The following is a 109,700-nucleotide window of genomic DNA, read 5'->3' as shown; positions in this document are numbered from 1 at the left end:
GCGCACGTCCGGGTCGTAGGCGGTGCCCTTGCCCTCCACCAGCCGGTGCTGCCCCATGTGGAACCCGTTGTCGGACGCGAACACGAGGTAGGTGTTGCGGTCCAGCCCCCGGTCCGCGAGGGCCTGCTGGACGCGGCCGATCATCTCGTCGACCGCCTGCACCATCTGCACCCGGCCCCGGTACTTCTGGTCGATGGTCTGGATCCCCTTGGGGCCGATCTTCGGCCAGGCGTGCATCCAGGATGGCTTGTCGGAGATGTCGGGCTCGTTGAACGCGGGGCCGCGCGGCGCCTTCACCCCGGGGAAGAGGTTCGCGTGCCGGGGCGCCGGAGTGAACGGCGCGTGCGGCGCGAACGTCGACAGCTTCAGCAGGAACGGGCGGCTCGTGGTGGACCGGTTGACGAAGTCCACGGCCTTCCCCGTGAGCACGTCGGTCAGGTAGTCGGCCGGCTGGTTGCCGTACCGGACGGGCTTGCCGTTCTCGCTCAGCGTGTAGTCGTAGTGCCGGTAGCCGAGACTGGTGGCGTACCACTCCGTCCACCCGGGCGGAACGAACGCCTGCGAGCCCGCCTGCACCTTGGCCGGGTCGTAGCCGTTGAGGTACTTGCCCATCAGCGCGGTGCGGTAGCCCGAGCCCTCCATCGTCGTGGCGAAGGTGTCGCGCTCACCGCCGTTGCCGTTGAACCGCTGCCAGCCGCCCTTGGGCGGCTCGTTGGTGAGCACCTGCGTGTTGTGCGGGAACTTGCCCGACAGGATCGTCGCCCTGGACGGGCAGCACAGCGTGTTGGTGGCGATGAAGTTGGTGAACGTGACGCCCTGCTCGCGCATCTTCCTCACGCGCGGCATGTACTGGACGAGATCCCAGCTCAGATCGTCGGTCAGGATGAACACGATGTTGGGCTTGGGCCCGCCGGGCGAGGCCACGGCCTTGGGGGGCTTGGACGGCCCGTTCCCGACGACGCCGCACGCGGTCGACAGGACCAGCGCGCAGGCCGCCAGCAGCGCCCCGTACCGGCGCGCCCGCCCGCCCGGCGTTCGGCCCGACGCTCGGTTCAAGGCTCGGTTCAACGCTCGACCGACCCGGTGGAGGGCCCGTCCCCCTTGGCCGGCGGCTCGGAGCCGGGCGGCTTGGCCTTGGGCTTGGGCTTGGCGCCCTTGTTGCGCGCCTGGCGGTCCCCCCGCCACATCGCCCCCGCCTCCGCCACGTCGCCGTCGAAGATCTTGCGGCCGCCTCGCATCATGACTCCTCGGTCGCACAGCTTGATCAGCATCTGGATGTCGTGGGCCACGATCACCATCGTGCGGCCCTCGTCCCGCAGCTCCCGGATCCTGGCCAGGCACTTCTCCCGGAACGGCGGGTCGCCCACGGCCAGCACCTCGTCGATCAGGAAGATGTCGGGATCGGTGTGCGCGGCGATCGAGAACGCCAGCCGCATGAACATCCCGGACGAGTAGAACTTCACCTGGCTGTCCAGGAACCGCTCCACCCCGGAGAACTCCACGATCGCGTCGAACTTGCTCCGGATCTCGGCCTCGTCCATGCCGAGGATGGCGCCGTTCAGGAAGACGTTCTCCCGCCCGGTCAGCTCGGGGTGCAGGCCCGCGCCCACGTCGATCAGCCCGGCGATGCGGCCGCGCACCCGTACCGAGCCCGCGTCGGGCGACAGCACCCCGGAGATGAGCTTGAGCAGGGTGCTCTTGCCGGACCCGTTCAGGCCCATCAGCGCGACCGTCTCGCCCCGCCCGATGGTGAGGCTGACGTCGTCCAGGGCGTTGAACGACTCCGACAGGCTCTGCCGCCGCACCGCGCGCACGGTCATGTCCTTGATGGACCGCGCGTGCCGGATCGTGAACCGCTTGCTCACCGAGTCGACGACGATCGACGGCAGCCGCGCGGGAGCGGGCGCGGAGGCGGGCACGGGAGCGGGCTCGGGATGGTCGGTCACGGTCACAGCTCCTGCGCGAATCGCTTCTGCAGGCTCGCGAACGCCCACTGCCCGGTCAGGAAGACCGCGACCGCGAAGCCCAGCGACGCCACCGTGCGGGCCTCCAGCGCAGGCACGGGCGGCAGCGCGCCCGGCGCGCCCGGCTCCCAGAACGCCCGCTGGAACAGCGACACCGCGCTGACCAGCGGGTTCGTGAGGTAGATCTGGGCGGCCCACGCGGGCAGGTGGTCGCGGACATGGGTCCACGGATAGATCATCGGCACCGACCAGGTCACGAAGATCATGGTGATGTCCACGACCTGCTCCATGTCGTGGAAGAACACGTTCACCGCCGCGCACAGCAGCCCGAGCCCGACCCCGAACAGCACCACGATGGCCAGCCCCACCACCGCGCCGGCCAGCCCGGACAGCGTGGGCCGCCAGCCGAACACCAGCGACCCGCCCAGCAGGATCGCCATCCCCGGCAGGAAGTGCACCAGCGACACCAGCAGCGACGCGGTCGGGAACAGCTCCCGCGGCAGGTACACCTTCCGGACGAGCGGCGCGTTGTGCAGCACCGACTTGGTCGCCGCCTGCAGCGTCTCGGTGAACAGGTTGACCAGCACCATGCCGGAGAACAGGTACACCGGGAAGTCCTCGATGACCCGGTCCATGCCCATGAAGACGCCGACGACGAAGAAGTACACGGCGAAGTACATCGCGGGCCGCACATACGACCAGCCGAGGCCCAGCAGCGACCCCTTGTAGCGCGCCTTCAGCTCCCGGCGCACCAGCAGCCGCAGCAGGTAGCGGCGCTGCGGCTGGACGACCTCGCGGAACCCGCCGGCCGAGGCCGGGTCGCGCAGCCCGCGCGTCCGCCCCGGAACGCCCTCGTGCCCCCCGCCGCCCGAACCGCCCGCGCCACCCGGCCCCCCCGACCCGCCGAGCCCGCCCGCGCCGCCGGGGACCCCGAGACCGCCCGGCTCGCCCGCGCGGCCCGGGGGCGGGGCCGCGGAGGCGCCGGGGTCGGCCTGGCCGGCGGTTTCGTCATGGGTCGGCGCGGCCGGCCCGTGTCCGGGGCCGTCCGGGGACGCGGACCCCGACCCGGACCCGGACCCGGGACGGACGTCGGAGTGCGCGGCCGTCACGAGCGGCCCCTATACCGAGGGGCGCGAGGACTCGAAGGTCTCGCGCCACCGCTCCGCGGAGGTCAGCTCGCCCATGGCCGCGCGGTACTCCGTGGTGAGCCGCGGCCACTCCTTGTAGAGCCTGCCGTGCAGGGCGCTGGTGCGCTGCATCAGCGACCGGAACCGCTTCGGATCGCGCTGGTACCAGGCCGCGCCCGTGCCGTCCGCCGCCGACACCAGCGCGCTGTCGAACTGCGACAGCTTCCACCAGCGCAGGTCGATGTGCGGCACCAGCGCCTGCGGGTTGCGGGACGCCGCCGCGTCCACCGGCTTCAGCTGCTTGATCCCGCCGACCACCGCCGCCCTGATCATGCCCTTGCGGTCGCGCGGCGGCGCGGCCTCGCGGCCCTTGCGCGGCGGCTTGGACCGCCGGATCGCGGGGAAGTCCTCCAGGTCCTCCTCGTACTTGGCGTCCGGGAACTGCCTGCGGAAGTCGCGGATCTCGCCCATCTTCGTGACGATCGAGGAGTGCATGTGCCGCGGGCCGCGCAGCACGTCCTCGATCGCCATCAGCATCAGCTCGGCCGCCGAGTACTGCATCGCCAGCGCGTGCTTGACGGAGACGAACAGGCTCTCCTTCAGCAGGTTGCCGCCCCGGTCGTAGGGGGAGTGCACCAGCGCCGACACCAGCCGGTTGCGCTCGTGGAAGTAGGCCTGCCAGTCGATGGTGTCGTCCTTGTCGTGCCACGGGACGTGCCAGACGGCCACGCCGGGCAGCGACACCGTCGGGTGGCCCGCCGCGCGGGCCCGCACACCGTACTCGGCGTCGTCCCACTTGATGAACATCGGCATCGACAGCCCGACGTCCTTGATGACCTCGGTCGGGATCAGGCACATCCACCAGCCGTTGTAGTCCACGTCGATGCGGCGGTGCAGCCAGGCGGTCTCCCGCATCCGGTGGTAGCCGAAGTCGTGGCCGTGGAAGGTGTGCGGCGCCGGCCCCCAGAACCAGCGGTACGGCGCGAGCGTCTCGCCGTAGGCGTGCAGCACCGACCGGTCGTACAGGCTGAACATGTGCCCGCCGACGATGGTCGGCTTGCGGGTCAGGTCGCCGAAGGTGACGGCCCGCAGGATGCCCTCCGGCTCGGTCACCACGTCGTCGTCCAGCAGCAGCACGTAGTCGCTGGTGCCGGCGCGGACGGTCTCGTCCATGGCGCGGGCGAAGCCGCCGGACCCGCCCAGGTTGCCCTGGTCGATCACGCGCAGCCGGCCCTCCAGCGCCTTGGCCGCGTCGGCGAAGCCGGGGTGGTCCTCGACCCGCTTCTCGCCCTGGTCGATCACGAAGATCTCGTCGATGACGTCGAGGACGTCGGTGGCCCGGCCGAGCGCCACGAGCTGCTCGACGCAGAAGTCGGGCCGGTTGTAGGTGGTGATGCCGATGCTGGTCCGGCCCTGGGGCGCGTCGGTGGCGGCGCACCACTCGGCGCGCTCCATCACCGCGGGCCGCTCTCCGGCGACCAGTTCGAACCAGTACCAGCCGCCGTCGACGAACGGCTTGAGCGGGAGCGTGAAGAGGCGCTCCTCCGCCGCGGCCGAGTGCACCTCGAGCGACTCCAGCCGCTGCGAGTGGCCCTTGGAGTTGGACCGGTAGACCAGGATCTTCGCGTCGCCCCGCACCCGGACGCGCAGCACGACCTCCTCCAGCCGCGTCCAGCGCCGCCAGTAGCTGGCGGGGAAGGCGTTGAAGTAGGTGAGGAACGACACGCGCCGCCCGGCGGGCACGACGACGCGGCGGCGGTCGTGGCCGGGGCCGCCCGGCTCGTCGTCCTCGTCCTCGTCCTCGCGGTCGGACCCGTCCCAGTGCTCGGCCGGCTGGAACTCCGCCGGCTCCGTGTCCGGCCCGGACGCGGGCGCCACCGCCGCCGCGCCGGCGTCGGCGTGGTCGGCCTGCTGCGTGCGGACGATGTTGCCCTCGAGGTAGAGCTTCAGGATGTCCTGGTCGCGGTCGACCGGCATGACGACGCGATGCAGGACGCGCAGCTCGGCGTCGGTGGTCATTCGTCCGTCCCTCCGCTGGCGAGCCGCGCACCCTCGGTGAAGTGCGGCCGCAGCCGGTTGTCGACCATGTTCAGCGCGCTCGCGATGGCCATGTGCATGTCGAGGTACTGGTAGGTGCCCAGGCGGCCCCCGAACAGGACGCCGTCCTCCCGCCGGGCCATCGTCCGGTAGCGCAGCAGCCGGTCGCGGTCCTCGGCGGTGTTGATCGGGTAGTACGGCTCGTCGCCCCGTCCGGCGAACCGGGAGTACTCCCGCATGATGACCGTCTTGTCGCCCGGGTAGTAGTCCCGTTCCGGATGGAAGTGACGGAACTCATGGATGCGGGTGTAGGGGACGTCCTCGTCGGCGTAGTTCATCACCGGGGTGCCCTGGAAGTCGCCGGTCGGCTTGACCTCCAGCTCGAAGTCCAGGGTGCGCCAGCCGAGCTCGCCCTCCGCGAAGCCGAAGTAGCGGTCCAGCGGGCCGGTGTAGACGACGGGCACGTTGCCGACGACGTCGTCGCGCAGGTCGAGGAAGTCGGTGCCGAGCCGCACCTCGATGTCCGGGTGGTCGGCCATCCGCTCCAGCCACGCGGTGTACCCGTCGACCGGCAGGCCTTCGCGCGTGTCGTTGAAGTACCGGTTGTCGAAGGTGTACCGGACCGGCAGCCGCGTGATGATCTCGGCGGGCAGGTCGCGCGGGTCGGTCTGCCATTGTTTCGCCGTGTAGCCGCGGATGAACGCCTCGTACAGCGGGCGCCCGATCAGCGAGATCGCCTTCTCCTCCAGGTTGGACGGGTCGCTGACCTCGGCCGCCTGCTCGGCGACGAGAGCGCGCGCCTCGTCCGGCGTGAACGCGCGGCCGAAGTAGGAGCAGAGCGTGCCGAGGTTGATCGGCAGCGGGTAGACCCGGCCCTTGAACGTGGAGAACACCCGGTGCTGGTAGCCGGTGAAGCGGGTGAACCGGTTGGCGTACTCCCACACCCGCTCGTTGGAGGTGTGGAACAGGTGGGCGCCGTAGCGGTGGATCTCGATTCCGGTCTCCGGTTCCGGCTCGCTGTAGGCGTTGCCGCCGATGTGGTCGCGGCGGTCCACGACCAGGACCTTGAGGCCCAGGTCGGACGCGCAGCGCTCGGCGACGGTCAGGCCGAAGAAGCCCGACCCGGCGACTACAAGATCAACATTCACGTGGGGACCCCGATGGACGGCGTTGTCGGCTGGAGCGATGTCGGCTGGAGGGAGGGCCGTTCCCGTCGACCCGCCGGGCGGGGTGCGGTGCGATGAATGCCATGCTGTGGGGATGACCTGGTGCTACCTGGGAGCCGGTGACTGATCGGGGACGGATGCGGAGAACGGGACTTAAAGGGCAAGTGCGCAGCTAAGATACCCGCTGGCCGATGCCCGCGCGGGCCGTTCCCGGCCTTGGTGATCCATTTCCCGTCCCTCCGAGCGTCCCGTCGCTCCCCGACCCGCTGGGTGGTGGTCCGTGACCCCGGTCGTGTACGTGCACGTGGGCGCGCCCAAGAGCGGCACCACCTACCTCCAGAACGTGATGTGGCACAACCGCGAGCTCCTCGCGGCGGAGGGCGTGCTGTACCCGGGCGGCGACGACTTCTCCGCGCACGTGTGGGCGGCGTTCGACCTGCGCGGCGCGTTCTTCGACGGCCACCGCGACCCGGTCACCCGCGGCGCCTGGTCCCGGCTGGTGGACGAGGTCCGCGCCTGGGACGGTCCCGCGGTCATCTCCCAGGAACTGCTGAGCTCGGCGTATCCCCGGCACGTCAGCCGCGCGATGGCCGACCTGGACTTCGCCGAGGTCCATCTCGTCTACACGGCCCGCGACCTGGCCCGGCAGATCCCCGCGCACTGGCAGGAGGACGTCAAGAACCGCTCCGCCATGACCTTCGGCGACTTCGTCACCGGCCTGCGCGAGCCGGAGGCGTCGCGGTCGCCGTGGGTGCGCGAGTTCTGGCGGATGCAGGACGCCGCCGGGGTGCTGGAGCGCTGGGCGCGGGACGTCCCGCCCGAGCGGGTGCACGTGGTCACGCTCCCGCCGCCGGGCGCTCCCACCGGCCTGCTGCTGGAGCGCTTCTGCGAGGTCGTGGGCGTGGACGCGACGCAGCTCGACACGTCCGCGGTGTTCGCCAACCCTTCGCTCGGCGTCGCCGAGACCGAGCTGGTCCGCCGGATCAACCTGGCGTCCCGCGAGACCGTCGAGTGGCCCGTGCACGACGTGTACGTCAAGCACGACCTGGCCCAGTCGGTGCTGACGGCGCGTGAGGGGGCCACCCGCATCCGGCTGCCGGAGGCGTACCGGCCGTGGGTGCTGGAACGTTCGCGGGAGATGACCGGGGCGCTCGAAGAAGCGGGATACCGCGTCGTGGGCGACCTCGGCGACCTGCTGCCGGGGCCGACCGGGGGCTCCTCGTTCTCCGACCCGGACCAGGTCCCCGAGGCCGAGATCCTGGACGCGGCGCTGGACGCGCTGGCGCAGCTGCTGCGGCAGTGCGCCGTGCAGCACCGCCACGGCGCCGGGGAGGAGGACGGTTCGGCCGACCTGATGCGCGAGCAGGTCGCCCGGCTGCGCGAGGACGCCGCGCACCTGGAGGCGCTGTCGGCGTCCCCCGTCAAGCAGGTCGTACGGACCCTGAGCGAGCGGAACCGCCTGGTCATGAGCGCCCGCGCCGCATACTGGCGATTCGCCGAGACAACCCGCCGCCCCTCCCCGCCGCCCTCCGCCACGTCCCCCGCCAACACCCCCGCATCCGAGACACGGAAGTGAGGCAATGAGTGCGAGCCGCCGAGCGGAGGCGAGGCAATGAGTACTGAGAAGCAGATCTTCCTGCATATCGGGGCGCCGCTGGTGGGTGCCGGGGCGTTGCAGGAGGCGCTGTGGCACAGCGGCCCGGTGCTGGCCGCGCACGGGGTCTGCTACCCCCTCGAAGGCCCCCACCAGCATTTCGCGGCGACCATGGATCTGCGCGAGATGTCCTGGGGCGGTCACCGCGACCCCGCCTGGAACGGCGTGTGGGACCGGGTGGCGGAGCGGGTGCGCGAGTGGGAGGGCGACCGTGTCGTGCTGTCCCACGAGCTGCTGGGCGGGGCGACGGAGGCGCAGGCGCGGCGGGCGGTCGAGTCGCTGGGGCCGGGCGAGGTGCACATCGTGTTCACCGCCCGCGACCTGGCGCGGCAGATGGCGGCCGACTGGCAGGAGCACGTCAAGCACGAGCACACCGTGACCTTCGACCAGTTCGTGGACGACCTGGTGATGAAGGGCATCGAGGCGCCGGAGCCGTTCGGCGAGATGTTCTGGGGCCTGCACGACCCGGTGCGGGTGCTGGGGGCGTGGGGCGCGGCCGTCCCGCGCGGGCGGGTGCACGTGATCACCGCGCCGCGCAGGGAGCGGGGCGGGGGCGGGTTGTGGCGGCGCTTCGCCGAGCTCGCCGGGATCGCGCCGGAGTGGTGCGACCTGGCCGCGGTGCGCGAGCAGGACCCGCTGGGCCTGGCCGAGGCCGAGCTGGTCCGCCGGTTGAACGAGCGCCTGGGGACGTCGCTGGGCGGCGACTACGAGCCGCTGGTCCGCCGCCACGTCGCCAACACGCTGCTGACCGGGCGCGAGGGCGCCGAGGGGCATGCCGAGATCGTCGTGCCGGTGCGGCACCACCCGTGGATGCGGACGCGGTCGCGGGAGATGGTCGAGGGCCTGGAGGCGGCCGGCTACGACGTCGTGGGCGATCTCGCCGAGTTGATGCCGGAGTTCGGCGGCGCGGTCCCGGCCGAGCCGGTGGACGCGCCCGTGCTGACCGGGGTGGCGATCGAGGTGATCGAGGCGCTGCTGCGCGATCTGGCCAAGTCGCGGCAGCGCACCCAGATCGCCGAGATCAACCACGAGCTGGCGCAGGTGCGCGAGCAGCTGTCGCGGCTGAGCGCGGCACCGGCCGCGCGGTCGTCGGTGATGCGCCGCGCCGCCGGACGGCTGCGCGGCCCCGGGGGCGGCGCCCGTGGGTGACGGGCGCGGCGCGCCGCGGGTGGTCGCGGTCGTCGTCACCTACAACCGGCGGGAGCTGCTGGTCGAGGCGCTGGAGGCGGTCCGGGCGCAGACCCGGGTCCCCGACGCCGTCGTCGTGGTCGACAACGCCTCCGCCGACGGCACCGCCGATCTCGTGCGGGAGCGGTTCGGGGAGGCCGAGCTGCTCGCGCTGTCCCGCAACACCGGGGGCGCCGGGGGGTTCGCGGCGGGGCTGCGGCTGGCCCTGGACCGCGGCGCCGACCTCGTCTGGCTCATGGACGACGACACCGTCCCCGAGCCGGGCGCCCTGGCCGCGCTGCTGGACGCCCGCGCGAACGTCCCGGGCCCGCCCGTCCTGGTGGCGAGCCGGGTGGTGTGGACGGACGGCCGCGACCATCCGATGAACACGCCGCGGGCCAAGCCGCGCGCGCCCGCCGCCGAGGTGCGGGCCGCCGAGGCGGCGGGGTGCGTGCCGATCCGCTCGGCGTCGTTCGTGTCGGTGCTGGTGGACGCGGACGCGGTGCGGGAGCGCGGGCTGCCCGTCGCCGACTACTTCCTCTGGAACGACGACTTCGAGTTCACGACCCGGCTGCTGCGCGGCCGGACGGGCGTGCTGTGCCGGGGCAGCGTGGTCGTGCACAAGACAAGGACGTTCGGGTCCACGGACGTCGACCCGGGCGAGCGCTTCTTCTACGAGGTCCGCAACAAGATCTGGTTGTTCACCCGCAGTGACGGGCTGACAACAGGCGAGCGCGTGCTCTACGGTGGCTCGACCGCTCGAAGGTGGACGCTGACCTTCGTGCGCTCCCAGGACCGGGCCGTCCTGCGCCGGGGGCTGTTCCGCGGTGTCGCCGCGGGATTGCGCGCGGGCCCGCGGTCCAACGACGAAGCCCTCGGAGATCTCGATACGCGATGAGCCCGCCCCTGCCCCCCGCCTCCGCTCCCGTTCCCAGCCCCGCTCCCACTCCCGGTCGCCGTGGCGCGCGCGCTCGTGCCGGACGCCGCGCGAAGGCCGTCGGCCCCGACACCGGCACGGGCGCCCCGCCCGCCGTCCGGTCGCGGCTGCGCGAGTTGGACCTGCTGCGGTTCATCGCCGCCGCGGTCGTGATGGTCTACCACTTCACCGGGGTGCCGACGGCGGCGTGGGGCCAGGACGCCCGGGTGCTGTTCCACGAGATCTCCGACTTCACCCGCGAGGGCCTGCTGGCCGTCGAGCTGTTCTTCCTGATCAGCGGGTTCGTGATCCTGATGAGCGTGTGGGGGCGGCAGGTCGGCGACTTCGCGGTGTCCCGGCTCACCCGGCTGTTCCCGGCGTACTGGTTCGCGGTGACGCTCGGCCTGGTGATCTTCCTGGCCACCGGGATCCACTCCGGCACCACCGGCGAGCTGGGCGTGGCGCGCAGCTACCTGCCCAACCTGACCATGCTCCAGGACGGCTGGCACGTTCCCAAGATCGAGGTGCTGTACTGGACGCTCTGGACCGAGCTGCACTTCTACGTGCTGGTCGCGATCCTGGTGGGGGTCGGCCTCACCTACGCCCGCTGCGTGATCTTCATGGTGACGTGGCTGCTGGCGGCGGCGTTCGCGGTCGAGGCGGGCGGCACGTTCGTCAACTCGCTGCTGATCTCCGGCTGGGCGCCGTTCTTCATCGCGGGGATGGCGTTCTACCTGATCCACCGGTTCGGGTCCAACCTGATCCTGTGGCTGATCGTGCTCGGCTGCTACGGGCTGAGCACGCACTTCTCGGTGAAGCGGCCGGACGAGGCGTTCCGGTGGCCGGGCGTGGACGAGTGGCTGATCCCGACGATCCTGGCGGTGCTGTTCCTGGTGATGGCGCTGGTCGCGACCGGGAAGCTGCGCTGGATGAGCTGGCGCGGCTTCACGGTGATGGGGGGCCTGACCTACCCGCTGTACCTGATGCACGAGACGGTGTCCCGGCCGCTGATCAAGACGCTGTTCCCGTACTACTCCAAGTGGAACGTGCTGGCGCTGGCGATCCTGACCTCGCTGGCCGCGGCGTACCTCGTCCAGAAGGTGGTCGAGGAGCCGCTGCAGCGGATGCTGCGGCCCCGGTTGAAGAGGGCGCTGGCGCAGATCCGCGCGGGCGGGGAGGGGACGGACGCCTCCGCTGCTCCCGCCCGTCCCGCCCGTCCGGGCGGCGACGGCGGCGAGACCGGCCGGGTGCCGCGCGGCAGGCACGTCCTTGCCGATCCGGACCCGGCGGCCGGGTGGCCCGATCCGGCGGTGGCCGTGCACGGGCCCCCGCCGTCGGCGCCGCCGTCGCCGTACGGCCCGCCGCCGTCCGATGGTCCGCCGAGGGGCGCCTGACGGGCCGCTGAACGTGGGCCGACCCTGGCCCCGGAGCGGGCTGAGCCTTATGCTGCGGCGAGATGATCTCCCCCGGATCCCGTGCCCGGTCCTTCGCCGCCGCGCACTGGCCGTTCCTCCTGCTGCTGGCCCTGGGCGTCGCGCTGCGCGTGGTGACCGTGCTCGGCTACCGGTGGACGATGTGGTTCCCGGACTCGTTCGAGTACATGGCCGGGGCGCTGGAGCCGGAGCCGTCCCCGGCCAGGCCCGCCGGCTACTCCTTCTTCCTCTGGGCGCTGCGGCCCTTCCACAGCTTCGAGCTGGTCGTCGTGCTGCAGCATCTGATGGGGCTGGGCGTGGCGGTGATGGTGTACGCGCTGCTGCGCGGCAGGTTCGGCCTGCCCGGCTGGGGCGCGTCGCTGGCGGCGGCGCCCGTGCTGCTGGACGCCTACGAGCTCCAGCTCGAGCACATGGTGATGTCCGACACGCTGTTCACGGCGCTGCTCGTGGGGGCGGTCACGGCGGCGATGTGGCGGGCGGTGCCGCGCGCGGGTGCGGCGGCGCTGGCGGGGGTGCTGCTGGCGCTGGCGGCGCTGACCCGCTCGATCGCGCTGCCGCTGCTGCTCCTGCTGCTGGTCTACCTGGTGGTGCGCGGCGCGGGCTGGCGTCCGGTGGTCCTGGCGGCGGCGGGCGCGGCGGTGCCGCTGGCCCTGTACGCGACGTGGTTCCACTCCGAGCACGACCGCTTCGCCATCACCAACAGCAGCGGGATCTTCCTCTACAGCCGGGCGATGACGTTCGTCGACTGCGACGAGTTCGACGAGCCGCCGCCGCGGCGTGAGCGGGTGCTGTGCCCGGTGCTGCCGCCCGAGAAGCGCCCGGCCTCGCACTACTACATCTGGGCGGGCAAGTCGGTGCTGCGCAGCGATCCGAGCCTGCCGCCGTGGTTCTCCGCCGAGCAGGAGGAGATCGCCCGGGACTTCGCGCTGCGGGCGATCCGCAACCAGCCGGGCGACTACACCGCCACCGTGTGGGAGGAGCTCCGGCTGGGGTTCTCCTGGACGCGGCCGGTCTTCCCCGACAAGAAGACCTATGTGTACTACGAGTTCGGCCGCGAGGAGAAGCCGCTGCCCAACTTCATCAAGGCGGACGTCCCCGCCTACGACGCGGGACGCAACACGACGCGGATCGTCGAGCCGTACGCCGGGTTCCTGCGCGGCTACCAGGACCACGTCTACATGCGGGGCGCCCTCATCACCGGCCTGCTGGCCGTCGGCCTGGTCGGGGTGGCCGCCGGGTGGCGGCGGCGCGGCGGGCCCGCGCTGCTGCCGTGGACCCTGGCGCTGGCGATGACGGTGGTGCCCGCGGCGACCGTGCTGTTCGACTACCGCTACCAGCCGCCGGTGATACCGCTGGCCTGCGTGGCCGCCGCGCTGGCCGTGCCGCGCCGGACGAGGCCGCGGCCGGATGCGGCCATGCCGGTCCCGGAGGCGGCCAAGACCGGGGCGGGCGCCGGTGGCGGCGCCTTGCCCGATCTTTCCCCGAGGTGACCTTCATGACCGAAATGGCGTTCAAAGTCGGTCATAGGTGCCACTGTTCGGTTGAACGGGGCGCGTAAATCACGGATCCTCTTTACTCTGTGCGGTGTAGGAAACCAACCCGAACCCCAGGCGTTCCATACCTTCCCGTAACACCCAGGGGTCTCTCGACGTGACGGAGATGGCGAGCGGTTCCGCGATGACGCGGCTGGTCCAGCCCGACCGCGTTTACGTCGGCTGGCGCTACGCGCAGGTGCACGCCGACCCGGGGCCGCCCCCGGGCCGGCCGGAACCGCGGGAGGCGCCTCCGGCGCCGCCGCCCGAGCGGCGCCCCGGCGAGTACCTCGCGGGCCGGCCGCTGCGGATCGCGGCGATGGGCGGCGGCGTGGGCATGGCCCTGTTCCTGCTGTGCGGCGTGCTCGGCGCGGTGCCGTGGGCGTTCGCGGGCGTGGCGATGGTGGCGTGCGCCGTCATCCTGGGCATCACCGGGTACGCCCTGTGGCAGGACGAGCGCGCCGTGCGGGCGCGGCTCGTCCAGGAACGGCTCAAGAGCGAGCGCGTCCGGGCCGCCTGGCAGCGCGAACGCGACGCGGCCGCGTCCGACTACGTCGCCGCCTACCAGGAGTGGGAGGAGCGGCAGCGCGCCTACGCGGGGCAGCGCGAGTGGTACCCGGTCGCGGTGCCGCCCGGCGTCGACCGGGTGGACGTGGTCGGCGGCACCCTCGCGGGCTGGTCGGCCGCCGTCACCACGATGGGCGCGGCCCGGCTCGCCGGCGGCGGCCGCCTCACCGTCATCGACCTGTCCGAGGGCGCGGTCGCGCACGACCTGCTCCGGGTCGCCGCGGCCCGCGGCGACGACCCGCTGGTGTGGGTGCTGCCGGCCGACCTGCCGCGGATGGACCTCACCCGCGGGCTCAGCCGCGAGGCGATGGCCGACGTGCTGTCGCTGGTGGTCGGCGCGGGCGAGGAGCAGGACGGCACCCGCGACCTGTCGTTCGACAACTCCATCCTGGAGCGGATCATCGAGGTGCTCGGCGACGGCGCCACGATCCCCCGGATCACCGCCGCGCTGCGGGTGCTGGCCCAGGTCGGCGACCCGCGCGACGACCTGCGCCGCGGCCTGCTCACCGACGAGGAGCTGACCCGCCTCACCACGCTGTTCGGACGGGACGCCACCGACCGGATCGTCGTCCGCCGCGCCTGGGCGCTGGAGGCGCAACTGCGCAAGCTGGAGCGGCTGGCCGCCGAGCCGGTGCGGCTTCCCCCGTCGCGGCTGCACGTGGTGTCCATGGACCGCCGGGCAGGAGTGCTGACCAACCGCGTCCTCGGCACGTTCGTCACCACCGCGCTCACCCACCGGATCCGCGAGTCGCCGCCCGGCGGCCGGTGGGAGCACACGCTGTTCCTGTGCGGGGCGGAGAAGCTGCGCGGCGACGTGCTGGACCGCCTGATCGACGCCTGCGAGGCGACCGGGACGGGCCTGGTGCTGCTCTACCGGTCGATCCCGGCGCACGTCCGCGAGCGGCTCGGCCGCCGCGGCCACGCCGCCGTCGGGTTCATGCGGCTGGGCAACCCCGAGGACGCGCGGATCGCCGCCGAGCACATCGGCGCCGAGCAGCCGCTGCTGGTCGCCGAGATCACCGAGGCGGCCGGGGAGTCGCTGTCGGACATGACCGGGGAGAGCTACGCCAGCACGGTCGCCTACGCCCGCTCGCGCGGCGACGAGCTGACCGACCCCGCCTGGTCCCCGCTGCCCGGCCCCGCACCGGACGACTCCGCCCTGGTCGAGGGGATCAGCTCGGCCACCGCGTGGGGCCGTACCCTGGCCGCCACCGAGGACCGGCGCCGCGGCGAGGGCGGCGAGCTCAAGCAGGGCTTCCGGGAGCTGCGGATCGAGCCGCCGCAGCTGCAGCGGCTGCCGCCGACGGCGATGGTCTTCACACACGCGAGCGCGACCGGCCGCCGCATCCTGCTGGTCGACGCCAATCCCGGGATCATGACGCTGCCGACCGCGCACGTCATGGAGTTCGAGGAGTACCTGCGCGAGCGGGAACGCTGCGACGACGACGAGGGCGACGACGAGGGCGGCGACGAGCCGCCCGAGCCCGCCGAGACCGCCGAGGACCCGGCCGCCGTGCCCGAAGAGCAGACCGCTCCCGAGGAGCCGCTGGCGGCCCCCACAGGCCAGCGGGCGCCCGGCTTCCCCTGGTCGTCACGGGCCCGCCACGCCCTTCCCCGGAGGACCAACCCGCGCGGCGCGAGCGTGCGCGGTACGCGCATCGTCCCGCCCCTGAAACCGAACGGCAAACACGCCGCCGACCCACCGTAGCTGTGTTTATTGGTCGCCCTGCGGCGTCGGGCGTAGAACGCCCTCCTTCTCCGGGCGACGCTGCGATCGCTGCATCGCTCCGACTCGCCTGGCGGCTCGCTGCGCGATCGGTTTCTCGCAGGCTCGAAACCGGCTTCGCACGCGATCGCGGCGGTTGGGGTCGGCGTCTGGTAAAGCCCTCAGCCGGTGGCGCCTGCGCCGCCTGGAGGTAAGGATGCTGGGGTGACCATGCCCCCGCACCGGCCTCCATACGGGTCCCAGCACGGGCCGCCGGACCCGTCCGCACCGCCGCCGCATCTGGGCGGGCAGCCTTCGACGCTGCTGCCCGGTCCTTGGTATCGGATCTCGGACGTGCCCGCGCCTGAGCGGCCCGCGTCGGCCGAATGGGACTTCGTGAGCGTGCTGCCCGCGGCGCTGTCGGCGGCGCGGCGGCAGCAGCCGTTCGCGGTCGGCTGGCTGTCGCCCGGCGGCGGCGCCCCGCTGGAGCTCATCACCAACGCGGGCCCGGTCGCGCCCGGCCCCGGCGGGCGGCAGGGGCTGCTGTTCCCCAGCGGCGCACGCGGCGTGCCGATCGGCGACCGGTGGCTGCGCGTCGCCGAGCGGATGGTGTGGACGCGCTGCCCCGGGCGCCTGGCCCCGCAGGTCGGACGGGGCGAGGCGGGCGCCAGCCTGTTCGAGTCGACGCTGGTCACGCTGATGGAGCGGCCGTTCGGCTGGTTCGTCGTCGCCGAGCCGTGCGACGAGCGGCGGCTGGACGCCGAGATGCGCGAGCTGCACCACGAGCTGCGGATGCTGCGGCGCGGCGAGGACGAGCAGGCCCGGCTCGCGGTGGCCCGCGCCGACCAGCGGCTGGCCGAGCTGGACGCCTTCCGCGAGGCCGGGCTGTGGCAGGTCAGGGTGCTGGCGGGCGCCGCCGACCGGGCCGAGCTGGCGCAGATCGCGCCGGTGCTGGTCGGGTCGATGGAGCTCGGGCACCACCCGTACCGGCTCCGGTCCGGGCACGGCGGCGGGACGTTCGCCGAGATGCTGCGTCCCGATCCCGCGCCCGTGTCGCCGCGCGCCGTGGTCGAGGCCGACCAGGGGTTCCCGTTCGTCGCGACCGCGGGGGCGCTGGCCGCGCTCGCCGGGCTGCCGCGCCGCGAGGTGCCGGGGCTGCGGGTGCTGGAGGCCGGCTACTTCGACGTGACCTCCGAGACCGAGGACCCGGCCGCCGCGTCCGGCACCCCGCTGGAGCTCGGCGCCATCCTGGACGGCCAGGACCGCGAGGTCGGCCGCTTCACCGTCCCGCGCTCGACGCTCAACCGGCACGTGTTCGTCACCGGCGCGACCGGCGCGGGCAAGTCGCAGACGGTGCGGCACCTGCTGGAGCAGCTGACCCGGGCGGGCATCCCGTGGCTGGCGATCGAGCCCGCCAAGTCGGAGTACGCGTCGATGGCCGGCCGCATCCGCGACCTCGGCGGCCCCGTCACCGTGGTCAACCCGTCCGACCCCGCCTCGGTGCCGCTGTCGGTCAACCCGCTCGCGCCCGAGCCCGGCTACCCGGTGCAGGCGCACATCGACATGGTCCGGGCGCTGTTCCAGGCCGCGTTCGACGCCGAGGAGCCGTTCCCGCAGATCATGGCGCAGGCGCTGCAGCGGGTGTACGAGGCCAACGGCTGGGACGTGGTCACCGGCGGCGGCGTCCCCGGCTCCCTCATCGAGCCGGCCGTCCCGACGCTGGAGCAGCTCCAGCAGGCCGCGCTGCAGGTCATCGGCGACGTCGGGTACGGCAGCGAGCTGATGGCCGACGTGCAGGGCTTCGTGGACGTGCGGCTGCGGTCGCTGCGGATCGGCTCGGCGGGCCGGTTCTTCGAGGGCGGCCATCCGGCCGACGTCGGCGGGATGCTGCGCGACAACATCGTGCTGGCCATCGAGGACGTCGCCAACGACGAGGACAAGGCGTTCCTCATGGGCACGCTGATCATCCGGATCGTGGAGCACCTGCGGATGCGCGAGCGGCGCGGCGGCACCGGCGCGGGGGCGCCGGGCCTGCGGCACGTCATCGTGATCGAGGAGGCGCACCGGCTGCTGCGCAACCGCGGCCCCGAGCGCACCAGCTCGCACGCCGTGGAGCTGTTCGCCGGGATGCTGGCGGAGATCCGCGCGTACGGCGAGGGCATCATCGTGGCCGAGCAGATCCCGACCAAGCTGGTCCCGGACGTGGTGAAGAACACGGCGCTGAAGGTCGTGCACCGGTTGCCGGCGTTCGACGACCGGCACCAGGTCGGGGCGGCGATGAACCTGGACGAGGACCAGTCGCGCGAGGTCGTGTCGCTGCGTCCCGGTGTCGCGGCCGTGTTCGCCGACGGGATGGACCGTCCGCTGCGCGTCCGCATCCCGCTGGGCGAGGGCCGCGAGGCCGTCCTGCCGGGCCCGCCGCCCCCGGTGGACGGCCGGCGTTCGGCGGCGTGCGGCTGCGAGTGCCGTTCCGGGCGGGCGTGCACGCTGTACGAGCTGCGCGAGGCGGACCTGCTGGCGAGCCACCCGGACTGGGCGTGGCTGCGCCTGTGGGCCGACACGCTCGTCCTGGCGCACGTGGTCAACCGTCCGCTGCCCGCGGTGCCGGCCGACCTGGGCCGCGCCTGGTCGCGCCTCACGCCGCGGCTGCGCGAGTGCACGCTGGCGACCGTCCTGGAGCGGGCCGTGACCCGCCGCTCGTGGGCGCTGCGCCACGCGTTCCTGCCGTCGGAGTTGACGGCCGCCGTCGCCGAGGTCGCGCAGAAGCTCCTGGGGGGCGACGACAGCCTCACAGGGACGCTCCCAGGGCCCAACTGGGTCATCCCGCAGCTGCGTTGGCTGCACGAGTTGGAACGCCTCTTCCCCTACGGGATGGGCGCTCCCGACAAGCACACGCCCGCACCGCCCCTGGAGTACCAGCTGCCCGGCCTGAGGCAGCCTCCCGAGCCCAAGCTGGGCCACCGCCTCCGCGCCCTGCGCCGCCACCCCCTGACGATGGAGCTGGAACGCAACCGTCCCATCGCCCTCACCGCCCTCGGCGGCGACGACGGCCACGAGGGCTTCCACAAGGACCTCGCGGTGGTGGCGATCGGCATGGACGAGGACGAGCGGATCGCCGACGTCGCCCAGACCATGGAGGCCACCGCCTGGCTGGAACCGGTCCTGAGCTGGCCGAGCCGCCTCATCACCCCGTTCGAGGACCCGTCCCGGGGGCTCCCCTTCCTCGAAGGCTGACCACGTTTCGCCGTCATTCGCTTACATCGCCGGGCCGCGGGCGTTATTTTCTTGCCCTCGGGGCCTTACCTGACAGACGCTTTACTCACTGACCGCGGAGGAGTCGGCGTTGAGCGTGCAGACGGGCGAGCGGACCACCGGGGCCTTCTTCGACCACGGCGTCGTCCCTGAGCCGCGTCCGCCGGGGGACCTGACCCGTTACCTGTGCGCGGCGGTCTACCTCGACAAGCGGATCTGCGACCTGGTCATCAGGGAGTACGTCCACGCGCCCGATCGCGCCGTCGCCCCCTCCTACGGCTTCGACCTCGACCCGGTCATCCGGCACGCGCGGCGCTCCCGGCTGCTCCGCCTCGCGCGCGACGGCGGGATGACGGTGGCGTTGCTGGTGTTGTGCGTGACGGCACCACTGCTGGTCGTGCCGGGCCTCATGCTGTTCGCTTACGGCACCCTACTGCTGCGTGTCCGGTGGCGCGGGCTGGCCCGGTGGCGGCGGACCGTGCTGGCGCTGCCGGCCATCCTGCTGCTGGGCGCCCTGGGCGCTGTGATGTTGGGGAGTGTCCTCTCCAACCTGGTCGACGAGCTTGCACCGGACACGGTGGGCGACGCGGGTGGCGGGCTGTTCCTCCCGCTCGTCGCGTACTTGCTCGCGCTCGGTCTCGTCGTCACGGTCGTCGGCGCCCTTGGGGTCATCGGCCACCTCGCCGTCGTCTTCCACCTCCTGGGCCGCGATCTGGGGCCGGGAGCGTCCGGCCCGGGGCCCGGCGCCGGTGGGGGACGGTTCCGGCGCGCGGTGGAGCACGTCCGCGTGGCACAGAACGGCAACGTGACGCTGTTCGCGGGCGACAACCCGTTCCTGGGCGCCGGCCATCCGGACGGGCCCGGCGGACGTGCCTGGTCAGTCGTGCTGGAGCTGGACCGCGGAGCGTCCACCCTGGGGCCGCCGGAAGGATCGGCGACGTACCCGCCCGTGGACCCGGTCGTGATGCACGAGCGCGTCAGCGAGCGGCTCGCGGAGATGCGCGGCGACGGCGGTACCCGCGACCACCGCGTACCGCTGCCGGGCAACGAGCGCGTGACCGGACTCGGCATCGACTGGCACGTGGTCGCGCCCGGCCGCAGCACGCAGCGCCCCCGTCCCGTGGCCGCGACCGAGAACGGCACCTACCAGGGCCACCCGCTCATCGACGCCGTCTCCGGACGGCCCTACTCCAGGGAGGCCCAGGAGGCCATCGAGGCGCTCATCCGGCACCCGCAGGCCGGGATCCGCTGCTTCCAGCGCGTGACGATCGGCGTGCAGGGACAGCCGGTCAGGGTGCGCGACGGCCGTCTCGTCGCGCCCGAGGACGGCCAGGAGGTCGGGCTGTCGGCGTTCCTGTACCTGGCCGTCGAGGGCAGGATGCTGTACGGCCAGTTCACGGTGACGGTGCTGCCACCCGTCCGGCCGGAGTTCCGCGTCGTGGACGAGATCCCCGGGTGGGGTGCCCCAAAGCTGTTCTGGAAGGCGTTCACAGCGGGCCGGCCGCATGTCTTCCACGCGCCGCTGACCGCCCCGCTCCGGGTGTGGAGGGCACTGTGGGGCATGGCGCGGGCGGCGCTCGCCAACGACCTGGCCCGGCACCCTACCCGTGACCTCGTGCACGACTACGGGGCCCGGATCAGCGTGCGGGAGCTGGCCGCCGACGCCGGCTTCCCCACCCTGCTCCAGGAGTACGACGTCGAGAAGTACACGCGGCTGATCGAGCGGCGGGTCAACGAGGCGCTGCTGGACTACCTGGGCACCGAGTGCGGCATCGACGTGTCGGCCTACCGCGCCCAGGCGGGCGTGATCCTGAACCAGGGCGTGATCATGACCGGCGGGACGGTGAGCGGGCAGATGGCCGTCGGCGGGCGGAACGCGCGCATCGACCAGACGCGGAGTTCCGGCGCCCCGGGTGGACGCGGCGGTCCGGGCATCAACCCCTGAGCGAGGAGCGGGTATGACGACCGAGCACGGCGGCGACCGGGGCATCGTGATCGGCGGCAGCGCCAGGGTCTCCGGCCAGATCGCCTCCGGCGACAGCGTGACGCAGAACCAGCAGGTCAACACCACCGTTGGAACCGAGGCGGCCGTGGCGCTGGACCGGGTCGAGCAGTTGCTGGACCAGTACGGCGAGCGGCTTCCCGAGGGCGCCAGGGCGCGCCGCGACCTGGAGGACGTGCGCCGCGAGCTGGCCGAGACCGACCCCGACGAGGAGCGGATCGCGGGCGCCATGGAACGCCTGGGCCGTCGGGTCGCGGGCGTGGCCGTGCTCGCCGAGGCTGTGGGAGCGGCCCTTGGAGCCCTCGGCTTCCGCTGAGCCGGGGAGGACGGTCAGATGTCGTCGGGGCCGCGGACGTCCAGGCCGGCCTTCTCGGCGTTGGGGCGCCAGTAGCCGATGAAGTCGCTCTTGGCCTGGCTGGCCTGGCCGTTGATGGGGGCGACGTCGTCGTCGGACGGGCAGCCGGGCGCCACGTCCAGGTAGCGCTGGTTGGACTGGACCGACGCCTCCAGGGCGCGGACGAGGGCGTCGCGCAGCGCGGTGCCGTTCTCCAGGGCGGAGACGTCGAGGGCCTTGGCCTTGCCGAGCTGCTCCTGCCGCTGGTTGCGGATGCGTTCGAGGCCGGCGGTCGTGCAGCCGGACGTGACGACGGAGCCCAGCTCGGAACGGGTGCTGGACATCTCGGTCAGCAGCGAGTCCACCTGGCCCGCCTGGCGGTTGAGGTCGGTGGCGTCGCCGGAGTCGCTCGGGGAGTCGCTGACCGGCTGGCTCTCCGACCCGGGGCTCTGCTCGCCCGCCGAGGCGGGGGTGTTGGCGGTGGGTGTGCCGGTGCCGCCGGAGCTCGGCCAGAACACGATGGCCAGCGCGATCGCGAGCAGCGCCACCACGCCGCCGCCGAGCAGGACGTAGGGGAGCGGGCTCTTCTTGCGGATCTGGTCGGGGTTCCAGATCTCCGGCTCGACCCACTGGTCGTTGTCCCACGGCTCGTCCGACAGCGAGATGGTGGTCTCGCCGTCCCGGTCCCCGTGGGGCGGCATCGGGGGCGGCGGCGAGGACGCGGGCGGGGGCGAGGACGGCCAGCACCCCGGGTCGCCGGCCGGACCGCCGCCGGACGGGCCCCAGGGCGGGGGCGCGGGGGAACCGAGTGGACCGTGCGGGTACTGCCCCGGGTCGGGGGCGGTGGCGTCGCCCTGGTCCCCGAGGGGCGCGTTGCACCGCGTGCAGCGCGGCAAGGCCGGGGTCGTGTCGCTACCGCAGTTGGGGCACCGCATCCCTAGACCCTCCCCGTGAAGCTCGACGCACACAACATACTGTGCCCGCGCCGGAACGGCCGCCCTCTGGGGACGGTGAGCAATCCGGTTGTTACCGGACCCCTGCTACAGACCGTTCCAGATGCGCGGCGGCAGCGAGTGGGTCTTGGCGACCGGGTTCCACAGCGTGACGAACTGCTTCTTGGCGATGGTCGCCTTGCGTTCGGCGGTGATTCGGCCGGGCGCGCGGGACACGTCGGGGCGGGGCTTGCCGCGGCACTTCTTCTTGGCCGCGCCGGCCCAGACGAGCAGCCGCTGGTCGGCTTCGAGCGACGCCTGGAACGCCTGCCGCAGGGTCACCCGCATCCGCTCGCCGTTGCGCATCTGGTCGAGCTTGAGGCCCTGGGTGCGGCGGACCTGGTTGGTGCGGCGCTGCGCGACGACCTGGAAGCCCTTGATGGCGGCGGGCAGGGTCTCGCACTTGGCGGTGCCGCGGAGCGCGGCGGACAGCTGCCGCTTGGTGGCGGCGCTGTCGTTCAGCAGCTTGTTGACCTCGACGGCCTGCTGGCGGGCCGCCGGCGGGATCGGCTGCTTCTGCGCCACCTGCGTGTTGCTGGGCGCGGGGGTGGACGGCTTGGCGGCCGGGGGCTTCTTCTCCTCCCCGCTGGGCCACAGCACCAGCCCGACGGAGACCAGCGCCACCACGACGAGGGCGGAGACGGTGATGAGGAGCGGCTTGCTCGCCTTGCCGGACGAACCGCTCGGCGGCGGCGGGTAGCCGGGCATGCCTCCGGGCCCCATGCCTCCGGGCGGCCCCATGTCGTTGCCCATCGGCCCCTGAGGACCGCCGTAGGGCCCCTGCGAGCCGTACGGGTTCATCGGCGGGCCGAGGGACGAGTCGGGCGGGCCCATCGGCGGGCCCATGTTCATGTAGGGCTGGTCGAGTTGGGTGGCGTGGGCCGGGCCCTGGGCCTTCGGGTACGGGGAGTCGAGCATCGTCGTGTCCCCGGAGTCGGCGCCGGGCTGCGGTGCCCACTGCTGGAGGCCCTGGTCCGGTGCCTGCTGGTCGTCGGGCTTGCGGGGACGGGCGTACCACGACTCCGGCACGATCGACTCGGACCCGCTCGGCTCGGCCGGGGCGGGCGGAGCAGGTGGCGCGGGCGGAGCGGGCGGCTGCTCGGCCGCCGCCCCCCAGGCGGGCGGCGGTGGCGGCGGGGCCGCCGCGAAACCGCCGCTGTCGTCGGAGGCGTCGAACGCCCACGGGGCGGTCGACTCGCTGGGCGAGTCGGCGATGTTCGGCGTCCCCGCCAGCGGCAGCGCGCCGGAGCCGGGCGGGGCCGGCGGGGCCGCCTCGGACGTCCAGGACGGGTTGGGCGGCGGCACCACCATCGTCTTGTCGCCGATCGCCTCGGCATCCGGGTCGGCCTTGGGCAGGGCCGACGGGTCGGCCATCGGCATCGGCGCTCCCAGGGGCACCCCCGGCTGGTCGATCGGCGCGTTGCAGTTCGAACACCTGCCGAGCGTCCCGGGCGTGTTCGTACCGCACGTCGGACACTGCATCGTTCAGACCTCGCCTTGTCGCCGCCTTCGCCCGCCGGAGTAGGGACGGGTCTTCCCCCGCCGGACCGCAGGGCTCCCGACAAAGTACTGGGTAACGCCGCTTCTGGGCGCGGACATGGGGATCTGAGACCCCATTGTGCCGCCGCTGCCGGGGGTCGCACCGAATCATGACATCTCAGGACAGGTCAAGATCTGTCGGGTTGGTTTACGAGAAGTCATGTGATATTCATCCCATTCCCGGGGACGCCCCCGGGTGATCACCGCCACCCTCCGTCCCCGCCATGCCGCTACGGGAGTGCGCCGTAACGGCTAGGCTCGGAACGGTTTCAGAGGCCCAAACCGGAGAAGACGGAGTCCATGAGCGATCTTCCGCTGCGTTCGCAGCTGGCCGTCGCGCTCGGCCGGACGGCCGCGAGGATGTCCCGGCTGGCGGGCCGGGGTGACGGATCGGTGATCGGGGGCCGGATCGGCCTGCGGCTCGATCCCGAGCTGCTGACCAGGCTGGCCCGGGACCGCAAGCTCGTCCTCGTCAGCGCCACCAACGGCAAGACGACGACCACCCGGCTGATCACCTCGGCGATGACGCCGCTGGGGGAGGTCGCCACCAACGCGTTCGGCGCGAACATGCCCACCGGCCATGTCTCCGCCCTCGCCTCCGCGCCCGGCGCCCGCTACGGCGTGCTGGAGTGCGACGAGAAGTACGTGCCGATGGTGCTCGCCGAGACCGGGGCCAACGTGGTCGCGCTGATGAACCTCAGCCGCGACCAGATGGACCGCGCCGCCGAGATCTGGCTGCTGGCCGGCAAGTGGCGCAAGGCGCTGGAGGCCAGCCCGCAGAGCCACGTCATCGCCAACTGCGACGATCCGCTGGTCACGTGGGGCGCCTCCACGGCCAAGAGCGTGACGTGGGTGGCCGCCGGCCAGCACTGGCGCGAGGACTCCTGGTGCTGCCCCGAGTGCGGCGGCCCGCTCGACCGCGAGGACACCGACGAGAACAGCAACTGGGCCTGCCGCGAGTGCCACTTCGCCCGGCCGCGTCCCGACTGGATCCTCAAGGGCGACCAGGTCACCGCGCCCGACGGCCGCGTCCTGCCGCTGTCGAGCCTGGCCCTGCCCGGCCGCGCCAACCGGTCCAACGCGGTGATCGCGCTCGCCGTCGTCGGCCAGTTCGGGGTGCCGCCGGAGCAGGCGCTGCCGCTGCTGAGCGAGGTCCGCTCGGTCGCCGGCCGCTACACCACGGTCGAGCACGAGGGCCGCCAGATCCGGCTGCTGCTGTCGAAGAACCCGGCGGGCTGGCTGGAGGCGTTCGACGTCCTGGAGCCCGCGCCCGGCCCGGTGGCGCTGTCGATCAACGCGCAGGGTCCGGACGGCCGCGACACCTCCTGGCTGTGGGACGTCGACTACCGCATCCTGCGCGGCCGCCCGGTCTGGGTCACCGGCGAGCGCCGGATCGACCTGGCCGCCCGGCTGGAGGCCGCCGAGGTGCAGTTCGCGGTGGTGGACGACATCGAGCAGGCCGTGATGGCCGTCCCCCCCGGCCGCCTCGACGTCATCGCCAACTACACAGCGTTCCAGGACATCCGAACGAGGTATGGCCGTGTCCTCTAACCGTCCACTGAAGATCGTCTGGATCTACCCCGACCTGCTCAGCACGTACGGGGACCAGGGCAACACCATCGTGCTGGAGCGGCGCGCCGCGCTGCGCGGCATCCCGACCGAGACCGTGAACGTGCGCTCCGACCAGCCGGTCCCGGCCGACGGCGACATCTTCCTGCTCGGCGGCGGCGAGGACCGCCCGCAGATCCTGGCCGCGCACCGGCTGCGCCGGGACGGCGGCCTGGCGCAGGCGGTCGGCCGGGGCGCGGTGGTCTTCGCGGTGTGCGCCGGCTACCAGCTGCTCGGGCACGAGTTCGGCGGCGAGGAGGGCCAGCCCGTGCAGGGCCTGGGGCTGCTCGACCTCCGCAGCGGGCGGGGCGAGCGGCGCGCGGTCGGCGAGATCGTCGGGGACGTCTCCTCGGAGCTGAACGTCCCGCGCATCACCGGGTTCGAGAACCACCAGGGCGTCACCCAGCTGGGCCAGAACGTCAAGCCGTTCGCCAAGGTGCTCTCGGGCGTCGGGAACGGCACCGGCGGCTTCGAGGGCGCCTACAACGGCCACGTCCTCGGCACGTACATGCACGGCCCCGCCCTGGTGCGCAACCCGGGCCTGGCCGACCTGCTGCTGCGCTGGGCGGTGGGCCAGGAGCTCCAGCCGATCGACGACTCCTGGGCGGGCCGCCTCCGCGAAGAACGCCTGAACGCCGTCCTCCCCGCCTGACGCACCACGCGTACCCCGGGCCGCCGTGGTCTCACGCGGTCCGGGGGGCGGCCTCCTCCTCTTCCGGGCGCTTGCGCTTGCGGAGCGATCCGGCGTGCGCGCGTTCCTCCGGGTGGTTCCGTACGCGCAGGAAGCTGGCCACGGTCGTCACGGTGAGGATCAGCAGGATCACCACCAGCGACAGCGGGGTCGGGATCTCCGGGATCGCCTTGTTCACGTCCTCGTGCAGGAACAGCAGGATCAGCTTGACGCCGATGAACGCCAGGATCAGCGACAGGCCGATCGACAGGTACACCAGCCGTTCCAGCAGGCCCTCGATGAGGAAGAACAGGGCGCGCAGGCCCAGCAGCGCGAACGCGTTGGCGGTGAACACCAGGAACGGCTCGCTGGTCACGCCGAACACCGCCGGGATGGAGTCGAGCGCGAACAGCAGGTCGGTGCTGCCGATCGCGATGAGGACCAGCAGCAGCGGCGTCATCACGCGCCGGCCGTCCTCGTGCGCGAACATCCGGCCGCCGTGGAAGTCGGTGGTCACCGGCATGATCTTGCGGCTGCGCCGGACCAGCCAGTTGTCCTCGACCTCGGGTTCCTCGTTGCGGTGCCGCATCAGCTGGACGGCCGTCCAGATCAGCGCCAGCCCGAACAGCAGGAAGGTGAAGGAGAACATCATGATCGCGGCCGCGCCGACCGCGATGAAGATCGTCCGCAGGATCAGCGCCGCCGCGATGCCGAACAGCAGCACCTTCTGCTGGTACTCGGCGGGCACCTCGAACCGGGACAGGATGATGACGAAGACGAACAGGTTGTCGACCGACAGGCTCTTCTCGACGATCCAGCCGGCGAAGTACTCGGTGCCGGCCGTCCCGCCCGCCACGGCCAGCACGCCGAAGCCGAACAGGACCGCGACCGCGATGTAGAAGACCGACCAGAAGGCGGCCTCCCGCAGCCCCACGGCATGCGGGCGCCGCACGGCCACCAGGAGGTCGAAGACGAACAGGGCGACGATCAGTGCGATCGTCGCCACCCAGGCCCACAGGGGGATCTCGATCACGCCGCTTCACTCCCTCCCCACGGTCTGCTTATGTCCGTTCGGGGGGAGATCAACCGCCAAGGACAGGTAAGTGCGGCTCAGTAGACGAGGGCCTGGGTGCCCTCGGTGGTGATCTCCTCGACGAAGGTGGGGGCGCCGGCGATGCGGACGCCGGGGATGACGTCGTCCGGCCCGATCTCGCGGCGGGCCGCGCACTGCGTGCAGACGGTGACGCGGCCGGCGGACAGCACGGCGGCCAGGAGGTCCTCCAGCGGGGTGGCGTGCGGCAGCCGGAACTCCTCGGCGCGGCCCGGCAGCGCGAACCAGGTGGACTCGCCGGTCAGCCACAGCGAGACCGGCACCCCGCTGGCGACGGCCGCCGCCGCCACCGTGAAGGCCTGGTTGCACCGCTCGGGTCCGTCCAGTCCCGCCGTCGCCTTGATCACCAGAGATCTCGCCATACCGCGAGGGTAACCCTTAGGGTCGGGACCCGTGGGGATGGTGAACGCGGGAGTCCTGATCCTGTTCTGCGGCCTGGTCGCGCTGGCCGCGGTGTTGCTCGTCGTCCGGCTGGCCCGGCTCAAGTAGCCCGCGGCGCCGATACGCTCGATGCCCATGGAGCCTGAGCTGCACCCCGACCTCGAACCCCTGGAGTTCCTGCTCGGTACGTGGGAGGGCGCCGGTGTCGGCGGCTATCCCACGATCGAGGGGTTCCGCTTCGGGCAGGAGGTCTCCTTCACCCATATCGGGAAGCCGTTCCTGGTGTACGCCAGCCGCACCTGGCTGCTGGAGGAGGACGGTTCGCTGGGCCGCCCGCTGGCCACCGAGACCGGCTACTGGCGTCCCCGGCCCGGCCACCAGGTCGAGGTCACGCTGGCGCATCCGACGGGCATCGTCGAGATCTACGTGGGGAACGTGGCGTTCAACCGGGTGGAGCTGGTGACGGACGTGGTGGCGCGCACCGAGAGCGCCAAGGAGGTCGTCGGCGGGAAGCGGCTGTACGGGCTGATCGGCGAGGACCTGGGCTGGGCGTACGACATGGCGGCGATGGGCCAGGACCTCCAGTCGCACCTCTCGGCGCAGCTCAAGCGGGTCTCCTGACCCCCTGAAAAAACGATCCCCGGACCTTCCCGCCGGGCGGCGGGGCGATGGACAGGACTGGTCCATCTGGTCCGGGGATCGGGTAACTGCCTGGTATTCGCCGGTCACCGACCGGCTGCACCGCCTCCATGGGAGACGGGTACGAGGCGGAACGGCGACTAGCGGACAGTCACCTCGCGAGTCCCAGAATCAATCACGATTTTGGACCACCTCCTTTCGCGCGTACTCGCACGTTATGCGAGGGTCCGCGATCTGGGCAAGCAGGTTTTTCCCGATCTCATCGGTGACCCCGGGCACATAGACTCAGAGCATGTCCGAGACGTGGCAGGAGGAGCTGCGGGCCAAGGGGTACCGCGTCACCCCGCAGCGCCAGCTGGTGCTGGAGGCGGTGGCCAACCTCGAACACGCGACCCCGGAGGAGATCTGCACCGAGGTGCAGCGCACCGCCCGCGGGGTCAACATCTCCACCATCTACCGCACGCTGGAGCTCCTGGAGGAGCTCGGGCTCGTCAAGCACGCCCACCTGGGGCACGGCCCGCCCAACTACCACCTGGCCGCCAACGCCGAGCACATCCATCTGGTGTGCCGCGAGTGCGGGACGGTCAACGACGTCGATCCGGAGGCCGCGGCCGGGCTGGCGGGGCGGCTGGAGGGCGCGTTCGGGTTCGAGACCGACGTGCACCATCTGACCGTGTACGGGCGGTGCCGGGAGTGCCGTCCCGAGAACGCGGCGACCTGAACGGACGCGTCCGCCCTCGCGGCGCATAATCTGGGCTTCATGGAGAGCCCGCTGTCGCAGTTGCCCGGGGCCGTTCGCGCGGACGCGCCCGACCAGGAGATCGCCGCCCACTACGGTGAGCCGGCGCACGAACAGCGCGCCCTGGAGGCGGGGACGGGGTTCGTCGACCGGAGCAACCGGGGGGTCGTCCGGGTGTCGGGGCCCGACCGGCTGGGCTGGCTGCACAGCCTGCTGAGCCAGCATATGGAGCATCTCGCGCCGAACGAGCCGACCCAGGCGCTGCTGCTGAGCCCCCACGGCCACGTGGAGCACCACCTGCACCTGGTGGACGACGGCGAGGCCGTGTGGGCGCACGTGGAGCCGGGCACCGCGCCGGCGCTGGCCGAGTTCCTCGACCGGATGCGGTTCATGCGGCAGGTGGAGGTCGAGGACGTCAGCGACGCCTACGCCGTGGTGACCGTCCCGGAGGGCGCCAAGGTGGCGGGGGCGGCGCCGGACATGCCGGACGTGGCCGGGCTGGTGGCGCGGATCGTCCGGCGGGACGACCTGCCCGCTCTGGCGGAGGAGCTGCGCCCGGCCGGGATGTGGGCGTACGAGGCGCTGCGGATCGCCGAGCACCGGGCCCGTTTCGGGCTGGACACCGACCACCGCTCGATCCCGCACGAGATGGGCTGGATCGAGGAGGCGGTGCACCTGGAGAAGGGGTGCTACCGGGGGCAGGAGACCGTCGCCCGGGTGCACAACCTGGGCCGCCCGCCGCGCCGCCTGGTGTTCCTGCACCTGGACGGCAGCGTCGACCGGCTGCCCGCGCACGGCGACCCGGTGGAGGTCCCCGGCGGCCGTGCGGTCGGGTTCGTCGGGTCGGCGTCCCGCCACCACGAGCTGGGGCCGGTCGCGCTGGCGCTGGTCAAGCGGAACGTCCCGGTGGACGCCGAGCTGCTGGCCGGAGGGGTGGCCGCGGCGCAGGAGGTCGTGGTGTCCCCGGACACCGGAGCCAACGCCAAGATCGACTTTCGGCGACACGCGGCGAATCGAGGGTGAACCGGCTGGGACCCGGGCAAAATCGTCTTTCGTAGACGAAAGCTGTCCGGCCGCCCTCAGGGGAAGGTGGGTCCCGATCGATGGTCGCGACGCCGGGGAACGAGGAGCCACCGCTCCAGAGGCGCGGCGAACCGGGGCGCCGCCGGCGCCGCCGCCGCGAGTCGGCGCTGGTCTGGTGGGCGCTGTTCGGTGCGTGGGCGGCGCTGTCGTGGTGGCTGTGGTCGTGGCGGATGGCGCTGCTGGGCCTGCTGGGGTGGTGCCTGTACCAGCTCATGCTGGTCCCGACGCTCTGCCGGGTGAGGACGCGGCAGGGCTTCTCGTGCCGGGAGCGGGCGCGGGGCCGCCTGTTCGCCTGCCGTGACGAGCACCAGCAGGTGAAGAACGACGCGCTGTGGCGGCTGGTCGGGATGCGGAACCGGTTCCGCCGCAAGGCCGCGCCGGACCCGAACCGGGAGACCGGCCAGGTCCTGGTGTCCCCGGCGGTGCGGGGACGGCTGGCGCAGGTCGACCGGCTGCTGATCCTGCTGGCCGCCGCCGGGACCCTCGTGACGGTCGCCGGGATGGTCTACGGCTACGCGGCCTAGCCGGGGATCTCGACGATCAGGGTGATCGGCCCGTCGTTGACGAGGGCGACCTGCATGTCGGCGCCGAAGACGCCGGTCTCCACCTTGGCGCCCAGCGCGCGCAGTTCGGCGACGACGGCGTCCACCAGCGGCTCGGCCACCTGGCCGGGCGCGGCCGCGATCCAGGTCGGGCGGCGGCCCTTGCGGGCGTCGCCGTACAGCGTGAACTGGCTGATCACCAGCAGCGGGGCGCCGACGTCGGAGCAGGACCGCTCGCCCTCCAGGATCCGCAGCCCCCACAGCTTGGCCGCCATCCTGCGGGCGTGTTCGGGCGTGTCGTCGTGCGTCACGCCGACCAGGACCAGCAGTCCCGGACCCTCGATCGCCCCGGCCACGCGACCCCCGACGGTCACGCTCGCCTCGCTCACCCTCTGGACTACAGCCCTCATGACCATGCATTCTGCCCGCATGGGAGCAACGACGCTCATCACGGTGGCCCCGACCGGCGCCGAGTCCGCGAAGGCGGACGTCCCGGCGCTGCCGGTCACCCTGGAGGAACTCGTCCAGACGGCCAAGGAGTGCGAGGCCGCGGGCGCGGCGGTGATCCACGTGCACATCCGGGACGGCGACGCCCGCCCGACGCTCGACCTGGCGCGGCTGCGCGACACCGTCCACGCGCTGCGGGAGGCGACGGGGCTGATCGTGCAGCTGTCCACGGGCGGGGCGGTCACCGATCCGTACGAGGACCGGCTCCGCGTCCTGGAGGCGGGCCCGGACGGCTGCTCGCTGACCTGCGGCACGGTCAACTTCGGCGACGAGGTCTTCATGAACCCGTGGCCGTTCATGGTGGAGCTGTACCGGCGCACCCAGGAGCTGCGGATCGTCCCGGAGTTCGAGCTGTTCGACCTGGGGCACGTCGCCGCGCTCCACAGGCTGCTGGACAAGCACGGTGCCCCGTACGGCGGGCACGTCCACTGCGACCTGGTGATGGGCGTTCCGGGGGGCATGCCCGGCGACGCACGTACCCTGGTCGCCGCCGTGGACGCGCTGCCGGAGGGCGCCACCTGGTCGGCCACGGGTGTGGGACGTACGAGCCTGCCCGTCATGTACGCGGCGCTCTCGGCGGGCGGCCACCTTCGCGTGGGCATGGAGGACACCCTCACCTACGCCAAGGGCCGCCCGGTGATCGCGAACGTCGAGCTCGTCGAACGCGCCGCCGAACTGGCCGCCCTGGCCCAGCGCCCGCCCATGTCCACCGCCGAAGCCCGGAGCCTTCTGGCCACGGAACGCCGCTGACCCCCCGAGGGTCGTCTCTCGCGATCAGGGGCGATCCGTCCCGCGCCCGGGGCGCCGGCCCCCGCCTGAGGCGCTCGCCTACTGCGGCATGTCCTTGTACTTGGTCTTGCCGGGCGGGTAGCTGTGCGAGTAGACGCCGGGCGTGTAGCGGTAGTAGCCGCCCTGCTCGGGTCCCCGGTGGGAGTCCTGGTCGTGGAACTTGTCGGGTTCGATCTTGCTGGATCCGGCGCGGCGGGTCATCCGCAGCCACATGACCAGGGCCACGACGAGGATCAGGGGGCCGATGACCAGGCCGATCCCGGCGGTGATGTGGACGGCGTTGGCGGCCAGGATCATCTTCTCCATGCGTGCCACCTCCAGGGGGAGACGTCGCGGGCCCAGGGACGGGCCCGCGAAGGTCAAATCCCCCGAAAACGGGCGCGCATGCATGGTCTCGGCGTCTGCCGCCCAGCCCTTGAACTGTTATCTACCTCTTTGCGGTGAGATTTCGGGACTCGCCGGGGCGGGGGCGGGCGGCGGGGCGCCGGAGCCGATCGTGCGGTCCCGTCCGGCGGCCAGCCCCGGGACGGCCAGCGCGGCGGTGACCGCGAGCACGGCGACGATCGGCACGTTCCAGCCGTGCGTCGCGTCGTACAGGGCGCCCACGGCCAGCGGCCCGAGCGCGGCGATCACGTAGCCGCAGCCCTGCGCCATCCCGGACAGCTGGACGGCGACGCGGGCGTCGTGCGCGCGCAGGCCGATGAGCGACAGCGCGGTGGCGAATCCGACGCCCTGCCCGACGCCGAGCACCGACGCCCACAGCCACGACGACCCGACCGGAGCCCACGTCACCCCGGCGAACCCGGTCAGGGTCAGCGAGACCGCGATGAGGACGAGCGGGCGCTGGTCGCGCATCCGCCGCGCCAGCAGCGGCATCGCCAGGGAGCCGAACGCCTGGAGCAGGTTGCTCAGCGCGAACACGTATCCGGCGGTCGCCTCCGGCATGCCGCGGTCCTGGAGGATCGTCGCCAGCCATCCGACGGTCACGTACGCCAGCAGCGACTGGACGCCCATGAAGAAGGTCACGTGCCAGGCCAGCCGGGAACGCCAGACGGCCGCCGCCCCGCCCGCCGTGGCCCCGGGGGCCGCGGACGGCGCGGGGGCGCGCAGCAGCCGGGGCAGCCAGGCCAGCCCGGCGAGGGAGGCGGGCAGCGCGAGCAGGGCCAGCGGGAGCCGCCAGTCGCTGTCCAGGGCGTGCTCGATCGGGATGACCACGGCGGCCGACGTCGCGGCGCTGGTCGTGATCGCGACCGTGTAAACCGAGGTGACCAGGGTGATCGAGGTGGGGTGGTCGCGCTTGATGATGGCCGGTATCGCGATGTTGCCGACGCTGATGGCGATCCCGGCGACCAGCGACCCGGCGAACAGCGCGGCGGGGGCGTCCAGGAGCCGCAGCAGCAGCGCCGCCACCAGCAGTCCCATGCTGGTGACCAGGAGCGTCTCGCTGCGCGGGGAGCGCCGCAGGAACGGGGCGACCAGCCCGTAGGCGCCGAAGAACAGCAGCGGGAGGGTGGTGAGCGCGCCGGCCGCGGTCCCGGACAGGTCGAAGTCGCGCTGGATCTCGGTCAGCAGCGGCCCGACCGCCACGATCGCCGGGCGCAGGTTGACCGCGACCAGGACGAGCAGCAGCAGGTGCAGCGCGGTGGTCGCGCGGCGGCCGCTCACCGCTCCTCCGGCCGTTCGGAACCGGTGACCAGGTCCTCCAGGACGGCCAGTGTGGGTTCGACGACCGCCGCGGCGGCGCGGGCGGCGGCGTCGGGGTCGCCGGCGGCGACGGCGTCCAGCACGGCCCGGTGCGCGGCGGGCCCGGCCTCGGGGACCTCCCGGTCGAGCCGGATGGCGCGCATGGAGTCGCTGAGCCGGTCGAGGAAGAACCGGTGCGCCTCGATGAGGACGGGGTTGCGGGCGGCCTCGACGACGGCGGAGTGGAAGCGGGCGTCGGCCGCGCCGAACGTCCCGGCGTCGGTGGCCTCGTCGCGGGCGGACAGCAGCACGGCCAGCCGGTCGAGGTCCTCGGGGGTGCGGCGGCGGGCGGCGAGGCGGGCGGCCTGCACGTCGTAGGCGAGCTGGACCTCGAACACGTCCCGCAGCGTCGCGCGGGCCATCCGCCGCAGCAGCGGGCGCGGGTCGGCGCTGCTGCGCACGTAGGTGCCGTCGCCGCGGCGCACCTCCAGGACGCCGACGTGGGAGAGGGCGCGGATGGCCTCGCGCACGGCCGGGCGGCTGACGCCCAGCTGGGCGGCGAGGTCGTGCTCGCCGGGGATGCGCTGGCCGACCCGCCAGCCGCCGCCGCTGACCTGGGCCTGCAGCTGGTCGAGGACGGCGTCGACGGTGGATCCGCCGGGAACGGGGCTCAGCGCCACGGGGCCTCCCATCGGTCAGATGTCATACATCTTACGGATGGAGTCCAGCGTCCCCGCGGACGCCCGCCGCCGGACGGTCAGTCGCCGGAGCGGGGCGCCTCGTCGCGGCGGCTGCGCTGGGACGGATCGCCCTCGATCACGCCGCCCTGCACCACCCCCCGGTGCGCGGACGCGCCGCGCATCCGGTCGATGCGGGCCCGCTTGCGCGCCGCGTACGCGGTCAGGCCCAGCCAGAAGGCCAGCGCCAGGGCGATGACAAGGGGGCCGACGATGAGCAGGGTGGTGTCCCCGACAGGGGAAGCGTCGGCAAGCATGTGGTCACACCTCCACCAAGGCCCCTACCCGGCATGACCACACGAACCGTCCCTGAACCCTCACAACCCCCGGGACTGGGAGATCGATCCCGAGGTGGCCAGCGTGAACGTGCGCATCGACTCGGCGAACTTCGACAGGTCCCACTCGGCCGGGCCCTCGTACCAGTACAGGTTGTCGGCGCCCTCGGCCCGCTCGCCCGCGTCCTCGACCGTCTCGGCCCACTTCGGCACCACGTCGAACACCACCGCGTACGGCAGGAAGCGGGAGAACAGCGCGATCCGCTGCCGGGCGCCCAGCGCGTGCCCGTCCGGCAGCCCGGCGCCGTCGGGGATCTCGCCGCGCTCCAGGAACGCGCGGAACCCGATGGTGTGCGCCAGCACGGTGGAGCCGCGCGCGGTCTTGGCCGGCATGTACTGCCCGCCGTAGGCCAGCGCCGCCCCCGCGATGATCACCGCCAGCCCGACCAGCGCCAGGTCGGTGGTCAGCGCCAGCGCGATCGTGCCGGCCACGCCCAGGCCGGTCAGCACCATCCCGGCGATCGTCCAGCGGGACCGGACGGTGTCGGGACGGCGCGCGAACCAGCCCTGCTCGACCACGTCGTCGTACATCGCCGACCGGACCCGGGCCAGCTGGGTCGCGAACGTCCCGCCCAGCTCCGACAGCTTCACCGATTCGCGCGGCTCCCCGCCCGGACCGGTGAACAGCGCCTCCAGCAGCAGCCGCTCGTACTTCAGCAGGTCGTCGGGGGCCTGCCGGTCGAGCTTGCGCAGCGCCCAGTCCAGCCGGCCGGTGGTCGCCCGGTCCTCCTCCTCGATCAGCAGGTACCCGCGCACGGCCAGGTCGACGATGGTGGCGGTGACGTCGATGACGTCGGCGCGCTCGTCGACCAGCGTGCCGATCTGGCCGGGGCGCACGCCGTCCGGCGGCTCGAACTCCGCGCCGGCGACGGGCGCGTGGTCGCCCTCGGCGGCCTTGCGCACCACCACCCGGGCGTCCCGGCCGCGCAGCAGGTAGAGCCCGCCGATCCCGCCGGCCAGCAGGGCCAGCAGGCCGAGCAGGGCGGCGCCGGTGACGCCGTTCACCGAGAACGCGGTCGCCACGGTGCGGCGCCGCTCGTAGATGGGCGTGCCGCCGGTGGCGCCGCCGGGGAGGCCGACCACGACCGTGAGGTACTCGCCGGTCAGCATCTGCTGCTGGCTGAAGATCCCCTGCGTGTGGGTGTGGTTGGTGTAGAACTGCGTGCAGCCGATGGCGCTGCCCAGCGGGCCGGCGAAGCAGTTGACGTTGCGGATCATGGCGCCGCCGTCGACGGTGACGCGCGCCTCGTTCACCGGGACCTTCCAGCCGCCGACGGCCGTCCAGCGCAGTTCCTCGACCGAGCCCATCGGCGTCACCAGGCCGCGCACCTCGTAGTCGAGGACGACGGTGCGGCGGCCGGTGAGGGGGGCGTCGCCGGTGACCTTGACGAGGGTCCGGGTGCCGGTCTCCGACACCGCGACGCGGGTGGGCCCGCCGTCGGGGCTGGAGGCGCGGACGCCGCCGATCCGGAACACCCGGTCGTGGGTGACGCTCTCGTGCCGCCTGGTCACGAACGTGCGCTCCAGCGACCGCCCGCCGCCGAACTCGTAGGTGATGGTCTCCCTGATCCGCGCGACGGAGCCGGTGCCGACGCGCAGCGCCACCTCGTCCTTGATCACCCGTTCCGGTGCCGCCGCCGACGCGGGCGGCGCCCCGGCGGGCTCGTCGGCGGACGCCGCCGGGGTGGCGGCGAGCGGGGGAAGGAGGGCGGCGATGGCCAGGGACGCGACCATTGGCCGCAAGCGACCCAACATGGCCGCAAATCGTAGCGGCTGCGGGTGGACGGCCGGTGGGGCGCGGTGGTCCGCCGGGGGTCCCTGGCGCTGACCTGCGCGGTCGTTCCTTCCTCTTTGCCGCGTGTGCAATGATTTTCCGCTATGGCAGGCCATCGACCCCCACCGGCGCCCGCTCCGGCGGCACCGCGCGGCCTGCCGGACCGGGGTGCGCGAACGGTCTACCGGTACGAACCCCGCCGCCGCCCGCCGCGGCGGCGTGCCGCGGGCGCGGCGGCCGCGGGGGCCCTGGGCGGGCTGGCCGCCCTGGTGGTGGGGGTGGTGCTGGGCTTTACGGCGTTCGGCGGCGGGGACGGCGGGTTGACCGCATCCGGTCTGCGCCCCGGCGCGCCGGCGAGCCGCGAGGCGGCCACGCAGAGCCGCCTGTACGCGACGGGCGAGCTGACCCCGGTGAACTGCCGGCTGCCCGCCATCGACCCGGGCGCGGACTCGATGCGCCGGTTCATGAACATGCTCAGCGACTGCCTGGACACCTCCTGGCGCGCCCAGTTCGGCAAGGCGCGGATGCCCTACGGCCCGCCGAGCCGGGTCTTCTGGGACGCCCCGGGCCGCAGCCCGTGCGGGACGTACCCGAGTCCGGGCGCCTCGGCGTTCTACTGCCCGGCCAACAACACCATGTACGTGGGCATGGAGCACATCGTCGAGACCTCCGGCGGCGAGCCGCTGTCGAACTACGCGGTGTTCGCCCGGGTGGTCGCGCACGAGTACGCGCACCACGTCCAGGACCGCGCGGGGATCCTGCTGTACGGGCAGCAGGCGATGGAACGCGCCGAAGCGGTCGAGGCGCGCACCGAGACCAGCCGCCGCATCGAGTTGCAGGCGCAGTGCTTCGCGGGCGCGTTCCTGGGCGCGGAGCGGCGGACGCTGCCGATGACCCGCGCGCAGTACGAGGCGCTCCTCGCCGACGTGCGGGGCCGGGGGGACGAGCGGCAGCCGCCCGGCGAGCGCGACCACGGCTCGGGCCGCAACTACGCGGGCTGGGTCGTCAAGGGCTACCGCGACCAGCGGCTGGCGGTGTGCAACACCTGGACGGCGCCGTCCGCGGACGTAGACTGAAGGCACGCGTCCGGGAGGACGTCCGGGCTGGTCAGGGCCCCGGAGAGTAACGGCGATCACACCTCTGCGATCATGTGGTCACGGCATGTGAGCATCATCACGGCCGGGCGCCGGCCCGAGTGCTTGCAATTGCAAGCACCCATGACGCAGGGTGGAGGACATGGCGAGTTCGAAGGTCGGCTCGATCGGGGAGTACATCCGGGAGCAGCGCACGCGGGCGAAGATCTCGCTGCGCCAGCTCGCCGATGTCTCGGGGATCTCCAACCCGTACCTGAGCCAGATCGAGCGCGGCCTGCGCAAGCCGAGCGCCGAGATCCTGCAGCAGATCGCCAAGGGGCTGCGGATCTCCGCCGAGGTGCTGTACGTGCAGGCGGGGATCCTGGAGCACCGCGAGGCCGACACCGACGTGCAGGCCGCGGTGCGGTCCGACCTGATCCTGACCGAACGGCAGAAGCAGGTGCTGCTCGACATCTACGTCTCCTTCCTCAAGGAGAACGAGGCCGGTGAGGTCGCCGAGGCCGTCGAGGCGGTCGAGGCCGAAGAGGAAGCGGTCGAGGCCGGCGAGCAGGACGAGGCATCGCCAGAGACCCCGGGGGCGCGACAGGGCGCCCCGGAAGAAGAGGGAACGCACCGCCGGGCCCGGAAGAAGGGGCCGCGGAAGGAACAAGGAAAGGACGAGGTCGGATGACGCTTGCCAGCACGTTCCGCGACAACAAGGCGTTCTACACCGTCGCGGGCGCCGGCGATTTGGCCGCCGAGAAACTGCGCGAGATGCCCGAGCAGGTCGGCAGGGCGCGCGAGTCCGTCGACAGGTACCAGGGCGAGGTCCGCGGCAACCTCGACAAGTACCGCGATCAGGTCCGCGAGACCGTCGGCCGCTACCGCGGCGAGCTGCGCGACAACGTCGGCAGGCTCGAGGTCAGGGAGGTCCCGGGCGCCGCGGTGTCGTACGTGACCCAGGTGGGCACCCGTACCGCCGAGTTCATCGACGAGCTGGCCGAGCGCGGCAAGAAGGTCGTGCACCGCGAGGCCGCCGAGGTCGCCGAGATCACCGAACGGCCCGCGCCGAAGAGCCGCCCCGCGCAGCGTCGCAAGCCCGCGCAGTCGCGGACGAGGACGGGCACCGCCGCGAAGAAGAGCGGCAGCTGAGCCGCTCCGCGGGGGCGAACGGCCCCGAACGGATGAACAGGCCCGGCCGGGATCAACCGGCCGGGCTTCGTCGTTGACTAGGGTGGGCACACGGTCCACGGCGACAGAACGGGTGATCACGGATGTTGGAGGGGCTCGACTACTTCTTCTGGTTCCTGGCGATCGTCGCGTTCGTCTTCGAGGTCGTGGCCCTCGTCGACATCCTGCGGGTGCCCGAGGGCGCCTTCCCGGCGGCCGACAAGCAGACCAAGAAGCTCTGGCTGATCCTGCTGGTGGTGGCCGCCGTGGTGGGCCTGGGCGGGGCGACGAGGTTCCTGCACCTGCTGTCGTTCCTGCCGATCGCCGCGTTCATCGTGGCCGCGATCTACCTGGCGGACGTGAAGCCGGCGGTGAAGCCGTACAAGAACAAGGGCAAGGGCGGCAACTCCGGCTCCGGCCCGTACGGCCCCTGGTGAACCGGTAAGCAGGTGAGCCGCGCGGCCCCGCCGAGGCGTCAGGGCCGGGCGCGCTTGGGACGCGGCACGACCTCGTCCGGTTCGTCGCCGTCGCCGGGGATCGCCTGGTCGTGCCCGCCGGTCGGTCCCGGGGACGGCACGGCCGGCGACGGCGGCGTGTAGGTGACCCTGGTCCGTCCGAGCACGGGCCTGTCCAGGCGCATCGACCGCAGGTCGGCCACGAGCCTCCGGGCGATGTGCAGGTTGCCCGCCGGGTTGGGGTGGGTGCCGTCGGAGCGGATCAGGCGGTCGGCGTTGCCGGTGCCCTTGCGCACGTTCCCGGTGATCCACCGTCCCGCCAGCGGGTCGACGAACGGCACCGTCATTTCGGCCGCGGCCTCGCGGAGGACGTCCCGCACCTTCAGCGCCTTGGGGCCCGGGTCGCCGCCCCACAGCGGGCCCATCAGCACCAGCTGGGTGCGGGGCCAGCGCTTGCGCACCGTCTCCATCAGCAGCCGCGCCTTCTGCGCGACCTTGGCGGGCGGCTGGCGGACGTCGTTGTGGCCGCCGGAGAGCACCACCATGTCGGGGGTGGGCCGCCAGGACAGCTGTTCGTTGAACAGCGAGGTGAAGGTCTTGCCGGTGCCGCCGCTGCCGGCGAAGCCGGTGCGGGCCAGCCCGGCCACCACCACCTGCCAGCCGAGGAGGCGGGCGGTCTCGGCGGCGTAGGCGCCCTCCGGCTTGATCCCGCGGATGCCGACGGTGTAGCTGTCGCCCAGGAAGAACACCACGGGCGCGCGGCGTTCGGCCGGTTTCGCGGCGCCCGTGCCCGGGCCGCCGGCGCGGCCGGTGCCCTCCGGGCCGCCCAGCCGGGCGGCGGCCAGGCACGCACTCAACACCAGCACCGCCGCAACGGCGGCCCAGACCAGTCGGGGCACGCTGCAAGCCCTCCGTAGAATCCGCGGTCGGAACGGACAAGATCGGGAGCGCGCCCCCGCGCGGCCCTTAGGGTGACGAGTATGACGACGGGCACTCATTCACACGGGCGAACAGCCCGGCTTGAGCTGGACGACCAGTCGCTGCGCGACTGGGACGCGGTCGTCCTGGAGGCGGGGCCCGAAAGGATCATCCTCGACAGGTCCGCATTTTATCCCGGCGGCGGCGGTCAGCCACCGGACCATGGCGTTCTGTTGTGGCAGGGTGTCCAAACCCGCATCGCAGGAGTACGCAAAAGCGACGATCTGGAACTCATCCCGGTCGAGGGCGACCCGGTCCCGCCGGCCGGAACGGGCGTCCGCTGCGCCGTGGAGGACGATCGGCGCACCGCGCTCATGCGCACCCATTCCGGTCTTCACCTGCTGTGCGGGGTCGTCTTCCGCGACTACGGCTGCCTGGTCACCGGTGGGAACATGGAGGAGATGTCCGCGCGGATGGACTTCGATCTCCGCGAGGTGCCGCCGGGCTTCAAGCAGGCCGTGGAGGACGCCTGCAACCTGGAGGTCGAGGCGGACCGGCGGATCGAGGTGACGTCGCTGCCGCGCGCCGAGGCGTTCGAGATCCCCGACATCATCCGCACCGCGACCAACCTGGTGCCGCCGGAGGTGCGGGAGGTGCGGATCGTCGACATCGTCGGGCTGGACACCCAGGCCGACGGCGGCACGCACGTCGCCTCCACCAAGCAGATCGGCCGCATCACGGTCGCCAAGGTCGAGAACAAGGGCCGGGGCTTCCGCCGCCTCCGCATCAAGATCTCCGACTGAGCCGGCCGCGCCGTTCCGGCGTGCCGGCCATGGACCTTCCTCTTCCTGTCTGCATATATCGATGGGCATCCAATGGGAAGTCGCCACCAGATGCCCATCGGGCGCCGGACCCGCCCTAGGAGAGCGGCGGGACCGGCCCGGTGATCAGAAGATCACCACGTTGAGCCGGACCCGGAGCGGGTCGCCCCAGAAGAGCTGGCACGCCACCCTGATCAGGTTGCTCTGCGGCACGATGTTGAAGACCTGCATGAACGCGTTGCCCATGAAGGGGGTGTTCGAGCCGTCGATCTCGGTGATCGACACCATGACCTGAGACCCGGGGCCCACGATGCCCGGGGGTGTCGTCAGGGGCTTGATGAATTTCCCCTGCGCGGTGAAATCGGCGAAGCCGATGAACTGCGCGGGTGCGGCCTCGACGCGCCCTACCGTGGCGGGTGCGAGTTGCTCCTGTTCGAGCTGGACGTATTCTCCCAGGGTCGTCGTCATCGCAGAAATGCCTCCCGTGTGATGTCGCGGGCGCGTCCGCGTCCCGCTTTCTTCTCTATCCAGTCGAACACGGGCATTTGTCGCATTTCCACCAAGCGGTCTGCGGTCGTGGCTAGATCATCGCTTACGGCCCGAACGGGCGCCGGGACGGCGGCGCGTTCTCCACCGCGTCAGGCGGGCGGCGCGTTGCGGCCTCCGGCCCGACGCGACCGGCCCTTCCGGAGCGCGGTGCGGAGATCGAGTCGTTCATGAAGCACTCTTTGCGCCGCTCCCCGTTTCACCCCGGCTCTCCACCGGGAGGGTTCTCAACTGCTGGTTCCTGAGTGTGCGTAAGTGTGTGCAACTGCTGATGAGTGCGTTGCGGTGCCTTCTCGGCGGCCTCGGTCGGCTTGGACAGAACGCGGCGAGGTGATTCGACTGCGCGTTCGAATGTTGTGACGTACCGTGTCGTGAGTGACACTCACGGCCACCCCGGGTGCGCGGCGGGCGCCGTTCCGGCCGATCGCCGCATCCTTCGTCGTCACCGAGGCGGCCGGGGTGGCGATCCGTGACCGGTTGCGCCTGTCGGGCCGGGACGAGGAGGTCCTGCGTGCGGTCGGGGCGCACCTGGGCTCACTGGCGTCCCGCGATCTGCGCCATTACGGCGCCGCCAATGCGGACCGGTCCCCGGCGGCGTGGGCGGTGCGCAAGCAGGCGCTCACGGCCGATGCCTCCTCCCGCTGGGCGGGCGCGATCACCAAGTCCACCCACGACCAGTACGCCCTGGCCCGGCGCTGCCAACTCGCGCACCTGCGGGGCTTGGAGGCGGGGATCGCCACCCTTGAGCACCGGTTGTCCCTTCCTCTGGGGGCCAGGGGGGCCAAGCGGGCGCCGGGCGGGTACCGGTCGAGGCGCGAGTGGTTCGCCAAGTCCCGCCGCCTGCTCATCCTGCGCGACCGGCTGGCACGGGCCCGGGCCGACTGGGAGTCGGGGGCGGTGCGCGTGGTGCGGGGCGGCAGGCGCCTGGCCCGTACCCGTCACCACCTGACCGAGGCGGGCTTGAGCGAGCAGGCGTGGCGGGCCCGGTGGGAGGCGGCGCGCTGGTTCCTGACCGCCGACGGGGAATCGGGCAAGAGGTTCGGCAACGAGACCATCCGCGTCACCCCCGATGGCGAGGTCAGCATCAGACTGCCCGCGCCGCTGGCCTACCTGGCCAACGCCCGGCACGGCCGGTACGTCCTGGCCTCGAAGGTGTCCTTTCGGCACCGGGGCGCCGAGTGGCGCGACCGCATCGAGGCGAACCGGGCCGTCGCCTACCGCATCCACCTCGACCCGCAGCGCGGGCGCTGGTACCTGGATGCGTCCTGGACCCGCAAAGACCTCCCCGTGATCCCGCTGGACGCCCTGCGGGCCGGTGGAGTGATCGGCGTGGACACCAACGCCGACCACCTGGCCGCACGGCTGCTGGACTCGCACGGCAACCCGATGGGCGCCCCGCGCCGCTTCGACTACGACCTGACCGGCACCGCCGACCACCGTGACGCTCAACTCCGTCACGCCCTCACCCGTCTCCTGCACTGGGCCGAGGCGACCGGCGTGCGGGCCATCGCGATCGAAGACCTCGACTTCACCGGCTCCAAGACCCGCGAGAAGCACGGCCGCCGCAAGCGGTTCCGGCAGCTCATCTCGGGCATCCCCACCGGCCGCCTGCGCGCACGCCTGCTGTCGATGTGCGCCCAGGCCGGTATCGGCGTGATCGCCGTCGACCCGGCGTACACCTCGATGTGGGGCGCCGAGCACTGGCAGAAGCCGCTGACCACCAAGCAGCGCCCCGCGACACGGCACGACGCCGCAGCGGTGGCGATCGGACGACGTTCCCTGGGTCACCGGATCAGGCGACGGACGGCACCGCCCCCGCACCACCAGAGCGATGGTGCGGGGCATCGGACCGCCCAGGCCCGACCCGGTGACCGGGAGAACGAGGGAAACCGCCCACGCGTACCCAGACCACGGACACGATCCGATGGCGCTGGACGCGACCGGAACGCGGTCGACCAGAACGCCCAAGACCGTTCGGGGCGTTCGACTGAGCACGTGCAACTCATGCTCAGTCTCTAGGAACGGTCAGGACGTCGACGGAGCGCAGCCCGTTCTCGACGACGGCCAGCCCCCGGTCGAGCGCGGCGCGCATCGACAGCGGGTCGTAGCCGTGCCGGCGGCAGTGCATGATGACCGCCTGCATCCCGCCGACCGCGACCCCCGAGGCGGCCACCGCGTCGATCTCGCCGATGCCGGGGCACAGCTCGCGCAGCAGCGCCTCCATCACCTCCTGGACGTCCATCAGCCGCTGCAGCGCGCGGGCGCGCACGGCGGGACGCTCCAGCGCCAGCCGGACCTGGACGGGGCCGTACTCGCCGACCCCGGACACCAGCGCCTCGATCACCTCGACGATGGCGGTGCGGAGGGCCTCCAGCGGCGGCTCGCCGAGCGGGCGGCGGGCCAGCCGGTCGGCGACCTCCTCGAGGCGGTCGTCGACCTCGGCGAAGACCACGTCCTCCTTGCTGGGGAAGTAGCTGAAGAAGGTGCGGGGGGAGACGTCGGCCGCCGCGGCGATGTCGGCGATGGTGGTCTCCTCGTAGCCGCGCTCGGCGAACAGCCTCAGCGCCGCGGAGCCGAGGGCCTCGCGGGTGCGCCGCTTCTTGCGCTCGCGCAGGCCGGAGCCGGCCCCTCGGGCGAGTTCCGGTTCGTCCACGTGACGCATGTCACTCACTTTACCATGACTGCATTTTTGCAACGGTTGCAATCATTCACCGGCCGTGTTTTTCTGCGGTCATGGCGCGATTCCTCGACAGGCTGGGACGTCTCTGCGCGCGCAGGCGCTGGGCCGTGTTCGGGATCTGGGCCGTGCTGATCGCCGGCACGGGCGTCCTGGGGGTCGTCCAGGGCGGGATCTTCGTCCAGCAGAGCACCCTGCCGGGCACCGAGACCCAGCGCGCGATCGACACCATGCGCGCGGACTTCCCCGCGATCTCCGGCCCCACCGCCACGGTCGTCTTCCACTCCACCCCGGAGTCGAGCCCCGGGGACTGGCGGGTGGCGCTCGTCGTCGGCGAGTCCATCGAGAACATCACCAAGCTCGATCGCGTCGCCTTCGCCGAGAACCCGTACGTCACGGGCATGGGCGGGATGAAGAGCCACGACGCGGTGGCGATCCGGGTGAACTTCACCGGCGACATGGGCGATGTCAGCCACGCCGACCTCGACGCGCTGGACGAGGCGGTGGAGCCGGCCCGGATGGCGGGGCTGGACGTCAAGTTCGGCGGCATCACCGCGATGCTCCTCAACCAGCCCAAGGGCGGCCCGCAGGAGGGCGCCGGCATCATGCTGGCGATGGTCGTCCTGCTGCTGGCCTTCGGCTCCTACCTGGCGGCGGGCGTGCCGATCCTGATCTCGCTGTGCGGGATGGTGGTCGCCTACTCGGTGATCCATCTCGCCGCCGGGCTGTTCGAGGTGCATCCGATCTCGCCGATGGTCGCCGCGATGCTCGGGATCGGCGCCGGGATCGACTACGCGCTGTTCATCGTCACCCGCTACCGCCAGCAGCTCGCCGCGGGCGACGACGTGGAGACCGCGGTGGGCCGCGCGATGGCGCACGCGGGGCACGCGGTGGTGTTCGCGGGCGGGACGGTCGTCTTCGCCATCTGCGGGCTCTTCCTGTCCGGCATCACGTTCATCGGCCGGATCGGGCTGGCGTCGGCGGTCGCGGTCGGCCTCATGGTGCTGGCCGCGCTGACGCTGCTGCCCGCGGTCCTGGCCGCCATCGGCACCCGCATCGACCGCTACCGGCTGCCCCGGGTGCGTCCGGACCGCTCCTCGCAGCGGTGGGAGCGCTGGGGCCGGCATGTGGACCGGCGGGCCTGGCCGTACGCGATCGTCGCCACCCTGCTCCTGCTGGTGATGGCGATCCCGACCCTCAGCATGAGGTTCGGGGTGATGGCCGACAGCACCTCCTCGCCGCAGATGGCGGCCCGGCAGGCCTACGACGTCGTGGCGAAGGAGTTCGGCGCCGGGCACTACAGCCCGTTCGTGGTCGTCGCCAAGGTCCCGGGGCAGGCGGAGCGCGTCAAGCCGCCGACCCTGCCCAAGGAGAAGGACGAGAAGAGGAAGGAGGAGCCCGCCGACCCCGGGCTGACCGGACTGTCCGGCATCACCGGGCCCGCCTCGCCCACCCCGAGCCCGAGCGCCCCGCCCGGGGGGACGACCCCGCAGGTCAAGGGCGCGCCCGACCTCACCAAGAAACCCGACCGGCGGGCCGTCCTGCTCGCCCAGGACCTCAAGCGCCGGGTGTCGGAGGTGCCGGGCGTGGCGTTCGTCGCCGAGCCCGTCATCACCGGGACGACCGCGACCGTGCAGGTCATCCCGTCCGGGGCGCCGCACGACAAGGCGACCGGCGACCTGGTGCACCGCCTGCGGGGCGTGGAGCTCCCGGCGGCCAAGGCGGCCTATCCGGGCGCGGCCGTCTACCTCGGCGGCGAGAACCCGGCGATCATCGACATGGCCGACATGGTCGGCGGCCGCATGCTGACCGTGGTGGTCGCGGTCGTCAGCGTGGCGCTGGTGCTCCTGGTCATCGCCTTCCGGTCGATCCTGGTGCCGATCAAGGCGGCGCTGATGAACCTGCTGTCGATCGGCGCCTCGTTCGGCGTGGTGACGGCCGTGTTCCAGTGGGGCTGGGGCATCCAGCTGCTCGGGGTGGACCAGGCCACGCCGATCATGTCGTTCGTCCCGCTGTTCATGTTCGCGCTGATCTTCGGCCTGTCCATGGACTACGAGGTGTTCCTGCTGTCGCGGATCCGGGAGGAGTACGACCGCAGCGGCGATCCGCACGGCAGCGTGGTCACCGGCATCGCCGCCACCGCGCGGCTCATCACCTCCGCCGCGCTGATCATGATCTTCGTGTTCCTGAGCTTCATGCCCCAGCCCGACCCGACGGTGAAGATGATGTCGCTCGGCCTGTCGGTCGCGGTGGCGGTGGACGCCACGATCGTCCGGCTGGTCCTCGTCCCGGCCCTGATGAGCCTGCTCGGCCACGCCAACTGGTGGTTCCCCGGCCGGAGGAAGCGCACCGAGGAGCCGCGGCCTCCCGCGGTCCCCTCGCGGTACGCGTGGACGGCGCGCCGCAACGGCGACGGCCGCGGGGCCGACGGGCCCGTCTTCGCCTTCCGGGACGCGGGGCCGGTCGCCCTCCGCCGGGCCAGGGTCCCGGTGGGCGCCACGGCCCCCGAAAGGGATGCGGAGCCCGGCGATTGAGCGTCGATTTCCTGCACGTCCGGCCTGGTGGGGGGACCGCAAGGAGGGGCCGATCACGCGGTGGGGTGCCGCCGGGTGAGGCGGGGGCGATAACGTTCGAGGGCCCGGCGCCGACCGAGGGCGGTGGCGACCGGGGGAGGAGGAGCCCGATGCGGCACGGTGACGAGCTTTCCCGTATGCGTCACCCGTCCGATGACGAGGCTCTGACGCCCGTGCGCCTGGCCCCGGCCGGGACGCGGGCCGTCGCGGTGGCCGAGTCGCGTATCGGGTTTCCGACGGAGGGCGGACCCACCGTCCTGCGCATCCTGCTCGGCGCGCAGCTGCGCCGGTTACGCGAGGCGCGCGGGATCTCCACCGAGGACGCCGGATACGAGATCCGCGGCTCGCACTCCAAGATCAGCCGGATGGAGCTGGGCCGGGTCGGCTTCAAGGAGCGGGACGTCGCCGACCTGCTGACCTTCTACGGCGTCGAGGACACCGAAGAGCGCGACCTGCTGCTGCGACTGGCGCGGGAGGCCAACTCGCCCGGCTGGTGGCACCGCTACGGCGACGTACTGCCCGACTGGTTCGAGACCTACGTGGGCCTGGAGGGCGCCGCCGCGCTGATGCGCACCTACGAGGTGCAGTTCGTCCCCGGGCTCATGCAGACCGAGGAGTACGCCGCCGCCGTCGTCCGGCTCGGCTACCCGGACGCCCCCGAGGAGGAGGTCGGGCGCCGGGTGGGGTTGAAGATGACCCGGCAGGAACGCTTCAACGACTCGTCCGGCCAGATGCTGTGGGCGGTGCTGGACGAGGCGGTGCTGCGCCGCCCGCTGGGCGGCCGCGAGGTGATGCGCGGGCAGATCCGGCACCTGATCGACATGGCGGGCCGGCCCAACGTCACCCTGCAGGTCGTGCCGTTCGGGGCCGTCGACAACGCCGCGGCGGGCCGCCCGTTCACCATCCTGCGGTTCGCCGAGCCCAGCATGTCGGACGTGGTGTTCATGGAATACCTGACCAGCGCCCTCTACCTGGACAAGCAGCCCGACGTCGACGCCTATCTGCGCGCCATGAACACTCTGTGCATGGCCGCGACCAGTCCCTACGACACGGCCCGTTTCCTGGACGAGGTCCTCCGCGCGACATGATCCCCCCGAAGCCGCGGGGATGCTACGCTCGGCCCAGTAGTTGATATTTCAAGGAGAACAGAGATGCACCTGACTCCCCAGGGGGACCGCTCCGCCGTGAAGCGCCCGGGGAGTGTGGTCGCCGCGGTCGCGCTCAGCGTGCCCGTCACGGTCACCTGGATCGTCGCGGGCATCGCCTGGATCGTGGTCACCCTCGCCGTCGGCATCATCGCGGGCGTCGAACTCGCACTCCTCAACACCAAGACCGCCACGGCCTGGTTCTCCCAGCGGGCCCAGGGCTGAGGAACATCCCGGCCGCGATACCGCTGCCGCTGCCACGCGCCCGGACCGGCGCCGTCGCCGGTCCTGGTCGCGGTGGCGCCGACGCCACCAAGCCCGCGCCCGCATACGCCGCTACCCGCGACAACAGACCCGAGAACGCTGAAGATCGCGACTTGCCACTGGAGTATCAGGGCGCCGGGACGACGATGTCCAGGAGGGGCGGGTACTGCTGGCAGCCGAAGATGTCGCCCTCGCCAGGGCTGCCGCTGGGGGCCGAGCGCGCCAGCGTGAACTTGATCGCGTACGCGGGGTCGAAGGTGACGAAGTCGACGATGCGCTCGTCCGGCACCCTGAACAGCGCCGCCACGGTCTCCCGGGTCACCGCTCCGCTGCGCTTGACGTGCTCGTACACATCGCGGGACGGGAAGATCACGTCGAAGGTGATCCGGTCGGTCCCGGCGTTCTTGCTGCGGATGGTCTTGGCCAGCTCGGCCAGGGTCCGGGTGGGCATGCTCGCTCCTGCGCTCTCGAGTGGGCCGGTCACCGCGCCGTCCCGTCGACGTCCACGATCTTCAGTGTGAACAGTTCCATCGGGTCGCCCACCGGCACCGTGTGGTTGATGGACCAGGCGTAGGCGGGGCTGGCGGGCAGTACCTCGTCGACCACGAAGGCCGCGGTGCCCGCGGTGCCCTTCACCTCGGGCAGCCGGGCGTAGAAGATCTGCCGGGTGCCCATCAGGGTGACGCTCTCGGCCAGTTCCCTGGTCGGGGCGATCCCCTCGACCAGCACGCACAGCTCGTGGGACGTGATCTCGGTGACCGGTTCCAGGTCGCCCATGACGCCGTTCTTCCCGTACACCCGGAAGTTGAGGCGGTAGTCGATCCCGCCGAACTGCGCGGCGACCTCGCCGCGCACCAGGTCCAGCACCGTGTCGATGTTGGAGATCGTGTAGGGGTCGCGGATTCCGGCGACGCCGATGAACTTCTCGCCCATCCAGGCCGAACCCTCGATCTTGACCTTGACGTCGCCGTCGACCGGGACGTACCGCTGGCCGGTGATTCGGGTGGTCCTCTCGTCGTACTGCTCGTAGCGGCAGTCCGACATGTCGAGCCTGCCCCCGGCGAAGTACTCGTCGTGGGGGTTGGAGCGCTCGTACATCGCGTGCCCGGCCACGCTGGCGACCGTGCAGCGCTGGTGCGGCGCCATCGCGGTCACCTTGACGTCCTCGTGGGTGATGGTGCCGATCACGCTCTCCTTGGCGCCGTACGGCTCGGCGCAGAACGAGGCGCACTCCAGGACCTTGCCGAGGTAGTAGGCGTGCTCGGGCGGGAAGCCCTCGTGGATCGCCGGCGCGGCGAACACCGCGCAGTCGCTGGACCGCCCGCCGATGATGACGTCCGCGCCACCCCGCAGTGCCTCCAGGAACGGGTGGACCCCGGCGACGGCCACCGCCCGGGTGGTGCCTTCCAGATCTTCGGCGGTCAGGTCGGAGCGCCCGTCCAGGCCCTCGAAGACCACGCCGCGGTCCATCCGGGAACGCAGGTCGCCGGTGCCCACCTCGGAGTAGAAGTAGGCCAGCTTGAACGGCGGAAGCCGGTGTTCGGCGGCGAGGTCCCTGATGATCTGCACGAACATGTCGACGCGGCTGTCGGTCCCGCAGTCGCCCGCCGAGCCGACGAGCATGGGGACGCCCTGCTCGCGCGCCGCCAGCAGCATCAACTCCAGGTCGTGCTTCTGCCACTCGTACATGCTCACCGAGCGGTCGGAGCCGAGCGCCGCGGGGCCGATGTCGTCGCTGCCGGAGTCGCAGCAGTAGTAGTCGGGCCGGGTCGCGGCCGCGATGCGGAAGCTTTCCTCCTTGGTCGGCGCGAAGCCGAGGTGCCCGTTGGGGCTGACGATGCGGAGTTCCGACAGCATGTAATACCTCATCTCTAGTGGTTATAACCACCAGAGCCAGCGTGGCATCACGTCCGCTCCGGTGTCAACGTGCGGGAGTACGCCCAGCTCAGGGCGGGGGCGGTGCGGGACGGTCAGGAGAAGGCGGGCAGGCTCCGGTCGACGGCGAACCGGTACCGGTCACCCCGGTAGCAGGCGATCCGGTACTCGACCGGCCGACCGGCGCTGGAGATGACCGAGGTGACCTGGAGGATCGGCCATCCTTCGGGAATCGACAGCAGTCCGGCCAGGCGCCGGTCGGCCACGATCGCCTCGAACGCCTGCTCCAGCCGGTCGGGCCTGGTGCCGGCCTGGTCGCGGTAGAGGTCCAGCGTGGAGAACGGCGTGCCCGCCTCGTGGGCCCGCCTGGCCGCCGCGGTCATCTCCTCGCCGACGTCCGGCGGGAAGTAGCTGTCGTAGAACACGATGGGCTCGTCGTCGCCGCGGCCGATCAGCTGCAGGTTGGTCACCGGCGCGGCGGGGTCCAGGCGCAGCACGCTCGACTGCGCGAGGTCGCTGACGGTGACGGTCGCGGCGTGCACCGAGGTGGACGCCACCAGGCCGCGCTGGGCCAGCGTCTGCTCGAAGCTGTGCAGGCGGTCCAGCGCCTGCTCCATCGGCGCGCGGGCGGCGAAGGTTCCCACGCCGTGGACGCGGTGCAGCAGCCCTTCCCGCTCGCCGATCTCGATGGCCCGGCGGACCGTGATCCGGCTGACCGCGAACAGGGTGCACAGCTCCCGCTCGGAGGGGAGCTGCCCGCCGGGCGGCCATTCCCCCGTCCGGATCTTCTCCCGGAAATCCGCCACCAGCTGCGCGTACAGCGGACGCCCGCTGCCCCTGTCCAACCGCCGCTCCCTTGCCCGCTCGGCCGGTCGTGCCGGTCGGCCGAGGTTCGTACCACACCATGACCTGCGCGATCCAAGGATGCCATCGATCCCGAGCACCCGCGGTCCGTAGGTACACAGGAAGACGATTGCGGTCGACAAGAAGGGTCTTTTGTTGCTGCCCAGTGCCGTGCTACGGTCCCCCCGTCATTAGGACATAACCAGTATTACCACTGGTACCTTCGATGTTCCGTGGGAGGCGCGTTGTTCGGGTTGCCCGATGCGCTGATGCTGCTGATCGCCCTGATCGCCTTCATCGGCGTCATGTTCCTCGTCTTCAAGCGGCCGATGTACGAGAACATGGCCCTCGGGCTGGTGCTTCTCGTGGCGCTCTCCGGCCAGTGGGGACGGCTCTGGGAGTACCTGGTCCACCCGGCGCAGGACAGCCTGTTCTACGTCATCTTCACGTTCCTGGTCGTGGCCGTGGTCTTCGACGCCACCGACGTCGTGGGCCGGATCGTGAAGATCATGCTCGCCGCGATCGGGCGCTTCCGCGGCGGCTCCGGCTATGTCGCCACGCTGGCCAGCGCGTTCATGGCCTCCCTGTCGGGCAGCGGCCCCGGCAACGCCGCGGCCGTGGGCGCCTTCACGATCCCCATGATGAAGCGCGCCGGATTCAAGCCGCACATGGCCGCCTCCATCGAGATGTCGGCCAGCATGCTCGGCAACATCATCCCCCCGGCCGGCATCATCTTCCTCTCCTACGGCGTCTTCGACCGGCTGTACCCGGGCGAGATCAGCATGAGCGGTTGGACGCTGGGCGCCGCCACCATCGGCCTGTGGTTCCTCCTCCAGAAGCTCGTGGTGCTGTTCGTGATCTGCCGGGTCACCCGGGTCGCCCCGGTCCCGGTCGAGGAACGGCCCCGGTTCGCCGACGCCTGGCGGGAAGGCTGGCCCGCCCTGATCCTGCCGGTGCTGATCTTCATCCCGCTGGTCGTGGACTTTCTGGCCGAGGACCAGCTGGCCGCCAGGCTCGGCGCCGACGGGGCGGAGAACTTCTCCTCCGCCGTCCTGATGTTCACCCCTGGCATCGCCGCGGCCTACGCCCTGCTCATCGGCCGCGCGTCCCTGCCGGGCGGACGGCTGCGCCCCGGCCCGGTGCTGGAGATCTTCCGCGGCTCGCTGCGCAAGGTCGTGCCGGTCGCCGCCACGGTCTTCTTCGCCTACAGCATCTCCGAGGCGTTCGCCGGCCTGGACGCGGAGGCGGAGATCGAGCGCTGGTTCACCGGCCTCGACCTCGATCTGACCCTGCTGGTGGTGGTCCTCCCGCTGGCCTTCGGCGTCCTGGGCATGGTCCTGCCGGGCACCGCGCAGGTGGCGATCCTCGGCGGGTCCATGGTGACCGCCTTCGCCGCCGCGGGCGCCGACCCCCTGCTGCCCGCACTGATGCTGCCCGCACTGACCGGGGCGCTGGAGGGCATGACCCCGCCCCTGGCCCTGGGCCTGTTCGTCACGATGGGCATCGCCGGCTCGGAGTTCGGCAAGACCGCCAAGGTCGCGCTGATCTGGATCGGCGCCCATCTGCTGATGTCCATGATCCTGCTGGCCGGGCTACTCCCGGTCGCCGGACTCTGATCAGGAGCGACCGTGAAGAAGACCCTCACCATCTGCTACGGAGCGCTGGCGTTCGTGGCCACCCTGCTCGCGGCCGTCCTGGCCGTGGTCTTCCTTGCCGCGCTCGCCGTCGGCGGCTCCGCGGGCGCCGCGCTGAGCGACCTGGGAGCCACGATCGCCGACTGGAGCATCCTCGTCGCGGCGTTCGCGGTGCTCCTCGGCCTGATCAGCATCTACGTCTCCGGCGAGCACGCACTCACCACCCGGGGTGACCGCCGCGAGCCCGAACCGGACGACCCGTCCACCACCTGACCGCTGACCGGCGAGTCCGTCCTGCGATTCACTTCCGAACAGCGCCTCGACGACGGTGTCCTCGAGCGCGAATTCACCCTCGGCGATATCCCCGGCATCCTGTGGACGCCCGGATTCGCGTCCGCGCCGGCCCCGCTGATCCTGCTCGGCCACCCCGGCGGAGGGCTACGCCGCGGCCACCATCGAGCTCCCCGGGTGCGGTGACCGGCCCCGTTCCGCCGCCGCCGAGGAGGCCCGCGCCGAGCGGTGGAGGCCGGCACCTGAAGTGAGGCGGGGCCGTCAGGCCGACAGCAGGCCGCAGGATCACCCCCAGCCGTACTTGCCCGGGTACTCGCCCACGTGGGGGACGTCCCAGTCCCAGCCTTTCCAAGGCGAGTACTCCGAATAGTCCGAGGGGACGCGCTCCACCATGACGGGGACGGGGGTCAGCGGGCCGCCTCCACGGGGGCGCGCGGCGGCGCACATGGCGAATATGTCGAGATCGACGATGTGGTCGATCGAGTTGGGGGCGGGGACGCCGTGCGTTTGGCTGATGGTGGCCTTCAGCCCGCCGCCGGACGCCCGTGCGAACTTCCAGCCGCCGTTGTTCCAGCCGACGTTCCACACGGAGGTCATGTCGCCCTTGGGAAGCGTCCACAGCGGCCAGGCGAAGACCTCCACGCCGTCGACACGGAACCAGCCGGAGGGCAGGCCGTGGGGCAGATCAGGGCTGCCGTACTGCGGATAGCCGAAGTTCTGCACGGCCAGCGTGGCCAGCCAGGTGGCACCGGGAACGGCCATGCTCCCACCGGGCCCGCGCAGCCCGGGGTCGGTGGAGTAGGACGCGCGGTGGTCGAGCAGCCATCCCTCCGAGCCCTCGACGCGTCGCCAGCCGGTCAGCGCTTCGGTGAGCGCCGCTCGGGATCCCGCCGCACCTCCAGCATCGGGTAGTACCAGAAGCTCCCGATGGTCTGCCGGCCTCGGACGGCGATGAGCGGGTTCACCAGGCAGTGGCCGGCCGCGTCGGTGTCCTGGTCGGTGATCGTTGCGGCCAGCCAGGATCCGCCCATGCCGCGGGACAGTTTCCGGTAGCCGGCGGGCGTGACCCGCAGCGGGTCCGGCGCCCCGCGCCGCCTGGTATCGGGAACCCGCGGGTGTGCGGCAGCGCCTGCCCCTCACCGATACCCCGCAGCCGCTCCACCAGTATCGCGACCAGGTCGGCGACACTCGCGGGCCGGTGGCAGTGCAGGATCGCGTGCCTGTCGTCCGGGTCCCAGCTCAGATAGCAGGTCTCCATCAGCTGCGTCGTCAGGCCGATGGTGGCGAGGAACCCCAGCGGCTCGTCGCCGACCAGGCCGGGAAGGTCGATCCGGTGCAGATCGGTCAGCCTGCCACCTCCACGGCGCCCGTCCCGACAAAGCCCGACCGCATTTTATTCTCCCGAAGCCCTGCGCGGCCTCATGATCCTCGGTGAGAAGGTCGCGGTGCTGCGTGCGGTCCCGCAGAGGCCACCGGGTCGGGTGCTGGCCCGACCAGGACCTGATCCCCGGAGCAGGCGATCGGGGCGTGGTCCGACGGAGAGATCCGTGTCTTGTGATCTACGAAACTCTGCAGTGACCGGAGTAGATTTTCCGTCCGGGATTGGGTAGTGTTCCTGTCATCGACGACGAACAAGTCCATGAGATACGGGTAGAGGACGAACTGCCCGAAGCGATGGATGAGCGGACCGGGCGTGCCGGGGCCAACGCAAGGCAAGGGGCTCTGGCAGCCGGTCCGCCCCGCGGCCACCGGGCCGCGGCAGCAAGAAGAACACGCAGTAGCACGAAGTGAAGTCGAGGAAGGGAGGGTTCGGCGCCATCAGGATCGCCCGCAAGCGGCTCCAGTCACGTCGCGCGGGTACCGCAGCTCCACAGATGGGATGGTGGTCTACGGTCACGCAACCGCGATCCCCGCATCCCCGCCCCTCGTTCGGGCGGCTGACGCGGAAGAAGCCCGGCCTCAGGGCCGGATAGATGGTGTTGTACCTCTGGGCCCCGGCGCCGCGGTTCGGCGTCGGGGCCCTCGTTGCTTACCTCGCCCACGGTTCCCAGGCAGTACGGAAGGTTTCGTGAAAGCACCCCAGCCGGAGATGGCCGGCGACCACCCCGCCCCGCAGGGCGACTCAGACGACACTCTCGACGACAAGTTCGACGATGAGGACTACCCGGCCTACAGCATGGGCCGCGCCGCCGACATGCTCGGGGTCACTCCGGCGTTCCTGCGCAGCCTGGACGCCAACAAGCTGATCGTCCCGCAACGCTCCACCGGCGGGCACCGCCGCTACTCGCGCTACCAGCTGCGCCTGGCCCAGCGCGCCCGCGACCTGATCGACCAGGGCACCGCGCTGGAGGCGGCCTGCCGCATCATCATCCTGGAAGACCAGCTCGCCGAGGCACAACGCCTCAACGTCCAACTCCGGCAGGAACGCCCACCCCGGCAGGACCCACCCCGATAGGCCGTCGGCCCTGGCGTAAGTGGGATTGTTGCGGCGCTGCGCCGTCGACTGGGCGGCTTGCACTCAACCTGAGTTGAGTGCAAGCCCGGTGGACCGCCAGAACCCGCCGACATGACAACGCCCCGCTCCGCACTCAACGCGGAACGGGGCGCTCGCGCCTCGCCTCAGAGACTCTTGATGGCCTCGGCGAACCGCCGGAAAGCGTCGTGGGGGATGTGGATGTGGGGGCCGTGGGGGTCTTTGCTGTCGCGGATGGCAATGGTGGTGGGGAGATCGGCGACCTCGATGCAGTCGCCGCCGTTGCCGCCGCTGTAGCTGGACTTGCGCCATGCGATTCGCATCAGCTTCCCCTCTGTCTAGAGGTTCTTGATGGCCTTGGTGAGCTGCTTGAAGGCGTCGTGGGGGATGTGGAGTTGAGGGCCATCGGGGTCCTTGCTGTCGCGGACTCCGATGGCGGTGGGGAGGTCGGCGACCTCGATGCAGTCGCCGCCATTTGCGGCGCTGTAGCTGGACTTACGCCACCGGTACTGTGTCAGCTCCATTTTTCCTCCGCGGTCCTACGAATTAGATCGATCGACTGGTTCAGAGGCAGTGCCAGCGAGCGAAGTTGCAGGAGTGTTCTCGACATGGCTGCGAGATCCTCGGGTTCGCTCATGGTGAGCCCGCGAGCGGACGTCTCCACGTACGCCACCTCCGTACGATCCTCCAGCGTAGCGATTTTGAATGCTCCGGCTGTACCGAGATGTCCGGTGGCGGGGACGACCTGCACTGTGAGGAAGGGGCCGATGCGGCTGACCAGGTATTCGAGCTGGTCACGCATGACCTCTGGTCCGCCGATATCCCGATGGAGGACGTTCTCGTCGAGAAGCACCGCCAGTGAGGGGGGCGCTGGCTGCTCTCGCGTGAGGATGCTCTGACGCTTGATCCGCGCTTCCGCCGCTTCCTTGTCGCCAGACAGAAGCGCCGAGGCGTAGGCCGGGGTCTGTAGTAGTCCGTCAATGACCATCGCCTGGAACGAGTCCAGGTGGACGGCCTCGTTCTCGACGGGGGGCCAGTCGAACCAGATGGGGAAGGCGGCGTCGGTGACGAGGTCGTCCCAGAGTTCGATGAGCTCGCCCTTGGCGTTGAGTTCGTGGTCCATGGTTTCGGCGAACTCCCGCGTGCAGCGGGTCTTGCCCGCCTCGACCTGTGAGATGTACTGGCCGGTGACCCCCTTCCCTGGATTGGCCCTTACGCCCAGGCGTTCCTGAGAGAGGCCGGCCGCTTCGCGGAACCGCTTGAACCGCCGTCCGAAGGCACGAAGGGCCGGTGACACATTGGCGCGCTTCTGTCGAGGGGCCACGGGTTCATCATCTCCCAACTGCTCGAAAGTGGCCAGCAAACCGGGCGTGATGATCGCCCGAGGTTTGTCACCACTACCTCCACTTACTACGGAGTGTAAGACTCTCGTCACTTAAATGTCAGCCATATCACTGGAACGAGGCACGCCTCAGGGGACATTCACCATGATCGACATTCGCAACGTCGCGACCGGGCCCGAGATCCAAGATCGGAATGCGCCCGTGCTCATCCTCGAATCCACCGACCGGGCGCCGTCCCAGGCACGCGGATTCACTGCCAGGATCTTCACGGAATGGGGCATTCACGACCATTACCTGGCGCGCCTGGTGGTCTCGGAACTGATCACCAACGCCCACCTGCACGGTGCGGGCGCGATCATCCTCCGGCTCTCGATCGGGGCCGACGGACGTCCGCTGATCGAGGTCTACGACGCGGGAGATCGGCTCCCCGACGTCCTGCCGGAGAACCACGCGGCCACGGGCGGACGGGGCCTGCCGACGGTCGCGGACGTCACGGCCGCCTGGGGCGTGCGTCCCGTCGAGGGCGGCGGCAAGGTCGTCTGGGCCAGAATCAAGGGCTGACGTCGTCGCTTTCCCGCTTCACGTGATCGGCTTGTCGTGCGAGGGTCTGTTTATGGTTGCCCCCAAAGGCCATGGCCGTCCGCTGGCTCTGTACTGGTTCGCGGTCATCTCGATGCTGATATGGGCGGCCATCGGCCTCGGGGCGGCTGTCCGCGACTCCAAGGCGACCGCACGTTTCAACGACGGTGAGGGGCGCGAAGGCGTTTTCATCGCCGCCTACCTGCATTGCTCGCGGGGTTCGCAATGTTCGTGGTACGGATCCTTCATCGCCGACCGGAGCGGCATCGTCGAGCTGCAAGGCGTCGAGCTCCGGGGGGTCGACGACGGCTCTATCGAGCGCGGCACACAGGTCGCAGCGCTGGACGTCGATTCCCGCGACTTCGTGTACGCGGTGGGCGGCTCCGCGGACAACGGAACCCTGGTCGGGGCCTCGATGCTCACCTTGCTGCTCGGCGTACCGGGGGCCGTGCTCCTGCCCATCGTGATACGGCAAACTCCATGGTCCCGGTTACCGCGCTTCATCGATCTCGCGCGGTCGGGACGTGCCGCGGTCGCCCGTCTCGTCACCCGGGATCGCTGGGGCCCGCTGGCGCGACCGGGATCGCCGACGATGGTGCCCATGGCCCGGTCGCGGACCAAGACCCTCCTGTGGCTCGCCGCCGTGCCGCTTGTGGCTCTGCTCACGTGGGCGTCGCCTCAGATCGCGCTGGAGATACTCGCGTTCGACCCCCACCCCGAGGAGGTGGTGGCCGGCCTGTGGATGCTGATCTCCGTGGCTCCCCTCCTGGCCCTCGTGGCGGTGCAGATCCTGAGGATGGCTTTCGTGCGGCCGCGCGTCTGGCTGTCCGAGGACGACTTCCTGATCTGGGACAGTGTGCTGCTCTGGAAGGTCGCGCGGATCCGGCGGGCGGACATCGCCGGAGTGCACCCGATCCCGAGGGCGCGTGAGCGCCCGGAATCCGGCGGCGCCGACCTCAGCCCGTTCCGCGAACGCCTCAACCTCAGCGTGCTCTTTCGCGAGGACATCGTCCTGCCGGGAAGGCGTCTGCGGTGGGGCAACTGGATCTGGAGGCTCGGGGCGGACAGGCAGCTCACCGGCCCTCCCTGGATCCCTCGGCGCGGCGAGCCGTATCGCGGGATCGCTCTCCGGGTCAGAGATCCGGAGGAGGTCGCCGCCGGGCTGAACCGTTGGCTGGCCCAAGGCCATGCTGGTCTCGGGGCGGTTGACTGATCTTTTGGGGTGGTGGGTGTTCTGGCAGCGTCGCGGTGCACCCGGCAAGGAGACCGCCGAGGGCATGGAGGCGTGGAACATCTGGGACGACCTTGGCGACACCCCACGGACGCCTGGCGGCGTTCGGCAACCAGTTGATCGAAGTACACATCTGGTTCCGCGAGGAGCTTGAAGCGCTTCGCGAGTACCTCGGTGGCGGCGGTCCCGGGAGCTGCGGGCCGACTGCCTGACCTTCTGCTCCGCCCTGGACCGGCACCACACCGGCGAGGACGGCGGCGCGTTCTCCTGCTCGCTGAAGAGTTTCCCGAGCTGAGAGCGGTGCTGGAGGAGTTGAGCCGCGATCACCGGCTTGTGGACGACTCCCTCCGGCGGCTCCGGGCGTTGGTGGACGGCCTGGACGAGGGGGCCGACCCCGTCGAGGCGCTGCGGGAACTGGACAGCCTCGCCGCGCTGATGGAGACGCATTTCGTCTACGAGGAGAAGCGGATCGTCGCGGCGCTCAACGCGCTGGACGTGCCGGACTGGGAGGGCTCCCGGCCGCCGTTTCTGGAGCTGGACGAGCCCGGTGGCGGGCCGTACGCGATCACCACCGGGCCGGACGGGGCTCTGTGGTTCACGCTCAACCAGGCCAACGCCATCGGCCGGATCGACGTGGAGGGCACGGTTGCGATCCACCCGCTGCCGACCGAGGCCGCCGCGCCCGTGGGGATCGCCGCGGGCGACGGTGGCGCTGTGGTTCGTCGAGATCGCCGTGGGGCAGATCGGCCGGATCACCCCCACGAGGGGCGGATCACCGAGTTCCCGCTGCCCGACCGGGAGGCCCGGCCGCGTGCCATCGTCAGGCCGCGCGAGGTGAGATCGCTTCGGGTGTGCGCACGTGCTCCGGGCGCACACCCGTACCGATGATGTGCCCCGGCACCCGCCGGAACAGGCGCCTTCTGGCCAGCGCGCGCAGCGGGCGCGGGATGCGGACCGCTCCGCCGTCTTCGCTCAGCACCGAGGAGATGACGGTGCGCTGGATGACTACCTGAAGGGCCTGGGTGACGACGGTGGGGAAGGTCCGGCGGCGCTGCACCCGCGCCAGGTCGGCCTCCGTGACGGCGTGGGCGCGCAGCTTCTCCGTGAGCAGATTGGCCGTCGCCACCGCGTCCTGGATCGCCAGGTTGATGCCGACGCCCCCGATCGGCGACATCGCGTGCGCGGCGTCGCCGATCGCCAGAAGGCCCGGCCGGTACCACCGGCGGAGCCGGTTCACCCGCACGGTCAGCACGCTGACGTCGGAGAAGGAGCGGAGCTCGTCCACCCGGTCGGCGAGGTGCGGTAGCAGTTCGGCGATCTTGCTCCGCAGCCGTTCGATACCGGCCGCGACCAGTTGCGGATAGCCGTCCTTCGGGATCAGGTAGGCGAGCTGCCAGTACGTCCCCCGGTTGATGTTGACCAGGAAGTTGCCGCGGGCGAGCCGGCCGAACGTGGCGACCGGGTCGGTCTCCTTGCGGGAGAGGCGGAACCAGACCACGTCCATCGGCGCCCCGAACTCCCGCGGGCGCGGCAATGCCACCTCGCGCAGCCGGGAGTGGCGGCCGTCGGCGGCGACGACCAGGTCGGCGGTGAGTTCGCGGACGCCCTCGGGCGTGCGGTACCGCACCCCGGTGACCTGCCGCCCGGCCGTGACCAGAGCCTCCGCCTCGGCGTTCATGACCAGCCGGAAGGTCGGGTAGCGGCGCGCGACGTCGCTGAGCAGGCCGAGGAAGTCCCACTGCGGGACGAAGGCGATGTAGGGGTACTTCGCGCCGAAGCCGCGCAGGTCAACGAGGATGACCTTGCCGGAATCGGTCTGGCCGACCAGCTCGCGGGCCTTGAAGTGCGGCAGTTCGAGGAACCGGTCGAGCAGCCCGAGCTCCTCCAGGACCCGCAGGGTCGAGGGATGGATCGTGTCGCCGCGGAAGTCGCGGAGGAAGTCGCCGTGCTTCTCCAGCACGGTGACCTCGATGCCGGCGCGGGCGAGCAGCAGGCCGAGCATCATGCCCGCGGGGCCGCCGCCCGCGATGGCGACGGTGGTGCGATCGGTGCACGTCATCGTGGCACCTTCTCCCGATCGGAGCTAATTCATCATCAGTTGAATTATATCCCCGCCGCCGCGCGTGCACATGCCCGGGTGGACGTTTGACTGATCTTTTGGGGTGGTGGTAGGTGTTCTGGCAACGTCGCGGTGCACCCGGCCAGGAGACCGCCGAGGGCATGGAGGCGTGGAACATCTGGGACGACCTTGGCGACACCCCACGGACGCCTGGCGGCGTTCGGCAACCAGTTGATCGAAGTACACATCTGGCTCCGCGAGGAGCTTGAAGCGCTGCGTGATGCCCTCGGCGGCGGCGCTCGGCCCCGGGAACTGCGGGCCCACTGTCTGACCTTCTGCTCCGCCCTGGACCGGCACCACACCGGCGAGGACGGCGGCGCGTTCCCCCGGCTCGCCGAAGAGTTTCCGGAGCTGCGCCCGGTGCTGGACGAGTTGCGCCGTGACCACCGGCTCGTGGACGACTCCCTCCGGCGGCTCCAGGCGCTGGTCGACGGGACCGACCCCGTCGAGGCGCTGCGGGAACTGGACAGCCTCGCCGCGCTGATGGAGACGCATTTCGTCTACGAGGAGAAGCGGATCGTCGCGGCGCTCAACGCGCTGGACGTGCCGGACTGGGACAGCTCCCGGCCGCCGTTTCTGGAGAGGTCATCTTGATCGCCATTCGCGAATACGCCCTGGACGAGCCCGGCGGCGGGCCGTACGCGATCACCACCGGGCCGGACGGCGCACTGTGGTACACGCTCGTCCACAGCGGACGGATCGGCCGGCTGGTGCCCGGCGGCGAGCCGTCCAGCCACCGCCTCGATCCGGACTGCGGGCCGACGATCATCGCCCTGGGGCCGGACGGCGCGCTCTGGTTCACCGAGTTCCGGGCGCATCGGATCGGACGGATCACGACCGGCGGCGAGCTCACCGAGTACCCGCTGCCCACGCCCGAGTGCGGGCCGTTCGGGATCACCGCGGGCCCGGACGGCGCGCTGTGGTTCACCGAGACCGCCGCGGACCGGATCGGCCGGATCACGGTCGGCGGCGAGGTCACCGAGTTCCCGCTCCCGGTGACCGGCGGGTTCCCGTCCGCCATCACCGCCGGGGGCGACGGCGCGCTGTGGTTCACGCTCAACCAGGCCAACGCCATCGGCCGGATCGACGTGGAGGGCACGGTTGCGATCCACCCGCTGCCGACCGAGGCCGCCGCGCCCGTGGGGATCGCCGCGGGCGACGGTGCGCTGTGGTTCGTCGAGATCGCCGCGGGGCGGATCGGCCGGATCACCCACGAGGGGCGGATCACCGAATACCCGCTGCCCGACCGGGAGGCCCGGCCGCATGCCATCGTCCTGGACGCCGCGGGCACCCCGTGGTTCACCGAGTGGGGCGGCAACCGGGTCGGGTCCATCGCTCCCGACGGTTCGGTCACCGGGTATGAGCTGCCCACGCCCGGCTCCGAGCCGCACGGCATCGCGCTCGGCCCGGACGGCGCGCTGTGGACGGCGCTGGAGATCGGCGCGCTCGCCCGCGTGACGGCGGGCGACTAGCCCGGTGGACCACTGGTGCTGGTGGTTCAGAGAATCTCAGGAGGGCCAAAAGCGGCCAGTGGTGCGACGGGAGCGGGCTGTGGGGCGGAAATCCGGCTCTCTGACCTGGGGAAACCTGTATTCGTGCAGGTCAGAGCTAGTGAGTGGAGGTTCGGGGGTGCCGGGGCGCCGGCGGGCGGTGTCGTGAGGCGCCTCTATCGTTCTGGAACGCGGCGGCGTTACATCGAATTCGCGTTCTCACTCAACGTGGTCATCGCGTATCAAAAACCTCATGGACCCCGTAGGTAGCCTTTTCGCGATTAACAGGGGGCTGTCCCGTGCCACGCGGGACATTTTGCGGGGGACGGGTTCGATGACCCACGTTCATCACTTCACCTACGGGCCGTTCACTCCGGTCGCGGCCTATCTGATGTCGTTCATCGGGGCGCTGCTCGGCCTGCAGTGCACGGCCAGGGCGCGGGCGGCGGAAGGCCGGTCCCGGGCGTCCTGGCTGGCGCTGGCGGCGCTGTCCATCGGCGGCACCGGAATCTGGGTCATGCATTTCATCGCCATGCTCGGCTTCACCGTGGCCGACATGGAGATCCGCTACGACGTCGGGCTCACCCTGCTCAGCGCGCTGATCGCGGTCGCGGTGGTCGGGGTCGGGGTGTTCATGGTCGGGTTCGGGGGGCCGAGGGCGCGCGTCGTGCTGCCCGCCGGGCTCGTCACGGGCCTCGGCGTCGCCAGCATGCACTACACCGGCATGTGGGCCATGGACATGCACGGCGACCTCTCCTACAACCCGCTCCTGGTGCTGCTGTCGGTGCTGATCGCGGTGGTGGCGGCCACCGCCGCGCTCTGGTTCACGCTGCGGGTGCGCGGCCACTCCGCCACCGCGGGCGCGGCGCTGATCATGGGTGTGGCGGTCTCCGGCATGCACTACACGGGCATGGCGGCGATGCGGGTGCGGGCCGTGCCGGGGGAGGGCGATCCATCCGGCGCCGCGGCGGCCGACTTCCTGACGCCGCTGCTCATCGGGGTCAGCATGGTGGCGGTCGCCCTCCTGGTGATCGTCTCGGTCTTCCCGGGCGAGGAGGAGATGGTCTACATGGCGCTGCTGGAGAAGAAGGCGTCGCGGCGGCGCGCGTCGGCTCCGGAACCGGAGCCCGCGCCGGAGAAGGAGCCCTCGTGGTTCGAGGAGCGGACGCCGCGATCTTGACGGCGCCGCGAGGTTGTCGCGGGGATCGCCGCTGGGCACGATGGGGATCATGACGACTCTGCCGCTCGGACCCGACGAACTGCTGACGACGACGCGCGCGGTGCGCAAGCGCCTCGACCTGACCCGTCCCGTACCGATGGAGTTGGTGCGGGAGTGCCTGGAGATCGCGCTCCAGGCGCCCAGCGGGAGCAACCGGCAGGACTGGGAGTGGATCGTCGTCACCGACCCGGAGGCGCGCGCGACGATCGGTGAGTACTACCGGCGGTCCTTCGAGGTGTACGCCGCGTCGAAGGCGTCCGCCGACGTCCTCTACAAGGACGACCCCGCCCGCGCGCAGGTGCAGCGCCGGGTCGGCGACAGCGCCGGGTACCTGGCCGAGCGGATGGGCGAGGTGCCGGTCCTGCTGATCCCGTGCCTGCGGGTGGAGGGTGGCAAGACGCCTGAGGGCAACCAGGCGGGCCTGTGGGCCTCGCTGCTGCCCGCCGTGTGGAACTACTGCCTGGCGGCGCGGGCGCGCGGGCTCGGCACCGCGTGGACCAGCCTGCACCTGGTGTACGAGCGGGAGATCGCCGAGCTGCTGGGCCTGCCGTCGGATGTGCGGCAGGGCGCGCTGATCCCGACCGCGTACTTCACGGGCGAGACCTTCAAGCCCGCCCCGCGCGTCCCCCTGGACGAGGTGCTGCACGTCGACCGCTGGTGACGGGTCAGCTTCCGGCGCGGCACTCGTACTTGTCCACCGCGTCGAAGGCGGCCTGCGCTTGCTTCCCGTACACGGGGTCGAGGACGTCGCGGACCTCGCTGCCCGGCTTCAGCCTCCCGGACGAGGTCTTGAGCGCCTCCAGCGCCGTCGTGAACTGCGGGGCGATGTCGGGCGGGGCACTCGCCTTCATCCTCTCGCCCATGGCGATGGTCCTGCCCGCCTGCCGGCGCGACTCATCGAGGTCGATCTCCTCGCCGCGCACCGCCCTGCCCACACCGCCCCGGTAGACGACGGCGCCGACCCGGAAGAGTTCGAGGTCGAGGCAGAACGCGGAGGTCGGCTTGGCCGACGGGCTCGCGGAGGCCGCGGAGGCCGCGGGCGGTTTCGGCGCGGCCTCCGGTTCGTCCGAGCAGCCCGCGACCGCCAGCGCGCCGGCCGTCAGGAGTATCCACACCCGGGAAACGGTCATGGACGGAGCGTAAGGTGCGCGCCCGGGGAGGGGTCCCGGCGCCGGTCATGCGGGATGCGGCGAGGCCCGGTCCGTGGGCGCGTTGATCAGGGACGCGCCGGCCGGTCGCAGCGAGTGGACGACGTGGCCGCCCCGCCGCACGGTCCTGATGAGGCCCGCGTCCCGCAGGACGCCCGCGTGCTGGCTGGCCGACGCGAGCGAGATCCCGGTGCGGCGGGCCAGTTCGGTGGTGGTGCAGCCGCCGGGGGCGCTGAGCGCGGTCAGGACCGTGGTGCGGGTCCGGCCGAGCAGGGCGGCCAGCGGGCGCCTGGGGTCGCGCCGGGGCGACGGGGCCAGCCAGGCCGGGTCGTGCTCGATCGGGAAGGCGAGCACGGGTGTGAGGTCGGTGTCGTAGAAAGTGAAGGGCTGTTTCCAGCAGAAGAATGACGGGAGCAGGCGCAGTCCCCGGCCGTCGAGATGGACGTCGTGTTCCCTGCCGTAGGGCAGTTCCAGGACCGGTGAATTCCATCGGGCGTCGGGATGCAGATCTGTGAGGACGGCCTCGATCCCCGCGTGCAGGAACGTGCGCCCGCGGTCGGTGAGTTCGGTGTGCACGCGCGCCCGGATGCGGTCCCAATAGGGCGCGAGGGCGTGCGCGTGATAATCGCGCAGCGCGTGCGCGAGCGCGCGGAGCGAGCGGGCGGATCCGCCGGCGAGGTCGGCGGCGGGGCCGTGCAGCGCCTGCTGGGCGGCGAGGGTGGCCATGTCGCCGCGGACGATCCGGCGGGGCGTCGACAGGACCAGTTCCAGACCCGTGCCGACATCGGGCGCCTGCTCGGCGGGAGTCAGGAAGTCGGGCGAGTAGCCGATGGGCGGTGCGAGGTGGAGGAGCCACCGCGTGCACGGCGGCAGTGCCGCCAGGACGTTCCGGCGCCAGCCGTCGAAGATCAGCCGTCCTTCGCGGTCGGCGAGTTTGTGCAGGCTGAGCAGCAGTTCCCACATCGGTTCCGGGCCGGTGGCCAGCCGGGTCCGACCCAGATCCTCCCCCGTGAAATGAATGCGCAGCATGGAGCAAATACCCCCGTATGTCGCTGACATGCCAGCCGCGATCGTCCCCCGCCGCTAGTTGATCAAGCGAATGGTTGGCCGCATCCGGCCGCGATTTCAGGCAGGAACGAAAGGTCCAATGGCGCCGGCGGCCACGGGTGACGATCTCCCCGCGTCCCCCGCACGGGGCGGGGACGTGATTCGGGGGAAGCAGCTCCCTCGGGGAGGAGTTCACCATGAAGGTCGCGAGGATCCCGGCGCTGACGGTGGCGGGGGCCGCCGTCGGGTTCGCCGTCCTCACGGGCGGGGGCACCGCGCTCGCCGACACCGCCGCGCCCGGGCCGGCCGCGCAGTCCAGCACGGCCGACGTCTCGGTCAAGGCGACCTGGAACCACAACAACGTGATCGGGGCCAGGTCCGCGGGGGTCATCACCACCACCAAGGCCACGGGGACGGTGAAGGACACCCGCAAGGACGGCAAGTGCGCCCGCGTCCAGATCCGGTGGTACGGCACCAGCGGCAAGTTCGACGTGGACACCTTCAAGGCGTGCGGCTACGGCAAGGCGAAGACCGTCTCCGGCAAGCCGGGCGACAACGGCAAGTACTGGACGGCCCTCAGCGCGCGGGTCATCACCAGCACCGTGTAACCGCACGCGGAGGGGCCGAGCGGCGTGCCGGGTCGAGGTTGCCGACCGTGGAACCCGGCACGCCGCGGTCTCAGAGGGGCCTGGACGGCTCGCCGGGCCCGCGCTGGAACAGCACGTACAGCCAGACCATCGACGGGACGAGGATCAGCGCGCCCGCGCCGAGCGCGATGAACACCAGTTCCAGGACGGCGTCGTGCGCGACCGTGGACTCCAGGTCGAGGCCGCTCATTCCCGCCGCGCCCCACAGCACCGAGACGACCGCCAGCGCGCCGGTCGCCCGTACGGCCAGGTAGGAGCGGCGGACCAGCAGCGCGAGCGAGACCAGCCCGGCGACCGCCGACAGCAGGATCAGCGGGGAGCGCACGCCGAGGGCGGCGGCGCCCGGCAGGGCCAGGACGCCGACCGCGGCGCCGGAGACCAGGGCGCAGCCGCGGAAGCGCAGCGAGATGTCCCGGTCGCCGAGCCGCAGCGCGTCCCAGATCAGGTAGACGGCGGCGAGGTAGGCGCACAGCGCGGTGGTGAGGACGCCGCCGTACAGACCCGTGGGGCTCAGCCAGGACGATCCGCCGGTCGTGACGGCGGCGGCGACCGCGCCCAGGCAGAACGGGATGAGGATCGAGGAGACTCCGAAGGTCCAGGCGTACCAGCCGCGGTCGGGCACGGCCTTGCTGAACACGAAGGTGCTGCCGCGGGCGACGATGCCGAGCGCGGCCAGTGACAGCGGGATCCAGTGCGCGCTCATGACGTCGGCGAACACGGGCGGGAACGCCGTCCACGTCATCACCATCACGAAGATCAGCCAGACGTGGTTGGCCTCCCACAGCGGGCCCATGGCGTGCTCGATGACCTCCTTGTCGGCGCGCCGCCGGGAGAGCAGGTGCCAGAGGCCGGCGCCGAAGTCGGCGCCGCCGAACAGCAGGTACGCGGACAGGCCGAGCAGGATCAGGCCGAGGGCGATGTCGCCGTGGCTCATGAGGGGCTCCCGACTTCCGTGGGCTCAGGGGAGGGCGTGGACGCTTCGGACGGGTCGGGCGGGCGGCGGCGCATGCGGCGCAGGACGCTGATGGTGGCGACGGCGAGGACGGTGTAGACGACCAGCACCACGTACAGGCCGAACCGCAGCCCGGGGTTGGGGTTGACGGCCTCCTCGGTGCGCATGACCCCGTACACGATCCAGGGCTGGCGGCCGACCTCCGTGGTCGTCCAGCCGGCCTCCATGGCGATCGCGGCGGCGACCCCGGCGAGCGCGGCGGCGCGCAGGAACCAGGGGTGCCAGGGCAGGTCCCGGCGAGGGGCGAGCGCGCCGTCGCGGCCTGCCGCGCGGCGCCGCAGGAACCAGGCCAGCGCCCACCAGGCGGCCAGCGCCAGCAGCGCGGTCCCGATCGCGATCATGATCTCGAAGGAGATCTTGACGACCTCGGCGGGCGGGCGCAGGTCCGCGGGGAAGGAGTCGAGGCCGCGCAGGGTGGCCCCGGCGTCGAACTTCAGCATCAGCGACAGCGCGTTCGGGATCTCGAAGACCGCGAACCGGAACGGCACGCCCGCCTCGGTGTGCTCCACGCCCTCCATCGCCGCGAACTTGATCGGCTGGTTGTCGTGCACGAACCGGACGGCCCAGTCGCCGACGAGCACCTGCAGCGGGGCGCAGACCGCGCCGAGGGAGAACGGGATGGCGAAGCCGAGCCGGTGGTAGCGGTCGACGCGCCCGGCGCGGCGGTCGCGCAGCAGGGCCACGGCGTAGACGGACGCGACGGTGAAGCCGCAGACCATCAGCGAGGCCAGGATCAGGTGGACTGCCTGGACGGGCGTGGCCGGGTTGAACATCGCGGCGAGCGGGTCGACATCGGTGACCTGGCCGTTCTCCAGGCGGAACCCGCGCGGCTGGTTCATCCAGGAGTTCACGGTGACCACGAACGAGGCCGACAGCAGCCCGGCGACCACCACCGGGATGCCGGTGGCGAAGTGCGCGCGGGGGGAGAGCCGGTCCCAGCCGTACAGGTAGATGCCCATGAAGATCGCCTCGATGAAGAAGGCGATGCCCTCAAGGGCGAACGCGGCGCCGAAGACCTGGCCGTACTTGTCCATGAAGCCGGGCCACAGCGTGCCCATCTCGAAGGACAGGACGGTGCCCGACACCGCGCCGACGGCGAACAGCACCCCGGCGGCCTTCATCCAGCGGCGGGCCAGTTCGGCGTAGACGGTGTCGCCGGTGCGCAGCGAGCGCCACTCGGCCAGCAGGGTGATCGCGGGGAGGCCGATGCCGATGGAGGCCAGGATGATGTGGAAGCCGAGGGTGAACGCCATCTGCTGGCGGGCGGCCATGAAGTCGGCCGGGGTGGCCGCGCCGCCCGCGGCGTCGTTGAGGAGGAGAGCGACGGTGCTCATACGACGAACTGTAGTACTACAAGCCGTAGTACTTGAGGCGGTAGTACTACCCGGCGTGGTGACCTTCCTCTCCATCGCATACCCTGGTCGGCGTGAAGGGTCTGGGAGAGCTTGAACGCACGGTCATGGAGGTCCTCTGGGCGAGGGAGGACTCCGGCGCCGCCGCGGCGACCGCCCGCGACGTCAGCCGTGCCCTCGCCGGCGACCGCGACCTCGCGCACACCACCGTCATGACCGTTCTCGACCGCCTCGCCAAGAAGGGCTTCCTCAAGCGCGAGCGCGACGGCCGCGCCTGGCGCTACAGTCCTGTGGCCAGCCGCGAGCGCTACGTCACCGAGCTCATGCTCGGCGCCCTCAACGAGACCGGCGACCGTGACGCCGCCCTAGTGCACTTCGTCCAGTCCGTTTCCGAGGACGAGGCCGCCGTGATCCGCCAGGCCCTCGCCGCGTTGACGTCCGGCGTCGTCAAGGAGCCACCGGCTTGACCTCCTCCCCCTCGTGAACGAGGGGGATTTCAACCCGTGGCCTCAGGAGAGGGGGACAGGTTGGGGTTCGCGGTTCGTCCGCCCCGGCGACCCGGAGCGTCCCCGCGCAGCAGCGGCCGGTCCGGCCGCCGTGCCCACGAGCGTGCAGAGGAGTCTGGTCTCGTGGGCGATGTTGCGTGCCGCGTTCACGTCGGTGTTGCAGGCGAAGCCGCAGGACCGGCACCGGAAGCGCGCTTGGCTCTCACGCGCCTTCGGGTCGATGGTCCTGCACGCCGAGCAGCGCTGCGAGGTGTACGCGGGATCGATCCTGTACACGCGGCCGGGGGCCTTGTGTTCCAGCCGCTCGACCAGCATGGCCCATCCGCTTGCGAGGATGCCCCGGTTCAGCCCCGCCTTGGCGGCGACATTCCGGCCCGGCCTCTCGATGGTGCCCTTCGCCGAGCGGGTCATGCCCCGGACGTTGAGGTCCTCGACGCCGATCACGTCGAACTGGCGGGCCAGCGTGGTGGAGGTCTGCTCCACCCAGTTCTTGCGGCGGTCGCTCTGGCGGGTTTTGAGCCGGGTGAGCGCGGCCTTGAGCCTGGCGCGGCGGTGGGAGCCGCGCCGGGCGCGTCCCAGCTTGCGGGCCAGCAGTTCCAGGCGCCGGGTCTCCCCGGGGGTGAGGCCGGGGACCTTCAGCAGGTCCCCGGTCGAGAGGGCGGCGCTGACGGTGACGCCCCGGTCCACCCCGATCACGGTCCCGGCGACGGGGCCGGGGACCGGGGGCGGGACGTGCGCGAACGCCACATGCCAGCGCCCGGCCCGATCACGGGTCACCCGGTAGGACCTCACACCCTCCGGCACCGGCCGCGACAGGCGGAACCGCACCCACCCGCACTTGGGCACCAGTACCGCACCCCACTTACGCGACAACCGCACGACCTGATGCGGCTTGACGCCGACCTGCCGGAACCCCTCGTGCACGCCCTGCTTACGCCAGGTGGGCCGCTTGTGCGTTCCGGCGAAGAAGTTGCTCATCGCCTGCGCGAAATCGCGGAGCGCCTGCTGCTGCACCGTCTGGGACCCGGCCCGCAACCACCCGAACTCGGCACGGGCCGCGGTGAGCTGCCGGGACTGCTCGTTGTAGCCGGGTGCCCGGCCCCATCGGTGCCGGGACCAGTGCGCGTGCTGCTCGATGGCGAGGTTCCACACGTACCGCGCGTGCGCGCAATGCCCGAGCAGGGCTTGCTCCTGCTCGGGCGTGGGGTTCAGGCGGTAGCGCGGCACGGGGCGATCGTAGCGTGCACGCTCGAACACAGGAGCGAGAACGTGCTGGATAGCGCCTGGTCAACCGGCATTCGCCCCCGGGAGGCGAATCTCCCTTCCCTGCCCTGCTCCGCAGGAGTCCGATCCCACCCCGGTCTCGAGGCCGAGGTCTCCTGGGAGGTCCCTCGATGACCGGCACCGCCCTGCTCGCACTGATCTCGCTCGGGACCATCGGCGGGGCGCACCTGCTCTCAGGGGCCCGGTGGACCTGGCGCGCCCCCCGCACCGGCATCCTGCTCTGGCAGGCCCTCGGCCTCGGCTGGGGCGTCGCCACCATCGGCGCCCTCCTCGGCCTGGCCCTCCTCCCCTACGGCAAGGGCATCCTCGGCGGCCTGCCCGGACTCGTCCACGACGAGGCCGGCCGGCTCGGCGCCGCGCACGTCGCCGCGCTGCTCGCCGCGATCAGCCTCACCGCCGTGCTGCTGGTCATGCTCGCGTACGCGGTCGTCCGGGTCGTGCGCGCCCGGCACCGGCACCGGGCGCTGCTGGCGCTGGTCTCCCGCAGCGACTCGGCCGTGCCCAGCGGAACCCTCGTCCTCGACCACCCCGGCGCCGCCGCGTACTGCGTGCCCGGGGTGCGCTCGTCCAAGGTCGTGGTCAGCGCCGGGACGCTCGAACTGCTCGACGCCGACGAGCTGGCCGCCGTCCTCGCGCACGAGCGCGCGCACGCCCGCGAGCGGCACGACCTGGTGCTGCTGCCGTTCGCCTCGCTGCGCCAGGTCTTCCCGCAGATCCGCCTGGTCGGGCGCTGCCTGGACGCGGTCGAGCTGCTGATCGAGATGGCCGCCGACGACCGCGCCCAGCGGCACCGTCCGCCGCGCGAGCTGGCCACGGCGCTGCTGCGGTTCGCCGCGGCCCGGCCCGCGGCCGCCCCGTCCGGCACGCTCGGCGTCGCCAACCGCGACGACATCCCGGTGATGGCCCGGGTGAACCGGCTGCTCGACCCGGTCCCGGTGGGCCGCTCCACCCGCTTCGCCGCCATGGTCGCGGTGCCCCTCCTGGCAGGGGTGCCGGTGCTGCTGTACGCGATGCCGCACTGAGACCGCCGCACTGACGCCGCCCCGCCCGTCCCGGCGGGGCTTTCGCATGTGCGGGGCCATTGACCTCGGCGGCTCCCGCTCCCTACGCTAACGCGAATCTCGTTCACGTTGGCCGTGGAGGGCGTCGATGACCGCACGGGACCGCCGGGCACGGCTCTCCGCGCACGCCGCGTTCGCCGTCCAGGGGCTGTGCTTCGCCTCGCTCGTGACGCGCGTCCCGCAGGTGCAGGACGCGCACGACCTCGGCGACGGCATGCTCGCGCTCGTCCTCCTCCTGGTCCCGCTGATCGCCGGCGCGGGCAGCGTGCTGGCGGGCGCGCTGTTCCCGCGGGCCGGCGGCGGCCCGGTGCTGCGGGTCGCGCAGCCGGGCGTCTGCGTCGCGATGACCCTGGTCGGCCTGACCGGCGGCGGGCTCGTACCGCTGCTCGCGGCGGTGGCGCTGTTCGGCGTGTGCGTCGGCGCGGTCGACGCCGCCATGAACGAGCAGGCCGTCGCGGTCGAACGGCGCTACGGGATGAGCCTGCTCACCGGCTTCTACGCGGTCTGGAGCGTCGCCGGGATCCTCGGCGGGCTGTGGGCCGCCCTGGCCAACCGGCTCGACCTGGCGCTGCTGCCCGGCTTCGCCGTCCCCGCCGCGCTGGGCCTGACCGTCTCGCTCGTCACCGGGCGCGGGGTCTACCGCAAGGACGAGGAGGCCGCCGAACCCGGAGCCGAGGAGCTCAAGGCCGCCGCCCGGCAGGTCCCCTGGCGCCCGGTGCTGATCGTGGGCACCGCCATGGGGCTGTTCTACCTGGCCGACGCCGCCGTCTCCAGCTACAGCGCCAAGTACCTCCAGGACGAGCTGAACGCCACCGACTTCGCCGCCCCGCTCGGCTACGTCGCCTACCAGGTCGCCATGGTGGCGGCCCGCGCCGCGGCCGACCTCGGGGTCCGCAGGCGCGGCGCCGTCCAGGTCGTCCGGCTCGGCGGGATCGTCGGGCTGGCCGGGATGATCGGCGTGGTCGCCGCGCCCAACGCCGCCACCGCGATCGCCGCGTTCGCCGTGGCGGGCCTGGGACTCAGCGTCGTCGCGCCCGTGGCGTTCTCCGCCGCCGGACGGGTCGACCCGACCGGGCTGGGCGTCGCGGTGGCGCGGCTGAACGTCTTCAACTACGTGGGATTCGTGCTGGGCGCGGCCATCGCCGGGGCCCTCGCCCCGATCGGCGGGACGGACGGCCTGCGCCTGGTCTTCGCCGTCCCCGCGGCCCTGGTCATCCTGATCATCGTGCTGGCGAGCGGCTTCGCCCCGCGCCCTGCGCCCGCGGTTCCCGCCGCCCGGCCACACGACCTCGACCCCGCCTGACGAGCGGCAGGCCCGCGCCGCGATGGCGGACCGCCCTCGCTGAGCGGGGGCGGTCCGAGGACGCGGCAGGTCAGGAACCGCTCTTCTCGACCTTCTTGCCGTCCGGGGACACCACGTACCAGCCGCCGCCGAACTGGTTGAGGCCCTGGCCCTTGGCGCTGCCCTTCACGCCGTTGTCCGGCACGAAGTAGTACAGCGGGTGCCCGCCGTAGGTCACCTGCGTGCTGCCGTCGCTCCTGCTGGTGGTGCCGAGCATCGACGCCTGCGCACCCGACCCGGCGTGCGGCTTGCCCATGCTGGTGACCGGCGGCCACACCGCCGCGCAGGATCCGGTGCAGGAGGACGTGCCGCCCTGGTCCTTCTCGAACAGGTACACGGTGCGGCCCTGGCCGTCGACCAGGACCTGGCCCAGGTTGCCCACCGTCGCCGTCGCGATCGTCGCCTGGGCAGCGGAGGTGGTCGGCGAGGACGTGCCCGGCGAGGACATGCTCGGCGAGGACGTGACGGCCCCCGGCGCGGCGGGACGATTCGCCGCGGCGGCGCCGTCCGACTTGGTCGCATCGCCGGACGTGCCGCAGGCGGTCGCCGCGGCCGCCACCGCGGCCACGGGAACCGCCATACGGACGCCGAGGCTCCGCCGCGGCCGAGACGTCGGAGCCGATGAGCGCACGGTATTGCACAGGTTCGTTCGGGACATCGCAGAACGTCCTTCCCTGGGAGAGATCGGCTTCGGTCGCCCGATGCCTTCCTTTCCGACTCGGCCCGTACCCCTGGGAACGGCGGGCGAACTGACTTGCCCAGGCACTGAACTGCGCTTTTCGGACATATATCCTGCCGCCTCCTCGCCTGGGCGACGAAGATCAAGCGGTAGGAGCCCGGAGCCCCCTAGGCGTCCTGGACTTCCTTCGGGAGGTCCAGGGCCATCCCGTACAGGCGCTCCACGCGCAGCCGGATCACCACCCGGTGGTCCTCCACCTGTGCCTTCAGGAAGCCCTCCCGCTCGGCCGGATCGGTGATCTCGGGGACGATCAGGGACAGCAGCTCCTGCCCGACCGCGTCGCCCGGCACGGTCGTCTCCGCGATCTCCGCCGTGCCCTCGGCCACCACGTAGGCCATGTGGTCCGGGCTGGAGACGTAGAGCGCGGCGCGCGGGTCGTTGCGGAGCTGCCGGACCTTCAACCGGTCGGCCGTGGACGAGACGCGCACGATCCGCTCGGCCGGGTCCCACCGGTAGACGACCGTGGACAGGTGCGGGTGGCCGCTGCGCTTGTTGGCGGCCAGGGCGCCGAAGAAGTGGTCGCCGAGCAGTGCGGACAGGTCGCCGTCGGTGAGGATCTTGGGGCCGGGGCCGCGGCCGGGGCCGGTCTGCTCGTTCTCGTTGGTCGTCATCGTCGATCTCTCTTTCTGCGTGGATGGGGAGGTCAGGCGGTTTCGGCGGTGACGGGGGCCGGCCTGGCCGCGGGCCGGGCGGGCGGCTCGTCCGGGACGCCCTCGCCCGGCCTGGGCTGCCGCAGGACGAGGAGCGCGACCGCGATCGCCGCGACCAGCAGCCCGGCGCCGACCTCGAAGGCGTACTGGAAGCCGCCGGTCAGCGCGGCCGCCTCGCCCGCGCCGCCCCCGGTCAGCCCCTCGGTGCGGGACGCGGCCAGCGTCGACAGGATCGCGACGCCGAGCGCGATGCCGAGCTGCTGGGTGGTGTTGAACAGCCCGGAGACGACCCCGGCGTCCTCCTGGCGCGCCCCGGACATGCCCAGCCCCGTCAGCGCGGGCAGGACCAGGCCGGCCCCGCCGGTCAGCAGCATCGGGGGCAGCAGGTCGGCCGCGTACGAGCCGTCCACCGGGATCCCGGTCAGCAGCAGCCGGCCGGCCAGGAGCAGCGCCAGCCCGGCCAGCAGCATGTTCCGCTCGCCGAAGCGGGCGATGAGCCGGGCGGACAACCACAGCGACAACCCGCCGATCATCACCGCGGCGGGCAGCATCGCCAGGCCGGTCGCGGTCGCCCCGTAGCCGAGGACCTGCTGCATGTAGAGGGCGATGTGGACCTGGAAGGAGAACATCGCCCCCATCGTGAGCAACTGCACGAGGTTGGCGCCCGCCACGTTCCGGGACCGCAGGATCCGCAGCGGCAGCAGCGGCCTGGCGGCGGTGGCCTGCCGTGCGGCGAACGCGGCGATCAGCAGCGGCGACAGCGCGCCCAGGCCCAGCGTGCGGCCCGAGGTCCAGCCCGCGTGCTCGGCCCCGACGATGGCGTACACGCCGAGCATCACCCCGCCGGTGACCAGGATCGCGCCGAGCGCGTCGGCGCCGCCGCGCAGGCCGGGGCCGCGGTCGTTCTCCAGGACGCGCAGCGCCAGCACGATCGCGGCCAGGCCGAGCGGGAGGTTGATGTAGAAGTTCCACTGCCAGCTCAGCGCGTCGGTGAGGACGCCGCCCAGCACCTGGCCGATGGACGCCCCGGCGGCCCCGGTGAAGGCGAACGCGCCGATCGCGCGGGCCCGCTCGGCGGGGTCGGTGAACAGCGTGACGATCATGCCCAGGCTGACCGCGGAGGTGAGCGCGCCGCCGACGCCCTGGAGGAACCGGGCGGCGATCAGCGTCTCCGGGTTGACCGCGAGCCCGCACAGCACCGAGGCCAGCGTGAACAGCGCCAGCCCCGCGACGAACATCCGGCGCCGCCCGGCCAGGTCGCCCAGCCGCCCGCCCAGGAGCAGCAGCCCGCCGAACGCGATGGTGTAGGCGTTGATCGTCCAGGTCAGGGCGGAGGGGGTGAAGCCGAGGTCGGACTGGATGGCCGGCAGCGCCACCGTCACGATGCTGCCGTCCAGGACGATCATCAGCACTCCGGCGCACAGCACGGCCAGCGCGAGCCAGCGTGAGCGCGGCGGCGCCGTCGATGATCCGGCGGCGGCGATGTCGGGCATGGTCTCTCCTCAGGGGAAGCCGATGGAGAGACCGTAGCAGATAGTTCTGTTAGAGACGATCCTTTGCGGATCTATTTCGTCAGCCGTTGCGCTGCCGCGCCCGCCGCACCGGGCTCGGGCAGTCCGCCGGCTCCGCCAGATGCCCGGTGACCAGCCGCTCCAGCGCCCGCACGAACACCGCCCGCTCGTCCTCTGGCAGCGCGTCCAGCACCCCGGCGTGCACCCCGTCGACGATCGCCCTGCTGCGCTCGGCGATCTCCGCGCCCCGCTCGGTCACCGCGATGATCCGCGCCCGCCGGTCCTTGCTGGACGGGCGCCGCTCCGCGTACCCGGCCTTCTCCAGGGCGTCCACCGTCACGACCATCGTGGTCTTGTCCATGTCGCCGATCTCGGCGAGCTGGATCTGGGTGCGCTCCTCCTCCAGGGCGTGCACCAGCACGCAGTGCATGCGCGGCGTCAGCCCGATCTCGGCGAGCGCGGCCGTCACCTGCGTGCGCAGGACATGACCGGTGTGCTGGAGCAGGAACGACAGGTCCGGGACGGTGACGGGCGGTGTGAGGGTGGTCATGTCTCCAGACTAACAACTTCATTCAGAAACGGATTATCTGTCGAAGAACCTATCTTCGCCCGCGCGGGGGAGGGCGTCCGCCCGCACGGGGGAGCCGCCGGGACGGGCCGAGGGCCGAGCATCGAGACACCGCCCCGAACCGACCCCCAGGGAGAGACCCGACGATGCGCATCGCCAAGCCCGCCGCCCTCGCCGTCACCGCCGCCGCCCTCGCCACGGCCGCCGCCGTCGCGGGCGGGACGACCCCCGCCGAGGCCGCCCCCAAGAACGCCCGCGTCTCCGGGGCGGGCGACGTCCGGCTCACCTACTGGCCCGACAAGGACATCCGGTCTTTCTCCTTCGACGCGGTCGGGAAGCCCTACAGCCAGCCCAGAACGGGCGCCCCCGACGGCCTGCCCACCGACGCGCGCGGCACCGTCCGGGTGTCCCACTGGGTCGCCGCCGAGAACGTCACCGTGCGGTTCCGCGCCGACGTCGACTGCCTGGTCACCAGCCCCGGCAACGCCGTCCTCACCGCCGTGGTCACGGAGGCGGACGGGCCCGTCGCCGACTGGGTCGGCAAGCGCCTCGGCTTCAGCGTCCAGCGCGACCGGGTCGGGTTCTCCTGGTCCGTCGTCAACGGCGACCAGAACGAGCAGGGCGAGTGGCAGGAGGGCAAGGCCGGCACCTGCATGGCCCCCGCCGCGTTCGCGCCCGTCACCCGCGGCGGCTTCGCGGTCAGGCACGCCGACCTGCAGCCCGTTCCAGCCCCCTGACACGTATCATCGGGGGCATGAAGCGCCGTCCGTGCCTGGGCTGGTGGCCGTCCTAGGACGGCCGCTCACCCACGCACGACCAAGGGCCGTCCGCACCGGACGGCCCTTCTCCGTTCCTCGGCAGGGAACGCGGACCGTCCCGGCGGGCGGCCGCGAACCCACGAGGAGCACCATGCCCACCATCCTGACCGGCGACCGCCCCACCGGCCCCCTCCACCTCGGCCACTACTTCGGCACGCTCGCCAACCGGGTCCGCCTGCAACGCGAGGGCGCCGACCTGTTCGTGCTCGTCGCCGACTACCAGGTCCTCACCGACCGGGACGTCGCCGACCGCCTCACCGAGCACGCCGAGGGGCTCGTCGCCGACTACCTCGCCGCCGGCATCGACCCCGGCGCGGTGACGATCTTCCGGCACTCCGCGGTGCCCGCCCTCAACCAGCTCATGCTGCCGTTCCTGTCCCTGGTCTCGGTCGCCGAGCTGGGCCGCAACCCCACCGTCAAGGAGGAGATCGGCGCCTCCGGCCAGGCGTCCGTCAGCGGGCTGATGTTCACCTACCCCGTCCACCAGGCCGCCGACATCCTGTTCTGCAAGGCCGACCTGGTACCGGTCGGCAAGGACCAGCTGCCCCACCAGGAGATCACCCGCACCATCGCGCGCCGCTTCAACGAACGCTACGGGCCGGTCTTCACCGTCCCTGAAGCGCTGCTCTCCGACACCCCCCACCTGCTCGGGCTGGACGGCCGCGCCAAGATGAGCAAGAGCCGCGGCAACGCCATCGCCCTGTCCGCCACCCCGGACGAGACCGCCCGGCTGGTCAGGGGCGCCCGCACCGACGCCGACCGGCACATCACCTACGAGCCCGAGACCCGCCCCGAGGTGTCCAACCTGGTGCGGATCGCCGCGCTCTGCCAGGGCCGCGACCCGCACGCGATCGCCGCGGAGATCGGGAACGGCGGGGCCGCCCGGCTCAAGCAGGTCGTCATCGAGTCGGTGAACGAGTTCCTGCGGCCGATCCGTGCCCGCCGCGCCGAACTCGACCGCGGGCTGCTGCGGCGCGTCCTGGACAAGGGCAACGAGCGCGCCAACGCCGTCGCCGACCGCACCCTCGCCGAGGTCCGCGCCGCCATGGCGTGACCGCCTCCGGAGCGGGACGTCAGGGGCCGATGCCGTCCAGCAGGGCGGCGACCAGGCCGTCCACGTCCCGCTCCGGCTCGGCCCCGCTGAACAGCAGCGACAGCACCGCCTCGTGGCACACCCCGACGACCATCGCGGCGGCCTCGTCGACCCGGGCGTCCGGCGCGAGCCTGCCCAGATCCCGCTCGGCGCGCAGGTAGGCCAGCAGCCGGTCGCGCCAGTCCTCGCCGGACTCGCCCGCCGCGGCGAACCTCGCCAGGACCTCGGGACGGCCGATCAGCCCCGCCATCGCGGGCAGGATCGCCCGGTGCAGCGCCAGCCCGTACGCGACGAAGGCGCGCAGGTTCGCCGCCACCGTCCCGGAGCCCGCCCGGGGCAGCGGGTCGAGCGCCCCCTCCACCGACCGCACGTGCGCCCGGAAGGCCAGCGCCAGCAGCTCCTCCTTGTCGGCGAAGTGGTTGTAGAGGACGCCGTCGGCGACGCCCGCCTCCCGCGCGATCCCGCGCACCGTGAGGCCCGCCGTCCCGCCCTCGGAGATCATGCGTTCGGCGGTGGTGATCAGGTGCTCGCGCAGGGTCCGGTCGTCGCCGTCCCGCAGCGCCGCGGCTCGTCTCGGTGACATCCTCCGCATCGTATGCGCGACCCGATCAGGCCGGTTCGGAACGGAGCACGAACACGCCCCAGCCCAGGTAACGCCTGCCGTACGCCAGGTGGGAGCGGCGGGCGACGTGGGCGAACTCACGCATCGCCGCGGCCTCGGGGTGGCCGGGGTTGCGCTTGAGCCACTCGTGGATCGTCCACCACTGCGAGGCGATGTACCGGTCCCAGTCGTCGGGGTCCGCCAGGACCATCTCGACCAGTTCCGTCCCGGCGGCCTCGAACCGCTCCAGGGTGCCCGGCAGCGACGCGAAGTCCTCGGGCGCGCAGCCCAGCGCCTCGTACGCGGCCTCCGGCGGCTCCTCGGTCCAGTACGGCTCGCCCACCAGCAGCAGCCCTCCGGGTGCGAGCGCGGGACGCATCAGCTCGATCGTCCCGGCGAGCCCGCCGCCGATCCACGTCGCGCCCAGGCACGCCACGACGTCGTACGAGCCGGGCTCGGCCCGGTACCGGCCCGCGTCGCCCTGCTCGAACGTCACCCTCGCGGCCACGTCCAGCTCCCGCATCCGTTCGCGGGCCGCCGCCAGGAAGACCTCGCTGAGATCGACGCCGTGGCCGGACGAGCCGAACCGCTCCGCCCAGCGGCAGAGCATCTCGCCCTTGCCGCACGCCAGGTCCAGAATCCGCGTAGCGGGCCCGAGCCGGGCGACCTCACCGAGCAGCATCAGCTTCGCGTCGGCGAACGGGTTGAGGATCCGGTGGTCGGCCTCGGCGATCTCGTGGTGGCGCAGGTCGGGCATGGTCCGAGGAGATCATGCGGCTCGGCCGGGCGTCGAGGTCTTTTCCGGTCAGGGGTTCCGGCGCCGGGCGGCGAGCACCTTGCGGGTGCCGAGGGCGGCGAACGCGATCGACGCGACGGCCAGGGCGAGTGCGAGGGCGGTGCTCGCGACCAGCTTGCCGGTGGACGTGGCGGTCGCGCGGTCGCCGCTCGCGCGGGCCGTCACCGTACGGCCGCGGTCCTCCTCCCCGGCGCCTTCGACGGTGCCGGAGCCGCGTTCGCCGCCGGGGAGCGTCCAGGAGCCCTCGCAGGTGGTGCTCTCGCCCCTGGCGCGCTGCTCGGTCTCGCAGCGCTCGACCCGGGCGGTCACCTCGGTGCCGGTGACGTAGGTCCAGGCGGGCCGGGCCTGGAACACGGCGAAGACGATGGTGACGAGGGCGAGCGCGAACATGATCGCTATCGTCTGGGGGCCGGTCAATGTCCGGGACGAGCGGGACACGGAGCCTCCTAGCTGCGGCGGGGTCCCCCGATCGTAAGCCCCCCGCGCACCCCCGGAGTAGAACGGAATGGTTCGTTCCCTTAGTATGGGGGGATGGAGAGGACGCGGACGGGGCCCATGAGCGGGCGGAAGGCGCAGGCGGCGCGCAACGACGAGCTCATCCGGCAGGCGGCGCGGGCGGTGTTCACCGCCGACCCCGGGGCGCCGATCTCGGCGGTGGCCGAGCGGGCGGGGGTCGGGATCAGCGCGCTCTACCGGCGCTACAAGAGCAAGGAGGAGCTGCTCCAGAGTCTCGCCGACGAGGGCATGGACCGGTACCTGGAGCAGTTGCGGCAGGCCCTCGACGACGACGGCGACCCCTGGACGGCGTTCGCCGGCTTCATGCGGCGCTGCCTGGACATCGGGGCCGGATCGCTCACCATGCGGCTGGCCGGGAGCTTCCCCGTGACCGAGGAGATGAGCCGCAAGGGGCAGGAGCTGCACGCCGACACGACCCGGCTGCTGGAGCGCACCCGGCGGGAGGGCGGGCTGCGGCCCGGCATCGAGGTCGGCGACATCTCGGTCCTCCTGGAACATCTCCACACCATCCGGATCGGCGACGACGCGCGCATGAACCGCCTCCAGCACCGCTACCTGGAGCTGCTGCTGGACGCGCTCCGCACCCCGGACGCCGCCGAGCTGCCCGGACCCGCGCCGACCTGGCAGGAGCTCCGGGGCCGTTATGACGACTGACGCACTGGGGAAGCGGGCCCTCAACCGGGCGCTGCTGGCACGGCAGATGCTGCTGCGCCGGCACCGGCGGAACGCCCTGGAGGGCATCGAGCACCTGGTGGGCCTCCAGTCGCAGGCGCCCGACCCGCCCTACATCGGGCTCTGGAGCCGCCTGGAGGACTTCGACTTCGACGAGCTCGCCGCGCTCATGCGCGAGCGGAGCGTGCTGCGGATGGTGCTCATGCGCGGCACCCTGCACCTGGTCAGCGCCCGGGACGCGCTGGCCGTCCGCCCGCTCACCCAGGCCGTCCTCGACCGCGCCACGCTGAGCGCGCGGGGCGGAGCCATCAAGAGGCTGGACCTGGAGCCGGTACGGGACGCGGCCCGCCGCTTCTTCGAGCAGGAGCCCCGCACCGACAAGGAGCTGCGGGAGATGCTGGCCGAACGGTGGCCGGACGCCGACGCCGAGCTGCTCGCCTGGGCCGCCCGCTCCCGGCTCCCGCTCGTCCAGGTTCCGCCGCGCGGCATCTGGGGCGCGAGCGGCGTCTCCCGGCACACCACGCTGGAGACGTGGCTGGGCCGTCCGATGGACGCCGAGCCGTCGGTCGACGATCTGGTGCGCAGGTACCTGGCGGCGTTCGGGCCGGCCACCGCGCAGGACGCGCAGCACTGGTCCGGCCTGACCCGCCTGGGCGAGGTCCTGGAACGCCTCGCCCCCGGGCTCGTCACGTTCACCGACGAGAACGGCAGGACCCTCTACGACCTGCCCGGCGCGCCGCGCCCCGATCCGGAGACGCCCGCGCCCGTCCGGTACGTGCCGGGCTTCGACAACCTGCTGCTCTCGCACGCCGACCGGGCCCGGATCATCACCGAGGAGGACCGCGGGCGCGTGTTCACGGTGAACGGCATCATCCGCGCGACCGTGCTGGTGGACGGCTTCGTCCACGGCATGTGGAAGATGGAGCGCAAGCGCCGGGCCGTCACGTTGAGCATCGACCTCTTCCGGCCGGTCTCGGACGCGGACCGGGCCGCCCTGGTCGAGGAGGGCGAGCGCCTGATGGCCGCGGCCCACCCCGCAGCCGACTCCCGCGAGGTCGTTTTCTAGTCGGGGGCTTCGGCCTGGCCGAAGATGTCGGGGGTGAGGCCGTCGGGGTCGAGGTTGGCCAGGAGGGTTCTCAGGGTCTCGCGCATCCGGAGGACCTGCTCGCGGCTCAGCGGGTCGAACAGGAGGCGCCGCACTTCCTCGACGTGGCCGGGTGCGGCCTTCTCCAGGGCGGCGAAGCCGCCCTCGGTGAGCTCGGCGATCGTGGTGCGGCGGTCGTTCGGGGGCTTGACCCGGCGGACCCAGCCGGACTCCTCCAGGCGGGCGACCGCGTGCGAGAGGCGGCTCGGGGACGAGCGGACGATCCCGGCCAGCTCGGTCATGGTCATCGCCCGGCCGGGCGCCTCCGAGAGCATCGCGAGGATCATGTAGTACGTGTGCGGCATGCCCGAGTCGCGCTGGAGCTGGCGGTCCAGCGCCTCGTTCAGCAGCCGGGAGGTCCACAGGAACGCGCGCCAGGTCTGCTGCTCGTCGTCGTCCAGCCAGCGGGGCTCGCTCATGGGGCAAGTCTAGCGAATGTTTGAATGCTCAAGTATCATGGGCGATGTTTGAACGTTCAATAGAGTGGAGGGCCGAGCCGTGATCAGGATGCCGGTGCTGTACCTCAGCCACGGGGCGCCGCCCCTCGCCGACGACGCCGAATGGACCGCCCGGCTCGCCCGCTGGGCCGCCGACCTGCCCAGGCCCGCGTCGATCCTCATGGTGTCCGCGCACTGGGAGGAGGCCCCGGCCACCGTCGGCGCCACCCGCACCGTGCCGCTGGTGTACGACTTCTGGGGCTTCGAGCGCCGGTACTACGAGGTCCGGTACGAAGCACCCGGAGCCCCCGAACTCGCAGCAGAACTGCACAAACTCGTCCCCGGACTGCACCGGGACGAGGAGCGCGGCCTCGACCACGGCGCCTACGTCCCCCTCGTCGAGATGTACCCCGACGCCGACGTCCCCGTCCTGCAGATGTCGATGCCCACGCTGGACCCCCGCCGCCTCTACGACCTGGGCCGGCGCCTCGCCCCGCTGCGCGACCAGGGCGTGCTCATCGTCGGCAGCGGCTTCACCACCCACAACCTGCGCGAGATACGCCCCGGCGCCGACGCGGACCCGCCCGCCTGGTCGGCCGAGTTCGACGAGTGGACCGACCGGGCCGTGACCTCCGGCGACGTGGACGCGCTGCTCGACTTCCGCGCCAAGGCCCCTGCGGCCGCGATCGCGCACCCGCGCACCGAGCACTTCGCCCCGCTGTTCGTCTCCCTCGGCGCCCACGAGGGCGGCGGCGACGACCGGCGGGCCGTCATCGACGGCTACTGGCACGGCCTGGCCAAGCGGTCGTTCCAGCTCTCCTGAACCGTCACCCCATGTCGGCGAAGCCGGTGCGCCAGGACGGCACCTGCGGCTTCCACCCCAGGCTCAGCGCCAGGGCGTTCGACACCGGACGTCCGGTCGTGGCCGCGTGCCGCCCCGCCGTGCCCGGGGTGGGCGCGCCCAGCGCCGCGCTGTAGACCGGGAGCCAGTCGGCCGTGGTCGCGGGCTCGTCGTCGACCACGTTCACCGGACCGGCCGGCCAGTCCAGCGCCGCCAGCGCGGCCGAGGCCGCGTCGTCGGCGTGCACGAACGACGTCCACGCCGGAGCCAGCCGCAGGCTGCCCGCCCGCACCCGCTCCGCGATCGCGCCGTCCGGCGCGTACCACGTGCCCGGACCGTAGAGCGCTCCATAGCGCAGCACCACACCGCGCGGCATCGACGCGACGGCCTCCTCCAGCGCGATGACGCCCTCGGACGGCGGCAGCTTGGGGTCGAGCGGGTCGCTCTCCACCGCGGGCCGCTCGCCCGGCACGTACACCCACGCGATGCTCTGCGCGATCATCAGTTCGACACCGGACTCCCCGGCCGCCTCCACCAGGTTGCGGGTGCCGTGCACGCGGAGCCGGGAGTTGGCGTCGAAGTCCTCCGCGGCCAGGTCGGTGAGCTGGTGGACGATCGCGTCCGGCCGCTCGGCGGCGACCACCGCGCGCACCGCCTCCGCGTCGAACACGTCGAGAACGATCGGCCGGGCCTTCTGGTCGGCGATGGACCGGGCGCGCCCGGCGCGGCGGGTCGTCCCGGCTACCTCGTGGCCCGCCTGCACGAGCAACGGGACCAGCCGGCGTCCCACCACACCGGTCGCGCCGGCGACGAGAATCTTCAAGGGGGGTACCTCCACGATTTGCACACCATTGTGGTCGTCCCGACGGCAGCTTAGGCAGACTCGCGGCCCAGGTCACACCCGGACCGGTGAATCGGCGCCCACTCGTCCGTTCCATAAGACCACGGACGGTCATCGATCCGCGGCTCTCCGCTGCACGTTACGCCGCACGAGCGGCAGCCGTACCTCGAAGAGCGCTCCCCCTGCGGGGGCCTCACCCACCGTGAGCGTACCGCCTTGCGCCCTCACCAGGTCACGCGCTATGGCCAGGCCCAGCCCGGCACCGCCCTCGTCGCGGGCACGGGCGTCGTCCAGGCGCACGAAACGCTCGAAAATACGCTCCCGGTCGGCGGGCGGCACCCCGGGCCCGTCGTCGGCGACGCGCAGGACGGCCGCACCGCCGGCTTCGTCGAGTGTGAGCAGGACGACACCGGCGGCGTGCCGCTCGGCGTTGTCCAGGAGGTTGCCCAGGACGCGCGCGAGGCGCCCCTCCGGACCGGCGGCGGTCGGCGAGGCCCGCACCTCGGCCTCCACCCTGACGCGGCGGCCGCCGCCGGAGCGCCGCGCCGCCTCCTCGTGGACGAGGTCGGCCAGCTCGACCGGCCTGGCCCGCTCCGCCGGGGACGGCCGGTCGCCCGCGTCCAGGCGGGCGAGCAGCAGCAGGTCGGCGGCCAGGTGCTGGAGCCGCACGACGTCGTCGACCAGGCCGTCCAGGTCGAGCAGCTCGGGGTGCGCGGCGGCCACCTCCAGCTGGGTCCGCAGCGACGCGATCGGGCTGCGCAGCTCGTGCGAGGCGTCCGCGACGAAGCCGCGCTGCCGCGCCACCGACCCCTCCAGCGCCGCCAGCGTGGCGTTGGTGGTGACGGCCAGGCCGGCCACCTCGTCCCGCGACCCGGGCTCCGGGACGCGGCGGGTCAGGTCGCCCGAGGAGGTGATCGCGGCCATCTCGGCGCGGATCGCCTCCACCGGGCGCAGCGCCCGCCGGGTGACCAGCCAGGTGACCGCGGCGACCACGGCCAGCAGCACGGGCAGGCCGACCAGCATCGCGCGGGCGACCGTCCCGACCGCGTCCCGGGTGGTCGACAGGTCGGCGCCCGCCCGCACCGTGAGCGTCTCCCCGCCGGGCGTGGACACCCGCAGGGTGGCGAACCGGTAGTCGGCGGTGTGGTCGTCGACGGTCGCGGTGCCGCCGGTGAGCCGCGGATCGTCGGAGATCTCGCCGCGGCCGGGCCGGGAGTCGTCGTCGCCGCGCTCGTGGTCCCCGTCGTCGTCCTCCGGCGCGGCCGGGACGGGGACGGGCCGTCCGGCGGGGACGCCGTCGACCGCCCGCAGGTCGTCGTCGGCCGCCCGCACCCGGCCCCGGGAGTCGATCACCTGGAGGGGGTGGTCCTCGGCGTCGGGCAGGTCGAGCCGGTCGTAGGGCGTCCCGGCGGCCAGCTGCGCCGCCACGTCCCGCGCCGCGACCTCGGCCTCCAGGCCGGTCCGCCCCGCCAGGTCGGCGCGCAGCAGCAGCACCACGGCCAGCCCGGCGACGATCAGCGCGCCGGCGACCACGGCGGTGGCGGCCGCCGTCGTCCGCGCCCGTACCGACCGCACCCCCATCCGCCTCACGGCCGGTCCCGCCCGCCCGCGCCGCCGTCGGTGGCCAGCCGGTACCCGGCGCCCCGGACGGTGACGATGGAGCGCCGCCCGAACGGCGCGTCGATCTTCCGGCGCAGCGCGCTCACGTACACCTCGACGATGTTGGGGTCGCCGTCGTAGGCGAAGTCCCAGACGTGCTCCATGATCTGCGCCTTGGACACCACCTGGCCCGCGTTGACCGCCAGATGCTCCAGCACCGCGAACTCCTTGGCGGTCAGCTCCACCTCCTCGTCCCCGCGCCGCGCCCGCCGCGCCGCCGGGTCGACGGTGAGGTCGCCCAGCAGGATCGACGGGACGGCCCCGCCCCGCGACCGGCGCCGCAGCAGCGCCCGGATCCGGGCCAGCAGCACCACGTACGAGAACGGCTTGGTGAGGTAGTCGTCGGCGCCGGTGTCCAGGCCCTCGGCCTCGTCGTACTCGCCGTCCTTGGCGGTCAGCATCAGGATCGGGGTCTCGTCCCCGGCGGCGCGCAGCTCGGCGCAGACCCGGTAGCCGTTGAGGCCGGGCAGCATGATGTCCAGCACGATCAGGTCGTAGCCGCGTTCCAGCGCCCGGTCCAGGCCGGTGCGGCCGTCGTGCGCGACCTCCACGGCGAAGCCCTCGGCGGCCAGGCCCCCGGCCAGGGACGCGGCGAGGCGTTTCTCGTCCTCGACGATGAGCAGGCGCATGCCCCACAGGGTGCCAAACCCGAGCTGAAGCTTTCTTCAGGTGGCTTCAGGTTCGGCTCAGGTAGGCCCGGCAGTGTGGCGGTCGTTCACAGCGGAACGCGATCCACGGGAGGGATCATGCGGAGGATTCTGGTGACGGTCGTCGCGGCGGGAGTGCTGGCCGCCGGGGGAGCGGGCGCCGCTTTCGCGGCCCAGGGCGACGACCGGGGCGGCCGGGACGGCGAAGGCCGGGACGACCGCGTCGCGGGCGTCCGGGTGGCCGATGTGAAGATCACCGCCGAGCGGGCCGCGGCGGCCGCGCTCCAGGCGGTCCCGGGCCGGATCGAGTCGCTGGAACTCGACGACGACGACCGCGACCGGGTGGTCTGGGACGCCGACGTGCTGGCCGACCAGGGCGGCGCCCGGCGCGAGGTGACCGTGGACGCGACCACCGGCAAGGTGATCGCCAACCGGGCGGACAAGGACGACAAGGACGACGACGGCGACGACGACCGGGGCGACGACGCCGCGGAGGCCACCGGCCTCAAGGGCGCCAAGCTGGACGCCGCCCGCGCGGTCCAGGCCGCGCTGAAGACCGCCCCCGGCACGGTCACCTCCGTCGAGTTCGAAGATGGCCGATACTGGCAGGTCGACGTGACCGGCGCGGACGGCAAGGAGCGCGAACTGAACGTGGACGCCGCGTCCGGCAAGGTGACGGCCGACACCGCGGACACCGACGACGACGGCGACGACGACTGACCGCCGGTTCTGACCGGGCCCTGACTGGACACGGGTTTACTTTTCGTCTCCACTGAGCAGGTTCCAGCATTGCGCGCCCGGTTTCGCGTCAGGGCTCGGCCGACAGGAGGTCACGGGGTATGCGGATCAGTCTCGTCCAGGGGGACATCACCGAGCAGCAGGTGGACGCGGTGGTGAACGCCGCCAACTCCTCGCTCCTGGGCGGGGGCGGCGTCGACGGCGCCATCCACAGCAGGGGCGGCCCGGAGATCCTGGACGAGTGCCGCAGGCTGCGCGCCTCGCACTACGGGGGCGGCCTGCCGACCGGGCAGGCGGTGGCCACCACGGCGGGCCGGCTGCCGGCCCGCTGGGTGATCCACACGGTCGGCCCCGTCTACTCGGCCGCCGAGGACCGTTCCGAGCAGCTGGCCTCCTGCTACCGCGAGGCGCTGCGGGTCGCCGACGAGCTGGGCATCGAGTCGATCGCGTTCCCCGCCGTGTCCGCGGGCATCTACGGGTGGCCGGTGGAGGACGCGGCGCGGATCGCGGTGGGCACGGTCCGCTCCACCCCCACCAAGATCAACGACGCCCGGTTCGTGCTGTTCACCGAGGACGCCTTCGAGGCGTTCGAGCGCGCCATCTCGCCCTGACCCCGCCGCGGGCCTCTCCGCCCGGTCTCCGGGGCGCTCAGCCGTCCCCGGGGCCGGGCGGCACCACGAGGACGGGGCGCCGGGCGTGGTGCAGCACGCGGTTGGACACGCTGCCGAGCAGCACCGACTTCACCGCCGACAGGCCGCGCGAGCCGATCACGACGAGGGTGGCGTCCATCTCCTCGGCGACGTCCACGATCGCCGCCCAGACGGGCCCGTTGCCGCGTTCGGCCCGCGCCGTGGCCTCGGGGAACCCGGCGGCGGCCGCGAGCCCGGCGCCCTCCCGCGCGACCCCGGTGGCCTGGCGCTCCTCTTCCCACTGCTCGCCCTCGTCCGGCAGGGGCACCGCCGTCGCGCTCGTGGCCAGCGCCGACAGGGTCAGCTGGGTCAGCAGCGGCTCCCACACGGTCACGACGACGGCCGGTTCCGGCCGGACATGGCCGCCGGCGTAGGCGATGGCGGCATGGGCGTCGGCGGATCCGTCGTAGGCGATGAGGATGGTCATATCCCCTGACATGTCCGAGGGTGCCTAAGGCGGAACGCCATGACGGACAAATCGCGGTCAACCTCTCGGCGGGCGCCCTCCGCCGGGCGGGCCCGCGAACGCCTGGGCCAGGCCGAGCCAGCGGTCGGCGTCGGCGCCGCGCGCGGTGACGGCCAGGTCGGCGCGGTTCCGGCGCTGCGTCACCAGCAGGCAGAAGTCCAGCGCGGGCCCGGTCACCGACTGCGCGGCGTCCTCGGGGCCCCAGGTCCACTCCTCGCCGTCCGGCCCGGTCAGGACGACCCGGAACGCGTCGGCCGGGGCCTCCAGGCCGCGGTTGAGGTAGGCGAAGTCGCGGGTGCGGACGCCGATGTGCGCCACGTGCCGGAGCCGGGCGGTGGGCGCGCGGACGGCGCCGAGCGCGTCGGCCACGTCCTGGCCGTGCGCCCACGTCTCCATGAGCCGCGCGGTCGCCATGGACGCGGCGCCCATCGGCGGCCCGAACCACGGCAGGCGCGCCCCCGCCGGAACGGCCGCCAGCGCCGCGGCCATCTCTCGCCGCCCCGTGCGCCAGCGTTCCAGGAGCGCGGCGGGCGGTTCCGCGGCGCCCTCGGCCGCGCCCTCCTCGACGAACCGCTCGGCCCTCGCCGCCGCCAGGATCTCCCCGAAGGCGTCCGGGTCGGTGGCCGCGATGACGGCCTGGCGGTCCGTCCAGGCCAGGTGGGAGATCTGGTGCGCGACCGTCCAGCCCGCGGCGGGCGTCGGCACGGTCCAGTCGGGCAGCGGGGCCACCAGCGCGTCGAGGGAGTCGCCCTCGGCGGCCAGGTCGGCGAGCAGGGTGCTGAGGTCGGGCATGGGGCAAGGATCTCCTACGCCGGGGGGACCAGGGCGCGGGCCGCCGGGTAGTCGGCCTTCCCGTTGGGCAGCCGCAGCGACTCGTCCGTCCGGACGAACGCCTTCGGGATCTTGTAGCGCGCCAGCCGCTCGGCGCAGGCCGCCCGCAGCGCGGCGTCGTCCGGCGCCCCCGCGGGCCGCAGCACCGCGACGATCTCGGTCCCCCAGCGCTCGCTGGGACGGCCGACCACCAGCGCGTCGGTCACCCCGGGCAGGCCGCGCAGCACCGCCTCCACCTCCTCCGCGAACACCTTCTCGCCACCGGTGTTGATCACGGTGGCCTCGCGGCCGTGCACCTCGATCATGCCGTCCGCCAGCAGCCGGGCCCGGTCGCCCGGGACGACCACCCGCTCCCCGCCGACCGTGAGGAACGTCGCGGCGGTGCGCTCCGGGTCGCCGAGGTAGCCGAGCGGGATCGCGCCGCCCTTGGCCAGCCAGCCCAGCTCCCCGCCGTCTCCGGGCGTCAGCCGCCGCGTGCGGTCGGCGCTGAGGACCGCGGAGCCGGGCGCGGGCCGGAACGGCCGGTTCCCGCTGCCGCGCCGGGTGACCGCGAAACCGGACTCCGAGGAGCCGAGCACGTCGGTGATCCTGGCATTCGGCATCCCGGCCAGCAGCCGCCGCTCCACCCCGGGGTCGATCGCCGCCGCCGAGTTGATCAGGGTGCGGAGCGCGGTGAGGTCGTGGTCGCCGCGCTCCACGGCGTCCGCGAGCGGCCGCGCGAACGCGTCGCCGACCAGCGGCATCCGGGTGACGCGCTCGCGGGCGGCGGTGGCCAGCAGGCCGTCGGCGTCCAGGCCGTCCACCCGGTCCGGGAAGACCACGGTCGCGCCGCCGCACCAGCCGCCCAGCGCCGACCAGGTCCCGGCGCCGTGCATCAGCGGCGGCCCGACCAGCACCCGCGCGTCGGCCTTGGCGGCCAGCTCCACGGCCCGGCCGAGATCGCCGATCGGGACGTTCGCGCGGTCGCGCATCCCGAGCGGGCCCGCGATCAGGTCGCCGATCCGCCACAGCACGCCCTTGGGCAGGCCCGTGGTGCCGCCCGTGTAGAGGATGTGCAGGTCGTCGGGGCAGGGCCGGACCCCTTCGGCCTCCAGTGACTCGGCCGACGCCGCGGCGAGCGCGGCCTCGTAGTCGAAGGCGCCGGGCGGCACCGCGTTCCCCGAGTCGTCGGCGACCTGGAGGAGTAGCGGCGGCGGGTCCAGGCGGGCGGCGACCCGGCCGATCACATCGGCGAACCGGGCGTGGTACAGCACGGCCCGGGGACGGGCGTCGTCGAACAGCTGCGCCAGCTCGTCGTCCACGTACCGGTAGTTGACGTTGAACGGGGCTACCCGCGCCTTGTGCGCGCCCAGCAGCCCCTCCACGTACTCCGGGCCGTTGTGCAGGTAGAGGGCCAGGTGGTCGTGCGGCGACTCCCAGGGCCGGACGGCGGCCGGGTCGCCGCGCAGGCCGAGGCCGTGGCCGTGCAGGACGCGCGCCAGCCGCCGGGTCCGCTCGGCGACCTCGCGCCAGGTCATCCTGCGGTCGCGCCAGACCAGGCACTCGCGGTCGGGCACGGCGGCGGCGATCGCCTCGTGCAGGGTGGCCAGGTCGAGCTGCGGCATCGGCTCTCCTCCCGGAACGCGTGGGATCACCGTAATGGACCGCTTACCGAATCCCGTTCAGCGGGGCCGCCATACCCTCGGAGACGTGTAGGTGGACCCTCCGGGGACGGGAGAGACAGGGGGCATCTCGCCCCGACCCGCGGCCGTGACCGGACCTTGGGAAACAGGACGCGGAGGGCGCCCGTCCGGCCGGATCTCGTGACGGCCCGGACGGCAGCGATGCAACCGCGCATGGAACCAGGCGCCGACCAGGCCGCCCGCGAACGAGAACGCGGCAGCCAGAACAAGAATCCACGTGACGCCCTCCATCAAGGCGGTTCCCAGGGGCCTCATCGGGCCGGGCCCCGGTACGAGGGCGACAGCTCATCGGCCTTGCCATCCGCCTCGCGGATCTTCTCCCTGACCTCTTCCTCGGTGCTGCCGATGACGTTCCGGACCAGCCCGGCCTCGATCTCGGCGGGGGTCAGGGCGTGGCGCCGCCAAGCCGTCCAGACCGATTCGCGTCCCCGATAGGTGATGAACGGCTCCCCCCATCGCCCCTGCGGCTCGGGCACCTCCGGCAGCGGGTCCTGAGGGCTGATGAACGGCGCCTCATTCCGGTAATCCTTCGCAGTCATGCGATCACTCCCCGTTCTGTGTTCTGCGCCACAGACTGCCCCGCCAACCCGTACCTTCGGAAGGTGAACTCATGAAACTCACCCCCTCCGCGACCAGGGAGAGTCCATGTCCGGCACCCCCCGCCGCCTCGACCCCGACCACGACATGTACGACTGGGCGGCCGTTGAGCTGCACAGACTTCGCAAGGAAAGGAATGCCGGCCACAGAGAAATCGCGGACATCATCGGCCGGGATCGCTCGCTGATCTCAAAAATTGAGGCGGGTGAGTGCAGGCTCCAGGAGGATGCGGCGGACAGGATCGATCGTGCCTGGACCACGGGTGGCCTGCTCGGGAGGATCATCAGATGGGCGAAGTCGCGACATTCCTCCGAGTGGAGGGAAGAGCGCGCGGCGAGCGAATCCACGGCCGGCCAGATCCGGATCTGGGCCCTCGGCTGGATCCCCGTCCTCGCCCAGACCGAGGACTACGCCCGCGCCGTCTTCGTCGAGGGCGGGCGGCAGGACGTGGAGCAGGCGGTCAGGGCGGTCATGGAGCGCCAGAAGATCCTCGAACGGGACCACCCTCCACTGGTGTGGCTGCTCATAGACCAAGACGCGCTCGAGCACCAAGTGGGGAGTCGAGATGTCCACCGAGCCCAACTCGCTCGCCTCCTGGAATTGGCGGAGTCCCCGGAGTGGACGGTCAGGATCGTCCGGCGGTCCGCGGGTGGACATGTAGGGCGAGATGGAGCGTTCGAGCTGTATAGGGTGGGCAACGAGGACATTCCCTACACCGAGACGCTCGGCCCTGGTCGACTTGTGAGGGATGCGTCGGAGACGGCCCAATACGAAGTATGGTTTCGCCGGATCGGAGACGTCGCGGAGTCCAAGCACGCGTCCCTGGCCTTGATCCGGGAAATCATGGAGGGATTCAGATGATCAGGTGGCGTAAGTCCAGCCGTAGCGAGGGGAGCGTCAACGGGGCCTGCGTCGAGGTGGCCAGGCTGGACGCCCGTGTCGGCGTGCGCGACTCCAAGGACCCGGAGGGGCCCAGGCTGGCGCTGCCCGTCGAGTCCTTCGCCGGTCTGCTCCGCGAGGTCAAGGATGGCAAGCTCGACCTGTAGTCCCAGAGACGCCACAACCCCGTCCCGCCGAGAAGGATGAGACGGACGAGCCGCGGTTGAACGTACGCACTTTCGACCTCGTCCCAGAGGTGCGGTCTCCGGCGACGCGTGCAGGGTTCCGAGCAGCCAGCCCTGCGCGGAGCCACCCCGGTCCGGCTGCCGAAAGCTGTGCGAGTCCGACCTGGACACCGCAGCGTTGATCGAGCAAGTTATCGACAGGTTGGCCGCGGTCGGGTCGACGCTGGGACGACCGCTCGTCGACACCCTGGAACACAGCGAACTGCGTTACCTTAAGGAGCTACGTCCCGGAAGCCGTGGCCGGTCAGAGATCCGGGTGCTGTTTATCTTCACCCCCCGACCGTGCCGCGATCTTTCTCGTAGTCGGTGACAAGGCCGGGCAGCGGCCCGTTGGTACGACGAGGCCATCTCACTGGTCGTGGCCCGCTACGCCGAGTCTCGGGCCGCGAAGCAGAAGGAGGCCAGACGATGAGCAGCGGACACCGCTGGCAGGACATCAAGGCCGAAGCACACTGCTGCAATCCCGGGCTGGCAGATCCCGAGCGCCAGGCCCAGGCACGCGCCGAACTGGACGCCCATGTCGCCGGACACCACCGCAAGGAACTTCGCAAGGCCATCGGTAAGACGCAGGCCGAGGTCGCCCAGATCCTCGGAGCCTCACAGTCCCGGGTATCCCAGCTCGAGAACGGCGACATCGAAGCGATGGAGTTGGAGACGCTCCGCGCCTACGCCACCGCGCTCGGCCGGCACGTGGACATCACCGTCAGCGTCGGCCCCACTCCATCAAGCTCGCCTGAACCGCGAAGGCTGACAGCAACAGCAGCCACCAGTCCAGCCACGGCGCACGGCTCTGCGATCGTGACACAGCCGCTCCAGAGTCGAGCATCGATGCCTGGGAATGCAGCACCTAATGACTGCCATGGGGAGAGCCACAGCAAGGTCCTCGAGTAGCTCGCGCTAGCCGGAGGCATCGGATCCGGCCAGCATCACGAAATATGCGTGGTAGCGCGTTACTCTCGGTTGCATGGAACCCGCGATCGCAACACTGCTTCGACGCCTTGTCGAGGGGCCGACATTCCTGCTGCTCGGGCAGGCGATCGACGATCTCGTCCCAACGGTTCCGGACCCTGCTCTCGTTGGCTCGCATGCCGAGGCGGCTCATGCGGCTTATGTCGACTATGACCGGACCGTGATGAGGCAGCCCGCACCGCAGTGGTTGGCGGACGCGGCCGACTATCCATGGAACGGCGTGTTCACGTCACGCATAGACTCCGGGTTGTATGGGCTGTTCCAGCGGGACTGGCGCAGGGTAGATCCGACCGGACAACCGCAGCTTGGCAGACACCCCAGGTCGGCAACATCACTGCAGTTGCGCCATCTGTTCGGAGGTCTGGGACTGCCGGAGGAGGAGCGGCCACCTACCGACGCTGTCGCTGAGGTGGAATCGCGGGCCAGGGCTGCTGAGATATTGAACGCCCTCGCGGACACTATCATCACGCCTCGAGGCGTACTCATCATTGATGGTTACCGCGCGGACGACTGGTTGCGACCACAGGAGCTATTTACCTTCGCGACCCGGCTGCAGGCCGGACAAGCGCACCTGTTCTCGGCCACCGACGAGTTGCTCGGCAATCCCTTCATCCGTGCTGCTCAAGAGCGTGGGGTGCTTATCACGCATTGTGAGAGCTTCAACGCTGTGCTCTCAGCGCTGGAGGACTCTGGCCGCTTTCAGCGGCTCGACGCCGGACGGAACGCGCGCGGGGGACGGTTCATCCCCGTTGGCGACACCTTTGCTGAGGTGGATATTGATACGTGGAATCGCGTGGTTGTTGCTGCCCGACCCGTCAACACAGAACTTCTCGAACCCTTCACATCGGCCTCATCAGCGATGAGATATGAGCGATTCCGGCATTTTCTCGGTTCTGGCGAAGGGCAACCACAGTGGAAGGCTGTGGCCAGTGGCTACAACCTGACCCGTGACTTCGAGTCCAAGTTGTTGCACCGAGTGCAATCGGCCCTTGACGAGTTGGGGCTTCCTGAGCCCCTTATCGTTGCAGGGCAAACCGCGACTGGAAAGACAATCGCGCTGTGCGCACTCGCCCTTGAGGTAGCGCGTTCCGGTGAAGCTGCGGTCCTGCATCGGTCGGTGCGTGGCGAGCGGCCAACGTTGGCTGCCATCGAGGCCTTCGCATCGTGGGCGGATCAGAGCCACGGACTGCCGACGCTGCTGGTCTGGGACGGCATGGTTGACGTTGATGAGTACTACTTGCTCCAGCGACAGCTTAGCTCGCGGGGGCAGCGAGTCCTCATCGTCGGCAGCAGTTATCTGCCGCCGCCGGCCCACAAGCGACGCAGCATTATCCGTGTCGAACCGACCCTTAACCCGGAGGAATTTCGAAGGATGACGCAATGGTTGTCAGACTTCGATATCCCCATTCCCGGCAACCTCATGGAAGGTCTCGACTCCTCATTCCTCGCGCTGCTCTACCGACTGCTCCCTGAGACCGAGCGAGGCTTGCGACTTGGGCTCGTTCAGGAGGCGCGGGCGGCCGAGATCGAGCTGGAGAAGCTCTCCATGACCGCTTCCAATAATAGCGAGGCTCGGCTCACTGCTGTCGCGCGCGCGCTTACCGAAGCGGGCTTCAACATCAATGATTTGCGGCCGTCGGATCGCCCGAACGCGGAGTTGATTAATCTGCCTCTCGAGGAGCGGAGTGCGGCAGAGCAAATCACTTCTATGATCCTTGCAGTCGGCCGCCGTGGCCTCCGCATCCCCCTTGAACTGGCGCTGCGCGTTCTCGGCAAAGATGGCGCGGGTAAGCTTATTGACCTAGTCAAGCGCTTCGATATCTTTCGCTGGACGGAGGATGACACTGGTGACCAGTTCCTCGGCTCGCGGACGCCACTCGAGGCGGAGTTGCTTGCCCGTGAGGACCTGTCCATCCGTACCGAGGTCGAGGTCGCCGTCCAGCTGATCACTAACCTGCGGCCACTTTTTGACCGGTGGGGCGGCGGAGAGGTCCAGTTCATCGCCGACCTGATGGAGAAGATCGGACCGCAGTCCGACGATCATCGCTATGCGCCTCACTATCTGGAACTCGCGACCGCTTTCGGCGAGCTAAGGCATAGCCGAGGTCAGACGCACCCCAGACTATCCTTGTTGGAAGCCAATCTGACCCGCGAATACGTCATGTGGGCACAGCAGAACAGCGTTCTGGCGTCGGCGGAGCGGCTCCAACTCATGCGTGACGTTCAGCGGATGCTTGAGGACACGCTTGAGGACGCCGACGCATCGCCGCAGTCCCGACTAAATCTGTTGGTTGAACTTGCTAGCGCTGAGGGCGCACAGATCTTTGAGCTGACAAATTTCGATGAGGACGCAACAGCTTCCCAAGTGCTCGCTCTCATGACGGATGTAACCCGGGCGGCACTGCGGGCCCGCGCTCTTGATCCAGAGAATGTCTACCCCGTTGATGTCATCGCTTGGACAACACGGAACGCAGTGAGGTCCGGAATGCTGCAGGGGCATGACCGACTGGACTTGTTGGCCAATGCCCAGGCATCGCTTGCATCTCTTGACCCTGGGTCGCTCAGCCCTTCCCAGCAGGCCAAGTACGACCTGCGTAATGTGGAGATAGCGGAGTTGCTCGAAGACCCAGCTATGGAGACGAAGCACCTGGTCGCGCTCAGCAACAACAACGATCCCGTCGCATATTACTTCCTTGCATTGCTTGGCGCTCGCGCGGAAGGGGATGGGCCAAAGGTCGCCGTACAGGTCCTGCTTCAGGCGCCACCCGAGGTGCGGTCCGACTGGCGGTGCTCACGGCTCCTGCTCGACCTGTTCTGGGAGTCTAAGACCGGCAAGCGGTTCCTACGCGGTGAGCGCGAGATCGTCGCACTCACCGAACATGACTGGCATGAGTGCCTGACTATAGCTGACGCCATACCCGACGCTGGGGGATACGACCGGTATCGGAGAGATTTCTTGCGCGGTCTCAGCCTGTTCCACCGAGGACAGTACCAGAGCTCAAAGGCGGTCTTCCGCCAACTTGATGACGAGTCACGCGACCTATCGTCGCGCGTCATTTCCAAATACCTCGCCTCCAACTCTGACGGTACCGCAGCCCTATATACGGGCCGAGTTATCTCAGCAACTCCAGACGGGCGCCGTGGCGTCGCCTGGGTCAACGAACTACACATCGAAGTACCCTTCATCCCGATAAGATTTTCGGTATCCGATTACCGAAAAAGGGGCGAGATTTTGCCTGCGTTCCATATCGCATTTAATATGCGGGGTGCGCTTGCTGACCCGATCAGCCGGTTTGCAGGCGTCGCAAGGCGGTCGGCTGATGCAAAGTGAGGTGACGGATTTTCGTAACCGTTGCGTCGTATTGTCGGCCCACCGAAGCATCTGTGTGGGGCTGCCATTTGACAATTCCTTCCTGGAATCGTGGCCGACCAATGTGCACAGCGATGCAGATTTCGCAAGGCTGGTGTCGGTGGCGTACCGGTTGTGGCGAGAAAGCTGGAAACTCGACATTGGATTTCTGATCGGTAACCGGCGTAGCGGCGCGGCGTACGAGTTCGATCAGCTGGTTTATAACTTGCGCACCGCGGCCCAGCACACCGACAACCGTGGCGCTGAAGATCGCTCGCAACGATGGCTCAGAGACGCTTGCGCGGGGCGGGATCCCGAGACCAGAGACGATTGGCACCAATGCGGCACCTTACTGATGAAGTCCCTCAACGCGGCGGTGGAGGTCCTGAACCAGAAGGCCGCCATCGTAAGACGCGATCAAACTCGCCGGGCTAACTGGCAGGCCAAGGTGGGCGAGAGTCCGGAAGCCGCAATCACCAAGGTAGCTGCCGACCTTGGCTTGAGACTGAGCATGCATCAACGCAAGGAGCAATCTCGACGGATTACGAACCAGTGGAAGAATTACGTTCTACGGCCAGGAGAGGCGGCGGCGGACGCGTTGGCCGATCTCGCGGAGCGATCCCTCGTCTCACGGATGGATCCGCTACCGTGCGACTATCTGGATGTCCTAGACGAGCTTCGAGTCCTTGGGTCGCGAGATGCAGTGCCAGCACTGCATCTCGCGCACGCCGTCGCTGAGATTACTGGTGCTTCCGGCGAGGATTTTCTCAAGCAACTCGGCGCGACTTGGGCGTCGCTTCGCGGGTGAGATGCTGGGTGCATTTGGTTACTTTCGATCTTCTCGTGTGGTGTAGCGGGTCGGCGTACGGGTTCGGACTGGGTGGATCTCGCTAACCAGGGTTAATTGGTGATGGCGGGTGTGGTGTTGAGGGAGAGGCCTGTGGGGGGCAGGCAGCCGTCGATCACGCCGGGGTGGTGCTGGATCATCTTGAGCCGGTGCTTGATCATGCCGGCGAGGTCGTCCAGGTCGGTGGCAAGGAAGTTGACCATGGAGCGTTTCAGCAGCGACCACACCGTCTCGGCCGGATTCAGCTCGGGTGCGTAGGCGGGCAGGTAGAACACCGTCAGCCAGTCGGCGTGGGCGTCGATGAACTTGAAGAACGAGCGCGACGAGTGGGAGCTGCCCGGCGGACGCTTGGAGTCGTCCGACCTCACCCCGAGGGGGCCGTGGAGCGGGAAATCGCCGAAGAGACCGGTTGGACCGTCAATGCCGGTCCGCTCTTGGACATGTGGATCTACCAGCCGCTACCGGAGGCGTTGCCCGAGGGGCGCGTGGTCATCGTCACCTACGGCTGCACCGTGCTCGATCCTGATATCGAGCCGGTGGTCAGCCACGAGCACAAGCAACTCGGGCTGTTCACCGCCGCGCAGGTCCCTGCCCTGCACATGCCGGACGGGTACAAGCGCTCCATCGGCGACTGGTTCGCCAGGATGTGCCCGTGATGTCAGGCGGCACCCCCGACCCAGCCCTCGAGCGGCGGCCGACCGTCCATGCCATGTGGCGTTGGGCCACCCCACAAGCCCAGCGCGTCCTGACCACCGGCGACCTGGAGAAGATCCTTCGGTTCCACCGCTGCACCAACGGCCACGACCGGACCGGGCCCGGTGAACTCCTCGGCAACGACAAGTCCTACGTCTCGCTGCTGGAACTCGGAAAGCGCCGTTCTTCGTCTAGCTGCGCCTGGGTGAGCTTGTCCCGCTTGCGTTCCTCGGCCAGCCGGGCTCTGCTCTGACGGGCCATGAGCGCCTTGCGGCGTCGCTCGGCTTCCTCTTTGCCGCCGACACGTGCGATGTAGGCGTCACGGTCCCATTTGGTGTAGCTGCTCATCGCTCGGTCTCCTTCTCACCTCGTTCTTTTTATAGCCAGCCAGCGTGAGCGGTGCTCAGTGGGTGGCGCCGTCCAAGGTGCGGGTGCCGCGGTTCATGGTCGTGAGGCTGGGGCGGCCCTCGCCGACCCGGAACGTGCGCAGCGTGAGCAGTTGCGGTGTCTCGGGGGTGCGGATCGAGCGGACGGCCTTCATCGTCGCCGTGATCCCCGACGGTGTCACGTCCATGACCACGTAGCCGTGCGCGGCGGAGTTGAAGTACTCCAGGTGCGGGTTGCTGCCGCGCAGCGCCCACGTCAGGTCGGTCTCCGGCGGCACGATCAGCCCGCCCTGCCCGAACGTCGCCATCTCCACGAAGTTCGCCGAGGTCACCGAGCCGCCCAGCAGGCTCACCCCCACCGGGTCCTGGGACGGGTCGTCGAAGTCGGGCCGCAGGTACCCGGCGCCGAACGAGTGCAGGTCCCCGGTGATCGTGACCAGGTTGTCCACGTCCCGGAACGCGGTCAGCAGCCGCTGCCGCTCCACCGGGAACCCGTCCCACTGGTCGAGGTTGAGGAACACCGAGAAGCGCCCGCCGGACGTGGCGCGGGCGGGCAGGTCCGGGAAGAGCCGCTTCAGGTAGAGGTCGAGCAGCTTGAACTGCATGCACATCACCTCGTTCCCCCACACCTTCCAGGTGGCGGTGGAAGAGGTGATCTGGTCGGTGAACCAGGCGCGCTGCTCGGCGCCGAGCATGGTCCGCTCGGGGCTCAGCCGTTCCGGGCAGCCCGGGGTCGCGTACATGTCGAGCAGCCCCAGCCCGCACGGGGGCTTGGACCGGTAGGTGCGCTCGTCGGTCAGCACCAGGTCCATGAGCCCGCCGAAGCGCAGCGTCCGGTAGGCGGTGAGCGCCCCGGTCGGCCCGCCGGACGGGTCGAAGCGGGCACCGGCCGTCGAGTACTCCGACCACGCTTGGACCGAGGCCAGCTTCCGCTCGGGCGCGTAGTTGGCGGCCTCGTCCTCGGTGTCGGTGTCGTAGGCGCCGTAGGAGTCGTTGGCGAACTCGTGGTCGTCCCACATCTGGATCACCGCGAACCGCTCGTGCAGCCGCTGCAGGTCCGGATCGGACCGGTAGGTCTTGTAGAGGGCGCGGTAGTCGCCGAGGGTCTGGGCGGTGGTCCGGCCGCTCGGCAGCGTGATCTCGCGGACCTGGGCGCCCTGGAAGCTGGAGTCGGCGGTCGTCTCGTAGATGTAGTCGCCCAGGTGGACGACGAAGTCGAGGTCCTCCTCGGCCAGGTGCCGCAGCGCCGTGTAGTGGCCGTTGGTGTAATCCTGGCAGGAGATGTAGCCGAACCGCAGGCCCGCCGGGGACGATCCGGGGGCGGGCAGCGTGCGGAAGCGTCCGGTGCGGCTGGCGGTGCCGCCGACGATGAAGCGGTAGTGGTACGTCGTCCAAGGGCGCAGGGCCCGCGCCGCCACCCGCACCTTCACGGTGTGGTCGCGCCCTGCGGCGGCCGTGGTGACGCCGCGGACCAGCGGGGCGGCGAAGGACGCGTCGGCGGCGATCTCGTACGCGACCCGTCCGGCGGCATCCGGGGCGACCCGCGTCCACAGGACCACCCCGTCGGGGGACGGGTCGCCGGACGCCACGCTCTGCGGGAACACCTGCGGCGCCCGGAGACCGTTCCGCACCTGGAACAGGCGGGCGACCTCGTCCGGCGGCCCGGCCGAGGCGGGCACCGCCTCGCCGACCGACCAGGTCACCGCGGCGGCGAACGACAGGCCCAGGAACGTACGGCGGGACACCTCGGACACGGGGACCTCCGGGGGGCGAGGCGCGGCGGGGGACGGAGAACAGTGATCGACCCTGACGCTCCCGAAGGATCACCCGGTTATCAACAGGTGTCCGGCGCCCGGCGGTGACCGGAACCGGCAAACCACGGCACAATCGCAGCGTGGTCCCCACGCGCAAACCCCACGTGAAGCCGCAGGGAGCGGTGACCCGTGGCACCACCGCGCCCAACCGGCTGCGCCGCGTGGACCGCTGGATCGCCGCCACCCAGGCCGCCGGGCCGCTCCGCGCCGCCCGCGCCCCGCTCGCCGTCGACCTGGGGTACGGGGCGTCGCCGGTGACGACGGTCGAGTTCTACACGAGGCTCCGCGTGGTGGCCCCGGGCCTGGAGGTCGTCGGCATCGAGATCGAGCCCGACCGGGTCGCGGCCGGTCAGGCCGTGGTGGCGGGCGGCGCGTACGAGGGCCTGTCGTTCCGGCGCGGCGGCTTCGAACTCCCGGTGGAGCGCCCGCCCGTGCTGGTGCGGGCCTTCAACGTGCTGCGCCAGTACGAGGAGCCCGCGGCCTGGCGGGCCTGGGACGATCTGCGCGCCCGGCTCGCCCCCGGCGGCGTCCTGGTCGAGGGCACCTGCGACGAGATCGGCCGCCGCGCCGTCTGGGCCACCCTGCCCGCCGGGTCCGAGGAACCGGCCACGATCACGTTCGCCGCGCACCTGGCCACCCTGGAACGGCCGTCCGACCTCGCCGAACGCCTCCCCAAGACGCTCATCCACCGCAACGTCCCCGGCGAGCGGGTGCACGCGCTCCTGGCCGACTTCGACCGCTGCTGGGCGGCGGCGGCCCCGCACTCGGCGTTCGGCCCCCGCGCCCGCTGGATCGAGGCGGTGGCGCTGCTGTCCCGCACCCGGCCGGTGATCACCCGGCCCCCGTACGGCGGGCGGGCCCGATGGCGGCTGGGCGAGGTCACCTTTCCCTGGTCAGCAGTCGCACCCGCCGGCCCTTCTTCCCCGCGCCGCTGAGGATCTCGACCGTTCCGCGCTCGCCGTCCACCCGGACGCGGTCGCCGGTGCGCAGCCGCACGGTCGCGTTCCCGCAGCCCAGGACCGCCGGGACGGCCAGCTCCCGGGCCACCGCCGCCGCCCGCGACAGCGGCGCGCCGACATCGGTGACCAGGGCGCCCGCGCGCGGCAGCACCAGCGTCCAGCCGGTGTCGGCCACCCCCGTGACCAGCACCTCGCCCGGCGCCAGCGCCGCGGCCTGCTCGGGGCCGTCCAGCACCCGCACCGTGCCCTCCACGACCCCCGCGGCGCCGGGCAGGCCGCTGGTGGCGGCGCCGGCGGCCGGCTCGGGCGGGAACCCGGCCAGCGGCTCGGTCGCGTCGTGGAAGTCGGTGCGCCGCCCGCGGCTGCCCGCCCACCCGACCGGGTCGAACCGGCCGCGGATCAGGACCGGGTACGGGGCCAGCGCCGTGTAGCGCTCGTGGGTCCGGCGGCGCCGGGCCGCCAGGTCCGCCTGGGCGGCCCCGGCGTCGCCGTCCAGCACGGACAGGACCTCGTCGATCGTCAGGAAGAACACGTCGTCGTCGCCGAGGCCCGTCAGCTCCCCGGCGCGGCGCAGGAACGCCCGCACCACCGCGTAGATCCGCAGCACCTCCGACAGCGCCGACTCCCGGTCGTGCGCGGCCCGCGCCCACCGGCCGACGCGGCGCCGCGTCGCGGCCACCTCGCCCGGGTGGCGGTCCCGGAACCGCCGCCAGGCCGCCCGGCCCTGCTCCCGCCGCGCCCGCAGCCGCTCGTCCGCCTCCCGGCCCGACCCGGCCGCCAGCTGCTCCTCCAGCCACGACGGGTCCTCGGCCGTGCGCGGCATCGAGATCTCGAACTCGTGCGGGCCGCGATGCCCCCACCCGCGCAGGTAGACCGGCTCGGTGATCTCGCCGCGGTGCAGCCGCGCGAGGCCGTCCACCGGGCCCAGCGCGGCCGGCGCGGGCCCGTCCGGCTTCCGCAGCCCGGACAGCATCGCGTCCGCGTCGCCCTCGCCCACCAGCCGGTCCAGGTCGCGGCGCAGCGCGACCGCCGGCGGCGCGCCCTCCCGCCGCGCCGCCGCCAGCATGTGGCACGCCTCGACGAAGAACGGCTCCAGCTCGTGCCCCCACAGGTGCAGCAGGGCGCCCGGATCGTCCTCCCGGTCGATCCGGTCGCGCAGCTCCGCGCACCGCCCCGGCGACGACTCCAGGAAGCCGGGGAGCCGCCTGCGGAGGGCCCGGCCGCGCCGCGCCGCCCTCGCGGCCTTCGGCAGCACCTCGCGGGCGATCTCCGCCCGCGACATCGGCAGGCTCGGGATCTCCGCCTCCGGCGGCAGCCTGCCGAAGGACTCCTCCAGCAGGCTCTCCCGCGTGCCCCTCCCCATGCCCAGGGACGAGGCGCCGGCGAGCGCCGCCGCCACGCTGAGGTCCATGTAGAGGCGGCCGCCGATGTTGCCGTACGCGCGATACCCGCCGAGCCGGGGCACGGCCAGCGTCTCGTCCATGAACAGCCGCACCAGCGACCACGTGGACGGGGTCATCACGTCCGGGACGGCCTCGGCCAGATCGCCGTTGGACCACAGGTGGTCACCGGCCAGGCTGTCGTTCCACGCCTCCGTGGCCGACTCGGCGAATCCCGTGCTCGCGGGCGCGGCCTCGCCGCGTTCCGCCCCACCCGTGACGGGAAGGGCCACGAGGATGTACGGGTAGCCGTCGTGCAGGGCCCACTCGACGCTCACCGGCTGCCCGAACAGCGCCTCGGTCCGCTCGCCCAGCCGCGCCAGGGCCGCCGCCTGGTCGTCGTTCAGCACGGGCTCGTGCCGCCACCGCTTGGGCACCGGCTCCTCCACCACCGGCGGGCCGTCGGGACGCTCGGAGGCCACCGTCATCGTCGTCTTCTCCGCGATCCGCCGCTCGACGACGTGGCCGCTGCCCTTCTCCACCGTGTACACGTCCGGCGTGACCCGGCCGGTGATCACCGGCTCGCTCAGCCCCCACGCGGCGTTCACCACGATCCGGCCCGTCGCCGGCCGCCGCCCGGCCGCGGGGGAGCCCGGCGCGACCGTGGTCATCATCCCGGCGGCGTCCGCCCGCACCATCGACTGCACCAGCACGGCCATCGCCACCCCGTCGTGGTCGATGCCGTTGCGGATCCGGTACTCCAGGGCGCGGGCCGACCACAGCGACGCCCAGCACCGCCGGACCGCCGTCACCAGCGCCGCCTCCCCGCGCACCCACAGGACGGTCTCGTACAGGTCCGCCGGCGAGACCGCCTCCGGCACCGTCCCGGGCGGCGGCGACGACCGCACCGCGACCGGGTGGTCCTGCTCGCCCAGGCCCGCGTACGCCCAGCGCACCTGCGCCGCGATCTCCATCAGCGGCTCGTACGGCTGGAACAGCTCCGCGATCCGCCGCGCCGCGGCCTCCGCCGTCGCCGGCAGGTCGGGATCGACCCGCGCCGCCACCGACAGGATCGGGTCCCGCAGCCGGTGGAAGTCCACGAAGTAGCGGTAGGCGTCGGTGGTGAGGTGGAAGCCCTCGGGGACCGGCAGGCCCGCCGCGGCCAGCCTCGCCAGCATCGCGCCCTTCCCGCCCACCGTGGCGGGACCGGCTCCGGCGTCGTCGAGCGGCAGTACGAAGGTCCGCTGGGTCATCTCGCGCTCCGTCCCCGAAAACTCCCCCTCTTCGGAGTCGCATACCCGGGAACGGGCGGATGATCCTTACCGGAGCGAACCGGGCGGCGGGCTCAGCCGGTGCGGTGCACCTTCTGCGCGGTGGCCTGGACGCGCGGCTGCACGTCGATCCGGTCGATGTTGACGTGCGGCGGCCGGGTCACCGCCCACGCCACGCAGTCGGCGACGTCGTCGGCCACCAGCGGCTCGGGCACGCCCTGGTACGGCTTGGCGGCCTTCTCCTCGTCCCCGCGGAAGCGCACCAGCGAGAACTCCTCGGTCTTCACCAGCCCCGGCGCGATCTCGGTGATCCGCACCGGCTCGGCCACCAGCTCCAGCCGCATGACCTCGTTCACCGCGTAGGCCGCGTGCTTGGCCGCGTTGTACCCGGCACCGCCCTCGTACGGCTGGTGCGCCGCCAGGGAGGTGATGTTGACGACGTGCCCGGCGCCGCTCGCGATCAGCCCGGGCAGCAGCGCCTTGGTGATCCGCAGCAGCCCCAGCACGTTGCTGTCGTACATCGCCTGCCAGTCCGCCGGGTCGGCCTCGGCCACCGGGTCCAGGCCCAGCGCGCCGCCGGCGTTGTTGACCAGCACGTGGCAGTCGGCGACCGCCGCCGCCAGCGCGTCCACCGACGCCTGGTCGGTCACGTCGAGGGTGGCCGCCGCGATCCGGCCCGCGCCCGGCACGCTCCCGGAGATCTCCTCGGCCAGGGCGTCCAGCCGCTCCCGCCGCCGGGCGGCCAGGACGACGTTGAAGCCCTCGGCGGCCAGCCGCCTGGCCGTCGCCGCCCCGATGCCGCTGCTCGCACCCGTCACCACCGCCGTCTTACGCATGCGTCCAAGCCTCCCAGGCCCCGGCGGGCGGACGAACCCCCGGGGCGCCCGCGGATACCGACCGGCTGACCGGGACAATCACCCTGAACGGCCATTGAAAGGTAAAGGAGCCCCATATCGGGGGAACACCGACCCCGATCGGTAGGTTGCAACACTGGAGGTGGTGTCGGGTGCCGCGTCGTATCAACCGGGTCGCGACGGTCAGCGTTCACACATCGCCGCTCGATCAGCCGGGCACCGGCGACGCGGGCGGCATGAACGTCTACATCGTGGAAGTGGCCAGGCGGCTGGCGGCACGAGGCATCGAGGTGGACATCTTCACCCGCGCCACCTCGCGGGCCCTCCCGCCCGTCACCGAACTCGCCCCCGGCGTCCTGGTGCGCAACGTCGTCTCCGGCCCGTTCGAGGAGCTGGAGAAGACGGCGCTGCCCCGCCACATGTGCGGGTTCACCTCGGGCGTGCTGCGCGCCGAGGCGTCCTACGACCCCGGCCACTACGACCTCGTCCACACCCACTACTGGCTGTCGGCGCAGGCCGGGCAGGCCGCCAAGCGGCGCTGGGGCGTGCCGCTCGTGCACTCCATGCACACCATGGCCAAGGTCAAGAACCTCGCCCTGGCCGACGGCGACACCCCCGAGCCGGACGAGCGGGTGACCGGCGAGGAGGAGGCCGTCACCGCCTCCGACCAGCTCGTCGCCAACACCGCCGAGGAGGCGCGCGAGCTCATCGACCTCTACGGCGCCGACCCCGCCCGCGTCGCCACCGTCAGCCCCGGCGTCGACCTCTCCCTCTTCCAGCCCGAGTCGGCCCTGCTCTCCCACGGGTCGGAACGGCTCGCCGGCGGCACCGGCACCGCCCGGCACCGCCTCGGCCTGCGCCCCGACGCCTACGTCCTGCTGTTCGTCGGCCGGATCCAGCCGCTGAAGGCCCCCGACGTGCTGCTGCGCGCCGCCGCCCGGATGCTCGCCGACGACCCCGCCCTGCGCGAACGGCTCGTCGTGGCCGTGGTCGGCGGCCCCAGCGGGAGCGCCCGCTGCCGTCCCGAGGGGCTCCAGTCGCTGGCCGCCGAGCTGGGGATCACCGACGTCGTGCGGTTCGAGCCGCCCGCGCCGCAGGGGGAGCTCGCCGACTGGTACCGGGCCGCCGACGTGACCGTCGTCCCGTCCCACAGCGAGTCGTTCGGGCTGGTGGCGGTCGAGTCCCAGGCGTGCGGCACCCCGGTCGTCGCGTCCGCCGTCGGCGGGCTGCGCACCGCCGTCCGGGACGGCGAGTCCGGGATCCTGGTGCGCGGCCACGACCCGGCCGGCTACGCCGCCGTCCTGAGCCGCCTGCACGCCGAGCCCGCACGCCGCGCCCGGCTCGCCCGCCACGCCGTCCGACACGCCCGAAACTTCGGCTGGGACGCCACCGTGGACCGCCTCCTGGAGGTGTATACCGGTGCCTTGTCCCATCTCGACAGGGCCACCCTTCCCGCGGAGGTGACAGCATGACGGAGCGAAGCGAGGGCATGCTGTCGGTTTTGCCGGGGGGTGTGGGGGGGCGTCCCCCAACAAGGAGGACAGCATGACGGAGCGAAGCGACGTCGGCCAGGATCACGGGGCCGTGATCGAGGAGACGCTGCGGGCGTCGGAGCTGGAGTACGACACCCCCCGGCCCGGGGCGTTCTTCGTCAAGCTCCCCGGGCAGCGCAAGCTCGCCACCATGACGTGGCTGATCATCGGCGACCACAGCCTGCACGTCGAGGCGTTCTTCTGCCGCCGTCCCGACGAGAACCACGCCGAGTTCTACCGGTTCCTGCTGGAGCGCAACGGCCGCATGTACGGGGTCGGCTTCGCCCTCGACGAGGTCGGCGACGTCTACCTGGTCGGCCGGGTGCCGCTGGCCTCCATCAGCCCCGACGAGATCGACCGGCTGCTGGGCTGCGTGCTGACCTACTCCGACGAGAACTTCGACAAGGCCCTCGAACGCGGCTTCAAGTCCTCCATCCAGCGCGAGTGGGACTGGCGGGTCAAGCGCGGGGAGAGCCTGGCCAACCTCCAGGCGTTCGCCTCGTTCGCCGACCCGGCCAACCGCACCGACGGCTGACTCCCGGGTCGCCGCCTATAAGCTTCGGTGTCATGGCGACCTTGGTATTGCTCCGGCATGGCGAAAGCGTGTGGAACGCCGAAGGGCTGTTCACCGGGTGGGTGGACGTCGACCTTTCCACGAAGGGCGAGGGCGAGGCGACCAAGGGCGGCGACCTGCTGCTCGACGCCGACATCACGCCCGACGTGGTGCACACCTCGCTGCTGAAGCGGGCCATCCGCACCGCCAACATCGCGCTGGACGTGGCGGACCTGCTGTGGATCCCGGTGCGCCGCTCCTGGCGGCTCAACGAGCGCCACTACGGCGCGCTCCAGGGCAAGAACAAGGCGCAGACGCGCGAGGAGTACGGCGAGCAGCAGTTCATGACCTGGCGCCGCTCCTACGACACCCCGCCGCCGCCGATCAAGGACGACGACCCGCTGTCGCAGGTCAACGACCTGCGCTACGCGGGGCTGCCGTCCGAGCTGATCCCGCGCACCGAGTGCCTGGCCGACGTGGTCGACCGGCTGCTGCCGTACTGGTACGACTCGATCGTGCCCGACCTGGCCGCCGGCCGCACCGTGCTGGTCGCCGCGCACGGCAACTCGCTGCGCGCCCTGGTCAAGCACCTGGACGACGTCTCCGACGACGACATCGTCGGCCTCAACATCCCCACCGGCATCCCGCTGGTGTACGAGCTGGACGACGACTTCGCCCCGCTCAAGCGCGGCGGCGAGTACCTCGACCCGGCCGCCGCCAAGGCCGCCATCGAGGCCGTCAAGAACCAGGGGGCCTCCGGCGCGGCCGCGGCGCCCGCCGCGTCCGCCCCGGCGCCGGGCAAGGAGCCCGCCAAGGGCAGGGCCGGCCGGGGCCGCAAGAAGAAGTAAGGCCCCGGAGGCTCTGAACAGCCTCGGAGGCCCTACGACGAATACCTGCCTGGAGGCGCAGGGCGGCTCCTGCGAAAGACCGCCCTGCGCCTGCAGGTGCATGCGGTGCCTGAGCGTACCCGCGTACCGCCGCGCAAACCAGGCCGGGGTCCCGCTTGCTCGGGACCGTGCCAGGACCGTGCCAGGTTCGGGCGTGGACGAGGGGCACCCGCAGGGCGGCCTCAGGGCAGGTCGACGATCTCCGCCGGACGCTGCCCCGTCACCAGGTAGACGACGTTCTCGGCCACGTGCACGGCGTGGTCGGCGAAGCGCTCGAAGTACCGTCCGGCCAGGGTGATGTCGACCGCCGGCTCCACCCCGTGCTTCCACTTGGGCGACAGCAGGATGTCGAACAGCCGGCGGTGCAGCTTGTCCATCGCGTCGTCGTCGGCGTCGAGCTCCAGGCCCATCTCGACGTCCTTCGAGGCGATCACGCTGCCCGCCTTGGCGATCATGCGTTCCGCGATCTGGCCCATCTCCAGCACCGTGGCCTGCAGCACCGGCGGCACCGCGGACTCGGGGTGCCGGCGCCGGGCGGTCTTGGCGATGTGCACCGCCAGGTCGCCCATCCGCTCCAGGTCACCGCTCATCCGCAGGGTGGTGATGAGCGTGCGCAGGTCGCCGGCCACCGGCTGCTGCCGCGCCATCAGGTCGAAAACGGTCTCCTCGATCTCCGCGTCGATCTTGTTGACGTTCTCGTCGCCGCTGATGACCTCTTCCGACAGCCGCAGATCGGCGTCCAGCAGCGCGGTCACCGCGCGGGCCATCGCGGAGCGGACCAGCCGGGTCATCTCCACCAGCTTGTCGGCGAGGGAGTCGAGCTCCTCGTGGTAGGCGTCGCGCAATTCGTGTCCCCAGGGGTGAGATCGAGGGCGTTGGAGGGCTAGGAGGGCGTTCGGGCGATTCGGACGATTCCGACGAGATTCTCGAGGGTTCCGAGATTCTCCCAGACAAGGGCGGAACCGGGCGGTACGGGTGGGACGAGGGTGGTGCGCTCGTCCGGCCGCCGGGCGGACTCGCCCAGCGCACACCTTGCCCCACCTGCATGAACCAACCCGAATAAAGAGGTGAACTTTGGGCGAACGCGCCCGCGTTACCAGGCCCCATAGTGCAGGAACGGACCGTCGGGCACTTACGATCCAGGATGTGGAGGTCGAGATTGTCGCAGGCCTGGCCGGGCTTGCCGGGCTCGCGATCGGGCTCGCGACTGGATTGGCGGTGCGCGTGAGCGAGCGAGCCCAGCGTGTGGCGGTCCCGGCGACGCCCCAGGGCGGGCTGCCGCCGGGCGTGGCCTCGGTGCTGAGCGTGCTCCGCTCCTCCGCCGTCGTCGTGGACGCCGAGGACATGGTGCTGCGGGCGAGTTCCGCCGCGCGCGCGTTCGGCATCGTCAGCGGTGACCGGCTGGTGGTGGACGAGCTGCTGGCCATGGCCCGGCTGGTGCGGCGCGACGGCGAGATCCGGGAGACCGAGATACAGGTAGGCAGGTCCCGCGGCCGGCACCGAGCCGACGGGCGGTGGTTCGCGGTGCGCGTCGCGCCGCTCGGCTCGCACGGGCTGGTGCTGGTGCTGGCCGAGGACCTCACCGAGATGCGCCGGGTCGAGGCGATCCGGCGGGACTTCGTGGCCAACGTCAGCCACGAGCTCAAGACCCCGGTCGGCGCGCTGTCGCTGCTGGCCGAGACCGTGGAGAGCGCCGCCGACGACCCCGAGGCGGTGCGCCGGTTCGCCGGCCGCATGCAGCACGAGTCGGTGCGGCTGACCAACCTCGTCCAGGACCTGATGACGCTGTCGTGGATCCAGGGCGACGAGCCGCTGTCCGAGCTGCACCCGGTCTCCCTCGACGAGATCATCGTGGAGGCGATCGACCGCAGCCAGATCAAGGCCGCGTCCAAGAACATCGAGGTGACCGGCGGCGGCAAGGAGGGGCAGAAGGTCCGCGGCGACGAGGAGCTGCTCGTCACCGCGCTGCGCAACCTGATCGACAACGCCGTCGCCTACAGCCCCGAGAACACCCGGGTGGTGGTGTCCACCCGGCGCTGCGACGACCTGCACGTCGAGATCAACGTGACCGACCAGGGCATCGGCATCCCCGAGGGCGACCTGGAACGGATCTTCGAGCGCTTCTACCGGGTCGACCCGGCCCGCTCCCGCCAGACCGGCGGCACCGGCCTCGGCCTGGCCATCGTCAAGCACGTCACCACCAAGCACCACGGCGAGGTGACCGTCTGGAGCAAGGAGGGGTCGGGGTCCACGTTCACGATCCGGCTGCCGCTGCTCCAGCCGGCCCGTCCGCCCGGCGCGGCCCGCGCGACGGAGCCCGAACCGGACGACCGGCCCGCGCCGGACCCGTTCGACGGGGAGCCGCCCTCCGCGGGCCCGGCGGACGGCGACGGGCCGCCGCAGGCCCCGCCGTCCCGGCATCCG

The 109,700-nt window shown here is 71.8% G+C and carries 111 protein-coding genes (1 of these 111 running past the window's edge); 58 read left to right on the top strand and 53 right to left on the bottom strand.

What is annotated here, in order from left to right; genetic code table 11:
- The 5 genes in view from ACFPZN_RS10250 to glf are tightly spaced (at most 9 nt apart) and all read right to left on the bottom strand, a layout consistent with a single transcriptional unit that may run on beyond the window.
- Window positions 1-1,056 carry the 5' portion of a sulfatase family protein gene (locus ACFPZN_RS10250; RefSeq protein ID WP_378281605.1) on the bottom strand. The gene continues 471 nt to the left of window position 1, outside the view, so 1,056 of the gene's 1,527 nt are visible here — the first part of the coding sequence; its start codon is at window positions 1,054-1,056; its stop codon lies off the left edge, out of view.
- Window positions 1,057-1,064: 8 nt separating this feature from the next.
- On the bottom strand, window positions 1,065-1,946 hold the full coding sequence (locus ACFPZN_RS10245; RefSeq protein ID WP_378281604.1) for an ABC transporter ATP-binding protein: 882 nt from the start codon (window positions 1,944-1,946) through the stop codon (window positions 1,065-1,067).
- A 2-nt stretch (window positions 1,947-1,948) separates the two neighbouring features.
- Window positions 1,949-3,073, bottom strand: coding sequence for an ABC transporter permease (locus ACFPZN_RS10240; RefSeq protein WP_378281603.1), 1,125 nt, complete (start codon window positions 3,071-3,073; stop codon window positions 1,949-1,951).
- 9 nt (window positions 3,074-3,082) lie between these two features.
- Entirely contained in the window at window positions 3,083-5,110 is a 2,028-nt protein-coding gene (locus ACFPZN_RS10235) for a glycosyltransferase (protein ID WP_378281602.1), read from the bottom strand.
- Entirely contained in the window at window positions 5,107-6,276 is a 1,170-nt protein-coding gene (gene glf, locus ACFPZN_RS10230) for a UDP-galactopyranose mutase (RefSeq protein WP_378281601.1), read from the bottom strand. The genes ACFPZN_RS10235 and glf overlap by 4 nt, the downstream gene beginning before the upstream one ends.
- A 298-nt stretch (window positions 6,277-6,574) precedes the next feature.
- Here glf and ACFPZN_RS10225 point away from each other — a divergent pair, with 298 nt between their 5' ends.
- The 9 genes from ACFPZN_RS10225 (at window position 6,575) to ACFPZN_RS10185 (ending at window position 20,838) form a co-directional block, all read left to right on the top strand.
- A complete protein-coding gene (locus tag ACFPZN_RS10225; protein ID WP_378281600.1) occupies window positions 6,575-7,870 on the top strand; it encodes a hypothetical protein in 1,296 nt (431 codons plus the stop codon).
- Window positions 7,871-7,906: 36 nt separating this feature from the next.
- Entirely contained in the window at window positions 7,907-9,097 is a 1,191-nt protein-coding gene (locus ACFPZN_RS10220; RefSeq protein WP_378281599.1) for a hypothetical protein, read from the top strand.
- A complete protein-coding gene (locus ACFPZN_RS10215; RefSeq protein ID WP_378281598.1) occupies window positions 9,090-10,013 on the top strand; it encodes a glycosyltransferase in 924 nt (307 codons plus the stop codon). Before ACFPZN_RS10220 ends, ACFPZN_RS10215 begins: the two co-directional genes overlap by 8 nt.
- On the top strand, window positions 10,010-11,425 hold the full coding sequence (locus ACFPZN_RS10210; protein ID WP_378281597.1) for an acyltransferase family protein: 1,416 nt from the start codon (window positions 10,010-10,012) through the stop codon (window positions 11,423-11,425). Before ACFPZN_RS10215 ends, ACFPZN_RS10210 begins: the two co-directional genes overlap by 4 nt.
- 62 nt (window positions 11,426-11,487) lie before the next feature.
- Window positions 11,488-12,954 carry a hypothetical protein gene (locus ACFPZN_RS10205; RefSeq protein ID WP_378281596.1) on the top strand — a complete coding sequence of 489 codons (1,467 nt, stop codon included), beginning with the start codon at window positions 11,488-11,490 and terminating at the stop codon, window positions 12,952-12,954.
- A gap of 169 nt (window positions 12,955-13,123) precedes the next feature.
- Window positions 13,124-15,271 (top strand): hypothetical protein, encoded by a 2,148-nt coding sequence (locus ACFPZN_RS10200; RefSeq protein WP_378281685.1) that lies wholly within the window; start codon window positions 13,124-13,126, stop codon window positions 15,269-15,271.
- A 351-nt stretch (window positions 15,272-15,622) separates the two neighbouring features.
- On the top strand, window positions 15,623-18,502 hold the full coding sequence (locus ACFPZN_RS10195) for an ATP-binding protein (protein ID WP_378281595.1): 2,880 nt from the start codon (window positions 15,623-15,625) through the stop codon (window positions 18,500-18,502).
- 109 nt (window positions 18,503-18,611) lie between these two features.
- Window positions 18,612-20,465, top strand: coding sequence for a hypothetical protein (locus tag ACFPZN_RS10190; protein WP_378281594.1), 1,854 nt, complete (start codon window positions 18,612-18,614; stop codon window positions 20,463-20,465).
- A 13-nt stretch (window positions 20,466-20,478) separates the two neighbouring features.
- Complete coding sequence (locus ACFPZN_RS10185) at window positions 20,479-20,838, top strand: hypothetical protein (protein ID WP_378281593.1); 360 nt, start codon at window positions 20,479-20,481, stop codon at window positions 20,836-20,838.
- A gap of 14 nt (window positions 20,839-20,852) precedes the next feature.
- Here ACFPZN_RS10185 and ACFPZN_RS10180 read toward each other — a convergent pair whose 3' ends face one another.
- The gene (locus ACFPZN_RS10180; protein WP_378281592.1) at window positions 20,853-21,752 is read right to left on the bottom strand and encodes a hypothetical protein; all 900 of its coding nucleotides are present in this window, start codon (window positions 21,750-21,752) and stop codon (window positions 20,853-20,855) included.
- Between the two features lie 144 nt (window positions 21,753-21,896).
- The gene (locus tag ACFPZN_RS10175) at window positions 21,897-23,228 is read right to left on the bottom strand and encodes a hypothetical protein (protein WP_378281591.1); all 1,332 of its coding nucleotides are present in this window, start codon (window positions 23,226-23,228) and stop codon (window positions 21,897-21,899) included.
- Window positions 23,229-23,687: 459 nt separating this feature from the next.
- On the opposite strand from ACFPZN_RS10175, the gene ACFPZN_RS10170 reads away from it, so the two are divergent.
- A complete protein-coding gene (locus ACFPZN_RS10170) occupies window positions 23,688-24,938 on the top strand; it encodes a Mur ligase family protein (protein WP_378281590.1) in 1,251 nt (416 codons plus the stop codon).
- Window positions 24,928-25,647: a type 1 glutamine amidotransferase gene (locus ACFPZN_RS10165; protein WP_378281589.1), complete on the top strand. Its 720-nt coding sequence runs from the start codon at window positions 24,928-24,930 to the stop codon at window positions 25,645-25,647. The genes ACFPZN_RS10170 and ACFPZN_RS10165 overlap by 11 nt, the downstream gene beginning before the upstream one ends.
- Window positions 25,648-25,678: 31 nt before the next feature.
- On the opposite strand, the gene ACFPZN_RS10160 is transcribed toward ACFPZN_RS10165, so the two are convergent.
- Together ACFPZN_RS10160 and ACFPZN_RS10155 are read right to left on the bottom strand one after the other, a co-directional pair.
- The gene (locus ACFPZN_RS10160) at window positions 25,679-26,698 is read right to left on the bottom strand and encodes a TerC family protein (protein ID WP_378281588.1); all 1,020 of its coding nucleotides are present in this window, start codon (window positions 26,696-26,698) and stop codon (window positions 25,679-25,681) included.
- A 77-nt stretch (window positions 26,699-26,775) separates the two neighbouring features.
- Complete coding sequence (locus tag ACFPZN_RS10155; RefSeq protein WP_378281587.1) at window positions 26,776-27,138, bottom strand: DsrE family protein; 363 nt, start codon at window positions 27,136-27,138, stop codon at window positions 26,776-26,778.
- Between the two features lie 154 nt (window positions 27,139-27,292).
- On the opposite strand from ACFPZN_RS10155, the gene ACFPZN_RS10150 reads away from it, so the two are divergent.
- The 4 genes from ACFPZN_RS10150 to ACFPZN_RS10135 all read left to right on the top strand — a co-directional run bounded on the left by ACFPZN_RS10150 (window position 27,293) and on the right by ACFPZN_RS10135 (window position 30,142).
- Window positions 27,293-27,778: a heme-binding beta-barrel domain-containing protein gene (locus ACFPZN_RS10150; protein WP_378281586.1), complete on the top strand. Its 486-nt coding sequence runs from the start codon at window positions 27,293-27,295 to the stop codon at window positions 27,776-27,778.
- 310 nt (window positions 27,779-28,088) lie between these two features.
- Entirely contained in the window at window positions 28,089-28,517 is a 429-nt protein-coding gene (locus ACFPZN_RS10145) for a Fur family transcriptional regulator (RefSeq protein WP_378281585.1), read from the top strand.
- A 39-nt stretch (window positions 28,518-28,556) separates the two neighbouring features.
- Window positions 28,557-29,558 carry a CAF17-like 4Fe-4S cluster assembly/insertion protein YgfZ gene (gene ygfZ, locus ACFPZN_RS10140; RefSeq protein ID WP_378281584.1) on the top strand — a complete coding sequence of 334 codons (1,002 nt, stop codon included), beginning with the start codon at window positions 28,557-28,559 and terminating at the stop codon, window positions 29,556-29,558.
- Window positions 29,559-29,638: 80 nt separating this feature from the next.
- A complete protein-coding gene (locus ACFPZN_RS10135) occupies window positions 29,639-30,142 on the top strand; it encodes a hypothetical protein (protein WP_378281583.1) in 504 nt (167 codons plus the stop codon).
- On the opposite strand, the gene dtd is transcribed toward ACFPZN_RS10135, so the two are convergent.
- Complete coding sequence (dtd, locus tag ACFPZN_RS10130) at window positions 30,139-30,570, bottom strand: D-aminoacyl-tRNA deacylase (RefSeq protein WP_378281582.1); 432 nt, start codon at window positions 30,568-30,570, stop codon at window positions 30,139-30,141. The genes ACFPZN_RS10135 and dtd overlap by 4 nt on opposite strands.
- 19 nt (window positions 30,571-30,589) lie before the next feature.
- Between dtd and ACFPZN_RS10125 the strand changes: the two genes are divergently transcribed.
- Window positions 30,590-31,417 carry a beta-keto acid cleavage family enzyme gene (locus tag ACFPZN_RS10125; RefSeq protein ID WP_378281581.1) on the top strand — a complete coding sequence of 276 codons (828 nt, stop codon included), beginning with the start codon at window positions 30,590-30,592 and terminating at the stop codon, window positions 31,415-31,417.
- Window positions 31,418-31,495: 78 nt separating this feature from the next.
- Here the strand turns inward: ACFPZN_RS10125 and ACFPZN_RS10120 are convergent, their stop codons facing one another.
- From ACFPZN_RS10120 to ACFPZN_RS10100, 5 genes are all read right to left on the bottom strand, one after another.
- On the bottom strand, window positions 31,496-31,762 hold the full coding sequence (locus ACFPZN_RS10120; protein WP_378281580.1) for a hypothetical protein: 267 nt from the start codon (window positions 31,760-31,762) through the stop codon (window positions 31,496-31,498).
- A 117-nt stretch (window positions 31,763-31,879) separates the two neighbouring features.
- A complete protein-coding gene (locus tag ACFPZN_RS10115) occupies window positions 31,880-33,121 on the bottom strand; it encodes a CynX/NimT family MFS transporter (RefSeq protein WP_378281579.1) in 1,242 nt (413 codons plus the stop codon).
- The gene (locus ACFPZN_RS10110) at window positions 33,118-33,831 is read right to left on the bottom strand and encodes a FadR/GntR family transcriptional regulator (RefSeq protein WP_378281578.1); all 714 of its coding nucleotides are present in this window, start codon (window positions 33,829-33,831) and stop codon (window positions 33,118-33,120) included. The genes ACFPZN_RS10115 and ACFPZN_RS10110 overlap by 4 nt, the downstream gene beginning before the upstream one ends.
- Before the next feature lie 65 nt (window positions 33,832-33,896).
- Window positions 33,897-34,133 carry a hypothetical protein gene (locus tag ACFPZN_RS10105; RefSeq protein ID WP_378281577.1) on the bottom strand — a complete coding sequence of 79 codons (237 nt, stop codon included), beginning with the start codon at window positions 34,131-34,133 and terminating at the stop codon, window positions 33,897-33,899.
- A 60-nt stretch (window positions 34,134-34,193) separates the two neighbouring features.
- On the bottom strand, window positions 34,194-35,966 hold the full coding sequence (locus ACFPZN_RS10100; protein ID WP_378281576.1) for a DUF2207 domain-containing protein: 1,773 nt from the start codon (window positions 35,964-35,966) through the stop codon (window positions 34,194-34,196).
- Between the two features lie 123 nt (window positions 35,967-36,089).
- Here ACFPZN_RS10100 and ACFPZN_RS10095 point away from each other — a divergent pair, with 123 nt between their 5' ends.
- The 4 genes from ACFPZN_RS10095 to ACFPZN_RS10080 all read left to right on the top strand — a co-directional run bounded on the left by ACFPZN_RS10095 (window position 36,090) and on the right by ACFPZN_RS10080 (window position 38,665).
- A complete protein-coding gene (locus ACFPZN_RS10095) occupies window positions 36,090-37,061 on the top strand; it encodes a neutral zinc metallopeptidase (protein WP_378281575.1) in 972 nt (323 codons plus the stop codon).
- A gap of 160 nt (window positions 37,062-37,221) precedes the next feature.
- Complete coding sequence (locus ACFPZN_RS10090) at window positions 37,222-37,749, top strand: helix-turn-helix domain-containing protein (RefSeq protein WP_378281574.1); 528 nt, start codon at window positions 37,222-37,224, stop codon at window positions 37,747-37,749.
- Entirely contained in the window at window positions 37,746-38,210 is a 465-nt protein-coding gene (locus ACFPZN_RS10085; RefSeq protein ID WP_378281573.1) for a hypothetical protein, read from the top strand. The genes ACFPZN_RS10090 and ACFPZN_RS10085 overlap by 4 nt, the downstream gene beginning before the upstream one ends.
- Before the next feature lie 122 nt (window positions 38,211-38,332).
- Window positions 38,333-38,665, top strand: a complete 333-nt coding sequence (locus ACFPZN_RS10080; RefSeq protein ID WP_378281572.1) for a DUF2516 family protein — start codon at window positions 38,333-38,335, stop codon at window positions 38,663-38,665.
- Between the two features lie 38 nt (window positions 38,666-38,703).
- Here the strand turns inward: ACFPZN_RS10080 and ACFPZN_RS10075 are convergent, their stop codons facing one another.
- The gene (locus ACFPZN_RS10075) at window positions 38,704-39,582 is read right to left on the bottom strand and encodes an SGNH/GDSL hydrolase family protein (protein WP_378281571.1); all 879 of its coding nucleotides are present in this window, start codon (window positions 39,580-39,582) and stop codon (window positions 38,704-38,706) included.
- 81 nt (window positions 39,583-39,663) lie between these two features.
- On the opposite strand from ACFPZN_RS10075, the gene ACFPZN_RS10070 reads away from it, so the two are divergent.
- On the top strand, window positions 39,664-40,404 hold the full coding sequence (locus ACFPZN_RS10070; protein ID WP_378281570.1) for an alanyl-tRNA editing protein: 741 nt from the start codon (window positions 39,664-39,666) through the stop codon (window positions 40,402-40,404).
- Between the two features lie 144 nt (window positions 40,405-40,548).
- On the opposite strand, the gene ACFPZN_RS10065 is transcribed toward ACFPZN_RS10070, so the two are convergent.
- A complete protein-coding gene (locus ACFPZN_RS10065) occupies window positions 40,549-40,890 on the bottom strand; it encodes a hypothetical protein (protein ID WP_378281569.1) in 342 nt (113 codons plus the stop codon).
- A 453-nt stretch (window positions 40,891-41,343) separates the two neighbouring features.
- On the opposite strand from ACFPZN_RS10065, the gene ACFPZN_RS10060 reads away from it, so the two are divergent.
- Window positions 41,344-42,987, top strand: a complete 1,644-nt coding sequence (locus tag ACFPZN_RS10060) for an IS200/IS605 family accessory protein TnpB-related protein (protein WP_378281568.1) — start codon at window positions 41,344-41,346, stop codon at window positions 42,985-42,987.
- Here ACFPZN_RS10060 and ACFPZN_RS10055 read toward each other — a convergent pair.
- Window positions 42,977-43,630 carry a TetR family transcriptional regulator gene (locus tag ACFPZN_RS10055; RefSeq protein ID WP_378281567.1) on the bottom strand — a complete coding sequence of 218 codons (654 nt, stop codon included), beginning with the start codon at window positions 43,628-43,630 and terminating at the stop codon, window positions 42,977-42,979. The two genes, ACFPZN_RS10060 and ACFPZN_RS10055, sit on opposite strands and share 11 nt — an antisense overlap.
- 71 nt (window positions 43,631-43,701) lie before the next feature.
- Between ACFPZN_RS10055 and ACFPZN_RS10050 the strand changes: the two genes are divergently transcribed.
- The 3 genes from ACFPZN_RS10050 to ACFPZN_RS10040 all read left to right on the top strand — a co-directional run bounded on the left by ACFPZN_RS10050 (window position 43,702) and on the right by ACFPZN_RS10040 (window position 47,588).
- Window positions 43,702-46,179 carry an MMPL family transporter gene (locus ACFPZN_RS10050; RefSeq protein WP_378281566.1) on the top strand — a complete coding sequence of 826 codons (2,478 nt, stop codon included), beginning with the start codon at window positions 43,702-43,704 and terminating at the stop codon, window positions 46,177-46,179.
- Between the two features lie 176 nt (window positions 46,180-46,355).
- Complete coding sequence (locus tag ACFPZN_RS10045) at window positions 46,356-47,306, top strand: helix-turn-helix domain-containing protein (protein WP_378281565.1); 951 nt, start codon at window positions 46,356-46,358, stop codon at window positions 47,304-47,306.
- Window positions 47,307-47,369: 63 nt separating this feature from the next.
- Window positions 47,370-47,588 (top strand): hypothetical protein, encoded by a 219-nt coding sequence (locus ACFPZN_RS10040; RefSeq protein WP_378281564.1) that lies wholly within the window; start codon window positions 47,370-47,372, stop codon window positions 47,586-47,588.
- Window positions 47,589-47,754: 166 nt separating this feature from the next.
- Here the strand turns inward: ACFPZN_RS10040 and ACFPZN_RS10035 are convergent, their stop codons facing one another.
- The 3 genes from ACFPZN_RS10035 to ACFPZN_RS10025 form a co-directional block, all read right to left on the bottom strand.
- The gene (locus tag ACFPZN_RS10035) at window positions 47,755-48,078 is read right to left on the bottom strand and encodes a DUF4387 domain-containing protein (protein WP_378281563.1); all 324 of its coding nucleotides are present in this window, start codon (window positions 48,076-48,078) and stop codon (window positions 47,755-47,757) included.
- A gap of 29 nt (window positions 48,079-48,107) precedes the next feature.
- Window positions 48,108-49,496, bottom strand: a complete 1,389-nt coding sequence (locus ACFPZN_RS10030) for an acyclic terpene utilization AtuA family protein (RefSeq protein WP_378281562.1) — start codon at window positions 49,494-49,496, stop codon at window positions 48,108-48,110.
- Window positions 49,497-49,597: 101 nt separating this feature from the next.
- A complete protein-coding gene (locus ACFPZN_RS10025; RefSeq protein ID WP_378281561.1) occupies window positions 49,598-50,347 on the bottom strand; it encodes a GntR family transcriptional regulator in 750 nt (249 codons plus the stop codon).
- A 231-nt stretch (window positions 50,348-50,578) separates the two neighbouring features.
- Here ACFPZN_RS10025 and ACFPZN_RS10020 point away from each other — a divergent pair, with 231 nt between their 5' ends.
- Together ACFPZN_RS10020 and ACFPZN_RS10015 are read left to right on the top strand one after the other, a co-directional pair.
- A complete protein-coding gene (locus tag ACFPZN_RS10020; RefSeq protein WP_378281560.1) occupies window positions 50,579-51,961 on the top strand; it encodes a TRAP transporter large permease subunit in 1,383 nt (460 codons plus the stop codon).
- A gap of 12 nt (window positions 51,962-51,973) precedes the next feature.
- Window positions 51,974-52,252, top strand: coding sequence for a hypothetical protein (locus ACFPZN_RS10015; RefSeq protein ID WP_378281559.1), 279 nt, complete (start codon window positions 51,974-51,976; stop codon window positions 52,250-52,252).
- A 303-nt stretch (window positions 52,253-52,555) separates the two neighbouring features.
- Here the strand turns inward: ACFPZN_RS10015 and ACFPZN_RS10010 are convergent, their stop codons facing one another.
- Together ACFPZN_RS10010 and ACFPZN_RS10005 are read right to left on the bottom strand one after the other, a co-directional pair.
- A complete protein-coding gene (locus ACFPZN_RS10010; protein ID WP_378281558.1) occupies window positions 52,556-53,032 on the bottom strand; it encodes a hypothetical protein in 477 nt (158 codons plus the stop codon).
- 95 nt (window positions 53,033-53,127) lie between these two features.
- A complete protein-coding gene (locus ACFPZN_RS10005; protein ID WP_378281557.1) occupies window positions 53,128-53,301 on the bottom strand; it encodes a hypothetical protein in 174 nt (57 codons plus the stop codon).
- Window positions 53,302-54,359: 1,058 nt separating this feature from the next.
- Between ACFPZN_RS10005 and ACFPZN_RS10000 the strand changes: the two genes are divergently transcribed.
- Window positions 54,360-54,725, top strand: a complete 366-nt coding sequence (locus ACFPZN_RS10000; RefSeq protein WP_378281684.1) for a MerR family transcriptional regulator — start codon at window positions 54,360-54,362, stop codon at window positions 54,723-54,725.
- 164 nt (window positions 54,726-54,889) lie between these two features.
- Here the strand turns inward: ACFPZN_RS10000 and ACFPZN_RS09995 are convergent, their stop codons facing one another.
- From ACFPZN_RS09995 to ACFPZN_RS09985, 3 genes are read right to left on the bottom strand one after another with little or no spacing between them, the layout of a single operon-like run.
- Entirely contained in the window at window positions 54,890-55,066 is a 177-nt protein-coding gene (locus tag ACFPZN_RS09995) for a DUF397 domain-containing protein (protein WP_378281556.1), read from the bottom strand.
- Between the two features lie 15 nt (window positions 55,067-55,081).
- Entirely contained in the window at window positions 55,082-55,267 is a 186-nt protein-coding gene (locus ACFPZN_RS09990; protein WP_378281555.1) for a DUF397 domain-containing protein, read from the bottom strand.
- On the bottom strand, window positions 55,258-56,106 hold the full coding sequence (locus ACFPZN_RS09985; RefSeq protein WP_378281554.1) for a helix-turn-helix domain-containing protein: 849 nt from the start codon (window positions 56,104-56,106) through the stop codon (window positions 55,258-55,260). Before ACFPZN_RS09985 ends, ACFPZN_RS09990 begins: the two co-directional genes overlap by 10 nt.
- A gap of 124 nt (window positions 56,107-56,230) precedes the next feature.
- Here ACFPZN_RS09985 and ACFPZN_RS09980 point away from each other — a divergent pair, with 124 nt between their 5' ends.
- From ACFPZN_RS09980 to ACFPZN_RS09970, 3 genes are all read left to right on the top strand, one after another.
- Window positions 56,231-56,647 carry an ATP-binding protein gene (locus tag ACFPZN_RS09980; RefSeq protein WP_378281553.1) on the top strand — a complete coding sequence of 139 codons (417 nt, stop codon included), beginning with the start codon at window positions 56,231-56,233 and terminating at the stop codon, window positions 56,645-56,647.
- Window positions 56,648-56,669: 22 nt separating this feature from the next.
- Entirely contained in the window at window positions 56,670-57,878 is a 1,209-nt protein-coding gene (locus tag ACFPZN_RS09975) for a hypothetical protein (protein ID WP_378281552.1), read from the top strand.
- 192 nt (window positions 57,879-58,070) lie between these two features.
- Entirely contained in the window at window positions 58,071-58,784 is a 714-nt protein-coding gene (locus ACFPZN_RS09970) for a Vgb family protein (protein WP_378281683.1), read from the top strand.
- On the opposite strand, the gene ACFPZN_RS09965 is transcribed toward ACFPZN_RS09970, so the two are convergent.
- Window positions 58,717-59,955, bottom strand: a complete 1,239-nt coding sequence (locus tag ACFPZN_RS09965) for an FAD-dependent oxidoreductase (RefSeq protein ID WP_378281551.1) — start codon at window positions 59,953-59,955, stop codon at window positions 58,717-58,719. The genes ACFPZN_RS09970 and ACFPZN_RS09965 overlap by 68 nt on opposite strands.
- A gap of 189 nt (window positions 59,956-60,144) precedes the next feature.
- Here ACFPZN_RS09965 and ACFPZN_RS09960 point away from each other — a divergent pair, with 189 nt between their 5' ends.
- The 4 genes from ACFPZN_RS09960 (at window position 60,145) to ACFPZN_RS09945 (ending at window position 63,385) form a co-directional block, all read left to right on the top strand.
- A complete protein-coding gene (locus tag ACFPZN_RS09960) occupies window positions 60,145-60,609 on the top strand; it encodes a hemerythrin domain-containing protein (RefSeq protein WP_378281550.1) in 465 nt (154 codons plus the stop codon).
- Complete coding sequence (locus ACFPZN_RS09955; protein ID WP_465252304.1) at window positions 60,606-61,487, top strand: Vgb family protein; 882 nt, start codon at window positions 60,606-60,608, stop codon at window positions 61,485-61,487. The genes ACFPZN_RS09960 and ACFPZN_RS09955 overlap by 4 nt, the downstream gene beginning before the upstream one ends.
- A 352-nt stretch (window positions 61,488-61,839) precedes the next feature.
- The gene (locus ACFPZN_RS09950) at window positions 61,840-62,685 is read left to right on the top strand and encodes an MHYT domain-containing protein (protein WP_378281549.1); all 846 of its coding nucleotides are present in this window, start codon (window positions 61,840-61,842) and stop codon (window positions 62,683-62,685) included.
- A gap of 49 nt (window positions 62,686-62,734) precedes the next feature.
- A complete protein-coding gene (locus ACFPZN_RS09945; RefSeq protein ID WP_378281548.1) occupies window positions 62,735-63,385 on the top strand; it encodes a nitroreductase family protein in 651 nt (216 codons plus the stop codon).
- Between the two features lie 4 nt (window positions 63,386-63,389).
- Here the strand turns inward: ACFPZN_RS09945 and ACFPZN_RS09940 are convergent, their stop codons facing one another.
- Together ACFPZN_RS09940 and ACFPZN_RS09935 are read right to left on the bottom strand one after the other, a co-directional pair.
- Window positions 63,390-63,854, bottom strand: a complete 465-nt coding sequence (locus ACFPZN_RS09940) for a hypothetical protein (RefSeq protein ID WP_378281547.1) — start codon at window positions 63,852-63,854, stop codon at window positions 63,390-63,392.
- Between the two features lie 45 nt (window positions 63,855-63,899).
- Complete coding sequence (locus ACFPZN_RS09935) at window positions 63,900-64,901, bottom strand: ArsR/SmtB family transcription factor (RefSeq protein WP_378281546.1); 1,002 nt, start codon at window positions 64,899-64,901, stop codon at window positions 63,900-63,902.
- A gap of 215 nt (window positions 64,902-65,116) precedes the next feature.
- Here ACFPZN_RS09935 and ACFPZN_RS09930 point away from each other — a divergent pair, with 215 nt between their 5' ends.
- Window positions 65,117-65,527 (top strand): hypothetical protein, encoded by a 411-nt coding sequence (locus tag ACFPZN_RS09930; RefSeq protein WP_378281545.1) that lies wholly within the window; start codon window positions 65,117-65,119, stop codon window positions 65,525-65,527.
- 70 nt (window positions 65,528-65,597) lie between these two features.
- Here the strand turns inward: ACFPZN_RS09930 and ACFPZN_RS09925 are convergent, their stop codons facing one another.
- On the bottom strand, window positions 65,598-66,500 hold the full coding sequence (locus tag ACFPZN_RS09925) for a cytochrome d ubiquinol oxidase subunit II (RefSeq protein ID WP_378281544.1): 903 nt from the start codon (window positions 66,498-66,500) through the stop codon (window positions 65,598-65,600).
- Window positions 66,497-67,912 carry a cytochrome ubiquinol oxidase subunit I gene (locus tag ACFPZN_RS09920; RefSeq protein WP_378281543.1) on the bottom strand — a complete coding sequence of 472 codons (1,416 nt, stop codon included), beginning with the start codon at window positions 67,910-67,912 and terminating at the stop codon, window positions 66,497-66,499. The genes ACFPZN_RS09925 and ACFPZN_RS09920 overlap by 4 nt, the downstream gene beginning before the upstream one ends.
- A 92-nt stretch (window positions 67,913-68,004) precedes the next feature.
- Between ACFPZN_RS09920 and ACFPZN_RS09915 the strand changes: the two genes are divergently transcribed.
- Window positions 68,005-68,397, top strand: a complete 393-nt coding sequence (locus ACFPZN_RS09915; protein ID WP_378281542.1) for a BlaI/MecI/CopY family transcriptional regulator — start codon at window positions 68,005-68,007, stop codon at window positions 68,395-68,397.
- Window positions 68,398-68,439: 42 nt separating this feature from the next.
- On the opposite strand, the gene ACFPZN_RS09910 is transcribed toward ACFPZN_RS09915, so the two are convergent.
- A complete protein-coding gene (locus tag ACFPZN_RS09910) occupies window positions 68,440-69,663 on the bottom strand; it encodes an RNA-guided endonuclease InsQ/TnpB family protein (protein ID WP_378281541.1) in 1,224 nt (407 codons plus the stop codon).
- A gap of 167 nt (window positions 69,664-69,830) precedes the next feature.
- On the opposite strand from ACFPZN_RS09910, the gene ACFPZN_RS09905 reads away from it, so the two are divergent.
- Window positions 69,831-70,742, top strand: a complete 912-nt coding sequence (locus ACFPZN_RS09905; protein WP_378281540.1) for a M56 family metallopeptidase — start codon at window positions 69,831-69,833, stop codon at window positions 70,740-70,742.
- Between the two features lie 127 nt (window positions 70,743-70,869).
- Window positions 70,870-72,084, top strand: coding sequence for an MFS transporter (locus ACFPZN_RS09900; RefSeq protein ID WP_378281539.1), 1,215 nt, complete (start codon window positions 70,870-70,872; stop codon window positions 72,082-72,084).
- 70 nt (window positions 72,085-72,154) lie between these two features.
- Here ACFPZN_RS09900 and ACFPZN_RS09895 read toward each other — a convergent pair whose 3' ends face one another.
- The 4 genes from ACFPZN_RS09895 to ACFPZN_RS09880 all read right to left on the bottom strand — a co-directional run bounded on the left by ACFPZN_RS09895 (window position 72,155) and on the right by ACFPZN_RS09880 (window position 75,573).
- Window positions 72,155-72,703: a COG4315 family predicted lipoprotein gene (locus tag ACFPZN_RS09895; RefSeq protein WP_378281538.1), complete on the bottom strand. Its 549-nt coding sequence runs from the start codon at window positions 72,701-72,703 to the stop codon at window positions 72,155-72,157.
- A gap of 266 nt (window positions 72,704-72,969) precedes the next feature.
- Window positions 72,970-73,473: a pyridoxamine 5'-phosphate oxidase family protein gene (locus ACFPZN_RS09890; protein ID WP_378281537.1), complete on the bottom strand. Its 504-nt coding sequence runs from the start codon at window positions 73,471-73,473 to the stop codon at window positions 72,970-72,972.
- Window positions 73,474-73,505: 32 nt separating this feature from the next.
- Window positions 73,506-75,005, bottom strand: coding sequence for an MFS transporter (locus ACFPZN_RS09885; RefSeq protein ID WP_378281536.1), 1,500 nt, complete (start codon window positions 75,003-75,005; stop codon window positions 73,506-73,508).
- A 79-nt stretch (window positions 75,006-75,084) separates the two neighbouring features.
- Window positions 75,085-75,573 (bottom strand): MarR family winged helix-turn-helix transcriptional regulator, encoded by a 489-nt coding sequence (locus ACFPZN_RS09880; protein ID WP_378281535.1) that lies wholly within the window; start codon window positions 75,571-75,573, stop codon window positions 75,085-75,087.
- 164 nt (window positions 75,574-75,737) lie between these two features.
- Between ACFPZN_RS09880 and ACFPZN_RS09875 the strand changes: the two genes are divergently transcribed.
- Together ACFPZN_RS09875 and trpS are read left to right on the top strand one after the other, a co-directional pair.
- Window positions 75,738-76,328, top strand: a complete 591-nt coding sequence (locus ACFPZN_RS09875; RefSeq protein WP_378281534.1) for a hypothetical protein — start codon at window positions 75,738-75,740, stop codon at window positions 76,326-76,328.
- Window positions 76,329-76,500: 172 nt separating this feature from the next.
- On the top strand, window positions 76,501-77,463 hold the full coding sequence (trpS, locus tag ACFPZN_RS09870; protein WP_378281533.1) for a tryptophan--tRNA ligase: 963 nt from the start codon (window positions 76,501-76,503) through the stop codon (window positions 77,461-77,463).
- Window positions 77,464-77,482: 19 nt separating this feature from the next.
- Here the strand turns inward: trpS and ACFPZN_RS09865 are convergent, their stop codons facing one another.
- Genes ACFPZN_RS09865 through ACFPZN_RS09855 form a run of 3 tightly spaced genes read right to left on the bottom strand, consistent with a single transcriptional unit; the run spans window position 77,483 to window position 79,289 of the window.
- Window positions 77,483-78,085 carry a TetR/AcrR family transcriptional regulator gene (locus ACFPZN_RS09865; protein WP_378281532.1) on the bottom strand — a complete coding sequence of 201 codons (603 nt, stop codon included), beginning with the start codon at window positions 78,083-78,085 and terminating at the stop codon, window positions 77,483-77,485.
- A 25-nt stretch (window positions 78,086-78,110) separates the two neighbouring features.
- The gene (locus ACFPZN_RS09860) at window positions 78,111-78,860 is read right to left on the bottom strand and encodes an SAM-dependent methyltransferase (protein ID WP_378281531.1); all 750 of its coding nucleotides are present in this window, start codon (window positions 78,858-78,860) and stop codon (window positions 78,111-78,113) included.
- 48 nt (window positions 78,861-78,908) lie between these two features.
- Window positions 78,909-79,289 (bottom strand): hypothetical protein, encoded by a 381-nt coding sequence (locus tag ACFPZN_RS09855; RefSeq protein WP_378281530.1) that lies wholly within the window; start codon window positions 79,287-79,289, stop codon window positions 78,909-78,911.
- 165 nt (window positions 79,290-79,454) lie between these two features.
- Here ACFPZN_RS09855 and ACFPZN_RS09850 point away from each other — a divergent pair, with 165 nt between their 5' ends.
- On the top strand, window positions 79,455-80,069 hold the full coding sequence (locus ACFPZN_RS09850; protein WP_378281529.1) for a TetR/AcrR family transcriptional regulator: 615 nt from the start codon (window positions 79,455-79,457) through the stop codon (window positions 80,067-80,069).
- Window positions 80,059-81,153, top strand: a complete 1,095-nt coding sequence (locus ACFPZN_RS09845; protein WP_378281528.1) for a winged helix DNA-binding domain-containing protein — start codon at window positions 80,059-80,061, stop codon at window positions 81,151-81,153. The genes ACFPZN_RS09850 and ACFPZN_RS09845 overlap by 11 nt, the downstream gene beginning before the upstream one ends.
- Here ACFPZN_RS09845 and ACFPZN_RS09840 read toward each other — a convergent pair.
- Complete coding sequence (locus ACFPZN_RS09840) at window positions 81,150-81,650, bottom strand: MarR family winged helix-turn-helix transcriptional regulator (RefSeq protein WP_378281527.1); 501 nt, start codon at window positions 81,648-81,650, stop codon at window positions 81,150-81,152. The genes ACFPZN_RS09845 and ACFPZN_RS09840 overlap by 4 nt on opposite strands.
- Window positions 81,651-81,738: 88 nt before the next feature.
- Here ACFPZN_RS09840 and ACFPZN_RS09835 point away from each other — a divergent pair, with 88 nt between their 5' ends.
- On the top strand, window positions 81,739-82,491 hold the full coding sequence (locus ACFPZN_RS09835) for a DODA-type extradiol aromatic ring-opening family dioxygenase (RefSeq protein ID WP_378281681.1): 753 nt from the start codon (window positions 81,739-81,741) through the stop codon (window positions 82,489-82,491).
- A 4-nt stretch (window positions 82,492-82,495) separates the two neighbouring features.
- On the opposite strand, the gene ACFPZN_RS09830 is transcribed toward ACFPZN_RS09835, so the two are convergent.
- From ACFPZN_RS09830 to ACFPZN_RS09820, 3 genes are all read right to left on the bottom strand, one after another.
- On the bottom strand, window positions 82,496-83,332 hold the full coding sequence (locus ACFPZN_RS09830) for an NAD-dependent epimerase/dehydratase family protein (RefSeq protein WP_378281526.1): 837 nt from the start codon (window positions 83,330-83,332) through the stop codon (window positions 82,496-82,498).
- A 129-nt stretch (window positions 83,333-83,461) separates the two neighbouring features.
- Window positions 83,462-84,931 (bottom strand): sensor histidine kinase, encoded by a 1,470-nt coding sequence (locus ACFPZN_RS09825; RefSeq protein WP_378281680.1) that lies wholly within the window; start codon window positions 84,929-84,931, stop codon window positions 83,462-83,464.
- A gap of 5 nt (window positions 84,932-84,936) precedes the next feature.
- Entirely contained in the window at window positions 84,937-85,638 is a 702-nt protein-coding gene (locus ACFPZN_RS09820; RefSeq protein ID WP_378281525.1) for a response regulator transcription factor, read from the bottom strand.
- A 117-nt stretch (window positions 85,639-85,755) separates the two neighbouring features.
- Between ACFPZN_RS09820 and ACFPZN_RS09815 the strand changes: the two genes are divergently transcribed.
- Window positions 85,756-86,376 carry a PepSY domain-containing protein gene (locus ACFPZN_RS09815; RefSeq protein WP_378281524.1) on the top strand — a complete coding sequence of 207 codons (621 nt, stop codon included), beginning with the start codon at window positions 85,756-85,758 and terminating at the stop codon, window positions 86,374-86,376.
- A 119-nt stretch (window positions 86,377-86,495) separates the two neighbouring features.
- Entirely contained in the window at window positions 86,496-87,005 is a 510-nt protein-coding gene (locus ACFPZN_RS09810) for an O-acetyl-ADP-ribose deacetylase (protein WP_378281523.1), read from the top strand.
- A 37-nt stretch (window positions 87,006-87,042) separates the two neighbouring features.
- Here the strand turns inward: ACFPZN_RS09810 and ACFPZN_RS09805 are convergent, their stop codons facing one another.
- The 4 genes from ACFPZN_RS09805 to ACFPZN_RS09790 all read right to left on the bottom strand — a co-directional run bounded on the left by ACFPZN_RS09805 (window position 87,043) and on the right by ACFPZN_RS09790 (window position 90,601).
- Entirely contained in the window at window positions 87,043-87,510 is a 468-nt protein-coding gene (locus ACFPZN_RS09805; RefSeq protein ID WP_378281522.1) for a universal stress protein, read from the bottom strand.
- A gap of 57 nt (window positions 87,511-87,567) precedes the next feature.
- Complete coding sequence (locus ACFPZN_RS09800) at window positions 87,568-88,341, bottom strand: TIGR03084 family metal-binding protein (protein WP_378281521.1); 774 nt, start codon at window positions 88,339-88,341, stop codon at window positions 87,568-87,570.
- 14 nt (window positions 88,342-88,355) lie between these two features.
- Window positions 88,356-89,984 carry an AMP-binding protein gene (locus ACFPZN_RS09795; protein WP_378281520.1) on the bottom strand — a complete coding sequence of 543 codons (1,629 nt, stop codon included), beginning with the start codon at window positions 89,982-89,984 and terminating at the stop codon, window positions 88,356-88,358.
- A gap of 329 nt (window positions 89,985-90,313) precedes the next feature.
- Window positions 90,314-90,601 carry a hypothetical protein gene (locus tag ACFPZN_RS09790; protein ID WP_378281519.1) on the bottom strand — a complete coding sequence of 96 codons (288 nt, stop codon included), beginning with the start codon at window positions 90,599-90,601 and terminating at the stop codon, window positions 90,314-90,316.
- 106 nt (window positions 90,602-90,707) lie between these two features.
- On the opposite strand from ACFPZN_RS09790, the gene ACFPZN_RS09785 reads away from it, so the two are divergent.
- From ACFPZN_RS09785 to ACFPZN_RS09760, 6 genes are all read left to right on the top strand, one after another.
- On the top strand, window positions 90,708-91,520 hold the full coding sequence (locus ACFPZN_RS09785) for a helix-turn-helix domain-containing protein (protein WP_378281518.1): 813 nt from the start codon (window positions 90,708-90,710) through the stop codon (window positions 91,518-91,520).
- Window positions 91,517-91,705, top strand: coding sequence for a DUF397 domain-containing protein (locus tag ACFPZN_RS09780; RefSeq protein ID WP_378281517.1), 189 nt, complete (start codon window positions 91,517-91,519; stop codon window positions 91,703-91,705). The genes ACFPZN_RS09785 and ACFPZN_RS09780 overlap by 4 nt, the downstream gene beginning before the upstream one ends.
- Before the next feature lie 196 nt (window positions 91,706-91,901).
- Window positions 91,902-92,093 (top strand): type II toxin-antitoxin system RelE/ParE family toxin, encoded by a 192-nt coding sequence (locus tag ACFPZN_RS09775; protein ID WP_378281516.1) that lies wholly within the window; start codon window positions 91,902-91,904, stop codon window positions 92,091-92,093.
- 98 nt (window positions 92,094-92,191) lie between these two features.
- Window positions 92,192-92,674, top strand: coding sequence for an XRE family transcriptional regulator (locus ACFPZN_RS09770; protein ID WP_378281515.1), 483 nt, complete (start codon window positions 92,192-92,194; stop codon window positions 92,672-92,674).
- 73 nt (window positions 92,675-92,747) lie between these two features.
- The gene (locus tag ACFPZN_RS09765; RefSeq protein ID WP_378281514.1) at window positions 92,748-96,083 is read left to right on the top strand and encodes a P-loop NTPase; all 3,336 of its coding nucleotides are present in this window, start codon (window positions 92,748-92,750) and stop codon (window positions 96,081-96,083) included.
- On the top strand, window positions 96,019-96,909 hold the full coding sequence (locus tag ACFPZN_RS09760) for a hypothetical protein (protein ID WP_378281513.1): 891 nt from the start codon (window positions 96,019-96,021) through the stop codon (window positions 96,907-96,909). Before ACFPZN_RS09765 ends, ACFPZN_RS09760 begins: the two co-directional genes overlap by 65 nt.
- A gap of 92 nt (window positions 96,910-97,001) precedes the next feature.
- On the opposite strand, the gene ACFPZN_RS09755 is transcribed toward ACFPZN_RS09760, so the two are convergent.
- Window positions 97,002-97,316: a transposase gene (locus tag ACFPZN_RS09755; protein WP_378281512.1), complete on the bottom strand. Its 315-nt coding sequence runs from the start codon at window positions 97,314-97,316 to the stop codon at window positions 97,002-97,004.
- A 12-nt stretch (window positions 97,317-97,328) separates the two neighbouring features.
- Between ACFPZN_RS09755 and ACFPZN_RS09750 the strand changes: the two genes are divergently transcribed.
- Window positions 97,329-97,604, top strand: coding sequence for an NUDIX hydrolase (locus ACFPZN_RS09750; RefSeq protein ID WP_378281511.1), 276 nt, complete (start codon window positions 97,329-97,331; stop codon window positions 97,602-97,604).
- Window positions 97,605-97,791: 187 nt separating this feature from the next.
- On the opposite strand, the gene ACFPZN_RS09745 is transcribed toward ACFPZN_RS09750, so the two are convergent.
- The gene (locus ACFPZN_RS09745) at window positions 97,792-97,989 is read right to left on the bottom strand and encodes a hypothetical protein (protein WP_378281510.1); all 198 of its coding nucleotides are present in this window, start codon (window positions 97,987-97,989) and stop codon (window positions 97,792-97,794) included.
- Window positions 97,990-98,044: 55 nt separating this feature from the next.
- Window positions 98,045-99,781: an alkaline phosphatase D family protein gene (locus ACFPZN_RS09740; RefSeq protein ID WP_378281509.1), complete on the bottom strand. Its 1,737-nt coding sequence runs from the start codon at window positions 99,779-99,781 to the stop codon at window positions 98,045-98,047.
- Window positions 99,782-99,963: 182 nt separating this feature from the next.
- Between ACFPZN_RS09740 and ACFPZN_RS09735 the strand changes: the two genes are divergently transcribed.
- Window positions 99,964-100,776, top strand: coding sequence for a class I SAM-dependent methyltransferase (locus ACFPZN_RS09735; protein ID WP_378281508.1), 813 nt, complete (start codon window positions 99,964-99,966; stop codon window positions 100,774-100,776).
- On the opposite strand, the gene ACFPZN_RS09730 is transcribed toward ACFPZN_RS09735, so the two are convergent.
- On the bottom strand, window positions 100,721-103,432 hold the full coding sequence (locus ACFPZN_RS09730) for a PEP/pyruvate-binding domain-containing protein (RefSeq protein ID WP_378281507.1): 2,712 nt from the start codon (window positions 103,430-103,432) through the stop codon (window positions 100,721-100,723). The two genes, ACFPZN_RS09735 and ACFPZN_RS09730, sit on opposite strands and share 56 nt — an antisense overlap.
- A gap of 92 nt (window positions 103,433-103,524) precedes the next feature.
- Entirely contained in the window at window positions 103,525-104,286 is a 762-nt protein-coding gene (locus tag ACFPZN_RS09725) for an SDR family NAD(P)-dependent oxidoreductase (protein ID WP_378281506.1), read from the bottom strand.
- Between the two features lie 170 nt (window positions 104,287-104,456).
- Here ACFPZN_RS09725 and mshA point away from each other — a divergent pair, with 170 nt between their 5' ends.
- The 3 genes from mshA (at window position 104,457) to ACFPZN_RS09710 (ending at window position 107,237) form a co-directional block, all read left to right on the top strand.
- Entirely contained in the window at window positions 104,457-105,776 is a 1,320-nt protein-coding gene (gene mshA / locus ACFPZN_RS09720) for a D-inositol-3-phosphate glycosyltransferase (protein ID WP_378281505.1), read from the top strand.
- A gap of 73 nt (window positions 105,777-105,849) precedes the next feature.
- Window positions 105,850-106,371: a type III secretion system chaperone family protein gene (locus tag ACFPZN_RS09715; RefSeq protein WP_378281504.1), complete on the top strand. Its 522-nt coding sequence runs from the start codon at window positions 105,850-105,852 to the stop codon at window positions 106,369-106,371.
- Window positions 106,372-106,403: 32 nt separating this feature from the next.
- Window positions 106,404-107,237 (top strand): phosphoglyceromutase, encoded by an 834-nt coding sequence (locus ACFPZN_RS09710; RefSeq protein ID WP_378281503.1) that lies wholly within the window; start codon window positions 106,404-106,406, stop codon window positions 107,235-107,237.
- A 221-nt stretch (window positions 107,238-107,458) separates the two neighbouring features.
- Here the strand turns inward: ACFPZN_RS09710 and phoU are convergent, their stop codons facing one another.
- Window positions 107,459-108,121, bottom strand: a complete 663-nt coding sequence (gene phoU / locus ACFPZN_RS09705; RefSeq protein WP_378281502.1) for a phosphate signaling complex protein PhoU — start codon at window positions 108,119-108,121, stop codon at window positions 107,459-107,461.
- Between the two features lie 301 nt (window positions 108,122-108,422).
- On the opposite strand from phoU, the gene ACFPZN_RS09700 reads away from it, so the two are divergent.
- A partial coding sequence (locus tag ACFPZN_RS09700; RefSeq protein ID WP_378281501.1) for a sensor histidine kinase occupies window positions 108,423-109,700 on the top strand: 1,278 nt, incomplete at its 3' end.

The organism is Actinomadura rugatobispora (assembly GCF_042656285.1).
Lineage (GTDB): Bacteria > Actinomycetota > Actinomycetes > Streptosporangiales > Streptosporangiaceae > Spirillospora > Spirillospora rugatobispora.
Note: the sequence above shows the minus strand (reverse complement) of the source record. Positions and strands in the feature narration are given on the sequence as shown.

Bases quoted from the DNA above. Each gene is read 5' to 3' on its own strand.
- ACFPZN_RS10235 (WP_378281602.1), bottom strand. From the start codon at position 5,110: ATGACCACCGACGCCGAGCTGCGCGTCCTGCATCGCGTCGTCATGCCG.
- ACFPZN_RS10220 (WP_378281599.1), top strand. From the start codon at position 7,907: ATGAGTACTGAGAAGCAGATCTTCCTGCATATCGGGGCGCCGCTGGTG.
- ACFPZN_RS10210 (WP_378281597.1), top strand. From the start codon at position 10,010: ATGAGCCCGCCCCTGCCCCCCGCCTCCGCTCCCGTTCCCAGCCCCGCT.
- ACFPZN_RS10205 (WP_378281596.1), top strand. From the start codon at position 11,488: ATGATCTCCCCCGGATCCCGTGCCCGGTCCTTCGCCGCCGCGCACTGG.
- ACFPZN_RS10200 (WP_378281685.1), top strand. From the start codon at position 13,124: ATGGCGAGCGGTTCCGCGATGACGCGGCTGGTCCAGCCCGACCGCGTT.
- ACFPZN_RS10185 (WP_378281593.1), top strand. From the start codon at position 20,479: ATGACGACCGAGCACGGCGGCGACCGGGGCATCGTGATCGGCGGCAGC.
- ACFPZN_RS10175 (WP_378281591.1), bottom strand. From the start codon at position 23,228: ATGCCGATGGCCGACCCGTCGGCCCTGCCCAAGGCCGACCCGGATGCC.
- ACFPZN_RS10170 (WP_378281590.1), top strand. From the start codon at position 23,688: ATGAGCGATCTTCCGCTGCGTTCGCAGCTGGCCGTCGCGCTCGGCCGG.
- ACFPZN_RS10155 (WP_378281587.1), bottom strand. From the start codon at position 27,138: ATGGCGAGATCTCTGGTGATCAAGGCGACGGCGGGACTGGACGGACCC.
- ACFPZN_RS10150 (WP_378281586.1), top strand. From the start codon at position 27,293: ATGGAGCCTGAGCTGCACCCCGACCTCGAACCCCTGGAGTTCCTGCTC.
- ACFPZN_RS10145 (WP_378281585.1), top strand. From the start codon at position 28,089: ATGTCCGAGACGTGGCAGGAGGAGCTGCGGGCCAAGGGGTACCGCGTC.
- ygfZ (WP_378281584.1), top strand. From the start codon at position 28,557: ATGGAGAGCCCGCTGTCGCAGTTGCCCGGGGCCGTTCGCGCGGACGCG.
- ACFPZN_RS10135 (WP_378281583.1), top strand. From the start codon at position 29,639: ATGGTCGCGACGCCGGGGAACGAGGAGCCACCGCTCCAGAGGCGCGGC.
- dtd (WP_378281582.1), bottom strand. From the start codon at position 30,570: ATGAGGGCTGTAGTCCAGAGGGTGAGCGAGGCGAGCGTGACCGTCGGG.
- ACFPZN_RS10125 (WP_378281581.1), top strand. From the start codon at position 30,590: ATGGGAGCAACGACGCTCATCACGGTGGCCCCGACCGGCGCCGAGTCC.
- ACFPZN_RS10120 (WP_378281580.1), bottom strand. From the start codon at position 31,762: ATGGAGAAGATGATCCTGGCCGCCAACGCCGTCCACATCACCGCCGGG.
- ACFPZN_RS10110 (WP_378281578.1), bottom strand. From the start codon at position 33,831: ATGGGAGGCCCCGTGGCGCTGAGCCCCGTTCCCGGCGGATCCACCGTC.
- ACFPZN_RS10105 (WP_378281577.1), bottom strand. From the start codon at position 34,133: ATGCTTGCCGACGCTTCCCCTGTCGGGGACACCACCCTGCTCATCGTC.
- ACFPZN_RS10100 (WP_378281576.1), bottom strand. From the start codon at position 35,966: ATGTTGGGTCGCTTGCGGCCAATGGTCGCGTCCCTGGCCATCGCCGCC.
- ACFPZN_RS10095 (WP_378281575.1), top strand. From the start codon at position 36,090: ATGGCAGGCCATCGACCCCCACCGGCGCCCGCTCCGGCGGCACCGCGC.
- ACFPZN_RS10090 (WP_378281574.1), top strand. From the start codon at position 37,222: ATGGCGAGTTCGAAGGTCGGCTCGATCGGGGAGTACATCCGGGAGCAG.
- ACFPZN_RS10085 (WP_378281573.1), top strand. From the start codon at position 37,746: ATGACGCTTGCCAGCACGTTCCGCGACAACAAGGCGTTCTACACCGTC.
- ACFPZN_RS10080 (WP_378281572.1), top strand. From the start codon at position 38,333: ATGTTGGAGGGGCTCGACTACTTCTTCTGGTTCCTGGCGATCGTCGCG.
- ACFPZN_RS10070 (WP_378281570.1), top strand. From the start codon at position 39,664: ATGACGACGGGCACTCATTCACACGGGCGAACAGCCCGGCTTGAGCTG.
- ACFPZN_RS10065 (WP_378281569.1), bottom strand. From the start codon at position 40,890: ATGACGACGACCCTGGGAGAATACGTCCAGCTCGAACAGGAGCAACTC.
- ACFPZN_RS10055 (WP_378281567.1), bottom strand. From the start codon at position 43,630: ATGCGTCACGTGGACGAACCGGAACTCGCCCGAGGGGCCGGCTCCGGC.
- ACFPZN_RS10050 (WP_378281566.1), top strand. From the start codon at position 43,702: ATGGCGCGATTCCTCGACAGGCTGGGACGTCTCTGCGCGCGCAGGCGC.
- ACFPZN_RS10045 (WP_378281565.1), top strand. From the start codon at position 46,356: ATGCGTCACCCGTCCGATGACGAGGCTCTGACGCCCGTGCGCCTGGCC.
- ACFPZN_RS10040 (WP_378281564.1), top strand. From the start codon at position 47,370: ATGCACCTGACTCCCCAGGGGGACCGCTCCGCCGTGAAGCGCCCGGGG.
- ACFPZN_RS10035 (WP_378281563.1), bottom strand. From the start codon at position 48,078: ATGCCCACCCGGACCCTGGCCGAGCTGGCCAAGACCATCCGCAGCAAG.
- ACFPZN_RS10030 (WP_378281562.1), bottom strand. From the start codon at position 49,496: ATGAGGTATTACATGCTGTCGGAACTCCGCATCGTCAGCCCCAACGGG.
- ACFPZN_RS10010 (WP_378281558.1), bottom strand. From the start codon at position 53,032: ATGGCCGTTCCCGGTGCCACCTGGCTGGCCACGCTGGCCGTGCAGAAC.
- ACFPZN_RS10005 (WP_378281557.1), bottom strand. From the start codon at position 53,301: ATGGGCGGATCCTGGCTGGCCGCAACGATCACCGACCAGGACACCGAC.
- ACFPZN_RS10000 (WP_378281684.1), top strand. From the start codon at position 54,360: ATGGCCGGCGACCACCCCGCCCCGCAGGGCGACTCAGACGACACTCTC.
- ACFPZN_RS09995 (WP_378281556.1), bottom strand. From the start codon at position 55,066: ATGCGAATCGCATGGCGCAAGTCCAGCTACAGCGGCGGCAACGGCGGC.
- ACFPZN_RS09990 (WP_378281555.1), bottom strand. From the start codon at position 55,267: ATGGAGCTGACACAGTACCGGTGGCGTAAGTCCAGCTACAGCGCCGCA.
- ACFPZN_RS09980 (WP_378281553.1), top strand. From the start codon at position 56,231: ATGATCGACATTCGCAACGTCGCGACCGGGCCCGAGATCCAAGATCGG.
- ACFPZN_RS09965 (WP_378281551.1), bottom strand. From the start codon at position 59,955: ATGACGTGCACCGATCGCACCACCGTCGCCATCGCGGGCGGCGGCCCC.
- ACFPZN_RS09950 (WP_378281549.1), top strand. From the start codon at position 61,840: ATGACCCACGTTCATCACTTCACCTACGGGCCGTTCACTCCGGTCGCG.
- ACFPZN_RS09945 (WP_378281548.1), top strand. From the start codon at position 62,735: ATGACGACTCTGCCGCTCGGACCCGACGAACTGCTGACGACGACGCGC.
- ACFPZN_RS09940 (WP_378281547.1), bottom strand. From the start codon at position 63,854: ATGACCGTTTCCCGGGTGTGGATACTCCTGACGGCCGGCGCGCTGGCG.
- ACFPZN_RS09935 (WP_378281546.1), bottom strand. From the start codon at position 64,901: ATGCTGCGCATTCATTTCACGGGGGAGGATCTGGGTCGGACCCGGCTG.
- ACFPZN_RS09930 (WP_378281545.1), top strand. From the start codon at position 65,117: ATGAAGGTCGCGAGGATCCCGGCGCTGACGGTGGCGGGGGCCGCCGTC.
- ACFPZN_RS09925 (WP_378281544.1), bottom strand. From the start codon at position 66,500: ATGAGCCACGGCGACATCGCCCTCGGCCTGATCCTGCTCGGCCTGTCC.
- ACFPZN_RS09920 (WP_378281543.1), bottom strand. From the start codon at position 67,912: ATGAGCACCGTCGCTCTCCTCCTCAACGACGCCGCGGGCGGCGCGGCC.
- ACFPZN_RS09905 (WP_378281540.1), top strand. From the start codon at position 69,831: ATGACCGGCACCGCCCTGCTCGCACTGATCTCGCTCGGGACCATCGGC.
- ACFPZN_RS09900 (WP_378281539.1), top strand. From the start codon at position 70,870: ATGACCGCACGGGACCGCCGGGCACGGCTCTCCGCGCACGCCGCGTTC.
- ACFPZN_RS09895 (WP_378281538.1), bottom strand. From the start codon at position 72,703: ATGGCGGTTCCCGTGGCCGCGGTGGCGGCCGCGGCGACCGCCTGCGGC.
- ACFPZN_RS09890 (WP_378281537.1), bottom strand. From the start codon at position 73,473: ATGACGACCAACGAGAACGAGCAGACCGGCCCCGGCCGCGGCCCCGGC.
- ACFPZN_RS09885 (WP_378281536.1), bottom strand. From the start codon at position 75,005: ATGCCCGACATCGCCGCCGCCGGATCATCGACGGCGCCGCCGCGCTCA.
- ACFPZN_RS09880 (WP_378281535.1), bottom strand. From the start codon at position 75,573: ATGACCACCCTCACACCGCCCGTCACCGTCCCGGACCTGTCGTTCCTG.
- ACFPZN_RS09875 (WP_378281534.1), top strand. From the start codon at position 75,738: ATGCGCATCGCCAAGCCCGCCGCCCTCGCCGTCACCGCCGCCGCCCTC.
- trpS (WP_378281533.1), top strand. From the start codon at position 76,501: ATGCCCACCATCCTGACCGGCGACCGCCCCACCGGCCCCCTCCACCTC.
- ACFPZN_RS09865 (WP_378281532.1), bottom strand. From the start codon at position 78,085: ATGTCACCGAGACGAGCCGCGGCGCTGCGGGACGGCGACGACCGGACC.
- ACFPZN_RS09860 (WP_378281531.1), bottom strand. From the start codon at position 78,860: ATGCCCGACCTGCGCCACCACGAGATCGCCGAGGCCGACCACCGGATC.
- ACFPZN_RS09855 (WP_378281530.1), bottom strand. From the start codon at position 79,289: ATGTTCGCGCTCGCCCTCGTCACCATCGTCTTCGCCGTGTTCCAGGCC.
- ACFPZN_RS09850 (WP_378281529.1), top strand. From the start codon at position 79,455: ATGAGCGGGCGGAAGGCGCAGGCGGCGCGCAACGACGAGCTCATCCGG.
- ACFPZN_RS09845 (WP_378281528.1), top strand. From the start codon at position 80,059: ATGACGACTGACGCACTGGGGAAGCGGGCCCTCAACCGGGCGCTGCTG.
- ACFPZN_RS09840 (WP_378281527.1), bottom strand. From the start codon at position 81,650: ATGAGCGAGCCCCGCTGGCTGGACGACGACGAGCAGCAGACCTGGCGC.
- ACFPZN_RS09835 (WP_378281681.1), top strand. From the start codon at position 81,739: ATGCCGGTGCTGTACCTCAGCCACGGGGCGCCGCCCCTCGCCGACGAC.
- ACFPZN_RS09825 (WP_378281680.1), bottom strand. From the start codon at position 84,931: ATGGGGGTGCGGTCGGTACGGGCGCGGACGACGGCGGCCGCCACCGCC.
- ACFPZN_RS09820 (WP_378281525.1), bottom strand. From the start codon at position 85,638: ATGCGCCTGCTCATCGTCGAGGACGAGAAACGCCTCGCCGCGTCCCTG.
- ACFPZN_RS09815 (WP_378281524.1), top strand. From the start codon at position 85,756: ATGCGGAGGATTCTGGTGACGGTCGTCGCGGCGGGAGTGCTGGCCGCC.
- ACFPZN_RS09810 (WP_378281523.1), top strand. From the start codon at position 86,496: ATGCGGATCAGTCTCGTCCAGGGGGACATCACCGAGCAGCAGGTGGAC.
- ACFPZN_RS09805 (WP_378281522.1), bottom strand. From the start codon at position 87,510: ATGACCATCCTCATCGCCTACGACGGATCCGCCGACGCCCATGCCGCC.
- ACFPZN_RS09800 (WP_378281521.1), bottom strand. From the start codon at position 88,341: ATGCCCGACCTCAGCACCCTGCTCGCCGACCTGGCCGCCGAGGGCGAC.
- ACFPZN_RS09795 (WP_378281520.1), bottom strand. From the start codon at position 89,984: ATGCCGCAGCTCGACCTGGCCACCCTGCACGAGGCGATCGCCGCCGCC.
- ACFPZN_RS09790 (WP_378281519.1), bottom strand. From the start codon at position 90,601: ATGACTGCGAAGGATTACCGGAATGAGGCGCCGTTCATCAGCCCTCAG.
- ACFPZN_RS09785 (WP_378281518.1), top strand. From the start codon at position 90,708: ATGTCCGGCACCCCCCGCCGCCTCGACCCCGACCACGACATGTACGAC.
- ACFPZN_RS09780 (WP_378281517.1), top strand. From the start codon at position 91,517: ATGATCAGGTGGCGTAAGTCCAGCCGTAGCGAGGGGAGCGTCAACGGG.
- ACFPZN_RS09770 (WP_378281515.1), top strand. From the start codon at position 92,192: ATGAGCAGCGGACACCGCTGGCAGGACATCAAGGCCGAAGCACACTGC.
- ACFPZN_RS09765 (WP_378281514.1), top strand. From the start codon at position 92,748: ATGGAACCCGCGATCGCAACACTGCTTCGACGCCTTGTCGAGGGGCCG.
- ACFPZN_RS09745 (WP_378281510.1), bottom strand. From the start codon at position 97,989: ATGAGCAGCTACACCAAATGGGACCGTGACGCCTACATCGCACGTGTC.
- ACFPZN_RS09730 (WP_378281507.1), bottom strand. From the start codon at position 103,432: ATGACCCAGCGGACCTTCGTACTGCCGCTCGACGACGCCGGAGCCGGT.
- ACFPZN_RS09725 (WP_378281506.1), bottom strand. From the start codon at position 104,286: ATGCGTAAGACGGCGGTGGTGACGGGTGCGAGCAGCGGCATCGGGGCG.
- ACFPZN_RS09715 (WP_378281504.1), top strand. From the start codon at position 105,850: ATGACGGAGCGAAGCGACGTCGGCCAGGATCACGGGGCCGTGATCGAG.
- ACFPZN_RS09710 (WP_378281503.1), top strand. From the start codon at position 106,404: ATGGCGACCTTGGTATTGCTCCGGCATGGCGAAAGCGTGTGGAACGCC.